The 108,830-nt window shown below is 66.8% G+C and carries 116 protein-coding genes, 3 tRNA genes and 1 pseudogene (1 of these 120 running past the window's edge); 56 read left to right on the forward strand and 64 right to left on the reverse strand.

Annotated elements, in window-relative coordinates:
• Nucleotides 1-124: 124 nt before the first annotated feature.
• Nucleotides 125-196 (reverse strand) — tRNA-Arg (locus tag G3T36_RS00005).
• Between the two features lie 62 nt (nucleotides 197-258).
• Here G3T36_RS00005 and G3T36_RS00010 point away from each other — a divergent pair.
• Complete coding sequence (locus tag G3T36_RS00010) at nucleotides 259-660, forward strand: hypothetical protein (RefSeq protein ID WP_163287395.1); 402 nt, start codon at nucleotides 259-261, stop codon at nucleotides 658-660.
• 1 nt (nucleotide 661) lies between these two features.
• Here G3T36_RS00010 and G3T36_RS00015 read toward each other — a convergent pair whose 3' ends face one another.
• The 3 genes from G3T36_RS00015 to G3T36_RS00025 form a co-directional block, all read right to left on the reverse strand.
• The gene (locus G3T36_RS00015) at nucleotides 662-1,159 is read right to left on the reverse strand and encodes an HNH endonuclease (protein WP_163287396.1); all 498 of its coding nucleotides are present in this window, start codon (nucleotides 1,157-1,159) and stop codon (nucleotides 662-664) included.
• A 362-nt stretch (nucleotides 1,160-1,521) separates the two neighbouring features.
• Nucleotides 1,522-2,490: a C40 family peptidase gene (locus tag G3T36_RS00020; RefSeq protein ID WP_163287397.1), complete on the reverse strand. Its 969-nt coding sequence runs from the start codon at nucleotides 2,488-2,490 to the stop codon at nucleotides 1,522-1,524.
• Nucleotides 2,491-2,704: 214 nt separating this feature from the next.
• The gene (locus tag G3T36_RS00025; protein ID WP_163287398.1) at nucleotides 2,705-3,400 is read right to left on the reverse strand and encodes an iron-dependent transcriptional repressor DtxR; all 696 of its coding nucleotides are present in this window, start codon (nucleotides 3,398-3,400) and stop codon (nucleotides 2,705-2,707) included.
• Between the two features lie 112 nt (nucleotides 3,401-3,512).
• Between G3T36_RS00025 and serC the strand changes: the two genes are divergently transcribed.
• The gene (gene serC, locus G3T36_RS00030) at nucleotides 3,513-4,628 is read left to right on the forward strand and encodes a phosphoserine transaminase (RefSeq protein ID WP_163287399.1); all 1,116 of its coding nucleotides are present in this window, start codon (nucleotides 3,513-3,515) and stop codon (nucleotides 4,626-4,628) included.
• Between the two features lie 29 nt (nucleotides 4,629-4,657).
• Nucleotides 4,658-4,828: pseudogene (locus G3T36_RS19615) on the forward strand (DUF2530 domain-containing protein); the annotation flags it as partial.
• On the opposite strand, the gene G3T36_RS00035 reads toward G3T36_RS19615, so the two are convergent.
• Together G3T36_RS00035 and G3T36_RS00040 are read right to left on the reverse strand one after the other, a co-directional pair.
• Complete coding sequence (locus G3T36_RS00035) at nucleotides 4,769-5,590, reverse strand: DUF3027 domain-containing protein (protein ID WP_163287400.1); 822 nt, start codon at nucleotides 5,588-5,590, stop codon at nucleotides 4,769-4,771. The pseudogene G3T36_RS19615 and the gene G3T36_RS00035 overlap by 60 nt on opposite strands.
• Nucleotides 5,583-5,963 carry a cold-shock protein gene (locus G3T36_RS00040; protein ID WP_163287401.1) on the reverse strand — a complete coding sequence of 127 codons (381 nt, stop codon included), beginning with the start codon at nucleotides 5,961-5,963 and terminating at the stop codon, nucleotides 5,583-5,585. Before G3T36_RS00040 ends, G3T36_RS00035 begins: the two co-directional genes overlap by 8 nt.
• A gap of 55 nt (nucleotides 5,964-6,018) precedes the next feature.
• Here G3T36_RS00040 and G3T36_RS00045 point away from each other — a divergent pair, with 55 nt between their 5' ends.
• The 3 genes from G3T36_RS00045 to G3T36_RS00055 are packed head-to-tail and all read left to right on the forward strand — an operon-like array spanning nucleotide 6,019 to nucleotide 9,896.
• Complete coding sequence (locus tag G3T36_RS00045) at nucleotides 6,019-6,294, forward strand: hypothetical protein (protein WP_163287402.1); 276 nt, start codon at nucleotides 6,019-6,021, stop codon at nucleotides 6,292-6,294.
• A 39-nt stretch (nucleotides 6,295-6,333) separates the two neighbouring features.
• A complete protein-coding gene (locus G3T36_RS00050; RefSeq protein WP_163287403.1) occupies nucleotides 6,334-8,244 on the forward strand; it encodes a helicase-associated domain-containing protein in 1,911 nt (636 codons plus the stop codon).
• Between the two features lie 11 nt (nucleotides 8,245-8,255).
• A complete protein-coding gene (locus tag G3T36_RS00055; RefSeq protein ID WP_163287404.1) occupies nucleotides 8,256-9,896 on the forward strand; it encodes a DNA repair helicase XPB in 1,641 nt (546 codons plus the stop codon).
• A 32-nt stretch (nucleotides 9,897-9,928) separates the two neighbouring features.
• Here G3T36_RS00055 and G3T36_RS00060 read toward each other — a convergent pair whose 3' ends face one another.
• From G3T36_RS00060 to G3T36_RS00070, 3 genes are read right to left on the reverse strand one after another with little or no spacing between them, the layout of a single operon-like run.
• Nucleotides 9,929-10,684 (reverse strand): pyrimidine reductase family protein, encoded by a 756-nt coding sequence (locus G3T36_RS00060; protein WP_163287405.1) that lies wholly within the window; start codon nucleotides 10,682-10,684, stop codon nucleotides 9,929-9,931.
• Nucleotides 10,677-11,627 carry a dihydropteroate synthase gene (gene folP, locus G3T36_RS00065; RefSeq protein WP_163287406.1) on the reverse strand — a complete coding sequence of 317 codons (951 nt, stop codon included), beginning with the start codon at nucleotides 11,625-11,627 and terminating at the stop codon, nucleotides 10,677-10,679. The genes G3T36_RS00060 and folP overlap by 8 nt, the downstream gene beginning before the upstream one ends.
• On the reverse strand, nucleotides 11,605-12,828 hold the full coding sequence (locus G3T36_RS00070) for an NAD(P)/FAD-dependent oxidoreductase (RefSeq protein WP_163287407.1): 1,224 nt from the start codon (nucleotides 12,826-12,828) through the stop codon (nucleotides 11,605-11,607). The genes folP and G3T36_RS00070 overlap by 23 nt, the downstream gene beginning before the upstream one ends.
• A 192-nt stretch (nucleotides 12,829-13,020) precedes the next feature.
• Between G3T36_RS00070 and G3T36_RS00075 the strand changes: the two genes are divergently transcribed.
• Nucleotides 13,021-13,713, forward strand: a complete 693-nt coding sequence (locus G3T36_RS00075; protein ID WP_163287408.1) for a response regulator transcription factor — start codon at nucleotides 13,021-13,023, stop codon at nucleotides 13,711-13,713.
• Nucleotides 13,714-13,760: 47 nt separating this feature from the next.
• Nucleotides 13,761-15,464: a sensor histidine kinase gene (locus G3T36_RS00080; RefSeq protein ID WP_163287409.1), complete on the forward strand. Its 1,704-nt coding sequence runs from the start codon at nucleotides 13,761-13,763 to the stop codon at nucleotides 15,462-15,464.
• Between the two features lie 409 nt (nucleotides 15,465-15,873).
• Here G3T36_RS00080 and groL read toward each other — a convergent pair whose 3' ends face one another.
• The 4 genes from groL to G3T36_RS00100 form a co-directional block, all read right to left on the reverse strand.
• On the reverse strand, nucleotides 15,874-17,493 hold the full coding sequence (gene groL, locus G3T36_RS00085; RefSeq protein ID WP_163287410.1) for a chaperonin GroEL: 1,620 nt from the start codon (nucleotides 17,491-17,493) through the stop codon (nucleotides 15,874-15,876).
• Nucleotides 17,494-17,719: 226 nt separating this feature from the next.
• Nucleotides 17,720-17,923: a cold-shock protein gene (locus G3T36_RS00090; protein WP_163287411.1), complete on the reverse strand. Its 204-nt coding sequence runs from the start codon at nucleotides 17,921-17,923 to the stop codon at nucleotides 17,720-17,722.
• Between the two features lie 185 nt (nucleotides 17,924-18,108).
• Nucleotides 18,109-18,663 (reverse strand): LytR C-terminal domain-containing protein, encoded by a 555-nt coding sequence (locus tag G3T36_RS00095; RefSeq protein ID WP_163287412.1) that lies wholly within the window; start codon nucleotides 18,661-18,663, stop codon nucleotides 18,109-18,111.
• A 17-nt stretch (nucleotides 18,664-18,680) separates the two neighbouring features.
• Nucleotides 18,681-18,977, reverse strand: coding sequence for a DUF3263 domain-containing protein (locus tag G3T36_RS00100; protein ID WP_163287413.1), 297 nt, complete (start codon nucleotides 18,975-18,977; stop codon nucleotides 18,681-18,683).
• A 152-nt stretch (nucleotides 18,978-19,129) separates the two neighbouring features.
• Here G3T36_RS00100 and msrB point away from each other — a divergent pair, with 152 nt between their 5' ends.
• Nucleotides 19,130-19,531 (forward strand): peptide-methionine (R)-S-oxide reductase MsrB, encoded by a 402-nt coding sequence (gene msrB, locus G3T36_RS00105; RefSeq protein ID WP_163287414.1) that lies wholly within the window; start codon nucleotides 19,130-19,132, stop codon nucleotides 19,529-19,531.
• A 4-nt stretch (nucleotides 19,532-19,535) separates the two neighbouring features.
• Entirely contained in the window at nucleotides 19,536-20,087 is a 552-nt protein-coding gene (locus tag G3T36_RS00110) for a nitroreductase family protein (RefSeq protein ID WP_163287415.1), read from the forward strand.
• On the opposite strand, the gene G3T36_RS20060 is transcribed toward G3T36_RS00110, so the two are convergent.
• A complete protein-coding gene (locus G3T36_RS20060; RefSeq protein WP_163287416.1) occupies nucleotides 20,071-21,048 on the reverse strand; it encodes a DMT family transporter in 978 nt (325 codons plus the stop codon). The genes G3T36_RS00110 and G3T36_RS20060 overlap by 17 nt on opposite strands.
• Before the next feature lie 201 nt (nucleotides 21,049-21,249).
• Here G3T36_RS20060 and G3T36_RS00120 point away from each other — a divergent pair, with 201 nt between their 5' ends.
• Nucleotides 21,250-22,170, forward strand: a complete 921-nt coding sequence (locus tag G3T36_RS00120; protein WP_163287417.1) for a patatin-like phospholipase family protein — start codon at nucleotides 21,250-21,252, stop codon at nucleotides 22,168-22,170.
• 74 nt (nucleotides 22,171-22,244) lie between these two features.
• Here G3T36_RS00120 and G3T36_RS00125 read toward each other — a convergent pair whose 3' ends face one another.
• Genes G3T36_RS00125 through pdhA form a run of 3 tightly spaced genes read right to left on the reverse strand, consistent with a single transcriptional unit; the run spans nucleotide 22,245 to nucleotide 25,869 of the window.
• Nucleotides 22,245-23,645: a dihydrolipoamide acetyltransferase family protein gene (locus G3T36_RS00125; RefSeq protein WP_163287418.1), complete on the reverse strand. Its 1,401-nt coding sequence runs from the start codon at nucleotides 23,643-23,645 to the stop codon at nucleotides 22,245-22,247.
• Nucleotides 23,642-24,688 carry an alpha-ketoacid dehydrogenase subunit beta gene (locus tag G3T36_RS00130; RefSeq protein ID WP_193570831.1) on the reverse strand — a complete coding sequence of 349 codons (1,047 nt, stop codon included), beginning with the start codon at nucleotides 24,686-24,688 and terminating at the stop codon, nucleotides 23,642-23,644. Before G3T36_RS00130 ends, G3T36_RS00125 begins: the two co-directional genes overlap by 4 nt.
• On the reverse strand, nucleotides 24,685-25,869 hold the full coding sequence (gene pdhA, locus G3T36_RS00135; RefSeq protein ID WP_163287419.1) for a pyruvate dehydrogenase (acetyl-transferring) E1 component subunit alpha: 1,185 nt from the start codon (nucleotides 25,867-25,869) through the stop codon (nucleotides 24,685-24,687). Before pdhA ends, G3T36_RS00130 begins: the two co-directional genes overlap by 4 nt.
• A 124-nt stretch (nucleotides 25,870-25,993) precedes the next feature.
• On the opposite strand from pdhA, the gene G3T36_RS00140 reads away from it, so the two are divergent.
• From G3T36_RS00140 to G3T36_RS00155, 4 genes are all read left to right on the forward strand, one after another.
• A complete protein-coding gene (locus tag G3T36_RS00140) occupies nucleotides 25,994-26,467 on the forward strand; it encodes an Lrp/AsnC family transcriptional regulator (RefSeq protein WP_240148209.1) in 474 nt (157 codons plus the stop codon).
• A gap of 136 nt (nucleotides 26,468-26,603) precedes the next feature.
• Nucleotides 26,604-27,791: a thiolase family protein gene (locus G3T36_RS00145; protein WP_163287420.1), complete on the forward strand. Its 1,188-nt coding sequence runs from the start codon at nucleotides 26,604-26,606 to the stop codon at nucleotides 27,789-27,791.
• Nucleotides 27,788-28,522: an enoyl-CoA hydratase/isomerase family protein gene (locus G3T36_RS00150; RefSeq protein WP_163287421.1), complete on the forward strand. Its 735-nt coding sequence runs from the start codon at nucleotides 27,788-27,790 to the stop codon at nucleotides 28,520-28,522. Before G3T36_RS00145 ends, G3T36_RS00150 begins: the two co-directional genes overlap by 4 nt.
• Nucleotides 28,519-29,379, forward strand: coding sequence for a 3-hydroxyacyl-CoA dehydrogenase NAD-binding domain-containing protein (locus tag G3T36_RS00155; protein ID WP_163287422.1), 861 nt, complete (start codon nucleotides 28,519-28,521; stop codon nucleotides 29,377-29,379). Before G3T36_RS00150 ends, G3T36_RS00155 begins: the two co-directional genes overlap by 4 nt.
• Before the next feature lie 8 nt (nucleotides 29,380-29,387).
• Here the strand turns inward: G3T36_RS00155 and G3T36_RS00160 are convergent, their stop codons facing one another.
• Nucleotides 29,388-29,789 (reverse strand): PaaI family thioesterase, encoded by a 402-nt coding sequence (locus G3T36_RS00160; RefSeq protein ID WP_163287423.1) that lies wholly within the window; start codon nucleotides 29,787-29,789, stop codon nucleotides 29,388-29,390.
• 83 nt (nucleotides 29,790-29,872) lie between these two features.
• On the opposite strand from G3T36_RS00160, the gene paaZ reads away from it, so the two are divergent.
• Nucleotides 29,873-31,945, forward strand: coding sequence for a phenylacetic acid degradation bifunctional protein PaaZ (paaZ, locus tag G3T36_RS00165; protein WP_163287424.1), 2,073 nt, complete (start codon nucleotides 29,873-29,875; stop codon nucleotides 31,943-31,945).
• Nucleotides 31,946-31,956: 11 nt separating this feature from the next.
• Here paaZ and G3T36_RS00170 read toward each other — a convergent pair whose 3' ends face one another.
• The 3 genes from G3T36_RS00170 to paaI form a co-directional block, all read right to left on the reverse strand.
• Nucleotides 31,957-32,550: a TetR/AcrR family transcriptional regulator gene (locus tag G3T36_RS00170; RefSeq protein ID WP_163287425.1), complete on the reverse strand. Its 594-nt coding sequence runs from the start codon at nucleotides 32,548-32,550 to the stop codon at nucleotides 31,957-31,959.
• A 79-nt stretch (nucleotides 32,551-32,629) separates the two neighbouring features.
• A complete protein-coding gene (paaK, locus tag G3T36_RS00175; protein WP_163287426.1) occupies nucleotides 32,630-33,940 on the reverse strand; it encodes a phenylacetate--CoA ligase PaaK in 1,311 nt (436 codons plus the stop codon).
• Entirely contained in the window at nucleotides 33,937-34,347 is a 411-nt protein-coding gene (gene paaI, locus G3T36_RS00180) for a hydroxyphenylacetyl-CoA thioesterase PaaI (protein WP_163287427.1), read from the reverse strand. The genes paaK and paaI overlap by 4 nt, the downstream gene beginning before the upstream one ends.
• A gap of 168 nt (nucleotides 34,348-34,515) precedes the next feature.
• Between paaI and paaA the strand changes: the two genes are divergently transcribed.
• Genes paaA through G3T36_RS00210 form a run of 6 tightly spaced genes read left to right on the forward strand, consistent with a single transcriptional unit; the run spans nucleotide 34,516 to nucleotide 39,110 of the window.
• Entirely contained in the window at nucleotides 34,516-35,499 is a 984-nt protein-coding gene (gene paaA, locus G3T36_RS00185; RefSeq protein WP_163287428.1) for a 1,2-phenylacetyl-CoA epoxidase subunit PaaA, read from the forward strand.
• Nucleotides 35,496-35,831, forward strand: a complete 336-nt coding sequence (paaB, locus tag G3T36_RS00190; RefSeq protein ID WP_163287429.1) for a 1,2-phenylacetyl-CoA epoxidase subunit PaaB — start codon at nucleotides 35,496-35,498, stop codon at nucleotides 35,829-35,831. The genes paaA and paaB overlap by 4 nt, the downstream gene beginning before the upstream one ends.
• Nucleotides 35,828-36,634 (forward strand): 1,2-phenylacetyl-CoA epoxidase subunit PaaC, encoded by an 807-nt coding sequence (gene paaC, locus G3T36_RS00195; RefSeq protein ID WP_163287430.1) that lies wholly within the window; start codon nucleotides 35,828-35,830, stop codon nucleotides 36,632-36,634. Before paaB ends, paaC begins: the two co-directional genes overlap by 4 nt.
• 11 nt (nucleotides 36,635-36,645) lie before the next feature.
• Nucleotides 36,646-37,200, forward strand: a complete 555-nt coding sequence (paaD, locus tag G3T36_RS00200) for a 1,2-phenylacetyl-CoA epoxidase subunit PaaD (RefSeq protein WP_163287431.1) — start codon at nucleotides 36,646-36,648, stop codon at nucleotides 37,198-37,200.
• Between the two features lies 1 nt (nucleotide 37,201).
• Nucleotides 37,202-38,314 (forward strand): 1,2-phenylacetyl-CoA epoxidase subunit PaaE, encoded by a 1,113-nt coding sequence (paaE, locus tag G3T36_RS00205; protein WP_163287432.1) that lies wholly within the window; start codon nucleotides 37,202-37,204, stop codon nucleotides 38,312-38,314.
• Nucleotides 38,315-38,339: 25 nt separating this feature from the next.
• Nucleotides 38,340-39,110 (forward strand): enoyl-CoA hydratase-related protein, encoded by a 771-nt coding sequence (locus G3T36_RS00210; RefSeq protein ID WP_163287433.1) that lies wholly within the window; start codon nucleotides 38,340-38,342, stop codon nucleotides 39,108-39,110.
• Nucleotides 39,111-39,127: 17 nt separating this feature from the next.
• Here G3T36_RS00210 and G3T36_RS00215 read toward each other — a convergent pair whose 3' ends face one another.
• Nucleotides 39,128-40,213 carry a DUF998 domain-containing protein gene (locus tag G3T36_RS00215; protein WP_163287434.1) on the reverse strand — a complete coding sequence of 362 codons (1,086 nt, stop codon included), beginning with the start codon at nucleotides 40,211-40,213 and terminating at the stop codon, nucleotides 39,128-39,130.
• A gap of 163 nt (nucleotides 40,214-40,376) precedes the next feature.
• Between G3T36_RS00215 and G3T36_RS00220 the strand changes: the two genes are divergently transcribed.
• Entirely contained in the window at nucleotides 40,377-40,763 is a 387-nt protein-coding gene (locus tag G3T36_RS00220; RefSeq protein WP_163287435.1) for an SHOCT domain-containing protein, read from the forward strand.
• Between the two features lie 4 nt (nucleotides 40,764-40,767).
• Complete coding sequence (locus tag G3T36_RS00225) at nucleotides 40,768-41,139, forward strand: SHOCT domain-containing protein (protein WP_163287436.1); 372 nt, start codon at nucleotides 40,768-40,770, stop codon at nucleotides 41,137-41,139.
• 19 nt (nucleotides 41,140-41,158) lie between these two features.
• On the opposite strand, the gene G3T36_RS00230 is transcribed toward G3T36_RS00225, so the two are convergent.
• Nucleotides 41,159-41,677: a hypothetical protein gene (locus G3T36_RS00230; protein WP_163287437.1), complete on the reverse strand. Its 519-nt coding sequence runs from the start codon at nucleotides 41,675-41,677 to the stop codon at nucleotides 41,159-41,161.
• Nucleotides 41,678-41,768: 91 nt separating this feature from the next.
• Here G3T36_RS00230 and G3T36_RS00235 point away from each other — a divergent pair, with 91 nt between their 5' ends.
• The 6 genes from G3T36_RS00235 (at nucleotide 41,769) to G3T36_RS00260 (ending at nucleotide 49,491) form a co-directional block, all read left to right on the forward strand.
• Nucleotides 41,769-43,616, forward strand: coding sequence for a glycoside hydrolase family 15 protein (locus G3T36_RS00235; protein WP_163287438.1), 1,848 nt, complete (start codon nucleotides 41,769-41,771; stop codon nucleotides 43,614-43,616).
• A gap of 64 nt (nucleotides 43,617-43,680) precedes the next feature.
• The gene (locus tag G3T36_RS00240; protein ID WP_163287439.1) at nucleotides 43,681-44,085 is read left to right on the forward strand and encodes a DUF7144 family membrane protein; all 405 of its coding nucleotides are present in this window, start codon (nucleotides 43,681-43,683) and stop codon (nucleotides 44,083-44,085) included.
• 255 nt (nucleotides 44,086-44,340) lie between these two features.
• A complete protein-coding gene (locus G3T36_RS00245) occupies nucleotides 44,341-45,408 on the forward strand; it encodes an ABC transporter substrate-binding protein (RefSeq protein ID WP_163287440.1) in 1,068 nt (355 codons plus the stop codon).
• Nucleotides 45,409-47,166: an ABC transporter permease gene (locus G3T36_RS00250; protein ID WP_163287441.1), complete on the forward strand. Its 1,758-nt coding sequence runs from the start codon at nucleotides 45,409-45,411 to the stop codon at nucleotides 47,164-47,166.
• On the forward strand, nucleotides 47,163-48,329 hold the full coding sequence (locus G3T36_RS00255; RefSeq protein ID WP_163287442.1) for an ABC transporter ATP-binding protein: 1,167 nt from the start codon (nucleotides 47,163-47,165) through the stop codon (nucleotides 48,327-48,329). The genes G3T36_RS00250 and G3T36_RS00255 overlap by 4 nt, the downstream gene beginning before the upstream one ends.
• Nucleotides 48,330-48,384: 55 nt before the next feature.
• Nucleotides 48,385-49,491 carry a COG4280 domain-containing protein gene (locus tag G3T36_RS00260; RefSeq protein WP_163287443.1) on the forward strand — a complete coding sequence of 369 codons (1,107 nt, stop codon included), beginning with the start codon at nucleotides 48,385-48,387 and terminating at the stop codon, nucleotides 49,489-49,491.
• Between the two features lie 37 nt (nucleotides 49,492-49,528).
• Here the strand turns inward: G3T36_RS00260 and G3T36_RS00265 are convergent, their stop codons facing one another.
• Genes G3T36_RS00265 through G3T36_RS00290 form a run of 6 tightly spaced genes read right to left on the reverse strand, consistent with a single transcriptional unit; the run spans nucleotide 49,529 to nucleotide 56,204 of the window.
• Complete coding sequence (locus tag G3T36_RS00265; protein WP_205244972.1) at nucleotides 49,529-50,095, reverse strand: Chromate resistance protein ChrB; 567 nt, start codon at nucleotides 50,093-50,095, stop codon at nucleotides 49,529-49,531.
• Nucleotides 50,096-50,149: 54 nt separating this feature from the next.
• On the reverse strand, nucleotides 50,150-50,752 hold the full coding sequence (locus G3T36_RS00270; RefSeq protein WP_163287444.1) for a histone deacetylase: 603 nt from the start codon (nucleotides 50,750-50,752) through the stop codon (nucleotides 50,150-50,152).
• Nucleotides 50,753-50,763: 11 nt separating this feature from the next.
• Entirely contained in the window at nucleotides 50,764-52,353 is a 1,590-nt protein-coding gene (locus G3T36_RS00275; RefSeq protein ID WP_163287445.1) for a peptide ligase PGM1-related protein, read from the reverse strand.
• Entirely contained in the window at nucleotides 52,350-53,486 is a 1,137-nt protein-coding gene (locus G3T36_RS00280; protein WP_163287446.1) for an adenylate/guanylate cyclase domain-containing protein, read from the reverse strand. The genes G3T36_RS00275 and G3T36_RS00280 overlap by 4 nt, the downstream gene beginning before the upstream one ends.
• A gap of 4 nt (nucleotides 53,487-53,490) precedes the next feature.
• Nucleotides 53,491-53,880, reverse strand: coding sequence for a response regulator (locus G3T36_RS00285; protein ID WP_163287447.1), 390 nt, complete (start codon nucleotides 53,878-53,880; stop codon nucleotides 53,491-53,493).
• The gene (locus tag G3T36_RS00290) at nucleotides 53,880-56,204 is read right to left on the reverse strand and encodes a hybrid sensor histidine kinase/response regulator (protein ID WP_163287448.1); all 2,325 of its coding nucleotides are present in this window, start codon (nucleotides 56,202-56,204) and stop codon (nucleotides 53,880-53,882) included. Before G3T36_RS00290 ends, G3T36_RS00285 begins: the two co-directional genes overlap by 1 nt.
• 151 nt (nucleotides 56,205-56,355) lie before the next feature.
• Here G3T36_RS00290 and G3T36_RS00295 point away from each other — a divergent pair, with 151 nt between their 5' ends.
• Together G3T36_RS00295 and G3T36_RS00300 are read left to right on the forward strand one after the other, a co-directional pair.
• A complete protein-coding gene (locus G3T36_RS00295) occupies nucleotides 56,356-57,363 on the forward strand; it encodes an alpha/beta hydrolase (RefSeq protein ID WP_163287449.1) in 1,008 nt (335 codons plus the stop codon).
• Nucleotides 57,364-57,601: 238 nt separating this feature from the next.
• Nucleotides 57,602-58,582, forward strand: a complete 981-nt coding sequence (locus G3T36_RS00300; RefSeq protein ID WP_163287450.1) for a hypothetical protein — start codon at nucleotides 57,602-57,604, stop codon at nucleotides 58,580-58,582.
• A 37-nt stretch (nucleotides 58,583-58,619) separates the two neighbouring features.
• Here the strand turns inward: G3T36_RS00300 and G3T36_RS00305 are convergent, their stop codons facing one another.
• Nucleotides 58,620-59,255: a hypothetical protein gene (locus tag G3T36_RS00305; protein WP_163287451.1), complete on the reverse strand. Its 636-nt coding sequence runs from the start codon at nucleotides 59,253-59,255 to the stop codon at nucleotides 58,620-58,622.
• A gap of 190 nt (nucleotides 59,256-59,445) precedes the next feature.
• Between G3T36_RS00305 and G3T36_RS00310 the strand changes: the two genes are divergently transcribed.
• Nucleotides 59,446-60,573: an endo-1,4-beta-xylanase gene (locus tag G3T36_RS00310; RefSeq protein ID WP_338031400.1), complete on the forward strand. Its 1,128-nt coding sequence runs from the start codon at nucleotides 59,446-59,448 to the stop codon at nucleotides 60,571-60,573.
• A gap of 97 nt (nucleotides 60,574-60,670) precedes the next feature.
• Here the strand turns inward: G3T36_RS00310 and G3T36_RS00315 are convergent, their stop codons facing one another.
• Both G3T36_RS00315 and G3T36_RS00320 read right to left on the reverse strand, forming a co-directional pair.
• Nucleotides 60,671-61,003, reverse strand: a complete 333-nt coding sequence (locus tag G3T36_RS00315) for a muconolactone Delta-isomerase family protein (RefSeq protein ID WP_163287452.1) — start codon at nucleotides 61,001-61,003, stop codon at nucleotides 60,671-60,673.
• 72 nt (nucleotides 61,004-61,075) lie between these two features.
• Complete coding sequence (locus tag G3T36_RS00320) at nucleotides 61,076-61,516, reverse strand: VOC family protein (RefSeq protein WP_163287453.1); 441 nt, start codon at nucleotides 61,514-61,516, stop codon at nucleotides 61,076-61,078.
• A gap of 158 nt (nucleotides 61,517-61,674) precedes the next feature.
• Here G3T36_RS00320 and G3T36_RS00325 point away from each other — a divergent pair, with 158 nt between their 5' ends.
• Entirely contained in the window at nucleotides 61,675-62,610 is a 936-nt protein-coding gene (locus tag G3T36_RS00325) for a LysR family transcriptional regulator (RefSeq protein ID WP_163287454.1), read from the forward strand.
• 45 nt (nucleotides 62,611-62,655) lie between these two features.
• On the opposite strand, the gene G3T36_RS00330 is transcribed toward G3T36_RS00325, so the two are convergent.
• Nucleotides 62,656-63,519, reverse strand: coding sequence for an MBL fold metallo-hydrolase (locus G3T36_RS00330; protein WP_163287455.1), 864 nt, complete (start codon nucleotides 63,517-63,519; stop codon nucleotides 62,656-62,658).
• An 11-nt stretch (nucleotides 63,520-63,530) separates the two neighbouring features.
• Nucleotides 63,531-63,980 (reverse strand): hypothetical protein, encoded by a 450-nt coding sequence (locus tag G3T36_RS19480; RefSeq protein ID WP_193570833.1) that lies wholly within the window; start codon nucleotides 63,978-63,980, stop codon nucleotides 63,531-63,533.
• A 273-nt stretch (nucleotides 63,981-64,253) separates the two neighbouring features.
• On the opposite strand from G3T36_RS19480, the gene G3T36_RS00340 reads away from it, so the two are divergent.
• The gene (locus G3T36_RS00340; protein ID WP_163287456.1) at nucleotides 64,254-64,817 is read left to right on the forward strand and encodes a TetR/AcrR family transcriptional regulator; all 564 of its coding nucleotides are present in this window, start codon (nucleotides 64,254-64,256) and stop codon (nucleotides 64,815-64,817) included.
• Here G3T36_RS00340 and G3T36_RS00345 read toward each other — a convergent pair whose 3' ends face one another.
• From G3T36_RS00345 to G3T36_RS00395, 11 genes are all read right to left on the reverse strand, one after another.
• The gene (locus tag G3T36_RS00345; protein WP_163287457.1) at nucleotides 64,818-65,390 is read right to left on the reverse strand and encodes a DNA-3-methyladenine glycosylase I; all 573 of its coding nucleotides are present in this window, start codon (nucleotides 65,388-65,390) and stop codon (nucleotides 64,818-64,820) included.
• A gap of 13 nt (nucleotides 65,391-65,403) precedes the next feature.
• Nucleotides 65,404-66,114, reverse strand: coding sequence for an alpha/beta hydrolase (locus G3T36_RS00350; RefSeq protein ID WP_163287458.1), 711 nt, complete (start codon nucleotides 66,112-66,114; stop codon nucleotides 65,404-65,406).
• A gap of 227 nt (nucleotides 66,115-66,341) precedes the next feature.
• A complete protein-coding gene (locus G3T36_RS00355; RefSeq protein WP_163287459.1) occupies nucleotides 66,342-67,691 on the reverse strand; it encodes a NosD domain-containing protein in 1,350 nt (449 codons plus the stop codon).
• Nucleotides 67,688-68,614 carry a PfkB family carbohydrate kinase gene (locus tag G3T36_RS00360; protein ID WP_163287460.1) on the reverse strand — a complete coding sequence of 309 codons (927 nt, stop codon included), beginning with the start codon at nucleotides 68,612-68,614 and terminating at the stop codon, nucleotides 67,688-67,690. The genes G3T36_RS00355 and G3T36_RS00360 overlap by 4 nt, the downstream gene beginning before the upstream one ends.
• Nucleotides 68,611-69,591, reverse strand: a complete 981-nt coding sequence (locus G3T36_RS00365) for a glycoside hydrolase family protein (RefSeq protein WP_163287461.1) — start codon at nucleotides 69,589-69,591, stop codon at nucleotides 68,611-68,613. Before G3T36_RS00365 ends, G3T36_RS00360 begins: the two co-directional genes overlap by 4 nt.
• 11 nt (nucleotides 69,592-69,602) lie before the next feature.
• Nucleotides 69,603-70,649, reverse strand: a complete 1,047-nt coding sequence (locus G3T36_RS00370; protein ID WP_338031401.1) for a LacI family DNA-binding transcriptional regulator — start codon at nucleotides 70,647-70,649, stop codon at nucleotides 69,603-69,605.
• 21 nt (nucleotides 70,650-70,670) lie between these two features.
• Nucleotides 70,671-71,510 (reverse strand): carbohydrate ABC transporter permease, encoded by an 840-nt coding sequence (locus G3T36_RS00375; RefSeq protein ID WP_163287462.1) that lies wholly within the window; start codon nucleotides 71,508-71,510, stop codon nucleotides 70,671-70,673.
• Nucleotides 71,510-72,361, reverse strand: coding sequence for a carbohydrate ABC transporter permease (locus tag G3T36_RS00380; protein WP_338031503.1), 852 nt, complete (start codon nucleotides 72,359-72,361; stop codon nucleotides 71,510-71,512). Before G3T36_RS00380 ends, G3T36_RS00375 begins: the two co-directional genes overlap by 1 nt.
• A 121-nt stretch (nucleotides 72,362-72,482) precedes the next feature.
• Nucleotides 72,483-73,799 (reverse strand): ABC transporter substrate-binding protein, encoded by a 1,317-nt coding sequence (locus G3T36_RS00385; protein ID WP_240148210.1) that lies wholly within the window; start codon nucleotides 73,797-73,799, stop codon nucleotides 72,483-72,485.
• 604 nt (nucleotides 73,800-74,403) lie between these two features.
• Nucleotides 74,404-74,476, reverse strand: a tRNA-Thr gene (locus tag G3T36_RS00390).
• 59 nt (nucleotides 74,477-74,535) lie between these two features.
• Nucleotides 74,536-75,441: a DsbA family protein gene (locus tag G3T36_RS00395; RefSeq protein ID WP_163287465.1), complete on the reverse strand. Its 906-nt coding sequence runs from the start codon at nucleotides 75,439-75,441 to the stop codon at nucleotides 74,536-74,538.
• A gap of 253 nt (nucleotides 75,442-75,694) precedes the next feature.
• Between G3T36_RS00395 and G3T36_RS00400 the strand changes: the two genes are divergently transcribed.
• Together G3T36_RS00400 and G3T36_RS00405 are read left to right on the forward strand one after the other, a co-directional pair.
• Nucleotides 75,695-76,789 carry an ABC transporter ATP-binding protein gene (locus G3T36_RS00400; RefSeq protein WP_163287466.1) on the forward strand — a complete coding sequence of 365 codons (1,095 nt, stop codon included), beginning with the start codon at nucleotides 75,695-75,697 and terminating at the stop codon, nucleotides 76,787-76,789.
• Nucleotides 76,790-76,887: 98 nt separating this feature from the next.
• Nucleotides 76,888-78,189 (forward strand): DUF4032 domain-containing protein, encoded by a 1,302-nt coding sequence (locus tag G3T36_RS00405; RefSeq protein WP_163287467.1) that lies wholly within the window; start codon nucleotides 76,888-76,890, stop codon nucleotides 78,187-78,189.
• A gap of 6 nt (nucleotides 78,190-78,195) precedes the next feature.
• Here the strand turns inward: G3T36_RS00405 and rlmB are convergent, their stop codons facing one another.
• From rlmB to G3T36_RS00425, 4 genes are all read right to left on the reverse strand, one after another.
• Nucleotides 78,196-79,218, reverse strand: coding sequence for a 23S rRNA (guanosine(2251)-2'-O)-methyltransferase RlmB (gene rlmB, locus G3T36_RS00410; protein WP_163287468.1), 1,023 nt, complete (start codon nucleotides 79,216-79,218; stop codon nucleotides 78,196-78,198).
• The gene (gene cysS / locus G3T36_RS00415; protein ID WP_163287469.1) at nucleotides 79,215-80,648 is read right to left on the reverse strand and encodes a cysteine--tRNA ligase; all 1,434 of its coding nucleotides are present in this window, start codon (nucleotides 80,646-80,648) and stop codon (nucleotides 79,215-79,217) included. Before cysS ends, rlmB begins: the two co-directional genes overlap by 4 nt.
• A gap of 69 nt (nucleotides 80,649-80,717) precedes the next feature.
• Nucleotides 80,718-81,893 (reverse strand): 2-C-methyl-D-erythritol 4-phosphate cytidylyltransferase, encoded by a 1,176-nt coding sequence (gene ispD / locus G3T36_RS00420; RefSeq protein WP_163287470.1) that lies wholly within the window; start codon nucleotides 81,891-81,893, stop codon nucleotides 80,718-80,720.
• 137 nt (nucleotides 81,894-82,030) lie between these two features.
• Entirely contained in the window at nucleotides 82,031-82,513 is a 483-nt protein-coding gene (locus tag G3T36_RS00425) for a CarD family transcriptional regulator (RefSeq protein ID WP_163287471.1), read from the reverse strand.
• Nucleotides 82,514-82,674: 161 nt separating this feature from the next.
• Between G3T36_RS00425 and G3T36_RS00430 the strand changes: the two genes are divergently transcribed.
• Nucleotides 82,675-83,193, forward strand: coding sequence for a hypothetical protein (locus G3T36_RS00430; RefSeq protein WP_163287472.1), 519 nt, complete (start codon nucleotides 82,675-82,677; stop codon nucleotides 83,191-83,193).
• Between the two features lie 17 nt (nucleotides 83,194-83,210).
• On the opposite strand, the gene G3T36_RS00435 is transcribed toward G3T36_RS00430, so the two are convergent.
• On the reverse strand, nucleotides 83,211-83,894 hold the full coding sequence (locus tag G3T36_RS00435; RefSeq protein WP_163287473.1) for a winged helix-turn-helix domain-containing protein: 684 nt from the start codon (nucleotides 83,892-83,894) through the stop codon (nucleotides 83,211-83,213).
• On the reverse strand, nucleotides 83,891-85,051 hold the full coding sequence (locus tag G3T36_RS00440; protein WP_163287474.1) for a sensor histidine kinase: 1,161 nt from the start codon (nucleotides 85,049-85,051) through the stop codon (nucleotides 83,891-83,893). Before G3T36_RS00440 ends, G3T36_RS00435 begins: the two co-directional genes overlap by 4 nt.
• A 180-nt stretch (nucleotides 85,052-85,231) precedes the next feature.
• Here G3T36_RS00440 and phoU point away from each other — a divergent pair, with 180 nt between their 5' ends.
• Nucleotides 85,232-85,888 (forward strand): phosphate signaling complex protein PhoU, encoded by a 657-nt coding sequence (gene phoU, locus G3T36_RS00445; RefSeq protein WP_163287475.1) that lies wholly within the window; start codon nucleotides 85,232-85,234, stop codon nucleotides 85,886-85,888.
• A gap of 118 nt (nucleotides 85,889-86,006) precedes the next feature.
• On the opposite strand, the gene G3T36_RS00450 is transcribed toward phoU, so the two are convergent.
• On the reverse strand, nucleotides 86,007-86,756 hold the full coding sequence (locus tag G3T36_RS00450; RefSeq protein WP_163287476.1) for a phosphoglyceromutase: 750 nt from the start codon (nucleotides 86,754-86,756) through the stop codon (nucleotides 86,007-86,009).
• A gap of 61 nt (nucleotides 86,757-86,817) precedes the next feature.
• Here G3T36_RS00450 and G3T36_RS00455 point away from each other — a divergent pair, with 61 nt between their 5' ends.
• The gene (locus tag G3T36_RS00455) at nucleotides 86,818-87,654 is read left to right on the forward strand and encodes a class I SAM-dependent methyltransferase (RefSeq protein ID WP_163287477.1); all 837 of its coding nucleotides are present in this window, start codon (nucleotides 86,818-86,820) and stop codon (nucleotides 87,652-87,654) included.
• A 13-nt stretch (nucleotides 87,655-87,667) separates the two neighbouring features.
• On the opposite strand, the gene ygfZ is transcribed toward G3T36_RS00455, so the two are convergent.
• The 3 genes from ygfZ to G3T36_RS00470 form a co-directional block, all read right to left on the reverse strand.
• Nucleotides 87,668-88,807: a CAF17-like 4Fe-4S cluster assembly/insertion protein YgfZ gene (gene ygfZ / locus G3T36_RS00460; protein WP_420811024.1), complete on the reverse strand. Its 1,140-nt coding sequence runs from the start codon at nucleotides 88,805-88,807 to the stop codon at nucleotides 87,668-87,670.
• On the reverse strand, nucleotides 88,804-89,400 hold the full coding sequence (locus tag G3T36_RS00465; protein WP_163287478.1) for a nitrobindin family protein: 597 nt from the start codon (nucleotides 89,398-89,400) through the stop codon (nucleotides 88,804-88,806). The genes ygfZ and G3T36_RS00465 overlap by 4 nt, the downstream gene beginning before the upstream one ends.
• 154 nt (nucleotides 89,401-89,554) lie before the next feature.
• Entirely contained in the window at nucleotides 89,555-89,845 is a 291-nt protein-coding gene (locus G3T36_RS00470; RefSeq protein ID WP_163287479.1) for a hypothetical protein, read from the reverse strand.
• Between the two features lie 73 nt (nucleotides 89,846-89,918).
• Here G3T36_RS00470 and G3T36_RS00475 point away from each other — a divergent pair, with 73 nt between their 5' ends.
• From G3T36_RS00475 to pstB, 8 genes are all read left to right on the forward strand, one after another.
• Entirely contained in the window at nucleotides 89,919-90,611 is a 693-nt protein-coding gene (locus G3T36_RS00475) for a winged helix-turn-helix domain-containing protein (RefSeq protein ID WP_163287480.1), read from the forward strand.
• Nucleotides 90,580-91,515, forward strand: a complete 936-nt coding sequence (gene mshD, locus G3T36_RS00480; protein ID WP_163287481.1) for a mycothiol synthase — start codon at nucleotides 90,580-90,582, stop codon at nucleotides 91,513-91,515. The genes G3T36_RS00475 and mshD overlap by 32 nt, the downstream gene beginning before the upstream one ends.
• A 45-nt stretch (nucleotides 91,516-91,560) precedes the next feature.
• Nucleotides 91,561-93,738, forward strand: a complete 2,178-nt coding sequence (locus G3T36_RS00485; protein ID WP_163287482.1) for an RNA degradosome polyphosphate kinase — start codon at nucleotides 91,561-91,563, stop codon at nucleotides 93,736-93,738.
• Nucleotides 93,735-94,670 carry an NUDIX domain-containing protein gene (locus G3T36_RS00490; RefSeq protein ID WP_163287483.1) on the forward strand — a complete coding sequence of 312 codons (936 nt, stop codon included), beginning with the start codon at nucleotides 93,735-93,737 and terminating at the stop codon, nucleotides 94,668-94,670. Before G3T36_RS00485 ends, G3T36_RS00490 begins: the two co-directional genes overlap by 4 nt.
• A gap of 158 nt (nucleotides 94,671-94,828) precedes the next feature.
• Nucleotides 94,829-95,926 carry a phosphate ABC transporter substrate-binding protein PstS gene (gene pstS, locus G3T36_RS00495; protein ID WP_163287484.1) on the forward strand — a complete coding sequence of 366 codons (1,098 nt, stop codon included), beginning with the start codon at nucleotides 94,829-94,831 and terminating at the stop codon, nucleotides 95,924-95,926.
• A gap of 94 nt (nucleotides 95,927-96,020) precedes the next feature.
• A complete protein-coding gene (gene pstC, locus G3T36_RS00500) occupies nucleotides 96,021-96,962 on the forward strand; it encodes a phosphate ABC transporter permease subunit PstC (RefSeq protein ID WP_163287485.1) in 942 nt (313 codons plus the stop codon).
• Nucleotides 96,962-98,047, forward strand: a complete 1,086-nt coding sequence (pstA, locus tag G3T36_RS00505; RefSeq protein WP_163287486.1) for a phosphate ABC transporter permease PstA — start codon at nucleotides 96,962-96,964, stop codon at nucleotides 98,045-98,047. The genes pstC and pstA overlap by 1 nt, the downstream gene beginning before the upstream one ends.
• A gap of 28 nt (nucleotides 98,048-98,075) precedes the next feature.
• On the forward strand, nucleotides 98,076-98,855 hold the full coding sequence (pstB, locus tag G3T36_RS00510) for a phosphate ABC transporter ATP-binding protein PstB (RefSeq protein ID WP_163287487.1): 780 nt from the start codon (nucleotides 98,076-98,078) through the stop codon (nucleotides 98,853-98,855).
• A 26-nt stretch (nucleotides 98,856-98,881) separates the two neighbouring features.
• Here the strand turns inward: pstB and G3T36_RS00515 are convergent, their stop codons facing one another.
• The 3 genes from G3T36_RS00515 to G3T36_RS00525 form a co-directional block, all read right to left on the reverse strand.
• Nucleotides 98,882-99,622: an anti-sigma factor gene (locus G3T36_RS00515; RefSeq protein ID WP_163287488.1), complete on the reverse strand. Its 741-nt coding sequence runs from the start codon at nucleotides 99,620-99,622 to the stop codon at nucleotides 98,882-98,884.
• Nucleotides 99,619-100,221: a sigma-70 family RNA polymerase sigma factor gene (locus G3T36_RS00520; protein WP_163287489.1), complete on the reverse strand. Its 603-nt coding sequence runs from the start codon at nucleotides 100,219-100,221 to the stop codon at nucleotides 99,619-99,621. Before G3T36_RS00520 ends, G3T36_RS00515 begins: the two co-directional genes overlap by 4 nt.
• Before the next feature lie 189 nt (nucleotides 100,222-100,410).
• A complete protein-coding gene (locus G3T36_RS00525; RefSeq protein WP_163287490.1) occupies nucleotides 100,411-101,040 on the reverse strand; it encodes a DNA-directed RNA polymerase subunit beta in 630 nt (209 codons plus the stop codon).
• A gap of 79 nt (nucleotides 101,041-101,119) precedes the next feature.
• Here G3T36_RS00525 and G3T36_RS00530 point away from each other — a divergent pair.
• Nucleotides 101,120-101,192 (forward strand) — tRNA-Lys (locus tag G3T36_RS00530).
• Nucleotides 101,193-101,351: 159 nt separating this feature from the next.
• Here the strand turns inward: G3T36_RS00530 and G3T36_RS00535 are convergent.
• Together G3T36_RS00535 and G3T36_RS00540 are read right to left on the reverse strand one after the other, a co-directional pair.
• Nucleotides 101,352-101,699, reverse strand: a complete 348-nt coding sequence (locus G3T36_RS00535; protein WP_163287491.1) for a hypothetical protein — start codon at nucleotides 101,697-101,699, stop codon at nucleotides 101,352-101,354.
• A 185-nt stretch (nucleotides 101,700-101,884) separates the two neighbouring features.
• A complete protein-coding gene (locus tag G3T36_RS00540) occupies nucleotides 101,885-102,094 on the reverse strand; it encodes a hypothetical protein (protein ID WP_163287492.1) in 210 nt (69 codons plus the stop codon).
• Nucleotides 102,095-102,261: 167 nt separating this feature from the next.
• Between G3T36_RS00540 and G3T36_RS00545 the strand changes: the two genes are divergently transcribed.
• The 3 genes from G3T36_RS00545 (at nucleotide 102,262) to G3T36_RS00555 (ending at nucleotide 103,584) form a co-directional block, all read left to right on the forward strand.
• Nucleotides 102,262-102,642 carry a hypothetical protein gene (locus tag G3T36_RS00545; protein WP_193570903.1) on the forward strand — a complete coding sequence of 127 codons (381 nt, stop codon included), beginning with the start codon at nucleotides 102,262-102,264 and terminating at the stop codon, nucleotides 102,640-102,642.
• Nucleotides 102,643-102,759: 117 nt separating this feature from the next.
• The gene (locus tag G3T36_RS00550) at nucleotides 102,760-103,197 is read left to right on the forward strand and encodes a hypothetical protein (RefSeq protein WP_163287493.1); all 438 of its coding nucleotides are present in this window, start codon (nucleotides 102,760-102,762) and stop codon (nucleotides 103,195-103,197) included.
• A 144-nt stretch (nucleotides 103,198-103,341) separates the two neighbouring features.
• The gene (locus G3T36_RS00555; protein ID WP_163287494.1) at nucleotides 103,342-103,584 is read left to right on the forward strand and encodes a type II toxin-antitoxin system Phd/YefM family antitoxin; all 243 of its coding nucleotides are present in this window, start codon (nucleotides 103,342-103,344) and stop codon (nucleotides 103,582-103,584) included.
• A 259-nt stretch (nucleotides 103,585-103,843) separates the two neighbouring features.
• On the opposite strand, the gene G3T36_RS00560 is transcribed toward G3T36_RS00555, so the two are convergent.
• Complete coding sequence (locus G3T36_RS00560) at nucleotides 103,844-105,142, reverse strand: S1C family serine protease (protein WP_163287495.1); 1,299 nt, start codon at nucleotides 105,140-105,142, stop codon at nucleotides 103,844-103,846.
• A gap of 206 nt (nucleotides 105,143-105,348) precedes the next feature.
• On the opposite strand from G3T36_RS00560, the gene G3T36_RS00565 reads away from it, so the two are divergent.
• The 3 genes from G3T36_RS00565 to G3T36_RS00575 are packed head-to-tail and all read left to right on the forward strand — an operon-like array spanning nucleotide 105,349 to nucleotide 106,977.
• On the forward strand, nucleotides 105,349-105,819 hold the full coding sequence (locus G3T36_RS00565) for an SRPBCC family protein (RefSeq protein WP_163287496.1): 471 nt from the start codon (nucleotides 105,349-105,351) through the stop codon (nucleotides 105,817-105,819).
• Nucleotides 105,816-106,529, forward strand: a complete 714-nt coding sequence (locus G3T36_RS00570) for a methyltransferase domain-containing protein (RefSeq protein ID WP_163287497.1) — start codon at nucleotides 105,816-105,818, stop codon at nucleotides 106,527-106,529. Before G3T36_RS00565 ends, G3T36_RS00570 begins: the two co-directional genes overlap by 4 nt.
• A gap of 37 nt (nucleotides 106,530-106,566) precedes the next feature.
• The gene (locus tag G3T36_RS00575) at nucleotides 106,567-106,977 is read left to right on the forward strand and encodes a hypothetical protein (protein ID WP_338031403.1); all 411 of its coding nucleotides are present in this window, start codon (nucleotides 106,567-106,569) and stop codon (nucleotides 106,975-106,977) included.
• A gap of 6 nt (nucleotides 106,978-106,983) precedes the next feature.
• On the opposite strand, the gene G3T36_RS00580 is transcribed toward G3T36_RS00575, so the two are convergent.
• Nucleotides 106,984-107,418, reverse strand: coding sequence for a VOC family protein (locus tag G3T36_RS00580; protein WP_163287498.1), 435 nt, complete (start codon nucleotides 107,416-107,418; stop codon nucleotides 106,984-106,986).
• Nucleotides 107,419-107,479: 61 nt separating this feature from the next.
• Between G3T36_RS00580 and G3T36_RS00585 the strand changes: the two genes are divergently transcribed.
• The gene (locus G3T36_RS00585; RefSeq protein WP_163287499.1) at nucleotides 107,480-108,091 is read left to right on the forward strand and encodes a dihydrofolate reductase family protein; all 612 of its coding nucleotides are present in this window, start codon (nucleotides 107,480-107,482) and stop codon (nucleotides 108,089-108,091) included.
• Here the strand turns inward: G3T36_RS00585 and G3T36_RS00590 are convergent.
• Together G3T36_RS00590 and G3T36_RS00595 are read right to left on the reverse strand one after the other, a co-directional pair.
• Nucleotides 108,088-108,591 (reverse strand): hypothetical protein, encoded by a 504-nt coding sequence (locus G3T36_RS00590; RefSeq protein WP_163287500.1) that lies wholly within the window; start codon nucleotides 108,589-108,591, stop codon nucleotides 108,088-108,090. The genes G3T36_RS00585 and G3T36_RS00590 overlap by 4 nt on opposite strands.
• A gap of 9 nt (nucleotides 108,592-108,600) precedes the next feature.
• On the reverse strand, nucleotides 108,601-108,830 hold the 3' portion of the coding sequence (locus G3T36_RS00595; protein WP_163288984.1) for an arsenate reductase ArsC. The gene runs 208 nt beyond the window's last position; the window shows 230 of its 438 coding nt (coding positions 209-438); its start codon lies off the right edge, out of view; it ends in the stop codon at nucleotides 108,601-108,603.

Consider the following 108,830-nt stretch of genomic DNA (forward strand, 5'->3'; position numbering starts at 1 on the left):
ACATCGACCCCACCCGCACCTACTGGCGCAACAACCAAAAAGCCCCCGGCCGATGGCCAGGGGCTTCCTAGATGAGACCTAAGTCGCGACTCAGGTGAGACCTATGTCCCGACTCATCACAAAGTGCCCCTGGAGGGACTCGAACCCCCAACCCTTTCCTTAGGACGGAACTGCTCTTCCATTGAGCTACAGAGGCTGACCACCCGAGTTTACCGGAGCGGGACCGTAGGTTCCCCACGGCGGGGTTACGCTTAGCGAATGAGCGACGACGCATTGAGAGCGACCAGAATGACCTTGGACGAACTGCTTTTGAGCGAATCCGACCTCATCGGCGGAGACCGGATCGCTCGCCGGTTCGCCGAACTGCGTGCGAATGTCGCAGCGATTTCCGACGATGAGCCGTGGTTGAAGTCTTGGCTGGAGCAGGAGCTCACCAAGGGCGGCGCGATGTTCGTCACAGCGAAAGCCGACCGGGGCAGGAACGGCTCCCTGGATGCACCCGCATCCGATTCGAATTCGCGCGCCGCGATCATCCGCCGTTTCAATGCGTGGAGCCGCGAGGTCGTCGCCCACATCGACGCATACAGGAGGTCTGATCGCACGGAAAGCGTCATTCGGGCCTGGGGCGTCGACTCGACGCTTTCCGCTCACTCCGCCTGACTCAGGCGGCGGGCGCCAGGTACTCTTCCCACTTCGGCTGCGCACTCTCCACACCGCGCACCACCCATGAGACGTCGTGCGGCATCCGCGGGTCGGACCGCAGCGACCACCCCATCTCGGACGGTGTGCGGTCGCTCTTGAGGTTGTTGCAGCGTAGGCAGCACGCGACCAGGTTCTCCCAGCTGTCCGCTCCGCCCCGGGAGCGCGGCATCACATGGTCGATCGTCGTCGCCGTCTTGCCGCAGTAGGCGCAACGGTGCGCGTCGCGCCGAAGAACCCCGCGGCGGCTGACCGGCACGGCTCGACCGCGTGGGATGCGCACGTAACGCGTGAGCAGGATCACCGCCGGCCGATCGTAGCTGCCGGACGTTCCCCACACCGGGTGGTCTTCGTCGATCTCGACGACCGTGGCTTTCTGATTCATGACGAGCACAAGAGCCCGCTTGAAGGACACGACGGCGAGCGGCTCGTAGCCGGCGTTGAGGACCAGTGTGCGCATGTCAAACCTTTCTGAACCGGCTGGATGGCTTCCAGACGTTCGGCGAGATGACATCGTTCGGGATGCGGGTGCAGGCAAACAAAAAGGGCACTGTCACACGGACAGCGCCCATCGAAGCCACGGAATGGTGGCGGCAGGTTTGACTGCTGTGCCGAAGGTAGAAAAGGCCGCGCGCGTCCGCGGTGTGGACGCTGCACGACGTAACCATGTGGCACTCCCGGGATCTCTCACGGTGTCAGGGCATCAGGCTAACGCAGAATCGGCGCGTCACATATTCGTGGCGCGCCGATTCCGTGCTGTGAAACCCACTGTTCACACAGTGTTGCTGAGCCGTTGGGCTCCGCGGGGAGAATGCGTTGGGGCTAGATGCCGAGCCGGACGACGTAATAGTCGGAGGTCCAGATCGGGCGGATGGAGATGGAGCGACCGGAATCCGGAGCGTCCATGATGTTTCCGTTGCCGGCGTAGAAACCGATGTGACCGGGCATGACGATGAGGTCGCCGGGGACCGCACTCGCGATGGAGATCCGCGTACCGCGGGCGGCCTCACCCGACACGGAGTGCGGGAGCGAGATGCCGAACTGCGCGTAGACGAACATCACGTAGCCGGAGCAGTCGAAGCCGGCAGGGGTCGCACCGCCGAAGACGTACGGCACGCCGATGTACTGCTGGGCGACGCTGAACACCTGCGAGAGGCTGAACTTCGGGTACGGCGGGCTGGCCAGGAACTGACTGACCGACGGGCCGGTGTAGGCCTGGCTGTAGGCGGCGAACTGGAGGGCCACCTTCTGGCGCTCGGCTTCCGCCTTCTGGCTGGCGAGAGCAGCCTCGGTCGTGGCGGTGGCCGCGTCGCGCGTGACGGCCGCCTGGGCGACCGTCTGCGGAACCTGGACGCTCTGCGACTGCGCCTTGCGCATGCCGTCGATCGCCGACGCCTTGAACTGGGAGCTCTCAGCAGCCTGGGGGTTGAAGGCGTAGGCCGGGATCGCCATGGTCGCGATGAGACCGGCGGCAAGCGTCATAACGGCGACGTTGATGACACTGCCTTTGACGCGCTTGCGCGACGCCGGCTTCTTTGCCGCCAGGGCCTTCGTCGGCGCCAGAGCCTTCGTCGCCTCAGCGGGAACGGCGACGGATGCACGGGCACCGGGTGCCTGCGCCGCCGGGGTCCGCGGTGCGGGAGTCCGGGGTGCGGATGCACGCGAAGTGGTCTCCGCAGCACGGAGGGACCTTCGGGTGACGTGATCGTTCGACGAGGGTGCTGCCTGTGGGGTCGTCTGATCGGGTTCGGGGGGATTCTTTTCAGAATCGGGTGTACCTAATGGAGCCAAGGTATAAACCTCCTGCGCTCCGACAGCACTAGGTAGCTGCCCCGTCCCTGATGCTTATAGCTTCGGCTTCGCGGTAAAAGGAGACGGCGTGGGGGGTGGAGCGTCCTTTTCCGGGTCCAGCGGCCGGCTTCAGGCCTGTGAACTCGTTCGACATTACGGGGTTCCACACGGTTTGTCACATCCCCCAAACGGGTTTTTAACAAACTGGTAACAGTTATGAGGCGTCCGCGAAGATGTGAGCGGCAAGCTCGTTGGGCAGTTCAAGGCCGGCTTCGTACCCGTCGATCTGCACGAGGACGTACGAGCCTGCGGCAGAGAAAGTGCCGGTCGAGCCAGGAAAAACGCCCGCTTGCTTGAGCTGCAGAAGCAGCTCTGGATCGACCTGGGCGGGCTCACCGAGACGACGGATGCTGGCAGTCACCCCCGAGTTCTGGCCCGCGACCAGGTCGACGAGGTTCAGCAGGCCCTGGGTGGAGCGGGGATCGGCGACGTCACCCAGTTCGTCGAGCCCGGGTATGGGGTTGCCGTAAGGCGATTCGGTGGGGTGCCCGAGCATGGTGAGGAGCTTGCGCTCGACCTGCTCGCTCATCACGTGCTCCCACCGGCATGCCTCTTCGTGCACGTATTCCCACTCGAGTTCGATCACGTCGCTGAGCAACCGCTCGGCGAGCCGGTGCTTGCGCATGACATGGACGGCCTTGCGCCGGCCGTCGCCGGTGAGTTCGAGGTGCCGGTCGCCGGAGACCACGACGAGGCCGTCGCGTTCCATCCGTCCGACGGTCTGCGAGACGGTGGGACCCGAGTGCCCGAGACGCTCCGAAATACGGGCGCGAAGCGGCACGATGTTGTCTTCTTCGAGCTCGAGGATGGTGCGAAGGTACATCTCCGTCGTATCAATCAGATCGGTCATCGCCACCTCCACCTCAGCGCCCGGAATCCGGGCGTCAACAACGGTATAGAGCCTACTGTCTGGCCGTGACGGCCTCGCTCCACCTATCCACAAGTGCCAATAGACTCGGTTTATGCCGGATGTGACCATTCCTTCTGATCTGCTGCCCGCCGACGGCCGATTCGGCGCCGGACCGTCCAAGGTCCGACGCGAACAGGTGGACTATCTGGCAGGTGCCGGCGCTGCGCTCCTGGGCACCTCGCACCGCCAGGCGCCTGTGAAAGACCTCGTCGGTCGCACTCGCACGGGCCTGGCCGAGCTGTTCCGCATCCCGGACGGCTACGAGGTCGTGCTCGGCAACGGCGGCTCCACCGCGTTCTGGGACGCCGCAGCGTTCTCCCTGATCGAGACCCGCAGCGAGAACCTGGTCTTCGGCGAGTTCAGCAGCAAGTTCGCGGCAGCCGCGAAAGCGCCCTGGCTCGAGGCGCCGCACGTGATCGAAGCCCCGGCGGGTTCGCGCTCCGAACCGGAACCCGTCCCAGGCGTCGACGTGTACGCCTGGCCGCACAACGAGACGTCGACCGGAGTGATGGCACCCATCCGCCGGGTGCACGGCGACACCGGCGCTCTGACGGTCATCGATGCGACGAGCGCCGCGGGTGGGGTCGATTTCGATGCGGCCGAGGCCGACGTCTACTACTTCGCCCCGCAGAAGAACTTCGCATCGGACGGCGGTCTGTGGTTCGCGCTCTTCTCGCCCGCCGCGATCGAGCGGGTCGAGCGCATCGCGTCGAGCGACCGCTACATCCCCGAATTCCTCAGCATCAAGAACGCGGTGGACAACTCGCGCCTCAACCAGACGCTCAACACCCCGGCCATCGCCACGCTCCTGCTGCTCGAGAACCAGGTCGAGTGGATGAACACCAACGGCGGCCTCGCCTGGACGTCGGCGCGCACCGCCGAATCGTCGGGCGCGCTCTACGACTGGGCCGAGCGCATGGATTACGCCACGCCGTTCGTGGCGGATCCGGCCCACCGCTCGCAGGTGATCGTCACGATCGACTTCGACGCGTCGGTGGATGCGGCCGCCATCGCGAAGACCCTCCGGGCGAACGGAATCGTGGACACCGAGCCCTACCGCAAGCTCGGCCGCAACCAGTTGCGCGTCGCCACATTCGCCGCGATCGAGCCCGACGATGTCCGTGCCCTGATCTCGTCGATCGAGTACGTCGTGGAACGCCTCGGCTGACCGGATGCACACCAGCGAGTGAGCGGACGATGAGACTCTGGCTGCGCGACAGCGAACGCCGGCCCGATCCTGTGCCGGTGGCGACCGATGACCGCAAGGCGATCGCGACCGGCCTCGTCCTCTGGCTCGTCGCCCTGGTGCTAGTCCTGGTCTTCGCCGGACGGCTCGCGGCCGCCGGGGACGGCTGGTGGCTCTGGACCGTCCTCCTCGGCCTCGGACTCGGCGTCGTCGGTCTCGTCTACGTCAGCATCAAGCGCCGCTGACTCCTCGGCCTCGAGGTCGAGCGCGACGTCGACGTCGGCATCGTCATCGAGCTCAGGGTCGTCGAAGTCGATGTCGACACCGTCGATGTCGCCGCTGTGCAGAACGGGCACGACAGCGTCATCGTCATCGTCGTCGTCTTCGTCTTCGTCCTCATCGAGATCGTCCAGGTCGTCCTCGGACTCCTCGTCCGCATCCTCGTCGTCCGCATCCTCATCGTCACCCGCGCGCTCTGCGGCCAGGGCCTCCTGCGAGGCCTGGTAGTCCGCGAGTCGCTCCGACCACGGAACCCAGTCCGGTGCGAGCAGCGACGCTTCGCCCGGCACGAGCTCCGTCTCGAGGACGCCGGGCTCTGCCTCGCCGTCGAGGCGGGAGATCGTCACCGACCAGCGCCAGCCGGGGTAACCCGGCAGCGCGCTGTCGAAGAGGAGCGACAGCACGTGCTCGCCCTCGACGATGTGCCCGACGAGGGGGCCGACGGTCGCCTCAGGAGTGACCGCGAAAAGCGCAGCGCGTGCCAGGTCGACCGCCCCCAGCAGCTCGGGGTCGGCCGTCGGCTCCGCTTCGGGAGCCTCGACATCGGCCGCCGCCGCTCCGGGCATGTCCGTCTCGGTCGCCTGCGCCTCGGTCGCCACCGCCTCTGTCGCCTCCGCCTCGGGGGCGTCCGCGTCGGGAGAGGTCACGTCGCTGTCGTCAGGCATCCAGGTCGTCCGCAACCCGGCGGAGCACGGCCGCGATCTTCGCGCCGTGCGCCTTGTCGGGGTACTTGCCGCGCTTGAGGTTCGAGCCGATCCCGTCGAGGAGCTTCACGAGGTCTTCGACGATGATCGCCATGTCGTCGGCCGATTTGCGGCTCATCTTGACGAGGCTCGGCGGCGCATCCAGGACGCGCACCGACAGCGCCTGCGCACCGCGCTTCCCGTCGGCGATGCCGAACTCGAGCCGCGTGCCCGATTTGACCACCGCGCCGGCAGGCAAAGCCGAGGCGTGCAGGAAGACCTCCTGGCCGTCATCGGAGCTGATGAAGCCGAAGCCCTTCTCGTCGTCGTAGAACTTGACCTTGCCGGTAGGCATGGGAACCTCTTTCACATGGGGAATCTTGTGACCAACCTCAATTATCCTTGATTTCGTGACCCAACAGACCCCGCCGGCCTCCAGCCGGCTCCAGCGCACCCTTGCGTTCATCATCGCCGGGCTCTTCATCCTCTCCGTGCTCGCCATCGTGGCGATCATCGCAGGCACGGCCCTCGGCGCGTTCGCAGCACAGGGATCGGGGAGCGGGATCTGGCCGACGGTGTTCTTCATCCCGTTGATCGGCCTGCCGATCGCCTTCGTGCTCCTCATCGTCGTGTTGATCGACAACTTCAGGCAGAGGAGCCGCGCGAATCGTAATTCGCAGCGCTGAGCCCGGCCGAACAGGCATGCACATGGGCAGGTCGGGCCGATGACCAGCACACTCGTCTTCGCTGCGCGGCTGCGCGCCCTCGACGATGACGCACTGGCCGCTGCCCTGGCGGTGCGGGGAACGCCGCGCTACGGGATCGACGACTTCTTCGACCTGGCCGACGCGCTTCTCGACCGCGAGTCGGTGCAGCGGGCGCTCGCAGGGTTCGACCGGCCGACGCTCGCGGTGCTGGCTGCGCTCACCGCATCCGGTGCCCCCGCGACCGCGCAGCGTGTCGCTGACCTGCTCTACAGCGCCGGCGCGATCCCGCCGCAGGAACCGGATGCGGTCGCCGCACGCCTCGACGTGACCGCCTCGCTTCTCCTGACGCTGCACGAAGGCGATACGTACAGCCTCTACGACGGGGTGCGCGCCCAGCTGGAGTCCTGGCCGGAGCTCGGGCTCCCCTCACCGGCAGAACTGATCAGCGCGCCTCCCCCGCACGCGCTCGCGCCGGTTCCCGACACGGAGCAGCGCTTCAGCGACCGTCTGGCCTCCGAGCGCGCCTTCCTGGCCGTGTCGACGGTCACCGAACTCGTCTCGGAACTTCAGCGCGAGGGCGCACGCGAACTGCAGAAGGGCGGCCTCGCGCTCCCCGCGACGAAGCGCATCGCCGCTGCTCTGGGCGTCGACGTCACCGATGTGGCGACCGTCGTCTCGATCGCCGCGCGCGCCGGCCTGATCGGTCTCGAGCATGCGACCTGGCTTCCGACCGACGCGGGTGCGCTGTGGCAGCAGGAGCCGACGGCGGACCGCTGGCGCGTGCTCGCGTCCGCTTGGCGGGATGCCCTCCCCGCAGACCTGCGCAGTGTCCTGGCAGACCGTGCGCACGCCGTCTGGGGCGAAAGGCTCCACGAGTTCGTGGACTGGGCCTATCCGGCAGCGGGCGACGCCATGCGGGCGAGGGTGACCGCCTACACTCGCGACGCGGAATGGCTGGGGATCACGGCGCGCCAGGCGCCGAGCTCGGCGGGCACACTCCTGCTCGAGTCGGGGCCGGGCGAGGCCGCCACGGCCTTCGCCGCGCTGTTCCCGCCAGAAGTCGACCATGTCTACCTGCAGCACGATCTCACGATCGTGTCTCCAGGCCCGCTGACGCCCGCGGTCGATGCCCGCCTGCGCATGCTCGCCGACGTCGAGAGCCGTGCCCTCGCATCCACGTACCGCGTGTCCTCGGCGAGCCTGGTGCGTGCGATCGCGGAGGGCGAAACGGCCGAGACGATCCGTGCCTTCCTCGCTCAGATCTCGCTGACCGGCCTGCCACAGCCGCTCGACTACCTGATCGCTGACGCAGCGGAGCGGTACGGCCGGGTGCGGGTCGCCGACCTGGATGCTCCCGCAGGGGATCGCGAGACGGGCGCACACACCCTCGTGCAGTCCGACGACACCGCGCTCCTCACCACCATCGCAGTCGACCAGGCACTGCGCCCGATCGCGCTCGTGCGCACGGCACCGACGCGGCTGGTCAGCAGGTTCCCCCGCGATGTCGTCTTCTGGGCGCTCAGCGATGCGCGCTATCCCGTCGCCGCCATCGACACCGACGGGGCGATCGTCGGGCTGCACCGGCATCGTGTGGCGCCGACGGCTCCCCCGCCCGCGCCGAACCCGGCGAAAGCCCTCGTCGAGCGCCTGCGCGCGGCCGAGCAGGCGGAAGGGCCCGACACCGGCGCCCAATGGCTGGCGCGACAGCTCGACATCGCCATCCGAGGCAAGGCGACCGTGACCGTGAGCGTGGCAATGCCGGACGGACGCGTCGTCGAGTACCTTCTCGAACCGACGGGGCTCGGTGGAGGTCGCCTGCGCGGTCGCGACCGCCAGGCCGACATCGAGCGCACGCTCCCGCTCTCGAGCATCCGGGGTCTGAGTCCGGCGGAGGCCGCCGCGAGCGGAGAGACGGGCAGCGAGGCGTAGACTCAACGGTTATGTCCGACGGCCCCCTGATCGTCCAAAGCGACCGCACCGTGCTCCTCGAGGTCGCGCATCCGGCCGCCGAAGACGCGCGCCACGATCTCGCGATCTTCGCCGAACTCGAGCGCGCCCCCGAGCACATCCACACCTACCGGATCACGAGGCTCGGGCTGTGGAACGCGCGGGCTGCCGGGCACACCGCCGCGGACATGCTCGCGACGCTCGAACGCTACTCGAAGTTCCCGATACCCCAGACGGTCGCCGTCGACATGGGCGAGACCGTCGCACGGTACGGGCGGCTCGTCATCGACCGGGCCGAGGACGGCACACTCGTACTCCGCTCGAACGACCTGGCGGTGCTCACCGAGATCGCGGGAGCGAAACGGGTGAGCCCGCTTCTCGTGGAACGGCTCGACGACGAGACGTTCGTGGTCGCGGCCTGGGCGCGTGGCCAGCTCAAACAGGAGCTCGTGAAACTCGGCTGGCCGGCCGAAGACCTCGCTGGTTACACACCGGGGACGCCGCACCCGATCGACCTCGTCGAAGAGGGCTGGCACCTCCGCGACTACCAGAACAAGGCGGTCGAGAGCTTCTTCGACGGCGGTTCCGGTGTCGTCGTGCTCCCCTGCGGCGCGGGCAAGACCCTGGTCGGGGCCGGCGCGATGGCCACCTCGAAGACCACCACGCTCATTCTCGTGACCAACACCGTCTCCGCGCGCCAGTGGCGTGACGAACTGCTGCGCCGCACCACGCTCACCGCCGAAGAGATCGGCGAATACTCCGGCCAGGTGAAAGAGGTGCGTCCGGTCACGATCGCGACCTACCAGATCCTCACGGCCAAGCGGAAAGGCGAGTACGCACACCTCGCCCTGCTCGACGCGCTCGACTGGGGCCTCGTGGTCTACGACGAGGTCCACCTGCTGCCCGCGCCGGTGTTCAAGCTGACCGCCGAACTCCAGGCGCGCAGGCGCCTCGGACTCACGGCGACCCTGGTGCGCGAAGACGGCCGTGAAGGCGACGTCTTCAGCCTCATCGGCCCGAAACGGTTCGACGCGCCGTGGAAGGAGATCGAGGCGCAGGGCTTCATCTCCCCGGCGTCCTGCTTCGAAGTGCGCATCGACCTGCCGCAGTCAGACCGGCTCTCCTACGCGGCCGCGGCCGACGAAGAACGGTACAGGCTCGCCGCGACCGCCCCGGCGAAGCTCGACGTGGTGCGCCGGCTGGTCGAGCGGCACGCCGGCGAACGCATCCTGGTCATCGGCCAGTACCTGGACCAGATCGACGAACTGGCGGATGCGCTCGACGCCCCTCGCCTGACCGGAGCGACACCGGTCGACGAACGGGAACGCCTGTACCAGGAGTTCCGGGAGGGCACGACCCCCGTGCTCGTCGTCAGCAAGGTGGCGAACTTCTCCGTCGACCTCCCCGAGGCGACCGTCGCGATCCAGGTGTCCGGCTCGTTCGGTTCGCGACAGGAGGAGGCGCAGCGGCTCGGGCGGCTGCTCCGGCCGAAGGAGTCCGGCCTCTCCGCGAACTTCTACACCCTCGTCGCCCGCGACACGGTCGACCAGGACTTCGCCCAGAACCGTCAGCGCTTTCTGGCCGAGCAGGGGTACAGCTACACGATCCTCGACGCGCACTCGCTGGCGGCCTGAGGCAGCGCGACCCTCTGGGGCGGCAGGCGCGCTCAGCCGCGCAGGTATCGCAGCAGCAGAGTGTCGCCGGAGACGAGCGTGTGCGCGAGCCTGAGGCCGACCGGCATGATCGGGGACTCGCCGGCCGCGATCCGGGACGCGATTCCGGCCTCGAGCCGCGGGCTCAGGGTGAGGCACAGTTCGTCGAGCACCGATGCGGCCACCAGGTCGCCGAACAGGTGCGGGCCGCCTTCGCAGTGGATGCGCCCGAGTCCGCGTTCGGCGAGGACGCGCACCAGCACATCCGCCTGCACCCGCTCGTGCCCGCAGACCACGACGTCCGCGACGCGCTCGAGAGTGAGGCGCGCGCTGCTGCGTGCGAGCTCGGTGGTCAGGATGATCGGCCGGACGGGCGCATCGGCGAAGATCGGGCCCGCCGGGTCGAGGTCGAGGCTCGCCGAGACGATGGCGAAGACCGGATGCGGAGCGAGGCCCGACCGCGTGCGCGCACGCTGCGACGCATCATCGACCCGCATGGCGCCGTAGCCTTCGGCCCGGACGGTGCCCGCGCCGACCACCACGACGTCGCAGAGCCGGCGCAGCATCGCGAACACCCGCTGGTCGGCGCCGTCGGACAGGCCGCTCGAGAGCCCCTGGTGGGTCGCGGCCCCGTCGACGCTGGACACGAAGTTGACCCGCACCCAGGGCGGCGCTCCGACGCGTTCGCCGTAGAGGCTCGCGATGTCGTCGTCGCTGAGGTCCTCCAGCGCCGGCAGCGGGTACGCCCGGGAGATCGACGCCTCACTCATTGGCTTCCCCCATGTTGTGGCGCAGACCCTGCGGGGTCCACAGGCCGAGGATGGCCTCCGTCATCCTCGCCGCCGCGACCGAGGCCGCGACGTTGTGCATCCGGATGATGCGCGCCCCGTTCATGATCGAGACGACGGCTGCGGCGATCGAGCCTTCGAGTCGCGCGGCGCGGTCTGCGCGGAGCGTCTCGCCGATGAAGTCCTTGTTCGACACCGCGGCGAGCGTGGGGAACCCGAGGTCGGCGATCTCGGAGAGCCTGCGCGTCAGTTCGAGCGACTGGAGGGTGTTCTTGTTGAGGTCGTGACCCGGGTCCACGACGATCCGCTCCTCCGGCACGCCGGATGCGATGACCCGCTCGACCCGCTCGATCAGGTACCGAGCGATGTCGGCGGCGATGTCGTCGTAGTGCGGACGCGGATACGGCGTTCGCGGGGTCGCCAGACTGTGCGTGATGACGAGCGTCGCCTCGCTGTCGGCGACGATGTCGAGCAGGGCGGGGTCGCTGAGGCCGGTCGTGTCGTTGACGACCGTGGCCCCTGCCCGGATGGCCTCCCGCGCGACCTGCGCGTGGAACGTGTCGACGGAGATGACCACATCCGATCCCGCACGGAGCTCGGCGATCACCGGCACCACCCGGTCCGCCTCTTCGGCGGCCGGAATCGGCGCGCCGGGCGCGAAGGGCGCGCCACCGATGTCGACCCAGTCGGCCCCGTCTGCCACGGCAGCGAAGGAGGCGGCGACGGCGGCGTCGAGGGCGAAGGTGCGGCCCCGGTCGTAGAACGAGTCGGGTGTGCGGTTCACGACCGCCATCACCGCGACCTGGCGGGAGAAGTCGAACGTCCGGGCGCCGATACGGCGAACGGGGATGCGCAACGGCGGCAGGTAGGGCTCGCGCGAGCCCGTGGCGGCCGCGATTTCGTCAGAGAGCGTCAAGGGGAACATCCTCATCCGCAAGCTGCGCTCGGTCGACCTGCACGCCCGACCGGATCAGTCTCTGTACCTGCTCGTTGACGTCCCACACGTTCACATTCATGCCCGCGACGACCCGGCCGTCCCTGACCCAGAACGAGATGAACTCCCGCGCGGCCCTGTCTCCCCTGTAGACGATGTCCGCACCGCGTGCCAGCGGCGCGTAGCCGGAGTACTCCATGCCCAGATCGTATTGGTCGGTGTAGAAGTACGGGATGTCGTCGTACTCGGCGTTTTCGCCGAGCATCGCAGCGGCCGCCACCTTTCCACCGGCGATGGCGTTGGCCCAGTGCTCGTTGCGCAGGTGCTCCCCGATCGCAGGCAGGTACGGGTCGGCGACGTCGCCCGCAGCGAACACGTCGGCTGCGCTGGTCTCCATTGACGCGCTGGTCGTGATGCCGTTGCCGAGCGCGAGCCCGGCCCGTTCGGCCAGGCCGGTGTTCGGCGAGGCCCCGATCCCGACCACGACCACATCCGCTGGCAGCCGCTCGCCCGCATCCGTCGTCACGGCATCGACCCGGCCGGCCGACCCGCCGAGCTCAGCCACCGCCGTCTTCATCCGGAAGCTGACGCCGTGGTCGCGGTGCAGCTGCTCGAAGACCGAGCCGAGCTCCGCTCCGAGTGCGTGCTCGAGGGGAACTGCTCCATGGCCTACGACGGTCACCTCGTTGCCGTACAGGCGCGCCGCTGCCGCGACCTCGAGCCCGATCCACCCGGAGCCGGCGATAACGACCTGCCTGCCGCCGCTCGAGAGCTCAGCGCGCAGCGCATCGCTGTCGTCGAGGGTGCGCAGCGTGTGGACGCCGTCGAGGTCGGACCCGGGCAAGGTGAGGCGGCGTGGGGCGGCGCCGGTTGCGAGCAGGAGGCGCTCGTATGCCAGGCGGCCGCCCTCCTCGAAGACGATCTCGTGGGCGCCGGGATCGATCGACGCGACTGTGGTCTCGAGGACCAGGTCGACGTCGTTGTCCCGGTACCACTGCGCTGGGTGCACGAAGACATCGTCGCGGTCGCCTCCGTTCAGGTATTCCTTCGACAGCGGGGGGCGGATGTACGGATCGTGCGCCTCCGCGCCGACGATCACGATGCGTCCGTCGTAGCCACGTTCGCGGAGTGTCGTCGCGGCCGTGGCGCCCGCGAGTCCCCCTCCGACGATGACGCTGGTGCGCTCGGCCATGGGTGGGTTCCTTCCGTCGCCTTCTGTGCCGAAGCTATGGTCAGGCCGCGGCTTCGTCAAGGGCGCGGATCAGACTCGCGGGGCATTCGCGGAGCGCTCGCGGGCCGTTCGCACGCCGGTCACACGTCCGCCACCGTGCGCACACCGCGGTCTCACAGTCAAGTCCCAGTCAACGCGCAGATAATAGGTGCCATGAACGCCGGACCACGCATTCTCATCGTCGACGACGAGCCCAACATCCGCGATCTCCTCACCACCAGCCTCCGTTTCGCCGGTTTCGCCGTGCGTGCCGTCGGCAATGGTGCTCAGGCCATCTCCGCGGTCCTCGAAGAGGAACCCGACCTCATCATCCTCGACGTCATGCTCCCCGACATGAACGGGTTCGGCGTCACCAAACGCCTCCGCGGCGCAGGCTACACGGCGCCCATCCTGTTCCTCACGGCTAAGGACGACACCGAAGACAAGATCACCGGCCTGACCGTCGGAGGCGACGACTACGTCACCAAGCCGTTCAGCCTCGACGAGATCGTCGCCCGCATCAAGGCGATCCTGCGCCGGACGATGCAGGCCGACGAAGACGCCGTCATCCGGGCGGGCGAGCTCACCATGGACCAGGACACCCACGAAGTGTTCGTCGGCGACACCGGCATCGAGCTCAGCCCCACCGAGTTCAAGCTGCTCCGCTACCTGATGCTCAACCCCAACCGGGTGCTCAGCAAGGCGCAGATCCTCGACCACGTCTGGGAGTACGACTTCAACGGCGATGCGGGCATCGTCGAGTCCTACATCTCGTACCTCCGCCGCAAGGTGGATGCGCACTCGAGCGAACCGCTCATCCAGACCAAGCGCGGCTTCGGTTACATGCTCAAAGCGGCGAAGGTCTAACCCTCATTCACTGTTGGCCCAGCTTCGCTGCATAAACTGGCGGCCTCATGCACGAATCACTCCTGGATCGATGGAACGCGGTCTCACTACGCACCAAGATCACGGGCGTGACCGTCCTGATGCTGACGCTCGGGCTGCTCGTCTCGGGCATCGGCACGATGGCGATGCTCAAGCCCGTGCTGCTGACGCAGCTCGACGCGCAGCTGAACGCCGCCTCGCAGCCGAACAACCTGAACTCCTACCTGGCCTCCCGCACAAGCAACAGTGACAGGATCGCGTCGGACGGGAGTGCCTCCGACTACTTCGTCGCGCTCTACAACGCCGATGGCAAGCTGATCGACTACAACTGGAAGAACGAGCCCGCCGCCGAGCGCCCGGTCGTGCCCGGCAAGGTCGACCTCACCCAGGGCCGCGAGATGAGCCAGTCGGGCTTCTACCTCAACAGCCGTGACAAGCACACGCTCTACCGCGCAAGCGCTTCACTGGTGACCTTCACGTCGCCCGCCGGCGCATACGGCACGGCGATCGTCGCGGCATCCACCCACCAGATCGACACGATCATGGCCAGCTACCTGGCGATCTTCCTGGGCTTCGGAGTGATCGTCGTCATCGTGGGAGCGGGCCTCACGCGGATGCTCGTCACGACCACCTTCGCACCGCTCCGTGAGGTCGAGCAGACTGCTGCTGCCATCGCCGACGGCGACTTCAGCCAGCGCCTCGGAGGAGCGACCCCGAACACCGAAGTCGGGCGCCTCAACCGTTCGCTCAACACCATGCTCAACCGGATCGACCGGGCCTTCAACGACCGCGCACGCACCATCGAGCAGATGCGCCGATTCGTCGGCGACGCCAGCCACGAACTGCGCACGCCCCTGGTCTCCGTGCGCGGCTACGCCGAGCTCTACCGCATGGGTGCTCTGCAGACGCCAGAAGAGGTCGCCCAGGCGATGGACCGCATCGAGAAGGAAGCGATCCGCATGGGCGGTCTCGTCGAAGACCTTCTCGAACTGGCCCGCCTGGACGAGACAAAGCCGCTCGACCTGAAGCCGGTCGACCTCGTCCCGATCGCCCGCGACGCGGCCCTCGACGCGATGGCCTCGTCGCCCGGTCGCGTGGTCACGGTACTCACCCCCGAGCCCCTGCTGCGCCGCCACGAGACCGAGACGGAGCCGCTCGATATGAGCGACATGCCCCTGGCCAGAACGCAGGCGACCTCGAACACGACCACCGGCCCGATCGCATTCGCCGGGGCGACACTCGCCCGGCTGCGGAGCCGCCGTCCCCGTCGCGCCGGCGGCACGGCCGTCATCACGGAACCGGTGGTGCAGGCGCCAGTTCCACCGCCCAGCGATCCCGCGATCGTCCTCGCCGAGGAGAACAAGATCCGCCAGGTCGTCACCAATCTCATGGGAAACGCGATGCGGTTCACCCAGGACGACAGCCCCATCGAGATCCTGGTGCAGGTCAATCACCAGACCGAGCGGGCGATCCTCGAAGTGATCGACCACGGCGAGGGCATCCCGCCGCAGATCCGGGAGAAGATCTTCCAGCGCTTCTGGCGGGCTGACACCTCCCGCGCCCGTGAGACGGGCGGCAGCGGCCTGGGCCTCGCGATCGTTTCGTCGATCGTGGCGGCCCACAACGGAACGGTCGAGGTCGTCGAGACCGAAGGCGGCGGCGCGACCTTCCGCGTCGCGCTCCCGCTCGCCGGCTCGCCGGCCGCACCCCAGCCGGCCACCCCCGCCGCGTAGCCCCCAGGCCCCCCGGCCCCCAGGCCCCCCGGCCCCCGGCCCCGACGGGGCGCCCTGCCGCTCCGTCGCCCGTCTGGCCCGTCGAGTCGTCACCAACTCCCCGAAAGAGCTCGGAATTCGGGTACCTACTGACGCCTCGGCATCCGGTCGTTCGGCCGTTCGGGCCGCCCTCGCTCGAGTCGTCACCAACTCCCCGAAAGGGCGCGGAATTCGGGTACCTACTGACGGCTCGACGGTGGCAGTGGGCCGGAACGGTAGGCAGCGGCGCCGCGGCGAGGCGGGACCGCGACGCCGGCGCGGGCGGCCGACGCACGCGAAGAGGGCGCCTCCCGTGCGGGAGACGCCAGCCGGCGCACGCGAAGAGGGCGCCTCCCGTGCGGGAGACGCCCTCTGCGTGTTTCAGGACTGCTTAGAAGTCCATGCCACCGGTCGGGTCGCCGACCGGAGCCGAGTTCTTCTCCGGCTTGTCGGCGACGACGGCCTCGGTGGTGAGGAACAGGCCCGCGATGGAGGCTGCGTTCTGCAGCGCCGAGCGGGTGACCTTCACCGGGTCGTTGATGCCGGCGGCCAGCATGTCCACGTACTCACCGGTCGCGGCGTTGAGGCCGTGGCCGACGGGCAGGTTGCGAACCTTCTCGACGACGACGCCGGGCTCCATGCCTGCGTTGATCGCGATCTGCTTGAGCGGCGCCTCGATGGCGACGCGAACGATGTTCGCACCGGTCGCCTCGTCGCCGGTCAGCTCGAGCTTCGCGAACGCGTTCTTGCCGGCCTGGATGAGTGCGACGCCACCACCGGCGACGATGCCCTCTTCGACGGCCGCCTTCGCGTTGCGCACGGCGTCTTCGATGCGGTGCTTGCGCTCCTTCAGCTCGACCTCGGTCGCGGCGCCCGCCTTGATGACGGCGACGCCGCCGGCGAGCTTGGCGAGACGCTCCTGGAGCTTCTCACGGTCGTAGTCGCTGTCGGTGTTCTCGATCTCGTTACGGATCTGGGCGACGCGGCCCGCGATCTGCTCGGGGTCGCCCGCACCCTCGACGATGGTCGTCTCGTCCTTGGTGATGACGACCTTGCGTGCCTGGCCGAGAAGGTCGAGCGTGACGTTCTCGAGCTTGAGGCCGACCTCTTCGGAGATGACCTGGCCACCCGTGAGGATCGCGATGTCCTGCAGCATGGCCTTGCGGCGGTCGCCGAAGCCCGGAGCCTTGACGGCGACGGACTTGAAGATGCCACGGATCTTGTTCACGACGAGCGTGGCCAGAGCCTCACCGTCGACGTCCTCAGCGATGATCAGGAGCTGCTTGCCGGCCTGGATCACCTTGTCGACGATGGGCAGGAGGTCCTTGATGTTCGAGATCTTCTGGTTCGCGATGAGGATGTACGGGTCTTCGAACACCGCCTCCTGGCGGTCCGGGTCGGTGACGAAGTACTGCGACAGGAAGCCCTTGTCGAAGCGCATGCCCTCGGTCAGCTCGAGCTCGGTGCCGAAGGTGTTCGACTCCTCGACGGTGACGACGCCCTCCTTGCCGACCTTGTCGATCGCCTCGGCGATGATCTCGCCGATGGTGGTGTCGCCCGCGGAGATGGACGCGGTCGCCGCGATCTCTTCCTTGGTCTCGACCTCTTTTGCCGACGCGATGAGCTCAGCGGTGACAGCCTCGACGGCCTTCTCGATGCCGCGCTTCAGGGTGATGGGGTCTGCACCGGCGGCCACGTTGCGGAGGCCTTCCTTGACCAGGGCCTGGGCGAGGACGGTGGCGGTGGTGGTGCCGTCGCCTGCGACGTCGTCGGTCTTCTTCGCGACCTCCTTGACGAGCTCGGCACCGATCTTCTCGTAGGGGTCGTCCAGTTCGATCTCCTTGGCGATGGAGACACCATCGTTGGTGATCGTGGGAGCGCCCCACTTCTTCTCGAGCACGACGTTGCGACCGCGCGGGCCAAGCGTCACCTTCACGGTGTCGGCCAGGATGTTCAGGCCACGCTCGAGGCCGCGGCGCGCGTCCTCGTTGAAAGCAATGATCTTTGCCATGGTTGTTTCTCGTCCCTCCCGGACGTCTGCGAAAGATACGGAACTTCCGGGCGAATGCCCGAGTTCATTGTTAGCACTCGAACGCGTCGAGTGCTAGGACGATTCTGGCACTCGGATGCCGGGAGTGCAAGTGAACGGGGCGGGACCGGTCAGTACGGTCGACGCCCGACGCGAACGAACGCCGCCCGGATGTCCGGACGGCGTTCGAATCAGTAGTCGTGCTGTGCTACGCCAGACGCACCGACTCGGCCTGGGGGCCTTTGTTGCCGGTACCGACCTCGAAAACGACCTGCTGGCCCTCTTCGAGAACCTTGTAGCCGCTCATGTCGATAGCGGAGTAATGAACGAAAACGTCCTGTCCCCCACCATCGACGGTGATGAAGCCGTAGCCCTTTTCAGCGTTGAACCACTTCACGGTTCCGTTCGCCATCTATTACTCCCATTGCTGTGTTTCGTCCGCGCGTAGCACATTCACCAGCGCGTTGAAACCAGATACTAATGCTTCCGATGGTCCTGATGAATGGAGACAACGCGAATAGGTCGTGAAATTACCCGAAATGGTCGTGAATTAAACACGCCCGAAACATCGCGAACCGGAACCCCCGGTGAGACGGCCTATCCGGCAGGAGCCTTGTAGTCACTCCCGACCACCACCGTGAGATCGGCCCCCGTCTCCACAAAGTCCTGCGTCAGGGCGGTCGTCGCGCCGGGCAGCGACTGTGCGGCGCCGAGCGCCGCTGCCGCGTTCTTCGGGTCGGAGTAGTAGACCACGGTGGTGGTGATGTTCGACTGGCTCGCGTTCGCGCGCGAGACCACTTTCCATCCCTTCGCGACGAGGGCGTCGCCGACCTGGTTCGCCAGCCCGGCCGTCGTCGTCCCGTTGAGCACCGTGACGTTGAGCTTCGGATCGACCGTGGGGGTGATCGTCGGCGTCGGGGTCGGCGTCGCTGTCGGCGTGTGCGAGCCGGTCGGCGACCCGTTGAACGCGATGCTGCCGTTGATGAGGTAGAGACCGAACACTCCGACGCCGATCAGGAGGATGGTCGCGACGGCGGCCCAGGCGAAGCCGATCCAGCCGCGCCCCTTCTGGTGGGGAGCTCGGTGGGCGCCGACACGCTGGATGTCGTCGGGGATCACATCGAAGCGATCCTTCGGGAATTTCTCTGCCATCTGTTCGGTGGGGGTCCTCAGTCGTGGGGCGTCAGCGTTCGCGCGCGTCGTGCGGCCGAGCGCGCATCGCGCAGGCGTTGCAACCTTTTGACGAGCATGGGGTCGTGGGCGAGCGCGGCCGGCGAATCGATCAACGCGCCGAGCAGCTGATAGTACCGCGCCGCAGACAGGCCGAAGTCCTGACGGATCGCCTGCTCCTTCGCGCCCGCATGACGCCACCACTGCCGCTCGAAGGCGAGTATCGCCTCGTCGCGCTCCGTCAGCTCATCGTGAACCGTGGACGGGCGGCTGCGATCGTTGGACGCTTCCGCCATCGCTCACCTCACTTCGACCGGACCCCGGATGTGCGCTTCATACTATTTGCGCGTGTCTGAGTGTTCGCCCAAGCGGGCGGGCAGGTCGCGGGATGGCGTTTAGTGTTGAAGCTGATATCTCGGCCCGGATCGCAGTGGAAGGACACCTCGCCATGGAGTACAACGTCACGAAGAGCGACGAGGAGTGGCGTCAGGAGCTCAGCCCCGACCAGTTCTCCGTGCTCCGCGAGGCTGCGACCGAGCGCCCGTGGACGGGCGAGCTGCTCGATGAGGAGCGCGCAGGCCTCTACACCTGTGCGGCGTGCGGCGCCGAGTTGTTCAAGAGCGGAACGAAGTTCGACTCGGGCTGCGGCTGGCCCAGCTTCTACGAGTCGGTGCGCCCTGAGGCGGTCGAGCTCATCGAGGACGACAGCCTCGGGATGGTCCGCACCGAGGTCCGTTGCGCGAGCTGCGGCTCTCACCTTGGCCACGTCTTCGACGACGGGTTCGGCACGCCGACGGGAGACCGGTACTGCATGAATTCGATCTCCCTCAACTTCACTCCGGCAGAGTAGCGGGGTGGGTTCGCTCCTCGACTCCGTCGCTGCCCGGCGATCGTACTCGCTGGTCACCGACGACGCCCCGACGCACGACGAGCTGCTGCCCCTGGTCGCGGCGGCCGGGCGGGTGGCGGACCACAGTTCCCTCCGGCCCTGGCGGGTGATCGAGCTCCGCGGCGAGGCGCGTGAGCGGCTCGGGCGGGCCTTCGTGAAGGATGCGGGCGCACGCGGTCCCGATGCGGAGAAGCTCGCTCAGAAGCCCCTTCGCGCGCCACTCCTGCTCGCGATCGTCTCGGCCCGGCGCGCGAGCGACAAGGTTCCCGGCTGGGAGCAGGACGCTGTCGCGGCCGGAGTCGCCCACACGCTGAGCCTGCTGCTGCACGACGCCGGCTGGGGAGTGTTCTGGCGGACGGGAGGCCACACGCGCTCGAAGGCGGTCCACAAGGCCCACGGACTCGCGAAGAACGAGAGGCTCCTCGGCTGGCTGTACGTGGGCGGCGTTCCGGAGGGCTCGCGCGAAGGCCACCGCATCTCGATCGACCCGGAGCGCTACCTCAGCGTGCTGGAATGACGCCCGGCGCCCGCCACCGGATGCTCGCGACGGCCACTGCGACCAGCGCGAGCAGCGTGCCTGCCACGGTCGTCCACGCGATGGGGTGCGACCCGCTCGGCAGAACGAGGTCGAGGGCGAGCGCGGTCAGCAGCTGACCGGCAACGGTCGCAAGCCCCAGGATGAGCACGCCGGTGATCCGCACGAGCAGCGATGCGCCCGCGATGAACACGCAGCCGATCGCGCCGCCCAGGTACAGCCACCACTCGCTCGGGAGGCTGCTGGGCCAGCCCGCGAAAGAGGAGTGCACCAGGGTGGCGATCACCAGCACGGTGGTGCCGACCACGAAGTTGACGAACGTCGCGCTGAGTGCGCTGGAGGCGACGACGCGGACCTGACCGTTCACGGCCTGCTGCCAGCCGATTCCGAGTCCCGCGATCAGCGGCAGGATGAGCATCCAGAGCGGGACATCGCCGGTGAGCTGCGCGGAGACCGACCAGGTGACCGCGACCAACGCCAGCACGGCGCCGGTGATTCGCGCGGGAGTGAGCGGACGCCGGCCTCCGGGGCCCAGCCCGATGCGGTCGAGTGCGAGACCGCTCACCGTCTGTCCTGCAACTATCGCCACCGTGAAGAGCGCGACACCGAGCACGGCCGCGGTGAGACCTTGCGAGAGCACGAGGAATGCACCGGCGCTTCCGCCCAGGACATACCACCAGGGAAGGCTGCGCGAACGAAGGGCGGCCCCGACCCGCGCCAGCCCGCGGCGCCCTGTCGGTGCGACGGCGAGCGCGACGACGAGGATCAGCAGGCCCGTCCCGAACGAGATCGTGGCTGCGACGAAGCCGTCGTCGAGGCGACGGCCGAGCTCGCCGTTGATGCGCGACTGCAGGGCGACGCCCGCACCGCAGAGCAGTGCGAACACGATCGCGAGCCAGAGGGGTATGGCGGGACGGCGGCGGCTGTCAGGGTCGTCGGTCACCGCTCCAGCCTATGGCGGGTGTCAGGGCTGGCGGTGTCTGGGCGACCACGTGCTAACGTTCCAGTGATCGTTGTTCATCGGCAGGAGGTGAGACCCATGTACGCAGTATCCACAGTGGGCGCTCCCCTGCAGTCCACGATCGCGCGACTGAGCTAGTCGCCCCGGGAGCGCCCGTCAGGCACTTCGCGAAAGGCGACTCCCATGAACACAACACCTTCTTCTCTCCTGCAGCCCGGTCCGGCGACGCGGGCGCTGGTCCTCGGCGGCGGCGGATCGACCGGCAACGCCTGGTTGATCGGCGTCATCGCCGGCCTGTCCGATGCCGGGCTGGACGTGACAGGCGCCGACCTGACCGTCGGCACGTCGGCCGGCTCGACGGCGGCGGCCCAGCTGGCCGGCCGGACCCCAGCCGAGCTTTTTGGCGACATCCTCTCCGCTGCACCTCCGAAACCCCCGGCCACGGCCGGATCGGACCGGGGAAACGCACCGATCCGACCGGTGACGGACCACCTCGCACGGTTCCGCGCAATCATCGCTGCCTCCGAGGATGCTGCCGACATGCGCCGCAGAATGGGCGCGTCGGCGCTCGAGCTGGATGCGGCGTCGGACGGCACCTGGCCGGCACAGTGGCGAGCCACCGTCGCGGCGCGGCTGCCCAGCCAGGACTGGCCGCGACGAGCCGTGCTCATCACGGCAGTCGACGCTACGACCGGTGAGCCGGTCGTCTTCGACCGCAACAGCGGGGTCGAGTTGGCGGACGCGGTAGCCGCCAGCTGCTCCAGTGGCCTTCCCTACAGGATCGGGGACCGACTGTATATCGACGGCGGCTACAGTCGCAACGAGAACGCCGATCTCGCCGCCGGCTATGAGCGCGTGCTGGTGCTGTCGCCGTTCGGCGGCAGGACCATGCATCCGCTCGACTGGGGCATGCAGCTGGCGGCCCAGGTCGAGGAGCTGCAGGAATCGGGCAGCACGGTCGAGACGATCTCTCCGGACAGCGAGCACCTGTTCGGGACCAACGCGATGGATCTGTCGCTGAGGCCCGCCGCCGCTCGGGCCGGTCACGAGCAGGGGAGGGCCCTCGCCGCTCAAGTCAGCGAGTTCTGGCTCCGACCCCGCTGACGCCCCGTCCCTCTGACGCCCCGTCCCGTTGACGAACCGCTCGTCAGGCGGCGGGGCGTCAGGCGTGCGGGGCGTCAGGCGGGTTGGGCGTCTGCGATCAGGTCGAACGGATGCTCGATCGAGTCGGCCACCGCCCGGAGCATCCCCGCCGCGACCCCGCCGTCGCACACCCGGTGGTCGAAGACGAGCGAGAGCTGGACGATTCGGCGCGGCACGATCGAGCCGTCGACCACCCACGGGCGTTCGATGAACCGTCCGACACCGAGGATGGCCACCTCGGGGTGGTTGATGATCGCCGCGCTGCCGTCGACTCCGAGACTGCCGTAGTTGTTGATCGTGAACGTCGAGCCGGCGAGCTCTGCGGGCGCGGCGCGTCCGTCGCGGGCGGCACGCGTCAGGCGGTCGAACTCGCCGTTCAGCTCGCGGAGGGTGAGGGATTCGGCGTGACGCACCACGGGGACGACCAAGCCTCGCGGCGTGTCGACGGCAAACCCCAGGTTCACGCCGTCGAACTCTTCGATCGAGGCGGCGTCAGGGGTGAGACGCCCGCCGAGCACGGGGTAGGTGGCGAGCGCAGACAGCGTGAACCGCGCGATGAAGGAGAGCAGCGAGGGATTCCGGTCGCCCAGCCGCATCCGCGAGCGCAGCTCCCACAGGTCGGTCGCGTCGACATCCACCCAGACGGTCGCCTCGGGGATCTCGCTCCTGCTGCGTGTCATGTTCGCGGCGACCGTGCGGCGGAAGATGCCGAGCGGGGTGACGGAGCGGAGACCGAGGCCGGTCCGCGCATCCGTTGTGCCGGCCTGCGCGACGGCGCGCGCGGAAGCGCCTGGCGTCGCCGTCTCGACGTCGCGTCGCGTGATGAGGCCGTTCGGACCGGACCCGGCGACGGATGCCAGGTCGAGCCCGCGCGTCTTGGCGAGCCGGCGCACGACGGGTGAGATCACCGGATGCGGCGAGGCGGCGCCGTGCTGGGGCGCAGCCAGAGCGGGCGCAACGGCTGCGGGCGGTGCGGCGCGAGCGACCGGGACGACTGGCGCCGTCGCCGGCTGTTCGGCCACGCGTGTCGGCGCTCCGACGAGCGCGGCGCGACGGCGCCGACCCGTGTGCCGGGTCTCCGTCGTCCCGTAGCCGACGAGCACGTTGCCGGAGCGCTGCGGGGCCGGGTCGGTGGGTGCAGCAGACGGCGCATCCTGTGCCTGCCCCGGCACCGGCTCGAGGGGAGCTGCGCTGGAGTCGTCGTCGACCTCGATGAGCGGCGCCCCGACCCGGAGGTCTTCGCCTTCTTCGCCGTGCAGCGCGCTCACCGTGCCGCCGAACGGCGACGGCACCTCGACGACCGACTTGGCGGTCTCGACTTCGGCGACGGGCTGGTCGACGACGATCGCTTCGCCGACGCTCACGAGCCAGCGGACCAGGGCCGCCTCGGTCAGGCCTTCGCCGAGGTCGGGAAGCCGGAAGACCTGGGCCGTCATGCGCCGCTCCCGTCGTCGACAGCGTCATCCCACTGCAGACGGTCGACCGCGTCGAGCAGCCGGTCGACGCTGGGAAGGTAGTACTCCTCGAGCTTCGGCGGTGCGAACGGTGTGTCGAACCCGGTGACCCGGAGCACGGGGGCCTCGAGGTAGTGGAAGCAGCGCTCGGAGACGCGGGCGGCGATCTCGGATGCGACGCTCGCGAAGCCGGGCGCCTCGGCGACGACGACGGCGCGCCCGGTCGACCGGACTGCTGCGGTGACGGTCTCGTCGTCGAACGGCACGATGCTGCGCACATCGACCACCTGGAGGCTGCGGCCCTCCTCGGCGGCGGCGTCCGCGGCGGCGAGTGCGACGGGCACGGAAGGCCCGTAGGCGATGATCGTGGCGTCGGTTCCGTCGCGGATGACTTTCGCGCGACCCAGCTCGGGGAGCGGCGCCGTCGTGTCGACCGGCCCACTCGTCCAGTAGAGCTTCTTCGGCTCCAGGAAGATCACCGGGTCGGGATACGCGATCGCAGCACGGAGCAGGCCGTACGCATCCTGCGGATTCGCCGGCGTGACGACCGTGAGGCCGGGCGTGTGCGCGTAGTAGGCCTCCGACGAGTCCGAATGGTGCTCGACCCCGCCGATCCCACCCGCGTACGGGATGCGGATCACGAGGGGCAGACGCACCGCACCGCGCGTGCGGTTGCCCATCTTCGCGACATGGTCGACGATCTGCTCGAAGGCGGGGTAGGCGAACGCGTCGAACTGCATCTCGACGACGGGGCGCATCCCGTTCATGGCGAGACCGACGGCGCTGCCGACGATTCCGGCCTCGGCAAGCGGGGTGTCGAAGCAGCGCTCTTCGCCGAACCGGGCGGTGAGGCCGTCGGTGATCCGGAAGACGCCGCCGAGAGGTCCGACATCCTCGCCGAAGACGAGCACGGACGGATCGGCTTCGAGCGCGTCGGCGAGTGCGCGGTTGAGCGCCTGCGCCATCGTCATGGTCGGCGTCGGGGTCGTGTCCGCCCGGAGGTCGGCATCGTGCATGAGTGTCATCGAAGGTCTCCCGTCTGCATCTCGGCTGCGATCTGTGCGTCTGCTGCGATCTGTGCGTCGGCTGCGATCTGTGCGTCTGCTGCGATCTGGGCGTCGGCTTCGATCTCGGCCGCCAGCATCGCCGCCTGCTCCTGCAGTTGCGGGGTCCTGGTCGCGTACACGTAGTCGAAGAGGTCGGATGGCTCGGGTGCGGTGTCCGCGTTCATCCCGTCACGCAGGTTGCTGGCAACCCGCTCCGCCTGGCTGTGGATCTCGGCCTCGTCTCCGTCGCCCAGTACACCCAGCCCGCGCAGGTACGCGCGGATGCGCAGCAGTGGGTCCTTCTCCCGCCACGGAGCGACCTCGTCGTCGGTGCGATACCGGGTGGCGTCGTCGGCGTTGGTGTGCGACTCGATGCGGTAGGTGACGGCTTCGATGAGGCGCGGGCCGCCTCCGGAGCGGGCGGCGGAGACCGCATCCCCCAGGACCGAGAGCAGAGCGGCGAGGTCGTTGCCGTCGACGCGCTGGCCGGGCATCCCGTACCCGATCGCCTTGTGCGCGATCGAGGGCGCCGCGAGCTGCCTGCGCAGCGGGACGGAGATGGCGTAGCCGTTGTTCTGCACGAAGAAGACAACGGGCAGATGGAAGACGGCCGCGAAGTTCAGCGCTTCGTGGAAGTCGCCCTCGCTCGTGGCCCCGTCGCCGCAGACGGCGAGCACCACGGTGTCCTCGCCGCGGAGCTTGGCGGCGTGGGCGAAGCCGACGGCGTGGAGCAGCTGTGTGGCCAGCGGGGTCGACTGGGGTGCCACGTTGTGGCGGTGGGGGTCGTAGCCGGAGTGCCAGTCGCCGCGGAGCAGCGAGAAGGCTTCGACCGGGTCGACACCACGGCTGAGGACGGCGACGGTGTCGCGATAGGTCGGGAACAGCCAGTCCTGGTCGGACAGCACGAGGGCCGAAGCGACCTCGCATGCTTCCTGGCCGTGGGACGACGGGTAGACGGCGAGTCGGCCCTGGCGGACCAGCGCACTGGCCTGGTCGTTGACCCGGCGGCCGATGACCAGGTGGCGGTAGCCGTCGATGAGCCGGTCACGCGCGGGGAGCGCGTAGGTCTCATCGGGCTGGACCGCGCCGGAAGGGTCGATCAACTGCACCGGATCGCGGCGTGGAAGCAGGCTCTCGGGCAGCACAGTGTCGGGGAGCATCCGTTCTCCTTTGAAAGACGTCTCTTCCTCTCAGGGTGGGCCTTTCGGATCGGTGACGCCAGTTCCGGATCACTTTCGAGACGAAGCGTGCCCGGGTCGCCGATTCTGCGTCATACTGTCCATCATGGGAACGGATGGTGGCGGTCGGCTGGACGGAATGCGCACACCCGCGGACGACGTCGATCTGCGCATCGTCCAGGAGCTGCGTCGCGACGGCCGCGCATCCATCTCCGCGGTCGCGGAAGCCGCCCACATCTCACGCGCGAACGCCTACGCGCGGCTCTCCCGGCTGGTCGACGACGGGGTCATCACCGGCTTCACGGCGAAGGTGAATCCGGTGCTCGTCGGGCGCGGTTCGTCGGCCTACGTCACGATGCGCGTCGATCAGGCGTCGTGGCAGGAGTTGCGCGATCAACTCGGGCGCATCCCCGAGGTGGAGCACATCGCGCTCGTCGGCGGGGACTTCGACGTGATCCTGCTGGTGCGGGCCTGCGACAACGAAGACCTGCGGCGGATCGTGCTGGAGGAGCTCACGGCCATTCCGTCGGTGCGCGATACGAAGACGGCTCTGATCTTCGAGGATCACGACACGCGCTGAGCGGCGGCCGGGTCCGCGTCGGCTTGCCGGTGACGAGGCGATCTGCAAGAATTACTTCCCGAACGATCGGTCACTAATTACGGATCGGGAGCCTGGTCCGCGCAAGGACCCGAAGACAACGCGGTCGGGAGAGAGCATGGCAGAGGCCTACCTCATCGGAGGCGTGCGCACGGCAGTCGGACGATACGGCGGATCCCTCGCCGGAGTGCGGCCCGACGACCTCGCTGCGCTCGTCGTCAGCGAAGCGCTGCAGCGGGCGGGCGCCGACCCGTCCGCGATCGACGACGTCATCCTCGGCGCGGCCAACCAGGCCGGCGAGGACAACCGCAACGTCGCGCGGATGTCGGTGCTGCTTGCGGGGCTCCCGGATGCGGTACCCGGCATCACGGTCAACCGGCTGTGCGCATCCGGACTCTCCGCCGTCACCCTCGCAGCGCAGGCCGTGCGCGCGGGCGACGCCGACCTCATCGTCGCGGGCGGCGTCGAGTCGATGACCCGCGCCCCCTGGGTCCAGGCCAAGCCCGAGAAGGCGTTCGCCAAGCCGGGCGCACAGTTCGACACGTCGATCGGCTGGCGCTTCACGAACCCCCGCCTCGCCGCACGCGACAAAGCGACCTACTCGATGCCGGAGACCGCAGAAGAGGTGGCGCGCATCGACCGCATCACGCGGGAGGACGCGGATGCGTTCGCACTGCGCAGCCATCAGCGCGCGGCTGCGGCGGTCGACGCGGGCCGCTTCGACGATGAGATCGTCGCCGTCGCCACGCCGAAGGGGCCCGTGGCTCTCGACGAAGGCATCCGCCGCGACACCAGCCTGGAGGCGCTCGCAGCCCTGCGACCCGTGGTCGCCGGCGGCTCCGTGGTCACCGCAGGCAACTCGAGCCCGCTCAACGACGGCGCCTCCGCGATCCTGGTGGCCAGCCGGGACGCCGTGAAACGCCTCGGACTCATCCCCCGCGCCCGGGTGGTCGTCGGCACCAGCGTCGGCCTCGCCCCCGAGATCATGGGGCTCGGCCCGGTGCCCGCGACGGAACGTGCGCTGTCCCGAAGCGGACTCTCTCTCGGCGATCTCGGGTCGATCGAACTGAACGAGGCGTTCGCCAGCCAGTCCATCGCCTGCATCAGGCGCCTCGGGCTCGACGAAGAGAAGGTCAACGCCGACGGAGGCGCGATCGCGCTCGGTCACGCGCTCGGCTCGAGCGGCTCCCGCCTCGTCGTCACGCTGCTCGGGCGGATGGAGCGCGAAGACAGCCGGTACGGCCTGGCGACCATGTGCGTCGGAGTCGGCCAGGGTGCAGCGCTCATCGTGGAGCGCATCGGATGACGACCATCGCCGTCGACCGGCGTCCCGACCGTGTCACCGTCCGGCTCGACCGGCCGGAGACGCGCAACGCGATCAACCAGGAGATGGTCGACGAGCTGCACGAGATCTGCGCCGAACTCGAGGCGTCGCCGCGCATCCTGATCATCCTGGGCGGTGACGGGGTGTTCGCATCCGGAGCCGACATCGCCGAACTGCGCGAACGCCGGGCAGCGGATGCGCACCGCGGCATCAACGCCCGTCTCTTCGCGCGCATCGCGGCCCTTCCCTTGCCGGTCATCGCGGCCATCGACGGCTACGCGCTCGGCGGCGGTGCGGAGCTCGCGTACGCGGCGGACTTCCGGATCGGCACCCCCACACTGCGGATCGGCAACCCGGAGACGGGGCTCGGCATCATCGCAGCGGCCGGCGCACTGTGGCGGCTGCGGGAGCTCGTCGGCGAGCCGCTGGCCAAAGAGATCCTGCTGGCCGGCCGCATCCTCGACGCCGACGAGGCACTGGCCGTGCGTCTCGTGACCGAGCTCCACGCCCCTGACGAGCTCGAAGCCGGTGCGAACGCGCTCGCCGACCGGATCGCCGCCAACGATCCCCTGGCGACGCAGTACACGAAAGCCGTCTTCCATGCTCCCGACGACGATCACCCGCGCGCCGACCAGGATGCCCAGGCGATCCTCTTCGAATCCCCGGAGAAGATCCGGCGGATGACCGACTTCCTCGAGAGGAGACGCCGGTGAGCACCGTGCCTGACCGCGTCGGCGTGCTCGGCGGCGGCCGGATGGGCGCCGGGATCGCCCACGCGTTCCTGCTCGCGGGCGCCGAGGCCGCCGTCGTCGAACGCGACCTGCCGTCCGCCGACGCCGCACGCGCACGCATCCTCCGCGCCGTCGAGGCGAGCATCGAACGCGGCACGACGACGCTCAGCCTCGAGACGCTCGCGCCGCGGCTCCGTGTGGGCGTCGAGCTGGACGTCTTCGCCCACGTCGGACTCGCCGTCGAGGCGGTCCCGGAAGACCTGGTGACCAAGCACGACGCGCTGTCTGCTGTCGAAGCAGTGCTTCCGGCCGGCGCCTGCCTCGCGAGCAACACGTCGTCGCTGTCGATCGACGACCTCGCCGTGGTGCTCGCCCGGCCCGAGCGTTTCCTCGGGCTGCACTTCTTCAACCCGGTGCCCGCGTCACTGCTGGTGGAGGTCGTGACCGGGTCCGCGACCGACCCGACGCTCGTCCCGCAGGCCCAGGACTGGGTGCGGGCACTCGGCAAGACACCGGTCACCGTCGCCGACGCGCCCGGGTTCGCCTCCTCACGGCTCGGAGTCACCCTCGGTCTCGAAGCGATCCGGATGCTCGAAGACGGCGTCGCCTCGGCAGAAGACATCGACGCCGCCATGGTCCTCGGCTACAAGCACCCGATGGGTCCGCTGCGACTCACCGACCTGGTCGGCCTGGATGTGCGGCTCGGCGTCGCTGAATACCTCACGGAGCGCCTCGGCCCCCGCTTCGAGCCGCCGGAGCTCCTCCGCCGCCTCGTGGCCGAAGGGAAGCTCGGACGCAAGACCGGGCAGGGTTTCTACACCTGGGACGACGCGCGATGACCCGTCAGTCAGTCGGCGGCCTCGTCGAGGATGAGGTTCGTGATGCGGGCGGTGCAGACGCGTTTGCCCTCCTCATCCGTCACCACGACCTCATGCGAGGCGATCTTGCGCCCCAGGCGGATCGCCGTCGCGACGCCGGTCACCGTCCCCGAACGCACGCCGCGGTGATGCGTCACGTTGAGGTCCACACCGACCGCCGTGCGGCCTTCGCCGGCGTGCAGGACGGCAGCCCACGAGCCGAGCATCTCGGCGAACGCGGCGGATGCGCCCCCGTGCAGCAGCCCGTAGCCCTGGCGGTTGCCCTCCACCGGCATCGTGGCGACCATCCGTTCCGGCGACTGCTCGAGGATCACGATCCCCAGCTTCACGTCGAGTTCACCCAGTTCGATGGTCCAGTCCCGGTGTGCCATGGTCCGCATCCTTTCATCCAGCGCTGCTCCGGCGCTCAGTGTACCCACCCGCCGACGCGGCCGAGTTCGAAGAGAGCAACCCCATGACGAACATCCTTCCCAGCTACGTGAACGGCGCCTGGTGGACCCCGGCCGACCCGGCGCAGGCCGACACGACCCTCGTGCGCGACGCGTCGACGGGCGACGTGATCACCGCGGTCAGCACGACCGGCCTCGACCTGGCGGGTGCGCTCGACTACGCGCGGACCGTCGGCCAGGACTCGCTGGGGAGGCTGACGTTCCACCAGCGGGCGATGATCCTGAAGCAGCTGGCGCAGGCTCTCACGGAACGCAAGGACGAGCTGTACGCTCTCTCGAGCCGCGCAGGCGCCACGAAGTCCGACTCGTGGATCGACATCGACGGCGGCATCGGCGTGCTCTTCACCTACTCGTCGAAGGGCCGCCGCGAGCTGCCGAACGGCACCGTCTACGTCGACGGTCCGGCCGAGCAGCTCTCGAAGGACGGCTCGTTCCTCGGCCAGCACGTCTACACCCGGCTGTCCGGTGTCGCCGTGCAGATCAACGCGTTCAACTTCCCCGTCTGGGGTGCGCTGGAGAAGTTCGCGCCGGCGTTCCTCGCCGGAGTGCCGAGCCTGATCAAGCCGGCGACGCCCACGGGCTACCTCGCGGAGGCGTTCGTGCGCATCCTGGTCGAGTCCGGGCTGCTGCCCGAGGGTTCGCTGCAACTCGTCTCGGGTGCCGTGCCCGGGCTGTTCGAGTCACTGCGGCTCGGCGACCTGGTCGGTTTCACCGGGTCCGCGTCGACCGCGGAGCGACTTCGCGCCCACGACTCGGTGCAGACCGGCGGCGTTCGGTTCACGAGCGAGACCGACTCGATCAACGCATCCGTGCTCGGTCCGGATGCGGTGGCCGGCACCCCCGAATTCGACGCGTACGTCAAGCAGCTGGTGGCCGAGCTCACGGCGAAGTCCGGGCAGAAGTGCACCGCGATCCGCCGCGCCATCGTGCCAGACGCCGCCGTCGACGACCTGGTCTCCGCCGTGCGGGCGCGGATCGACGAACGGGTCGTCATCGGGGATCCGCGCGCAGAGGGCGTCACGATGGGACCGCTCGCCTCGGTCGAGCAGCGCGACGAGGTCCTCCGCCAGGTCGAGCGGCTGCGCGCCGGTGGCGGCGAGGTCGTGATCGGCTCGACCGACGCGCCGAGCGTTCGACGTGCAGACGGCTCCGAGAGCGCTGACCAGTCCGGCGCGTTCGTCGCCCCGATCGTCCTGCGCTTCGCCGACAACACGGCGAGCGCCGCACACACCATCGAAGCGTTCGGGCCCGTGGCCAGCATCCTGGGCTACGGCTCGACCGCCGAGGCGATCGCGACCGTCGCCCGTGGTGACGGCTCCCTCGTCACGAGCATCGCCACCCACGACCCCCAGGTCGCCGTCGAACTCGTCGGAGGAATCGCCGCGCTCAACGGCCGCGTGCTGATCCTCGACCGCGACGACGCCCGCACCTCGACAGGCCACGGCTCCCCCGTGCCGCACCTCGTGCACGGCGGCCCTGGACGCGCCGGCGGCGGCGAAGAGCTCGGCGGCATCCGGGCCGTCCTGCACCACATGCAGCGCACCGCCGTGCAGGGGTCGCCCGACATGCTGACGGCGATCACCGGGGTGTGGCACACCGGTGCGGCCGTGAAGACCGCGGGGGCGCATCCGTTCCGCAAGTCGCTCGCCGAACTGCGCATCGGCGACAGCGTGCACTCGGAGAGCCGCACGGTCACCCTCGACGACATCGAGCAGTTCGCCAAGTTCACCGGCGACACGTTCTATGCCCACATGGACGAAGAGGCCGCGGCCGCGAATCCGTTCTTCCCCGGGCGGGTGGCGCACGGCTACCTCCTGGTCTCGTGGGCGGCCGGGCTGTTCGTCGACCCGGCGCCGGGCCCGGTGCTCGCGAACTACGGGCTCGAGAACCTGCGGTTCATCACGCCGGTGTCGCCCGGGGACAGCATCCGCATCGACCTGACAGCTAAGCAGATCTCACCGCGCGAGACCGATGAGTACGGGGAAGTCCGATGGGATGCGGTCATCCGCAACCAGAACGACGAGACGGTCGCGACCTACGACGTGCTCACTCTCGTTGCGAAGGAGCTCGCCGCCTGAGCCGCGCGCGCTCAGACGCGGAGGCCGTCGAAGGCGACCGTGAGCACGTCCTCGGCGAGCTGGTCGGCACCCTCGGCGCCTCCCGGCCGGTACCACTCGACGATCGAGTTGATCATGCCGAACAGCAGGCGGGTGGCAACGCCGGGATCGACGTCGGCGCGCAGCGAGCCCTCGTCGCGCGCCTCGACGACGAGAGCGGCCACCGCGCGGTCGAACGCGCGCCGCCGGGCGAGCGCCCGCCGCTCGACCTCGGTGTTCCCGCGCACGCGCAGCAGCAGTGTGACGTAGGGCAGCTTGTCGGTGAGCACGCGCACCGCGCCGCGCAGCACATGCGCGAGCCGTTCGGCCGCGTCGCCCGTGCTTGCGGCCTCCTCGAGGAGCACCCCCTCCAGACCGTCGAGCGCCTGGCCGAGCGCGAGCTCGAGCAACTCGTCCTTGGATGCGACGTGGTGGTAGATCGCCGACTTCGAGAGCCCGAGGCGTGCGGCCAGCACGCCCATGGACGTGGCGTCGTAGCCGAACTCGTTGAACGCTGCGACCGCGACCTCCAGGATCCCCGCCTGGTCGTATCCGGGCCGCCCGCGTCGAACTGCGGTCTCTGTCATGTAGCAACCCTCCCGTGGTCGGTCGGCTTTTGCCGCAATGGCGTGCCGAGTGGGGCGAAAGTCGCCGGACGGCCTCCGCCTAGCGCAGGTCGTAGACCCGCTTCAGCTTGCCGGCGCTGCGCTCGAGCGTCCCCGGCGCCTCGACAGTGACGAGCACGGTCGAGCCGATCTGATCCTTGACCCGAGCGATGAGTGCGGCGCTCGCGCGATCGCAGGCGACCGCATCCGCCCCCTCCGCCCGTTCGATGCGAACGGTGAGCTCGTCGAGTCTGCCCGGCCGGGTCAGCTCCAGGACGAAATGGGGCGAGAGATCGTCGATGCCGAGCACGATCTCCTCGATCTGGGTCGGGAACAGGTTGACGCCGCGCAGGATGATCATGTCGTCGTTGCGGCCGGTGATCTTCTCCATTCGCCGCATGCCCGGCCGCGCGCTTCCCGGCAGCAGCCGGGTCAGGTCGCGGGTGCGGTAGCGGATGACCGGGAACGCCTCCTTCGTGAGCGTCGTGAACACGAGTTCCCCGAGTTCTCCGTCGCCCAGCACGTCTCTCGTCTCGGGATCGATCACCTCGGGCAGGAAGTGGTCCTCCCACAGGTGCGGGCCGTCCTTCGTGTCGATGCACTCGTTTCCGACTCCCGGCCCCATCACCTCGCTGAGGCCGTAGATGTCGACGGCGTCGATGTCGAGCCGCTCCTCCAGCTCAGCGCGCATCGCGTTCGTCCACGGTTCGGCGCCGAGGATCGCGACCTTCAGGCTGGTCGCCCGCGGGTCGAGGCCCGCCTCGGCCATGGCGTCCGCGATGGTCAGCAGGTAGCTCGGCGTGCACATGATCACATCGGGTTCGAAGTCGTGGATGAGCTGCACCTGCTTGCTCGTCTGGCCGCCCGACATCGGGATCACCGTCGCACCGAGCGCCTCGATCCCGGCGTGGGCGCCGAGCCCGCCCGTGAACAGTCCGTACCCGTACGCGTTGTGCACGCGCATCCCGGGCCTGACGCCGGAGGCGCGCAGGCAGCGAGCCACGAGACCGGCCCAATTGGCCAGATCCGTCTTCGTGTAGCCGACGACGGTCGGCCGCCCGGTCGTGCCGGAGGAGGCGTGGATGCGCGCCACCTGGTCCATCGGAACCGCGAACATCCCGAACGGGTACGTCTCGCGCAGGTCGTCCTTGGTCGTGAACGGGAGCAGCGCGACGTCGTCGAGGCTGCGGATGTCGCCGGGCCGCACGCCGGCCTCATCGAATTTGCGCGTGTACAGCGGAACGTTCTCGTACGCGTGCCGAACCGTCCAGCGGAGTCGCTCGAGCTGAAGCGCCTGCAACTCGTCCCGCGACAGGCGCTCCTCGGGGTCGAGTTCGTCCCACGCCGGCGCGCGGAGCCGTCCGGCGCTCACCGCTGCCTGCTCGTGGTGTGGCTTCGGCCGCGGAACTCGGCGACGATCTCTCCGTTCTCGTCGGTCACGCTGACGTCGTAGAGGCCGGTCCGACCGCTCCTGGCGCGAACGCTCGCGGTCGCGGTGAGCGTCTGCCCAGCCGTCGTCGGCTTGAGGAAGGTGATGTCGGCGCCCGCGGCAAGGGTGATCTGCTCGTCTTCGTTGCAGGCGATCGCGAATGCCGTGTCGGCGAGTGCGAAGACGATTCCGCCGTGCGTCACCTCGAAACCGTTGAGCATGTCGTCGCGGATGCGCATGGTGACCACGGCATCGCCGGGAAGGCTGCGGGTCACCTGCATGCCGAGGGCGGCGGATGCGCGATCCCGTTCGATCATGGCAACTGCGGCACTCACGGTCGGTTGGGACATCCGTCCTCCTCATCGAGACTGGATTCATCGAGGCTGGGTTCGCCGTGAACGTCAGCGTCGGTCGGGCTTTTGCCGGTCGGTGACCTAGACTATATACTAACCGAACGATCAGTAAGTAATGCGATCAGCCCACGAGGCGATCCGTTGAGCGGGATCCAGGAGTCGACGATGACCACGCCAGCAGAACTGCTACCCGACGAGGCGAGCGCCGAGGAGCGCCGGTTCACCGAACTCATCGAGGCGGACTCGCGGGTCGAGCCGCGCGACTGGATGCCGGCGGCCTACCGCAAGACGCTGATCCGCCAGATGTCCCAGCACGCGCACTCCGAGATCATCGGCATGCAGCCCGAATCCAACTGGATCACCCGGGCGCCCAGCCTGAAGCGCAAAGCGATCCTGATGGCGAAGGTCCAGGACGAAGCAGGTCACGGCCTGTATCTCTATTCGGCGACCCAGACGCTCGGCATCACCCGCGACGAGATGATGGACCAGCTGATCGCCGGCAAGGCACGCTACTCGTCGATCTTCAACTACCCCACACCGACCTGGGCCGACATGGGCGCGATCGGCTGGCTCGTCGACGGCGCGGCCATCTGCAACCAGGTTCCGCTGTGCCGGGCCTCCTACGCCCCCTACGGCCGCGCGATGGTGCGGATCTGCAAAGAGGAGTCGTTCCACCAGCGCCAGGGCTTCGAGATCCTCCTCGAGCTCATGCACGGCACGGATGCGCAGAAGAGGATGGCGCAGGATGCGGTCGATCGCTGGTACTGGCCGTCATTGATGATGTTCGGGCCGCCCGACGACGACTCCCCCAACTCCGCGCAGTCGATGGCCTGGAAGATCAAGCGGTTCTCCAACGACGAGCTCCGCCAGCGTTTCGTGTCGATGCTGGTGCCCCAGGCGGAGGTGCTCGGCGTCACCCTTCCCGACCCCGACCTGCGCTGGAACGAGGAGCGCGGCGAATACGACCTGGGCGAGATCGACTGGACCGAGTTCCACGAGGTGCTCGCGGGTCGCGGACCGTGCAACGCGCTGCGGTTGCAGCGCCGACGGGATGCGCACGAGGAGGGCCGGTGGGTGCGTGAAGCCGCCGCCGCGTACGCGAAGCGCGTAGCCGAGCGCGAGACCGAAAGCGAGGCGGTCGCTTCATGAGCACTGCATCCGCATCCGCATCCGAACCGACGCCGCAGCCCTCAGGACACACCGAGACCTGGCCGCTCTGGGAGGTCTTCGTGCGCTCCAGCCGTGGACTCAGCCACGTCCACGTCGGCTCGCTCACCGCACCCGACGAGATCATGGCCGTGCGCAACGCGCGTGACCTGTACACCCGCCGCAACGAAGGCGTCTCGATCTGGGTCGTCCCCTCCGACGCCATCACGGCCAGCGATCCGGATGCGAAAGGCGCGTTCTTCGAATCCCCCGCGGGCAAGAACTACCGTCATGCCGTCTACTACACGAAGAGCGAAGGGGTGAAGCACCTGTGAACCAGCGGATCACCGTCGACGGCCTCGAACTCTCCAGCGAAGTCATCGATGCGGGCGGAGCGACCACCGAGGACATCGCGGAATACGCCCTCTGGCTCGGCGACGACGCGCTCGTGCTCGCGCAGCACCTCGGCGACTGGATCACCCGGGCGCCCGAACTCGAAGAAGACGTCGCGCTCGCGAACATCGCGCTCGATCTGCTGGGCCACGCGCGCTCGCTGCTGCACCATGCGGGAAGCGCATCCGGCCGCACCGAAGACGATCTCGCCTACTGGCGCGACGAGGGCGAGTTCCGCAGTGCACACCTGTTCGAACTGCCGAACGGCGACTTCGCCCACACGATCGCCCGCCAGCTCGTCGCGTCGCACTACCTCTACGAGTTGTACGACCGGTTGCGCGCATCCGCCGACGACACCCTCGCCGCGATCGCGGCCAAAGCGGTCAAAGAAGTCGACTACCACCGCGACCATGCCGACCAATGGGTGCTCCGCCTCGCACTCGGCACCGACGAATCCCGACGCCGCATGACGCGCGCGCTGGCCGACGTCTGGCCGTACGTGGACGAACTCTTCGTCGACGAGCCACTCGTCGACCGGCTCGAAGGCATCGCTCCGCGACCCTCGTCGCTGCGCCCGGCCTTCGACGCGACGGTCGCCCCCGTGCTGGCCGAGGCCGAACTGGAGGAGCCGCGAGGCTTCGTCTCGAGCGGCGGAGGCCGCCGTGGCGCGCACTCCGAGCACCTGGGCCCGCTTATCGCCGAGCTGCAGGTGCTCGCCCGGCAGCACCCCGGGGCGAGCTGGTGAAGGGGGCGACCATGAACGAGACCACCGTGGCCACCGCGCAGGCCACCGCGCAGGCCACCACCCCGCCCGTCCTCCACCGCGGTGTGCTCGCACAGCGCGCGTGGCACATCGCCGCCGCGGTCGCCGACCCCGAAGTGCCGGTGCTCACGATCGACGACCTGGGCGTGCTCCGCTCGATCACGGTCGGTGAGAACGACGTCGCTGTCAGCATCACACCGACCTACAGTGGATGCCCCGCGATGGAGTCCATTCGCGACGACGTGGTGACCGCCCTCAACGACGCCGGGTTCGAGAACGTCGTCGTGAACATCACGCTCTCCCCCGCCTGGACGACCGACTGGATCTCCGCGGAGGGCAAAGAGAAGCTCGAACGATTCGGCATCGCCGCGCCCAGCGGCCGGGCGAGCGCCGCCGGGGGACCGGTCCGGATGCGGATGTCGGTGAAATGCCCGCAATGCCAGTCGCTGAACACGCGCGAGCTCTCGCACTTCGGCTCGACCTCCTGCAAGGCCCTGTACCAGTGCCTCGACTGCCTGGAGCCGTTCGACTACTTCAAGGTCCTCTGACGTGGCGGCGACGAACCTGGGCACGAGGAAGCGCGCGAGGTTCCACACCCTGACCGTCTCCGACATCCGCCCGCTCACCAGCGCGAGCGTGGAGGTCACGTTCGCGGTGCCCGAACAGCTGCACGGAGCGTACGACTACGCCCCCGGGCAGCACGTCGCCTTGCGGGCGACGATCGACGGGCATGAGCTCCGCCGCAGCTACTCGATCTGCCGGCCGCCGACACCCGGGTCGATCAGCGTCGCGATCAAGCGCGACCTGGGCGGCGCGTTCTCGACCTGGGCGAACGAAGAGTTGCAGGTCGGCGACCGCATCGACGTGATGAGCCCCCAGGGAACGTTCACCACCGATCTCGACGACCTCGACGGCAAGCACATCGTCGGCATCGCGGCCGGCTCGGGCATCACCCCGCTGATGGCGCTTGCGCACACGGTGCTGGCCCGTTCGGAGACCTCCCGCTTCACGCTCGTCTACACGAATCGCACCGCGGTCGACGTGATGTTCCTCGAGGAGCTCTCCGACCTGAAGGACCGCTACCCGGCGCGGCTCGCGCTGCACCATGTACTGTCGCGCGAGCAGCGCTCGGCCCCGCTTCTCTCCGGGCGAATCGACGAGGAACGGCTGCGCCGGATGCTCGACACGATCATCCACCCCGCGGCCGTGGACGAGTGGTTCCTGTGCGGCCCGTTCGAACTGGTTCAGCTCTGCCGCGACACCCTGGAGAGCGTCGGAGTCGATCGTGCGCACATCCGGTTCGAACTCTTCACGACGGGCGACCCCGTGCAGGTCGCGGGAGATGTCGGGCGACCCGTCCTCGCGCATCCCGGCGAGAAGTCGTTCGAGATCGAGTTCACCCTCGACGGGCAGACCGCGACGGTCACGACGCCGGTCGATGCGAACGAATCGGTGCTGAACGCCGCCCTGCGGGTTCGGCCCGACGTTCCGTTCGCCTGCGCGGGCGGCGTCTGCGGGACCTGCCGGGCGCGGCTCGTCTCCGGCGACGTGCGCATGACGGAGAACTACGCACTCGAGCCGGAGGAGCTGGAACGCGGTTACGTTCTCACCTGCCAGTCGCATCCCCTCACCGACAAGGTCGCCGTCGACTACGACGTATGACCGGGCCAGACGAAAGGACTCCCCTGTGATCGAGCTGACCATCGCCGACGACGTCGCGCAGATCGTGCTGAACGCTCCGGAGAAACTGAACGCGCTCGATGCCACGGCCGTCGGCGAGCTGTCGGATGCGTACGCGCAGGCGGAGGCGGCGCAGGTGCGCGCTCTCGTGCTGCGCGGTGAGGGCCGGGCCTTCTGCGCCGGGCGCGACATCTCCGCCGTCGACCCGCGAACGGACGACGTCGCCGGCTATCTGGACGGTCTGGTCACGCCCCTCCTCAAACGGATGAGCGCCTTCCCTGCGCCCACCTTCGCCGCCGCGCAGGGCGCGTGCCTCGGCGTCGGCCTCGGCCTGCTCATCGCGACCGACGTCGTCTACGTGGCCGACACCGCCAAGATCGGGTCGCCCTTCGCGGCCCTCGGCGCCACCCTCGACTCGGGTGGCCACGCGCTGTTCTTCGAGCGCCTGGGCGCACACAAGACACTCGACCTCATCTACACCGGCCGGCTCATGTCGGGCACCGAAGCGGTGCAGTCCGGTCTGTTCAGCCGCGTCTTCCCGGCCGGCGAACTGACGGATGCGGTCCTCGGCGCAGCGACGACGGCCGCATCCGGCGCCACCCAGGCCTTCCGCGCGAGCAAGGAGCTCATCCGCGCGCTGCGCGACGAGCGACTCGGCCTGTGGGACTCGATGGCGGACGAGAACGCCGCCCAGGCTGCGCTGTGCGACACCGACGACTACCGTGAAGGGTTCGCCGCGTTCCAGCAGAAACGCACGCCGACGTTCGCCGGCCGCTAGCGTGGCGCAGAACGCGGTCAGACGCGCTGGGGCGCATCCGTCGGCTCGCCGGTGTTGCGCAGCAACACGATCAGCCAGCTGAAGATGAGCGTGAACGCGACCAGTTCGACAGCCGTCAGGTTGTAGTAGCCCGAGATGAAGAACACGGCCAGCACCACGATCACGCCGACATAGACGTAGCCGAGAACGACGAACACCCGCGGGATCGAAGGGACGAGCCAGGGGAACGCGATCACCAGGGCCACGTAGACCACGGCCATCCCGCTTGCCGAGTAATTGTGGATGGTCTCACTGCGGTCGAGCGGAAACGCTCCGACCAAGGCGAGCAGTATCCCGATCACCATCAGCCCCACTCGCACGAGGGTGCGCCCCCTCGCCTCCGCACGCGTCGACGCCGGGAGCGGAGCAGTCGCGTAGTGCGCGATGGTGGTCACCATGATCCCGGCGATGATGAGGGTCACGTTGAACGCGAGCGACGAGATGTCGTTGCCGATCCCGAGCGTGCTCAGGTTCTTCTGCCACCAGAGCGGATCGGTGGCGCTCATCATGCTCGTGATCGCGCCGCTGACGATGAAGGCCGCGAGGACCAGCGAGAGCAGCATCGCGCTCAGGTGCACGGACGACAGGAAGACGACGTACGACGTCAGCGCGGTCGCGACACCGGCGAGAACGATCGCCGAGAACGTGAAGACGAGCGCCCCCTTGAAGCTGATGCCCAGCAGAGCGGCGAGGCCGGTCCACGCGAGAATGGCGATGACGCCGTGCGCGAGGGCGAGGGCGGCCACGTCGTACCACCGCAGACGAACGCCCGCAGCGTCGTATTCGGCGTTCTCGAGCGCGCCGAGCCGTGATTTCCGGGTCCGCATCACCAGCCGGCCGAAGATGAAGACGACGAAACCGGTGATGCCGCCGACGATCGCCACGAACTGCCCGAGCGAGCCGGGGCCTGAGATCGGAAGGTCTTTGCCACCGAATGTTATTGCCGCGATCACAGCGGCGATGACGAAGACGGCTGCACCGACGATCAGCGCTGCGGACTCCAGCGTCTGCCTGCTTTCAGCGGGTGCCCGGAAGACCTGCCCAAGCGACTGCGTCCTGCTCATCGCACCCTCTCCCATCCACCGAGACGGGCCTCGGCAGGCACAGTATCGCTGCCGCGCGCATCCGGAAACATCATCCGGATTGGATGATCCCCGCCACCGGGACTTCCAATTACATTCGGGTCAATGGCGCACCCGTCGGGTGCCGCGACCGAAAGGGCCTCCGATGAACAGTTTCTGGGACTTCCTCTGGTTGTTCTTCTGGACGTACATCTTCATCTCGTTCCTCGTCATCCTGTTCCAGATGTTCGTGGACCTCTTCCGCGACCGCCAACTCAACGGCTGGGCCAAGGCCGGGTGGATCATCCTCTTGGTGTTCGTGCCGTTCCTCGGTGCACTGATCTACCTGGTCGTTCGGGGCCATGGGATGGCCGAGCGCCAGGCCGCACGGATGATGGCGGCCCAGTCGGAGGGCGATGCCTACATCCGAGCCGTCGCGTCGAGCGGCGCCCCGTCGGCGGCCGATGACATCGCGAAGGCGAAAGGGCTCCTCGATTCCGGAGCCATCACGCAGGCGGAGTACAACGCGCTGAAGGCGAAAGCGATCGGGTGACCTCATGTTCACGAACTTCTTCAGCTACCTTCTCTGGACCTTCATCTTCGTCGCCTACCTGATGATCATCTTCGGGATCATCAGCGACCTGTTCCGGGACGACTCCGTCAACGGATGGGGCAAGGCGATCTGGATCATCTTCATCGTCTTCGTGCCGTTCCTCACCGCCTTGGTGTACTTCATCGCGCGCGGGCCGAGCATGGCGGCCCGCCGTTCGATGGATGCGGCGACGACGCGTTCGGAGACCGACGCCTACATCCAGAAAGTGGTCACCACACCCGCCGCCGATCAGATAGCCCAGGCGAAACAGCTCCTCGACGACGGCACGATCAGCCAGGCCGAATTCGACACCTTGAAGGCGCGCGCCCTGGCGTGAGTCCGGGCGCACCGCCCGATCAGTGGATGAACGCCTTGAGGAGGATCATCGCAACGCCGAACGCGGCGGTGCCCAGCGAGCCGAGGATGCGCACCGGCCACGAGTCGCCGCGCAAGGTGAACACCACGAATCCGAGGATGGCGAGGATCACCACACCAAGCCACAGCGCGACCCAGATCGCCACCTTGTCGTCGACGGCCTGCAGCGCTCCCAGCAGCAGGACGATCGACGGTGGGAGGGCCGAGGTCAGGAATCCGACCGAGCGTCTGAGCGCGCGCCGGAAGGCTGTCGACAGCGTCGTGTCGTCGCCTTCGAACGCTCCATGGCCCGCGATCGTACCGGCATAGAGATGCGCAGCCCAGAAGACGACGACCGTTCCGAACACGCTCAGGAATACCTGCAAGGAGGTCGCCCCGTACGAGCCGGCGACCACGATCATTCCACTGACCAGGACCGTGCCGTACACCGACTCTTCGGTGATGTAGTCGATTCGCGCTCGGCGCAGCGCATCAGTGGGGATCGCGTGCGCCCGGCTCATGCATCCCCCCTTTCACGACAGGCACCAGTATCGCCTCACCCTCAGCGACGCGCAACGAACCATCCGTGACGATCCACCGAAAGAAGACATCATGACCACGTATCCGCTGATCGCCGACCACGGCCTCATCGGCGACCTCCAGACAGCCGCACTCGTGGCCACCGACGGAACCATCGACTGGTTCTGCAGCCCCCGATTCGATTCGCCCAGCATCTTCGCGTCGCTCGTCGACAGCGAGAAGGGCGGCCACTTCAGCATCCGGCCCCGAGCGGAGAAATCCGACGCGAAACAGCTGTATTTTCCCGACACGGCCATCCTGGTGACCCGTTTCCTGACGGAAGGCGGCGTGGGCGAGGTCGTCGATTTCATGCCGGCGACGGGTGATGCGGCGAGCGAGCGACACCGCCTGGTGCGGATCGTGCGCTGTGTGCGCGGATCGATGGAGTTCGACATCGAGATCGCTCCGCGGTTCGACTACGGGCGCAGCACTCACCAGCTCTCGGTCGGCGAGGACGTCGCGACCTTCACCTCGGGCAAGACCGTGGTGACGCTCAGCCTGATCCTGGACCCGGAGGACAAGCGGCTCGCGACGATCGACGACACAACGGATGGGGACCTGCGCGCGTCGGTCCGCCTCGAGGAGGGCCAGCTGCGCGGCCTCATCCTCGAAACGGGCCCGACCGGAGAGCCGAGCGTCGTGCGCGTCGCTGAGGCCAGGCGGCTCTTCGACGACACCGTGACGTTCTGGCAGGACTGGGTTGAGCAGTCCACGTACACCGGCAGGTGGCGTGAGGAGGTGCAGCGTTCGGCGATCACCCTGAAACTCCTGACCTACGCGCCCACCGGTGGACTGGTCGCCGCACCGACGGCGGGCCTGCCCGAACAGGTCGGCGGCGAGCGCAACTGGGACTACCGCTTCACCTGGGTGCGCGACGCGTCGTTCTCGGTGCGCACGCTGGTGAGGCTCGGCTACCTGAGCGAGGCCACGGCCTTCAGCGAGTGGCTTCGCGATCGCGTCTCCGAGCCGACGGGAAGCGCCACCGGTCCGCTGAACATCATGTACCGCGTCGACGGCGACCCTGAGCTCGACGAAGAGGTCATCACGGGCTGGGAGGGCTATCGGGGGTCGTACCCGGTGCGCATCGGCAACGGGGCCGCCGGTCAGCTGCAGCTCGACATCTACGGAGAAGCGCTCGACGCCGTCTACCAGGTCGATCGCAGCGGCATCCAGATCGGGCAGCCGGGATGGATAGCGCTCGGCCGCCTGCTCGACTGGCTCGCCGACAACTGGGACCAGCCGGAGGAGGGCATCTGGGAGACCCGGGGCGGACGCAAGGACTTCACCTACGGGCGGCTGATGTGCTGGGTCGCGTTCGATCGTGGCATCCGCCTTGCGACCGCACACGGCCGCCCGGCGCCCATCGAGAAGTGGATGGCCGCGAGGGACGCGATCTACACCCAGATCATGGAGAAGGGATGGAACGAGGAGGTCCATGCGTTCGTGCAGCAGTACGGCGAGACCGTCCTCGATGCGTCGCTCCTGAAGATGCCCCAGGTGGGCTTCATCTCGCCGCAGGATCCCCTGTGGCTCGACACCCTGAAGGCGATGGAGGCGGAGCTGGTCTCCGACAGCCTCGTCTATCGGTACGACCCGAGCGCCTCACCGGATGGGCTCCGCGGGTCGGAGGGAACCTTCTCGATGTGCACATTCCTCTACGTGGATGCGCTCGCCCGCTCGGGTCAGGTGTCGGCGGCTCGGCTCACGTTCGAGAAGATGCTCACCTATGCCAACAGCCTCGGTCTGTTCTCCGAAGAGATCGCGGCTACCGGCGAACAGATCGGCAACTTCCCGCAGGCGTTCACCCATCTCGCCCTCATCGATGCCGCTCTCACTCTCAACGACCGGCTCGACGGACATCATCCCGATCGGGTGATGTGAGAGCACCGGCGCGGGCGATAGCTTCCGAACACGATGCACCAATGAGCATTCAGGGAGGGCAATCATGAGTAGTACTACCAGAACGACCGGATGGCTCGGGTGGGGGCTGTTCGCCGGGGTGATCATCCTCATCAGCGGCGTCTTCGGTGTCATCCAGGGGTTCGTCGGGCTCATCGCCCCGGACACCTACTACGTCAAGACGACAGGCAGTCTCTTCGTGTTCGACGTCCAGGGCTGGGCCTGGTGGACGCTCATCATCGGCATCCTTCTGGTGCTCACCGCCCTGGCCCTGTTCTCCGGGCAGATGTGGGCGCGCGTGATCGCGGTGATCCTCGCCGTGCTGAGCGCGATCGGCAACCTGCTGATGGTGCCTGAGCAGCCGTGGTGGTCGCTCATCCTCATCGCAGTGGACATCCTCATCATCTATGCGCTGACCGCGCACGGAAGCGAACTCGGCAGGCGCGAGTAGGGGGGCGCGTCGCGGGCCCCGCCAGCTCGGGCTGTGCCCGACCGTTCGAGCTGGCGGGGGACGTGTCCGTCGACCACCCTCTGAAGCTGAGCCATCCGAACGCCCCGCCCGAATTCTCGGGCGGGGCGTTCGTGCTGTTCATGTGACCGTTCGTTCACCGGATGGTCACCCTGCAGTCACGATGAGAGCGATTGTGTTTCGTATGGTTTGTAACGACCGTTAGCATCCCATCACAACGACACAGGAGATTCAGAAATGAATGCCGTCAAAGGTCTGGCAACATTCGGACTGCTCGCAGCATCCGTCGTCGCCCTCGCTGGTTGCTCTGCAACCGCCTCGGCCTCTACGTCAACCGGCAGCGCTGCTGTCGAACCACTCGTACTCTACGCGGCCGAGGGGTACGACTCCGTCACCGCCAAAGCGTTCACAGCATCCACCGGAATCCCCGTCAAGGTCGTCGACGACAGCACCGGCCCTCTGCTCACGAAGATCGCGGCCGAGAGAAACAACCCGCAATGGTCGATGCTCTGGGTCGACGGAGACACCGCCTTCGCAGCGCTCGACAAACAGGGCCAGTTGCTTCCGTACAAGGCGAACGCTGCCTTCAATACGGTCGGCACCTCCATCCTGCGGAGCGACAATGCGTACACGCCGACCGGGACGACGGTCATGGCGGCCCTCATCTACAACGCCGCCAAAGTCAGCAAGGTCCCGTCGAGCTATCAGGATCTGCTCGGCTCCGACTTCACGGGCAAAGTGGGTATGAACGACCCGTCGCAGTCCGGCCCGACATACCCGTTCATCGCCGGTCTGATGAACCAGCTCGGCGGCCAAAGCGGCGGGGTCGCCGCCGGGGAGTCCTACTTCACCCAGCTGAAGGCCAACGGCCTGAAGGTGTTCCCCACGAACGGAGACACGCTGCACGCCCTCGAAACGGGCCAGGTCGATTACGGCCTGATCCAGAGCTCCGCAGCGACCGGCGAGGTCGTCAAGACCAAGCCGACCGCTCAGTTCCAGCCGAAGATCGCGTACCTCCCGAAGTCGACGCTGCTCCCGGCCGTCATCGGCATCGACAAAGGCGCCGACGCCGTGCAGCAGGCCGAAGCGAAGAAGTTCATCGACTTCGCCCTCTCCCCCGCCGGGCAGGCGGTCATGCTCACCGGCGACCCGAGCGGCGACTCGCTCTTCTGGCCGGTCGTCGACAAGGCGCCCTCGCTGAAGGACCTGCCGCCCTTCCCGACGGCATACCAGAAGATCGACCCGGCCTTCTGGGGTCCGAAACAGTCGGATGTCGTGACCTGGTTCGACACCAACATCAAGTAGATGGTCGCCGTTTCATCCATCGAGGCGGGCGTGCGGCCGGCACGCCCGCTCTCGCGGATTCGTCCGCGGTTCAACCCGCTCACCGCCTTCTGGCTGCTGATCGTCGCGATCCTGGTGCTTCCCATCGCCCTCTTCCTCGCCGGGGCGTTCTCTCCACGGCTGCTGGACCAGGGTCCGCAGTGGTTCACGCTCTCGGCATTCGCCACCGCACTCAACGGTCACCTGCTGACCGGATTCCTCAACTCGCTGATGGTCGGCATCTCGACTGCGGTCATCTCGGCGGCGATCGCGTTCGGCCTCGCGTGGCTCGTCCAGCGCACGAACGTCTGGGGGAGACGACTGTGGACGGGCGTCGTCTTCGCGCTCCTGCTCACACCCTCGTACCTCATCGCCCTCGGATGGGAGCGCCTGCTGGAGCCGAATGGCGTGCTGCAGACCCTCGGGTTCGATCCGAGTGGTATCCGCAACGTCTTCTACGGCCCCGTCGGCATCGTCCTGGTCTTGACCGTGAAGGGCATACCGTTCGCGTATCTGGCGATCTCCAACGCATTGCGCGGGCTGGGGAACGAGTTCGAGGATGCGGTGCGCGTGCACGGCGGCGGACCGGTATCGGCGATCGCCATCGTGGTCTCGCTGCTCGGGCCTGCGATCTGGGCTGCGCTCGCCATCGTGTTCGCGGAGTCCGTCGGCGACTTCGGGGTCGCCTCGACACTCGCCAATGACTCGCATTTCACCGTCGCGACGTTCACCCTCTACAACGCCGTTCAGGCCTTCCCGGTGCAGTTCCCGGTGGCCGCCGCGGTGGGCTGGCTCCTCCTCCTTCTGGTGGTCCTCGCATTGTTCGCGCAGAGTCGAGCCCTTCGCGGTCGAAGCTATCGCGTGCTCGGCGGACGGACGCGTCCTGCCGTGCGGTGCACGCTGTCCCTGCGAGCGCAGCTCCTTGCGTCATTCGCGCTGACGCTGCTCCTGGTGACCGCCCTCGGCGTTCCGACGTTCGGAGCCGTCTCGGCCTCGCTCATCGACGGTCTCGGCTCTCTCGCGGGAACCCACCAATGGTCGCTGGCGAACTACTCCAGGGTCATCACGAGCCCCGACCTGAGCGGGCCGCTCCTCTACTCGGCCGGCCTCGCAGCGGTGACGGCGAGTGTGACCGTGATCATGGCGCTGGTCTGCGCGCGCATGCTGGCGAGCAAAGGCAACTCCTTCGGCGGAAAAGTCCTCGATCTCGTGCTACTGGCCGCCGTTGCACTGCCGGGCATCGTGTTCGCCGCCGGGTACATCTTCGCGTACAACCTGCCGTTCACGAATGCGATCGGCATCCATCTGTACGGCACGACGAGCCTGCTGCTGCTCGCCTACCTGGCGACGGCACTTCCATCGACGTCGCGCGTTCTGTCCGGCACGATGAGTCAGCTTCAGGATTCGATGATGAGCGCATCCCGGGTGCACGGCCGGGGCGTGGTCCTGTCATGGCTCTCGATCGTCGTGCCGGTCGTCGCCCGACCCCTGCTCACGGCGTGGCTCCTCACCTACACGGCGACGCTCCTCGAGCTTCCGGTGTCGCAACTGCTGGCTCCCCCGGGCGAGCAGCCCATCTCCGTCGGGATCACGACCGCACTCAGCAAGTACGACTTCGGAGGAGGCACCGCGATGGAGGTTCTTGCCATCCTGTCCGCTCTGGCGGTCGTCGGTGTCGGCTACCTCGTGTTCCGTATCGTCACGCCGGTCGGCTGGCGCCATCTGGGAGGAGCGCGATGAGCGCGAGCGAAGCGATCGTCGCGGACCGTCCGGCCGCGGACCCCGCACACCGCGGGCACCTCGTTGGCGTCCGCGGCGCCCGCAAGACCTACGGGTCGGTCGAGGCGTTGAAGGGCGTCGACCTGGACATCCGCGAGGGATCGTTCACCGTACTGCTCGGCCCCTCGGGCTCGGGCAAGACGACGCTGTTGCGGGCGATCGCGGGTATCGAACGACTGGATGCCGGAAGCATCAGGCTCGGCGGCAGGCTGGTGAGCGATTCGGGTGTCCATGTGCCGTCGGAGAAGCGCGACCTGGCGATGGTCTTCCAGGACTACGCGCTCTGGCCGCATATGACGGTTCGTCAGAACGTGGCCTATCCGCTGCGTCGGCGCCACGCCCGCTCCCGGGAGGCTTCGCGACGTGTCGATGAGACGCTCGAACGGGTCGGTCTGGGGTCGAAGGCCTCGAACTACCCGCATGAGCTCTCGGGCGGTCAGCAGCAGCGGGTCGCGCTCGCGCGGGCGATCGTCGGGTCGCCTTCGCTCATCCTGTTCGATGAGCCGCTCTCGAATCTCGACGCGGACCTGCGCGAGCACCTTCGTCTCGAGATCGCCACGCTGACGAGGGAATCGGGTGCGACAGCGCTGTACATCACCCACGATCAGGGCGAGGCGTTCGCCCTCGCCGACGAGGTGGCCGTTCTGCGCGCGGGAACGATCGAGCAGCGCGGCACACCCGAGTCGATCTACCGCCGCCCGGAGACGCCGTTCGTCGCCCGGTTCACCGGTCTCGCGGGCTCCTTCACCGGAACGGCTGGGATCACTGCTGCGGGATATGTGTCGGTTCGGGTCGGCGACCATGAGCTGAAGAGCACCATGGGGCCCGGCGTGCGCGAAGGCAGCCGGGTCGACCTGATGATCAGGCCGATCGCCACACGACTCGAGCCGGTTCCGAACGGATCGGAGAGCGCTGGGTCCATGCCGGCCCAGGCTGTGCCGGGCCGGATTCTCGATGTCGCCTATCGCGGACGCGGCTACGACCACGTCGTCGAATGCGAGCAGGGTGTCTTGACGTCGGTCTTCGACGAACGCGCGTGGACTCGCGGCGATCGATGCCTCGTCAGGATCGACCCGGAAGGCTGCCTGGCTTTTCCGAGCTCATCCGTCACCCATCGTGACTAACAACTGTTACAATTACTGGCGAACGAAAACCAATCGATTCAGGAGTGTCACCGAAATGAACGACGCAGCCCTCTTCATCGCTGTGTTCCTCGCCTGCCTCGTCGAGGCGGTCGAAGCAACCACGATCGTGCTCGCAGCGGGAAGCGCCCGCCACTGGAGGTCGGCCGTCATGGGCGTCCTCGCAGGCGTCGTCGTGCTCGCCGTCGCCGTTGCGGTCGCGGGCCCCGCGATCATGCTGCTCCCCATCGGGGTGCTGCGCGTGGTCGTCGGTGGGCTCCTGCTCGTCTTCGGACTCCAATGGATCCGCAAGGCCGTCCTTCGGGCGAGCGGCTACAAGCCCCTCCACGACGAAGAGGCGATCTACAAGAAGCAGCGGGAGGCCGCAGAACGTGCGGAGCACACTGCCCGCGGCGGGGTCAAGGACTGGTACGCGTTCACCCTCTCCTTCAAGGGCGTCGTGCTCGAGGGTCTGGAAGTCGTCTTCATCGTGCTCACCTTCGGCGCCAACCAGCAGAATCTCCCCCTCGCCGTCGTCGCGGCGGCCGTGGCTGTGGTGCTCGTCGTCATCCTCGGGATCGTCGTGCGCGGTCCGCTGTCCCGCGTCCCGGAGAACACACTCAAGTTCATCGTCGGCATCATGCTGACGACGTTCGGCGTCTTCTGGGGCGCCGAAGGTGCGGGCGCCGTCTGGCCCGGAGGCGACCTCGCACTGCTCGTGATCGCGCCGGCGATCGCCGTCGTATCGCTCGCGCTCGTCTGGGGGATGCGCTCCTACCGTCTGCGCAAGGCGGCCGGTTCTGACGTCCCGGTGCCGAACGACGCGAGCGTTCTCGTACCGGCGAACGCGGCCGGCCAGCTCGGCCCCGACGGGACTGCCGCGGCTCCGGCTGCCACGGCTCCGGCTGCCACGGCTCCGCAGGCGCACGCCGCCGAAGCGGACGCGAGCCCCGCTGCACGACCGACCGTGCGGACCCGCATCGCCGCCTTCGGCGCCTTCTGGTACGACTTCATCATCGGCGACGATTGGCAGATCGCTGCGGGAGTAGCACTGTCGTTCCTCGTGACGTTCGTCGTCGCGCAGTTCTCGTCCCTGGCGTGGATCGTGGTGCCGATCGCCGTGCTTCTGCTCATCCCCTACGGTGTGAAGCGGGCCCTGCGCTAGCCACGGCGCTGCGGGGCCCGCGCTCAGCGCTCAGCGCTCAGTGCCCCTCGGGCTCCTCGGCGTAGACCCGCGCAGCGTAGTCCTCGAGGGCGATCTCGCACCGCTTCAGCGCATCCTCCGCCTGAGCGCGGCCGGGTGCATCGAATTCGTCACGGGCGCGGACCTTGCCGAACCAGTTCACCAGCTTGGTGTAGTCCACTTCGTTCTCTTCGAGCTCGGCGTAGCTGAAGTGGTTCTTCTCGTACTCCTTCTGGAGTTCGGCGAGAAAGCCTTCGCTCCGGTCGACGATCTCTTCGTACTCGTCGGTGCGCGCAGCCTGGTAGATCGACAGCACGTTCGCTTCGCCGACGAGAACCGTCGACTCGATCAGGATGGCCGTGCCCGACATCTCGACGATGTCGTGCTGGAGCTTGCGAAGAGCGCGCTCAGCCGCCGGACTCACGGGCAGCGCTGCGACCGAGTTCTGGAGGTAGACCGCTCCCAGCGACTTCAGTCTGCGCCAGGCGGTCGCTCGAAGCCGCGTCGGCTCGGAGGGGATGCGGTACACGAGCACGTACCAGCTCGGTTCACGGGCGGGCGGAGCATCCGTCATCGTTTCGGCCACACCGCGATTCTACGGGGCGCACATGAGCTCGTCGCGGCGGTGCGCTGAGCATCCCTAGGCGACGATGGCGGCGATTGCGTCAGGCGTCCCGACACGTTCGGCGCCTGCGATCCTCGCCAGATACAACGCGATCCGCGCGGAAGACCATGCCCGTGACTCACGGAGCCCTGCAGCCATCACGCGCAGGTAGGCCCGGGCAGGCGCGGCGAGATCGTCCTCGCGATCGCAGGTGAACGTCACCATCGGGAGCCCTCCTCGGGTACCCATGCGCACCACTGTCTGATAACGACCCGGTCCGAGGACCAGGCGATCGCTCCGCCACAACGGATCGAGGTCGAGGTCGGCTCCAGGGAGCTGCCGCGACTCCTGGGCGAGCAGATCGGTGCACTGCTCCGCGGTGACGAGATACGCGCGGCCCGCTACCCGCCCCGATCCCTGGGGATGGAACACCGCCGTTCCGCCACCCCAGACACTCGACCGGCCGATGAAGGCGAGCGAACCCGGGAAGTCGACGCTCACGTCACCGCCCGGCTCGGTCCGATCGCGGCAGCCCGGGTAGATCCGCGACCCGCCCTCAGGCCGGCCACCGACAAGGTAGCACCGGAACCGAGCGGAGCTCAGGTTCGTGCCGTAGGCGACATACCAGACCCGGTCCACGAGGCCTCCCTCTACTCAGGAAGGGTACTCTCCCGACCTCCGAGCCTGGCTTCGTCGAAGAGAACGCGTCTCGCCCTCTCGTACAGCTCCATCGCCTGTTCGGGGGTGTCGCCGACCGCGGTCATTCCCACCCGACCGTGCTCGGTGATGCAGCTGATCATGTGGAAGACGATGCCCGCCTGGCGTGACGGATCGAAGTGAAGGCCGTGTCTGGCCACCACATCGAACAGGTCGCCGATCGAGAGGCCGCGAAGTTCAGCCGCCTCGAGATGATCGGTGGCCACAAGGTGCTTCTCCGTTCCCTCCGGGGTGAGAAATCGCCCGGATCGCCCGTCGTACCGCCCGTCGGTGAGGAACTGGAGGGTGAGGAACGGATGCGTCGTGCCGCCTTTGCGCAAGTTGATCTCGATCGCGTACGCCGACCAGTCGCCCTCGGTGTCCCGGACCACCACGAAGTCGACAGCGAACCGCCCGAGCACCCCCGCCGCGGCCAATCCTTCGCCGATCGCCATCGCCGGCTCGCTGATCAGGCGCGAGTACGCCGGGTCAGCGGGAAAGGCACACCCCAGATAACTCTGACCGCTGACCCCGCCGAGGAGCTGGTCGTGGGTGGACAGGAGTTCGACACGGCCGTCGGGGAGCGTCCGCAACTGAACGCTCGGGCTCAGGAGTTCCTCACCGATGATGCGTTCCTCAACGATTCCTCCGGCGGATTCGAGTCTGGCGACGTACACCTCGAACGGAACGTCCGGGGACTCCAATGTCATCTTGCGCACCCGTTGCCCGATCGCGGACCGTCGGTCTGACTCCGGGAGTCCGCCGAGCCCATCGAGGTCGACCACCGCATTGCCTGCGCCGGAGACTCCCTCGTTGAGTTTCACGATGACCTGACTCAGTGCCGGACGCATCGTCAGGAGTGTTCCGATGGCGTCCACCACGTCCTCGAGGCTGTACAGGTCCTCCGCTCCGAGCGGATAGCGCACCCCGACCTCTCCGAAGAGCCTGCGGCATCCGGACTTGCTGCCGAGAACGGCCAGGCGCGGATCCGCGCCGTACATCGGTATGCCGAGGGTCAGGGCGATGTCGCGCTCGCGTTCGGTCGTGCTGTAGGGGATCAGATGGCTGCGGGCCCTGTTGGGGATGAGGGCAGCGATCTTCGCGAGCAGCCGTGGTCGCTCCAGGAGCTTCTCGCTCAACGGCCGGGGCGACGAATCCCCCACCGAGAGCGTCGACAGCCGGGCCAGCGCGTGGCTCGGGATGACGCCGGGCAGCAGCGCCAGATAGTACTCGACGATCCTCGGATCGATGGGCATCGACGTGACGTAGATCATCCGCAGCCGTGGTTGGCGCAGCAGCAGGAGCAGGAACAGAAGGCGCTCCTCGAAGGCCTGGGTCATGCTGCCGCTGCCCGTGACCGAGGAGTTCAGTGCGACGGACGGCACGACCACGACCGACTCGTCGTCGAAGTCGAGCTTCATCGATTGCCACACCGACTCCATCCGATCCTGCAGCCTGTGGAATCGGCGAGCGCGACCCTCCTCATCCAGGTCGGCCAGCCTGATATCCGGGTCCAGTGATCCTGTGCTTGCCAGGGGTGTCATGTGGCCACTCCCACCTTCGTCTCGTCGATGCCGGTGACGGCGAACGCCCTGACCGGGCGCGTGAATCCCCTCAATTCGAGCTCCCCGACGGGATGGCCGATGGCCAGCCCCTCCGTAGCCGAGTACACCCGTTGGGCCACGAGGATCTGCGATGGCTCGGCGGCCGCGCATAGGCGCGCGGCCAGGTTCGTGACGCTGCCGATCGCGGCGTAGTCGAACCGACCCTCGAATCCGATCCGGCCCAGCGTGGCGAAGCCCTGGGCGATACCGACGCCGAAGCCGAGGTCATTGCCCCGGCGACTCCAGCCCTCCGCCAGTTGAGCGGCCCGGTCCCGCATGGCCACCGCCATCGTCACTGCTCGTTCGGCCGCGTCGTCACAGGGCAGCGGGTCGTTGAAGAACACCATCATCCCATCCCCCGTGAAGCGTTCCAGAGTGCCTTCGAACCGGTAGATCAGTTCGCCCATCGCCGCGTGATACTCGGCGAGCACTCCCATCACCTCTTCGGGTTCGCTGCCTTCGGCGAACGGGGTGAATCCGCGCAGATCGCAGAAGACGACCACGATCTCGCGCCGGTGACTGTCGAGGAACCCTTCGTCGCCGGAGTCGATCACGAGGTCGACCAGCTGCGGGGACAGGAAGCGGCGTAGCCGGTTGACCCGCTGGAGTTCGTCCACTTGGGCGTCGACTCGCGCCTCCAGCTCGCGATTCCACGCGGCGAGCTCGGCGGCCTGCCTTTCGATTGTGTCCTGATAGCGCTTGACACGGGCGAGGGAGGCGACACGCGCGAGGAGTTCGCCCTGGTTGAACGGCTTGCTCACGAAGTCGTCGGCCCCGGCCTCGATGGCACGGATCTTCTCCTGGTCGCCACTGGCGGTGATCATCACAACAGGCAGGAACTCGAATCCCGGTGTGTTCCGGATGCGGCGACAGACCTCGTAGCCGTCGATCCCCGGCATCACGATGTCGAGGAGCACCAGGTCTGCTCCCGCTGTCGGCAGCATGGCCAGAGCCTCCTCGCCGGTCGTCGCTCGCAGCATCCGGTAGCCGCGGGGGCTGAGCACGGCGTCGAGGAGTCGGAGGTTCTGGGGCAGGTCATCCACCGCGAGGACAGTGATCGGGTCATCAGACATCGGCTCATCCGGCATCGGCTCGTCCGTTGCTCAGGAATTCGCCGACCTGTGATGGCAGCGCCCCGACACTGATCGGTTTGGCGAGGTAGCCGTCGAAACCCTCTCGCGAGGTTCGCTCCCTGTCCTCCAGCATGGCGAAAGCGGTGAAGGCGACCACCGGGACGCCACCGAGCCGGGAATCCTGCCGCAGGAGCCGCAGCGCCTCATAGCCGTCGATGCCCGGTAGCTGCAGATCCATCAGGACCAGGTCGGGCGAGCAGCTCGAGGCGAGTGCCACTCCCTCCTCGCCCGAGACCGCCTCCACCACCTCGAAGCCGTGAGCGTTGAGCACGTCTCGCACGAGCTTGAGGTTGAGCGGGTTGTCCTCCACCACGAGGATGCGGTTACCGGACATCAGACCGCCCCTCCGGAGCGCCGCCCGGAAGTGAGTCCCTCTGCGGGCGCCGGCGAGCCCGCAGGCACGGCTCCAGCGCGGCGCAACGCCCCGACCAGCTGCTCGCGACCCACCGGCTTGATCAGGTACTCGGCGACGCCGAGCCTCAGGCCGCGGGACTTCTCATCGACGATGGATGCGATGATCACGGGGATCCCCCGCGTCGCCTCATCCTGGCGCAACCGAGCGAGCACCTCCCACCCGTCCAGCCCCGGCAGGAGGATGTCGAGCACGATCGCGGAAGGCTCGACGGCGCGAATCAACTCGAGCCCTTCCCGGCCGTCCCGCGCCAGCACGACCTGCACGCCGAGGCCGTCGAGATACGCGGAGATCAGGGCGAGCGAAGCTCGGTCGTCATCGACGACCACGACCACGGGCAGGCGCCCGTCGTCGGCCGACCCGGCGGGGGGCTCTTCCGCCGGAGCCCGCATCGGCACGCTGAATCCGAAGGTGCTCCCCACACCCAGTTGCGACTCGAGCCACATCCTGCCGCCGAGAAGCGCGACGATCCGTCGGCAGAGGGTCAGACCGAGCCCCGTCCCTTCTCCGCGCTCCGCTCCGCGCCGACCCTGCTGGAACGACTCGAAGATTCGCTCCTGATCTTCCAGCGGTATTCCAGCCCCGTCGTCCGTCACTGTGACCACCAGGTCGTCGTCGAGTCGGGTGGCGGTCACCGCGATGTGGCCGCCATCCGGCGTGAACTTCACCGCATTGCTGAGCAGGTTGAGGAGCACCTGTCTGAATCGCAGTTCGTCGGAGTCGAGGGTGTCCAGTCCGGGTTCGACCTCGAGGGTCACCTGGAGGCCGTGGAGCCCGGCCCGCTCGCGCACCATGGAGATGCCGTACTCCAGGGCCGAACGAATCGAGAACGTCGAGGTCGCAAGGTCCATCCGCCCCGCCTCGACCTTGGACAGGTCCAGGATGTCGTTGAGCAGTTGCAGCAGGTGCCGCCCAGAACTGAGGATGTCGCGGAGGTACTCGTCCTGGCGATCGTTGAGGTCCCCGAACAGTCTTTCCAGCAGCACTTCGGAGAAGCCGATGACGGCGTTGAGCGGTGTGCGGAGTTCGTGCGACATGCTCGCGAGGAATTCGGACTTGTGCTGGCTGACGACTTCGAGTTCAGCACCCTTGGTCTCCAGCTCGCGGAACAGCTGCGCATTCCACACAGCGAGGGCCGATTGGCTCGCGAACGTCTCCAGGAACTCGATGGTCTCCCTCGAGAAGTCGCCGGGCGTCTTGCGCCTCACCACCAGAGCGCCGATGATCCGCTCACCGCGCAGCACGGGCACCGCGAGCACCGAGCGCCAGCCATCGTCGTGCAGTACGCGAAGGTGCGGGTCGAGGTCGACGGCGTCCAGGTCGGGCACGGCGATCGGGTGACCTTCCATCGCGGCCCGGCCGACAAGGGTGGTCTCGAGCTCGATCCGGGTCGCGCGCAACCGGGCGAGCAGTTCGGCGCTGCTCGCGTAGGCGCTCCGAACGGAGAAACAGCGCTCCTCCTCGACGTACTCCATCATCGAACCGCCGTCGCACCCCGAGAAGCGGACGGCGTTCATGATGATGTTCGAGAGCACCTCGTCGAGCACCAGGCTGGAGCTGACCACCTCGCCGACCTCGCTCAGCGCTTCGAGCTGTTCCACTTTGCGGGCGAGCTCGGCGCCGCGTTCTTCGAGGGCGTGGACCAGGCGCACGTTCCGGACGACGATCGCCGCCTGGGTGGCGAACGCCTGCAGCAGCGAGATGGCCCGATCGTCGAATGGATCGACCTCGATACGCCACAGCGACAGCGCGCCGACCACCTCCTCATCGAGCAGCAACGGGGCAGAGATCACCGTTCGATAGCTCTCGATCTCCTGCACGTCCAGGCGTCCGTATTCCGGATCGCTGAGGACATCGGGGATCTGCTGGATGTTGCGATCAAGCGTGACCCGGCCGGCGAGCGTGTTGCGGTCGCGCTGCAGGGGATGAGCATTGACGTAACGCACGAATTCGCTGGACGGACCGACGGCCGACGAGAGCACGAGCTGCTCCCCCTCGATGAGGTAGATCTGGCCGGCAGCACATCGGCACAAGCGCCTGGCACTCTCCACGACCGTATCGAGTACCGCATCCGGGTCGGACGATGAGCGACCGAGAGCCGTCAGCACCTCGTTCATCGCCGCAAATTGCTCGGTGGCGTCGATGTAGTCACGCTGGAGACTGTGGAAAGCCTCCTCGCTGATCTGCCGACCCCGCTCGCTGATTCCGGCCTCCCTCCCGAGACCTCGCGCAAGACGCGACTCCATGGGCCATTCTCCTCGCGGCCTCCCGGCTGCGCAACGGCGCGCAACTCGACGCGTGACTACCATCAGGTCATGACCGACTCCCCGAACGGGTTGGCGAGCGCGGATGCGCGCCGCCGCATCTGGTCCGTGCGATGACGGCAGGAGCAGCTCGATGAACATCCCCACGCTCATGACGCGGCTCGCCGCGCTACAGGGGCACCCCATCCCCATCTCGAAGGAGTCGGCCCCGTTCGACGGGCACGACAGCGAGGTGATCGACGCCGACGCATCGCGCCAGATTCCGCGTGCAAAGGGGGTGCGCCTCGTCCGCAATGTCGAATACGCGCGCCGCACCACCGCGGACGGCAAACCCCTCCCGTTGAGGCTCGACCTGATGATCCCGGAGGAGCCGGGCCGCCATCCGCTCGTCGTCTTCGTCCCCGGAGGCGGGTTCGTCATGGCTCCGAAGGTCGGAGGGGCGCGGATGCGACGCTTCGTGGCGGCATCCGGCTTCGTTGTCGCCAGCGTCGAGTACCGCACGGTGCGTCACGGTGCGACGTATCGGGATGCGCTCGACGACCTCGCCGACGCCGTCCGCTACCTGAGCGGGCGCGCCGAGCAGTACGCGATCGATCCTCGACAGGTCGGGCTGTGGGGCGAATCGGCGGGCGGCTACCTGGTGGCCATGGCCGGCGTGACGGGTGACGCCTCACGCTGGGGAGACGAAGGGTCGCCCATCCGTGCGGTCGTGGACAAGTTCGGGGCATCCGACCTGTTCCGCATCGCCGAGGGATTCGACGCCGAGACGGTGGCCAAGAACCGAGCACCCGGCAACTCGCTCGCGAAATTCGCCATCGGCCCCACGGCGGTCGTTCTCGACGACGACCCGGACGCCGTCCACGCCGCCGACCCGGCTCGGCACGCTCGGTCGGATGCGGCGTCGTTCCTGCTCTTCCACGGCAGCGACGATCGCATCGTCTCGCCCGTGCAGACGAGCATCCTCCACGACGCACTGCGAAGCGCCGGCGCACGCAGTCGTCGGGTTCTCGTGCGCGGGGCCGGTCACGGGGATATCGCGGTAACGGGTGGCGAGGAGAAGTACTGGACGACAGAGCCGATGGCAGGGGTGACGATCGACTTCCTGCGCGCCGAGCTCACGACGCCGGACGGCGCGACATGAGCGCGACGACCGCGCCGTTCACAGACGCGCTGGACCCAGGCCATATGCCGCTGAGGTGATGCTGATTCGTTACGCGGCATATTCCACCCAAGCCGTAGATTCTGATCAGGGCATGGAGGGGGGCAACGGGATGGTTCGGTTTCGAGTCGGACTGGTCGCAGTCGGGCTGATCGCGGTCGTTGGTTTGGGTGGTTGCGCCGTCGCTCCGGCCGTTGCAACGAAGACGTCCCCACCAGCCGTGAGTTCGCAGCCCACGCCGACTCCGACGTCCGCTGCGATCGTCGCGCCGACGTCGCGGATACCGCTCGGCTGCGCGACGATCGTCGACCAGCCCGCGATCGCTGCAGTCGAATCGACGTTGACGTTGACGCCAACCGACCCGATCTCACCCCCGTACACACGCCAGGTCATGCGGGAACAGGCGGGCAACCTCAATTGCTATTGGGACACTCCCGACCAGCGGACGGACTCTGCGTCGCTGACGGTGTCCGCGGACGCCCGCGCTGGTTTGGCTCTCACCAACCGAACCGACGCGCCGTCCCTCGGTGTCGGCGACGCCTCCTGGGCCTACTGCGGACCAAAAGGTGGCTGCGCCGCTTCCGTCGTCGCAGGCGACTACTGGTTCGACATCCAGATCGGCCAGATCTCGAACAGCAAACTGGCGCCCGTCGATGTCGTGCGCGCCATCGCGGAGTCGGTCGTCTCCCACCTCGCTGCAGCTGGACCCGCGCTACCGGCATGGCAGCCGCCGGCGACCATGTGGTCGCCTGTCGTGTCATGCAAAGATCTCGGGGCGGCTGTTCCGATGAGCGACGTCATGGCGCCCGGCCCGGCAAGCTCCGCAGACCAGTGGAACGGTCCCGGGGATGAGAGCCCGATCAACAACTGGACCACCCGTAGCGAAGCGTTCTACAACTGCGCGTGGGACTGGACGAACGCACCCGTCAACCAAGACATGCTGATCGTCCAGATCGTTCCCGGCGGCGAATGGGTGCTCCCAGAGCTCGAGTCGTCACCGGGAGTGACGTCTACACCGATGACCGTGCCCGGCGCGACCGCGGCTGCGTACCGATGTGACGGCTACCCGCGGTGCTGGGCGGACGCGATCATCGACCACAGCTGGGTGCAACTCAGCGGCACGAGCAACAACATCCCCGGCATCCAGGAGAAGATGGCGAAGGCGTTCACCGCGTTGGCGGCCTACGCGGCCTCGAAGTAGCACACCCGCCACGGGCGGGTCGCCTCCGGTCGTCCGCTCACTTGGCGGGAGTAAGCACATCCAGGGCGAACCATCCGTCGAGTTGGGACGCAAACGCTGCCCGTTGCGCGGCCGTTGCAGTGGGATTGAGGAGGAGCAGGTTGTCGTAGTAGCTGATCGTCGCGTCAGCGTCGATGACATTCGCCAGGACCTTGTTGGAGGCCTTTGTTCCGGTGAACACGGTGTCGGGAAACAGGTACGCCTCGGCTACAGGACGGCCCTTGCTCGTCAGACGGTACGCCAGGCCATGCGCCTCGAAAACCGACGGTGTCACGCATGCTGCGCCCGATACGGTCGAGCCACGCCCCGTCGCGACAATGAGGCAGACATCCCCACGAGCGTCGAGACCCACCCAGTACGAGCCCGCGGTACCGGCCTGAATGAAATGCACACTGGCCGGGTCGACACCTCCGGCCACGATCTTCGCTGCCGAAATCGTGGGCGGCAGCTCATCAAGAACCGTTGCGGTCGCACCCAGCCGATTCAACCCGGCTGGCCTCGTCGACGCCGACCGGGCTCCTGCTCCGTTCGAGCCCCAGACAGCGATCCCGCCGGCCATCACGCTCACCGCCACGAACACAACGATCACGACCCCCGCCGACCGGCCCATGGACTCCCCCTGTCCCCACGTCATTGCACCACACTTTGCTCGTCGCCCCGGGGAGCCTCACCCTGTCGCGAACGGGCAGACATATCGGTCTATCCTCGTTGACGGGTCGACAGCCCGGGGATTAGTGTGAAGAAACAACATATAGGGGTCGATTTTCAGCTGCGGTTCGAAAACGATTTCTATCCAATGAGATCCGTACAAAGGAGTACTTGACGTGAATTCTCGTCGCCGTTCCGCCCTCATCACCACAGCTGTCCTCGGTGCCAGCGTCGTCCTGTTCAGTCAGGCAGCCGCCTTTGCGAGCCAGCCAGCCCATCCGGGCCCGGTCGTCCCGCCCGATTCCCTGAGGGCCCTGGCCGCTCCCGTTGGACTGCGCATCGGGACGGCGGTCAACACCGACCTGCTCGCGAGCAACCCGGCATACACGAAGATCCTGAACAGCCAGTTCTCCTCGGTGACGCCGGAGAATGTGATGAAGTGGGAGTCCGTCGAGCCGACGCAGGGCACCTACAACTGGGCGCCGGCCGACGCCCTGGTGGCCTCCGCCAAAGCCAACGGCCAGCTCGTGCGCGGTCACACTCTCGTCTGGCACAACCAGCTGCCGCAGTGGCTCACCCAGGAGGCCTCCTCCTTGAGCGCCGATCAGCTCCGGGCGATTCTGAAGAAGCACATCACCGACGAAGTCACCCACTTCAAGGGCAAGATCTGGCAGTGGGATGTGGTCAACGAAGCGTTCAACGACGACGGCACCCTCCGCAACTCGATCTGGTTGCAGAAGCTCGGTTCCGGCTATATCGCCGACGCGTTCCGCTGGGCTCACGCCGCCGACCCGAAAGCGAAGCTGTTCTACAACGACTACAACATCGAGTTCACGGGACCTAAGAGCAACGCGGTCTACGCGTTGGTCTCGCAGCTGAAGGCTCAGGGCGTCCCCATCGACGGGGTCGGATTCCAGACCCACCTCGACACGCAGTACGGGTTGCCCGACCTGGAGAACAACCTGCAGCGGTTCGCCAAGCTCGGCCTGAACGTCGCTGAGACCGAGGTCGACATGCGCACCACGCTTCCGGTGACCTCACTCGAACAGAACGCTCAGGTCGCGGGCTACACCACGACGCTTCAAGCATGCCTCGCAGTGAAGCAGTGCATCTCGTACACGGTCTGGGGCTTCGGGGACGCGTACTCGTGGGTCCCGGGCGTCTTCGCCGGTGAGGGCGCGGCCGACATCTATGACGAGAACCTCCAGCCGAAGCCCGAGTACACGACACTCCAGCAGACGCTGGCGCTGGCCACCGGTGCGCCGCACCGCACCGACGGGCACGACAGCGGCGATCGCCACTGACAGATCCCCATCGATTGATGACGGCGCTGCGCCGGGCGGAATCGCTCGCGCGCGGCGCCGTCATTGTGTCCCGTATCCCCCGCCTTACGTTCGCGCATCAGCCTTTCGTAGTGGGGAGTACTGCGAGCGTTCCTTGGCGCCCTGACTCTGGGTCGTTCGGGTGGCGATTCAGTGGCGTGATCTCCACGGTCATCCACACATGCAATGGGAGTGACGCCAGGATTTCCTTCAGGTCGGCGAGTGTGCCGGCGCTCCACAGGCCGAGAGTTCGCCACTCACCTGGCCCGGCGGGCGGCTTCCACAGTCGCAGAAGATTGCCCTTCTCCGCCAGTTCAGCGGCGCGGATCGCCTCACGATCCTTGGTTTCTTCGACGGTCGATTCTGCCGTCCCGGGCGGAACGTTCGTGATGAGCGTGGTAAGGAATTCCATGGTTGCTTTCTTTCTCGTTGATCAGCATTCGCTCGTGTTGTCTGGTGGCGGAGTGGCGCATCCGCCTCGGTCTTAGATACGCCCGGGCAGGCGGTCGGTGACCTCTTGGACGATCCATAGATTGCCGTCGGGGTCTTCAAACGAGCAGAACGATCCGTAGCTGGTGCGTTCGGGATCGATGCCGGGCTGTCGCGCCTCCACCGGGAAGGGCGGACCGTGCCAGATGTCGGTCACCTCGATGTCACGCTCTACGAGTGCCTGGTGGGCGAGCTCGACATCGGAAACGACGAGCGTGTTCACCGCTGACCCCGGCGCGGCCGGATTGATGCCTACGCCGAAGTCGACCGAGGTCCCCGAGCCCGGCGGGGTGAACTGGACGATGCGCAATCCTGCGAGCGGCGAGGCGTCCTCGTCGAGGCGCCAACCGAGCCGCTCGTAAAACTTTTTGGACCGGTCGGGGTCCGATACTGCAATGACCTGCACCTCGAGGTTCATCTGAACGTTTGCACTCATGGCCGCCGTAGCCTTCTCTGGTTGTCGGTTTCCCAGGGCATCGCTTCTGCGTGCCCTACGCAGTAGTCAATCCGGGTGCTCATGCGGCGTCCACGACTAGTATCCGACCTCTGTTAGCCGCTGCCTCTCACCGATTGGTCCGGCGTACGATCGTGCTCGTGGAACTCCGGCAGCTCACCTACTTCGTCGCCGTTGCCGAGGAACTGCACTTCGGTCGGGCCGCGGAACGCCTTCACATTTCCGGGCCGTCGCTCTCTCAGCAGATCATCAACCTCGAACGCGAGCTCGGGACGAAGCTGCTCATTCGTGACCGTCGCCACGTGGAGTTGACGCCCGCTGGCAGCGAGTTCCTAACGGATGCCCGGGAAGTCTTGGCAGCAGCCACGCGAGCGTTCGATCGGGCGCTCAACGGCGACCGAGAGTTGCCGCTGCGCCTGGGCTACGTCAGTTGGCTTCCCCCCGGAATCGCGACCATGCCCAACCTTCGAATCCGTATCGACGAATGGATCCTGCCATCCCACACTCAAGCATTGCGGGTAGCCGAAGGCAGCCTGGATTTGGCGATCGCCTGGATTGAGAAGCCCGACGCCGAGCGGCTCAACCTGGCCTCCGATCTGCTGAAGTATGAGCGACTGCAAGCGGTCATGCCCGGCACTCACCCGACTGCCCGTCACGACGCGGTGCCCGCATCAGAAATCACGGTCCTCGTTGATATCGACGAGGCGTCGTGGGACTCGTGGAACCGCTACGCTCTGGCATTCGCGGCGGCCAGTGGCGCATCCGTCCTCCGCATCGAGGACGGTGGCGTGACCGGGCCTGCCTTCTTCGAGCACGTGGCCCGGCTCGGGCGGCCGGTGCTGCAGTCCCCGAAGCGGCACGCGGCACCGATGCCGCCTACCTTGACCCGTCGGCCCGTCACGTCTCCGGCGCCGCTATGGGCTTGGGACCTGCTGCGCCGCGCGGACGACACACGGTCCCTGGTCATGAGCGCTACTCGGATGCTGGTCAACGGCGCCTTTGCGGCTGGGTGGCAAACGCCTCCCGACGAAACCCACTGGCCAGCAGCTTCACGTCCCGGGGTTGGCTCTCCTTAAAGCCGGCCACGGGACCGAACCCGTAACCCCCGCTTACCCTGCGTCTCAGCTCCGTGCGGCCCGACGGCGGGCGACTTCGGCGCGTGCCGAGATCCAGAGGGTGTGGTTCTGGTCGCGTTTGCCGTGGAGTTCCAGCATCCCGTTCACGAGGTCCTCGACGCTGCCGCCGCGACGGGCGACTGTGCTGAAGTCGCGGATGTACTGCTGTGAGGCGGCGAGGTGATCCGGCGTGTCGGCCGCGCCGACAGACTTGTGTCCGGCGACGACGATCTTCGGGTTCAGGGCGGCGATCTTGTCGATCGATGCGATCCAGGCGTCGCGTTTCGGCTCGTCGGCTTCGAAGAACATCATGTGGACGTTGTTGTAGACGACGTCGCCGGCGACGATCGCGTCGATCGACGGCACGTGGAAGACGACCGACCCGTCGATGTCACCCTGGCCGATGTGGATGATGTTCACCGGCTCGCCGTCGACGAGGATTCCGTCGCTGGGGTAGAGCTCGGGCACGACTGGGGGGTCCGTGAGCTGACCGGGGAACCGAGAGCTCCAGTACTTGGAGGTCTTGTTCGCTTCTGCCTCCCACGCGGCCCGAGCCGCGACCTCGGGGGCCGCGTACAGCGCGGCGTCTGGGAAGTGGGTGAGAAGCTGTCCGCCGCCTCCCCAGTGGTCGGTGTGACCGTGGGTGATGAAGATGCCGGTGATCGTCTTGTTGAAGGTCTTCGCCCATTCGGCGATCGCGTCGGCGTGGTGGGTGGTGAGCATCGCGTCGATGAGGACCCCCTCGGTCGGCCCGGCGATCAGGGTGGAGCTCATCGGCGCCCAGGTCACAACCTCACCGGGGCCTGGAGGGTCGGGGCTGTTGTACGGCTCCATCGGGTAGACGAAGACGTCAAGGTTCAGGTCGGTCACGGCTCGTGCCGTCAGTTTCCCTGGGCTGCGGCCTTGGCCTGCAACTCGGCGATCTCCGCACGCGCCGCGGTGACGAGCTCCTCGTTGGTGTGCGCGTGACCCCACAGCCCCCAGCCACCGGGGACCGCCTCGGTGAGCAGCACCCAGGTGCGGTCGCGGAGCGCGTCGTTGCCCGAAGCGGTGACGACGAGGTCGGTGAGCTGTGTGACGACGGCGAGCTGCTTGTCACGGTCGAGGGCGCCGTCGTTGGTGAGCACCTGCACCCGCACGTGGTCACCGGCGCCGTCCACGTCGGAGATCGCCCCGGCCGCGAGTTCGTGCACGAACCCGGCGGTGTTCTGCCGGAACATCGGAATGTCGGGCACGGCCTCGACGGTCTTCACGATGGTGGCCGCGTTCTGGGCGACCTGGTGCGGGTCGGCAAACGTGCCGGCGGGCGCGTAGATGTCGATCATCGGCATGGCAAAGCTCCTTTGGTCCATCGGGGCCGAACTGACCCTCTGCGGGACAGTATGCTCTATGCCGATCGACATATTCAAGGCGCAAGGGTGCGAATCCAACATATTTGCTAGGGAAGTCGTCATACCCTGCAAACCGATGACGCTACGAGCCGACGACCTTCCCCGCCCGCAATGATCAGGCGTTGTCCTCGGAGTTGACGAAACCGCCCTCCACGTCGTTTATGATTATGCTCATAGTCATAGGATGTCGGACGGCTTGACGGGAGCTGATGTATGGCGAGCAACACACGCGAGCAGATGATCGAGGGCGCGATGGACCTTCTCGCGACGAGTGGCCTGCAGGGTACGTCGCTGTCAGAGGTCATCGAGGCCACCGGTGCGCCACGCGGCTCGATCTACCATCACTTTCCTGGCGGCAAGGACGAGCTGATCGTCGCAGCCGTGGACCTGACCGGCCGGCGATACACCGAGTGGATGGACCGATTCGTCGGCGCCTCACCGGAGATGATCGTCGGCGGTTTCATCCAGATCTGGCGTCACACGCTGCTCCGCTCGGATATGAAGGCCGGATGCCCCGTCCTCGCCGTGACCGTTTCGACGACCGTCGAGGAGATCGTCGACCACGCCCGTGACGTGTTCCGCTCCTCCCGCTCACAGCTGACCAGGATGCTCGCCGACGCGGGCATCCAAGCTGCCGCGGCCGCGGCCTTCGCCACGATCGCCGTCGCCTCAGCCGAAGGGGCGGTCGTACTGGCACGCGCAGAACGCAACATCGAGCCGTTCGAGACGGTCGCAACCAACCTCGTCGCCCAAGCCGCCGGACTTCCGGCAGCGTAGTCAGGTCGCGGCTCGGAAGCAGCCCTCGAGGTGGTCGTTGACGACCCCGACGTTCTGCATGAACGCGTAGACGCTCGTCGGGCCGACGAACCGGAATGCCCGGGACTTCAATTCCCGCGTCAGCCGCTCGGCTTCCGTCGTCGAGGTCGGGATGTCGGCCAGCGTCGGTGGCGGGGCATGGCCCGTGCGCGCACTGTCGAGCAGGTCGAGGACGTCGGGCCAGGCATTCTGCAGTGCCTGCGCGTTGGCGATCGTGGCGGCGATCTTGGCGTGGTTGCGGATGATCGAGGGATCGCGCATCAGCTCGTCGATCGCCGCCTCCGTCATCGCTGCGGTCGTCGCCACATCGAAACCATGGAAGGCACGCCGGAAGCCGTCACGCTTGCCGAACACGATCGACCAGCTGAGCCCGGCTTGGAAGACGCCGAGGGTGAGGGACTCGAAGATCGTGCTCTGGTCGGTCGTCCGAGTTCCCCATACCTCGTCGTGATAGTCACGGATGCCGGACTGCCCCGTCTCGGCCCACGAGCAGCGTCTACGCCCATCTGCTCCGACGATGACATCCGCGCCCATTGTTCGTGTCCCGTCAGGACTCCGCCGCGGTGCGGATGATCGCGGCAGCGCGGTCGTAGCGGGGGATGAACGCGGTGTGTGATCCGTCGACGTGCTCGATGGTCGCACCCATCCGTTCGGCCATGAACTGCTCGGCCTCTGGTGCGATCGCGTTGTCGTGATCGGACACGAGGAACCAGCTCGGGATGCTGTGCCACCCCGCTGCTGTCGCGTTCTCTGTCAGGGCCGCCGCAGACAGCGGCCGCTGCGTCGCACACATCACGGCCGCCGCCTCGGGAGAGGAGTCTCCGCAGAAGACATCGCGGAAGCGGTCCTTGTTGACGTAGAGGTCGGGGCCGCCTGGGGCTCCGGGCGCGTCGTAGGGCGTGGGTGTGCTCTCGGTTGCCAGCAGCGGGGCGGGGAACGGGCCCTGCACGCTCGCGCAGCTTTCGCCGACATCGATCCCGAACGCCGCGAGATAGACCAGGGCGTCGACGTTGCTCAGGCTCGCCGAGGCCTGGGTGACGACGGCTCCGCCATACGAGTGCCCGACCAGGACAACGGGCCCATCGATGGCGCGGACGACGTCGGCGATCGCTGCGGCATCGGTCGACAGGCTCCGCAGCGGGTTAGGCGGTGCTACCACCGCGTAACCCGCTGACTCGAGTTCACCGATGACGCCGGCGAACCCGGACGCATCAGCAAAAGCACCATGCACGAGCACGATCGTGCGCTCAGCAGACATGTCCTAGACCTCCTTACGAATCAGGTTGAGTGAATATGACGATCGTTAGCGCTGCTAGGCCAATCGTCATATTACTGATCATGGGACCGATGGATCCCTCGCGTCAAGCACTCCTCTGAGACTCTCGGAGCCGCGCTCGTACTCAGCGTGGTCATCCCGATCGCGGAGCGTCCTAAGCCGCGGAAGATCGCGCCGCAGGAGCGGCGGCGCGCCACACAAGTACAGAGCTATGCCGACTTGGAACCGATCGCGGGCGTGGCCCTGAACGCGTTATCGGCCTTATCTAGAACAACTTGAGCGTCGCTTCCGGAATCAAGGATCGTGTTCCGAACTGATTCGGTGTTGACCATCACAGCAGTAACTGCGAGACCGTCCCCAGCCTCGGTCGTAAGCAGTGCATCCACCTGAGCGGAAAAGGCGGAGTCACCTGACTTTGCGCGAACATCCATCGCCACCACGTGGTTACTCGCGACGTAGTTGCCACTCCCCGCCGTCAGCCGGATGATCACCGGCGTCGCACCAGTTGGACGGATGCTCTGCGAGTCGATGACCTCGGAGAAGTGGTTACCGATAACAGAGTTCTGGCTACCGCTGACACAGAGAAGTCCGTAAAGGTCGTCCAACCCGTTGTCGACCCCCAGGAAAGGCGTCCAGGGTTCATGGTCGCGCAAGAAATGATTCGAGGCCACGAGGTTCTCCGAACTGTTGGCTTCGAGAACGACCATCCCCGGGTAGAACGAATGCAGGCGGTTATTGGTGACGCTTGAACGCGTGACACCTTTGAGGTACACACTGCTCGCGCCCCTGGGGAAGATGTTGTTCGCGGTGATCAACAGCCCGCCATGGTTCTCGGCGTAGATCGAATGACCTTTGAAGCCTGCACCGATCAGGTTGTCCGTGATCTTTGATGCCTGGCCCCACCCGCGGAGCTCGATACAGCTTCCGCATTCGGCGACGAAGTTGTCGTGAACGGAAAGCGCGTCCGCGTGGTAGATCGTGAGAGCGTGCTCGAGGTAGACGAACCCCATCCCGGTGATCCGGAACGAGTCGTTGGCGTTCGCGACATAGATGCCCGTCTTGCAGTTGACGTAGGTGTTCGCTGGATGCATCTCCGAACCATCCGGGTTGAAATGTAGCCCGTCGATGCAGAAGTTTGAGAACTCGACCGAGCTGATCCGCGGGCTCCCGCTTCGCTCGATGTAGAAGGCGGCGCCCTTGGACTCCTCGTCTTCTTCGCTGAGAGGAATGTCTACAAGGATGCGACTGCCTCCGGGCCACAGCTCGTGCAGGTCGGGCCATTCATCTTCGGGAACGTTGAACCGGATGCTCGATGACGTGAAGCCATGCCCCGAGCCCTCGATCCTGAGGAAGCTGATGTCGATCACAACCTGCGTACGAAGGCGGAAATCCCCGGGCGGAATGTAGATCACCGCGCCAGGCTTTCCGCCCTCGTTCTCATCGGTGACAGCCTGCCGGCCCTTGATGTCAGCGATGATGCTGTTGATCACCTCACCGACGTCTTCAGCCGGGTCACCGACGGGCCATGCCGTCACGTCGTAACGGTTGCTGCCGGTCATCGGGTCTCCCCTTCATATCGCGGGTCGGCCGGAAGGTCACTGAGGTACGGCATGTCGGCGCCGGGCCTGGAAACCGTGATTGCTGCGGCGCGTGCAGCTGTCGCGCCGACCGCTTCGAGACGAACGGGGGCCAACAGCCCTCCGTCCCATCCTGCCCCGTTGAAGGCGAGCGCCCAGATGAGCGCGGCCATGAAGGAGTCACCGGCGCCGACGGTATCTGCGACCTGAGTGTGAACAGGTGGAACGCTGACTCGATGATGGCCGCTGGCGAGGTAGGCGCCTTTGTCACCTCGCGTGACAACGGCAAGGCTCGTCCCGCCGTCGACGAGGATGTCGAGGACGTCGTAGGGGGATTTGCCCGGGAAGAGGAACTCGGCGTCCTCGTCGCTGAGCTTTGTGAGGTGACTGGAGAATGCCAGCGCCTCGAACAACGCACGAGTGGTCGCCCATTCCGGGACAAGTGACGGCCGTATGTTCGGATCGAAGGTGACGAGTGCATCCCTGTCCTTCCCACGCCGGATGATGTCTCTGCTGACCTCTGAGCCGGGTTCGAGGAATGCACCGAGGGAGCCGGTGTGGATCAGCTCCGGCGTCCCCACATCCTCGAGGGGGGCCGGGTCCCAACTGAGAGCGAATCGATATGTTGCGGATCCGTCATGCGCGAGGGTGGCCTCAGCCTTGGAGGTAGGGCCGCTCGTCACGGACTCCGGGGTCATGGTCACGCCGGATGCAGTCAGGTGCCGGTGGATCGATTCCCCGTCGGCGTCGTTTCCGATCGCGGTATGCAGACGGGTGACGACATTCAGCCGGGCAAGACCGACTGCGACGTTGGCGGGCGATCCGCCGGTGTGACAAGTGATTCGGTCACCCTCCACAACCTCGTCGATGAGCGCCTCTCCAACAACGAGTGCACCCGGGCTCACGAGGGGACCGGATCGTTCAGTGCGTCGGCACGGTCATTCGCTGGGATTCGAAGCCGACCGTCATGCCACTCGACAGGCTGCGGATCGGTGATCTCGCCGACCCAGCGCCCGTGATCGTCGTTGTTCTGAAACGCCAGGAGCTGCCACTGCCCGGCACGGTCCTGGACAAGCCGGCCAACGTAGAGCCGCTCGTCGGTGATGCGATACGCATCCGGGATCCGGAACGGCCCAGCCAACGAATCCGTCGGGAAAGCCCAGATACCGCCGACCGGGTCGTCCGCGTACCGATCGCGGGAGAGCTCGGATGCAAGACAGGAGAACAGCCCGACAGGCTTCCCGTCGACCACGAGGGTCTGAACGACTTCGAGGTGACCGAAGCCGGATCCGGGCTCTGAGAGTGGGGGCTGCACAGCCCATGTCGTCAGGTCGGACGATGTCGCATGTCCGACGACTCCTCGGTTGTCGGGATCTCCCTGATTCGCGCGTGCCGTTATGAGCATGTGCCAGATGTCACCGTCCCGGAACACCCAGGGATCGCGCCAGGCCTGGTCGGGCCACTCGCGGGTTGCCGCCGTTTCGTACCAGCGCGGGTCCGGTTCCAGGACCTGCCGGGCGGGTTCTCGTCGCCAGGTGAAGAGGTCATCCGATACCACTGAGCTGATGCGCTGGCTCAGCCCTCCCTCGGAGCGGCTGACCGCCGTGTAGAACATGCGCCACTGTCCGCTGTCGTCGCGCACCACGGAGCCGGTCCACGTCGCCAGGTCGTCGAACGCCGGGGCGTCATCGGGTATAACGGCGTCAGCGTGCTCCGTCCAGGTCTTCAGGTCTTTCGACGTGGCGTGACCGATCGTGGCACGCCAGTGCCGTCGGTCAGGATCGAGGAGAGCACGGGATGCCTTGAGGAAGAAGAGGTGGTAGACATCGCCATCATCGGCGATCCAGAAATCCCACACCCAGGAGGCGGCGAGGCGAAGCATCTGTGTACCTTTCAGTTTGCTCGTGGTTCGGCCACTGAGTCTCGGATGACGAGAGGACAGTGAAGCAGGGTGGGTTTGTCGGCGAGAAGCCGGAATTCGGCCTCTCCATGGATCAGGTGCACAAGCGTTTCAACCGCCCAGGCCCCCATCTCGTAGTGAGGAAGGGCGACCGTCGTCAGGCCGGGGAACAGGTTCGCTGCGATGAGTTCCTGGTTGTCAAACCCGACGATGGACAGGTCACGAGGGATCTCGAGGCCCAGCTCAGCCGCCGCTCGGTAGGCGCCCATCGCCATCCGGTCGTTGTAGCAGAACAGCGCCGTCGGCCTGTCATCCCGACTCAGCATCTCGCGGGCCAGCGCGTAGCCAGGAAGCGTCTCTGACGGGGAGGACGCGACGAGGCTTTCGTCGAAGGGGATGCCGTGCTCGCCAAGGACCTGCCGGTAACCGGCGAAGCGGAGGTGCGTCGCAGGTACGTCGTCATCGTTGTTGAGGAAGCCGATTCTGGTATGGCCGGCCTCGACGAGGTGGGTGACAGCGGCGATCGCTCCGCCCACCTCGTCGGGCACGACCGCCGGAACGATTCCGGCCCGGTCCGTCGAGTCGATCAGGACAGCAGGCAGGCCCTGCATATTCGGCGGAAGAGAGACTTGCCGGTGATACATCGTCGCGTAGAGGATCGCGTCGACTTGACGGTCGATCAGCGCTTGGACATCATTCCTGTGAGCGCTGCCTTCGGCCTCGCGCTCCGTGTTGATGATGACCAGCGTGAGGTCGTGCTCGCGCGCCGCGTCCTGCGCGCCGAGAATAATCCGTCCCGCGTGTGGAGTCGTCGCGATCTCCTCGCTCAGCAGGCCGATGAGCCCCGAACGATTGGTGCGCAACGCTTGCGCCATTCGGTTCGGCCCATAGCCGAGGCTCCTGGCCGCGTCTCGCACACGCACGCGGGTCTCTTCGGCCACCCTGGTGTGGGGCGTGTCATTGAGCACGTGCGACACAGTGGTCACCGAGACCCCGGCCCTTTCGGCCACGTCTCTGATCCCTACAGATTTCACCGTCACGTCGTTCCTTTCACAATCGGGTCAGCCCTTGACCGCGCCGAGCGTGAGACCGGCGACGATGTGCCGCTGCAGGACGATGGCCAGGATGATGACCGGGACAGAGTAGAGAACGGCAAGGGAGGTCATGTTTCCCCAGTCGAGGCCGAACTGGCTTTGGAAGTTGGCGATCTGCAGCGGAGTGGTGACCGCGCGTACAGAGGTGAGCAGTAGCGCGAAGATGAAGTCGTTCCAGGACGCCAGAAAGGCGAAGATCGCGGTCACGGCCACTCCGCCTCGAGCGACGGGGAGGACGACCCGCCACAGGGAGCCCAGGCGAGAGCATCCGTCTACGCGCGCCGCTTCGTCGAGTTCGTCCGGGACGGCCTCGAAGAAGCTCGCCATGAGCCAGATGGAGAGGGGAAGCGAGACTGTCGTCTGGGCGATGGCGAGTGCAAGAGACGTGTCGGACAGCCCGATGGTGTGGAACATCGTGATGAGCGGCGCACCGACGATGATGGCGGGCACCATCCTCATGACCAGTGCGAGGAGGATGAAGATGCGTCCGGGCCTGGTCCGGTACCGGGTCACCGCATACGCGGCCGGCACCGCCAGGACCAGCGACAGGATGGTGCTCATCGCCGCCGTCTGGAGGCTGTTGACGAACGACTGCGGCACACCTTGGGTGCTCAGAACGGTGATGTAGTTCTGGATCGTCCAGATCGAAGGCAGGATCTGCGGGGGGATGGCGTTCGTTTCGATGGGCGTCTTGAACGACGTGAAGAGCATGTAGACGAAGGGGAACGCGTACAGAATGACCAGAACGGTCAGACAGATCCACAGGATGCTGCGCGTCCCGGCGCGTCGGGTCTCGAGTCCGTTCATCAGCTTTCACTCCCTGGACGCCAGATCGTAACGACGGCGACGATGGCGATCACCATCATTGCGATCAGGTAGATGGTCCCCATCGCACTGGCCAGTCCCGGGTTTCCGTTCGCGATCTGGGTGTTGTACACGAGCAGCGACAGGACATTGGTCGAATTCTGCGGGCCGCCATTGGTCTGGACGACGATCACGTCGAAGGCTCGCGCGGCATCGACGCCGCGCACGATGAGTGCGACGGCGATCACCGGGCGCAGCTGCGGAAGAATGATCCTGCCCAGCAGGGTGGGATAGCGTGCGCCGTCGAGTCGTGCAGCTTCGATGATGTCGCCCGGCACATTCTGCAGGCCGGCGAACAGGACGAGCGTGATGAACGACGTCGTCAGCCAGACATCGGGCAGCGCCACGGAGAACAGTGCGATGTTCGGATCGCTGAGCCATTGGATCTGGTTCGGCGAGGAGATGATGTGCGCCTCGTAGAGCAGTTGGTTGACGATGCCGGAGTTGTCGATGAGGAGGAATCGCCACAGCAGGCCCGCAACGATCGGAGCAATCATGAGCGGATACAGGAAGATCGTGCGGAAGACCCGTGACCGATTCCCCAGCCCGGAGAGGAGAAGGGCGACAGTCAGTCCGAGTACGAATTCGAGCGTCACCACGATGAGCGTGTACGCGATGGTGCGCAGAGCCGAGTTGCCGAAGTCGGCGGAGGTGAGCGCTTGAACATAGTTCCTGAGGCCCACGAACGTGTGCGGACTTCCGGCGATCGGGTTGTATTTGAAGAAGCTGTTGTAGACGAACTGGACCAGAGGCCACGCGACAAAAGCCGCGAGGAAGGCTGCGGCCGGCAGCATGAGAAAAAGCGCGAAGCGACTGTCCGTCAGCCGGAAGCGTCGCCGGTCTCGCCTCGTGACGGTTCGGGGGCCGCGAGCGGCCGGTGTGGTGACCGGCCGCTCACGTGTTGTGGTGGTCATGCTACTGCTGGACAATCTGGTCGATTTGATCAGCCGCCGACTTGAGCAGTTTGGCATTGTCCGCGCCGGGTTGCAGCGACTTCTGAATCATCGGCACAAGAACATTGTTGACGATGTTCTGCCAGTTCGAGTTCGCGGGACGAGTGATCGTCGCCGGTGCGGAGAGCGTGGTGACCATCGGGGTGTATGCCTCGTAGCCTGGCTTGTTCGCGTACTGCTTCAGCGCCGAGATACGGGCCACGAGTCCAAGGGACGTATTGGCGCTCAGCGCGTTGTGGTCGTAAGCGAACTTGACGAAAGCCGTCGATGCCGACTGGTGGGGGGCTTCCTTCGGAATGCTCAGATAGAACGGACCGGGCACACCGGCGATTCCCGCTGGTCCCGCGATCATCGGCGCGACACCGGTCTTGCCATAGACCGGCGAGCTTGTAGGAATCTGTCGGAAGGCGTGCGCCCAGAAGAGCATCATTGCGGACTTACCCTGGTTGTAGAGGTTCTGCGCCGCGTTCCAGTCGACGGCTGCTGCCCCCGAAGGACCGTATTTGGCCAGGCTCGTGTAGTAGTCCAGAGCTTTAAGACTCTCAGCGTCTCCGAGGGTCGACTTCGTCCCTTTGGAGTTCAGGACCATGTTCTTCTCGCCTGCTTGCGACAGAGCGGCAAGGTACTGCGTCTCCACAGCGCCGGGCAGTGGGGCTCCGTACATTCCGCTCTTTGTGAAGAAGGCGGCAACGTCGCTGTACTGCTGCCAGCTCGTCGGCGGCTTGAGGTCGTAGCCGTACTTCGCCTTGAATGCCGCCTGGTTAGCCGGGTCCTTGAAGAGGTCGGTGCGGTAGTACAGGATCTCCGAGTTGGCGAACGCGGGCATTCCGACATAGTTGTTGCCGACCTTCGCCTCCTGAAGCACCGACGGGAAGTTGTCCGATTTCACCGCGGACGTGTACAGGCTGTTCAGAGGCTGAAGGCCCGCGGCAAAGGCAGGCAGCCAGATGGCGTCGAGAGCGGCAACATCGAAGGAAATACTTCCGGTCGACAATTCGCTGTTCACGCGGTTGTAGAGGCCGTTGTAGGGCAACTCCACGAAGGTGACTTTCACCCCCGTGTCCTTCGTATAAAGGTCGGCGATGGGCTGTAGCTCGGCATGCCCACCTGCCTCGACGAGAACGGTAATGGCCTTGACTGGGGTCGAGTTGTTTGAGGTGGCGCTGGTGCATCCACTCAGCGCTACGAGCGCGGCCGTCGCCGCTGCTGCGATCGCGACCAAGCGCTTGTGCGGGATGCGCACGCGACGGGGGTTCGTCGATTGTGTGCGAAGCATCATCACTCCGATTTCATTTTCAGGGCGTGGGGTAAGCCACGCGGATTAGCTTAGTGACTGCAGAAACGTTTTGGCAAAACGTCTTGGCATGAAGATAAGCCGCCCATCTCAACGAATGCAACTGCCAAAACGTGCCAAAGTGCCAAAACTTGCCAAACCTCGACCGCGCAGTTTCCAGCGGCGCGGGCTCGGCGAAGAGCATGCGACGAGCCCGCGAGATTCGATCGCTCGGTGGAGGGCGCCTTAGAGATTGATCCGGGACCGTCAGAATGCAGAAGACCGCGGATCACCAGAGCCGGCCACGGGACTCGAACCCGACAACGCATCGCGTTGTCAACAAGGCAGCTTCGAGCCCCGGGGTTGGCTCTCAAGGGGCGGATTCGGCGGCGTGTACGGCGAATCCGGCCGCGCGCCGCAGGAGCGGCGGCGCGCAAGACAAGCACAGAGCCGGCCACGGGACTCGAACCCGACAACGCATCGCGTTGTCAACAAGGCAGCTTCGAGCCCCGGGGTTGGCTCTCACAAGAGCCGGCCACGGGACTCGAACCCGGCAACGCATCGCGTTGTCAACAAGGCAGCTTCGAGCCCCGGGGTTGGCTCTCACAAGAGCCGGCCACGGGACTCGAACCCGTAACCCCCGCTTTACAAGAGCGGTGCGCTACCAATTGCGCCAGGCCGGCGTGAGTCGGGGATCCCCGTCTCGACTGTCAATACTAGAGGGATCGACCGCCCCGCGACGTCACTTGGACGGTGACGGGCTCGGCGTCGCGGTCGAATACGCTTCGCCCTGCGCCTGGAGCACGAAGGCCTTGAAGTCGTCGGCGCTGGTCAGCGACCCGGTGTACTGCTTGCCGTTGACGATCACGAGCGGCGTGCCGGTGAGCTTGCTGACGTTCGAGTTCGGGATGGGCCCGGCAAGCGTACGGTCTGTCGCGTTCGCCACCCACGTCTTGTAGGTGCCGTCGTCGATGCAGCTGTTGATCTTGTCGACGTTCTTGGCGCCGGCGGCACTCACGTAGCCCTTGATCTGCGCATCCGTCAGGCCTGGGCCGCCCTCCTGGGGCTGATTGTCGAACAGCAGCCGGTGGAACGCCCAGAACTGGTCGCCCGAGTAGTTCGCCACGCAGGCTGCCGCGTTGGCGGCGCGCAGAGAGTACTTGGTTCCCGCGGAATGGCTGGTGAGGATAGCGATCGGATGCACTTCAACGGTCGCAGCACCGGATTTCGCCCACTCGCCGAGCTGGTCGCCGTTGGTCTTCTCGAACTGGCCGCAGAACGGGCAGAGATAGTCGATGTACATGCGGATGCTCACCACACTGCCCGACGGATCGGGTGTGGTGGCGATCGGGGACGCGTCGGCGGCGAGCGATTCGGTCGGCACGACCTTCAGACCCGTTCCGATCACGACGCCGTCGCTGGCCATGTTCGCAGGCCCCGGAACGGGTGGGCGGATGGCGCTGACGATGATCAGGACGACCACGGCCGCAATCGCAAGGACCCCGACGATGATGCCGCTCTGGAGGAAGACCTTGTTGCGCCGGTCGCGCTTCTTCTGCTCGACACGCAGCTGGCGGGCCTTCTCCCTGGCCGCCTCGCGTCGGTCATTCCTCGAGGGACGGCTGTCGATCGGTCCACCGTGGGTCATTGATTTTCACTCCGGGGGTATGAAATGCGGAGCACAGTTCATGCAAACGCAAGGGAGATAGTAGTTCGGCAGTCTGGGAAACGACCAAACGGAGCCTGAGCCTGAGCGGTGCGCCTCGTGGGAACGGGGGTGAACAGCGGCGTCGCCGATGACATACTATGGGTCGTGGTCGCTGTCACCCAGATGGGGCAGCACCATATCCATTCACTACGGATCGTCCGGCACGTACCTGCCGGTGAAGGAGCAATTCAACATGGCGTCAGTAACGTATGACAAGGCAACCCGTCTCTATCCGGGTTCCACCCGCCCCGCGGTCGATGAGCTCGACCTCCAGATCGCCGATGGGGAGTTCCTCGTCCTCGTCGGTCCCTCCGGCTGTGGAAAGTCCACTTCCCTGCGCATGCTCGCCGGCCTCGAAGAGGTCAACGACGGCAACATCTTCATCGGTGAGCGCAATGTGACGGATGTTCCGCCGAAGGATCGCGACATCGCGATGGTCTTCCAGAACTACGCTCTCTACCCGCACATGACTGTCGCCGAGAACATGGGCTTCGCCCTGAAGATCGCCGGTGTCAACAAGGATGAGCGCGCCGCGCGTGTCCTCGAAGCTGCGAAGCTGCTCGACCTGGAGCCTTACCTCGGCCGCAAGCCGAAGGCACTCTCCGGTGGTCAGCGCCAGCGCGTCGCCATGGGCCGTGCGATCGTGCGCAGCCCCCAGGTGTTCCTCATGGACGAGCCGCTGTCGAACCTTGATGCCAAGCTCCGCGTCCAGACCCGCACCCAGATCGCGTCGCTGACGCGTCGTCTCGGTGTCACGACCGTCTACGTCACGCACGACCAGACGGAGGCTCTGACCATGGGTGACCGCATCGCGGTTCTCAAGGACGGCGTCCTCCAGCAGGTCGGCACCCCGCGCGACCTGTACGCGCAGCCGAACAACGTGTTCGTCGCCGGCTTCATCGGAAGCCCGGCCATGAACCTGTTCTCGGCTGACGTGGTCGAGGGCGGCGTGAAGTTCGGCACGGCGGTCGTCCCGATCGAGCGCGACACCCTCGCGGGTGCCGGCACGGCGGTCACGATCGGTGTCCGTCCCGAAGACGTCGTGGTTTCGACCACGGAGAACTCGGGTCTGAAGGTCGCGGTCGACCTGGTCGAGGAGCTCGGAGCGGACGGCTACCTGTACGGCCACACCGAGATCGACGGCAAGCGCACCGACATCGTCGGTCGCGTCGACGGTCGCGTCCACCCCAACGCAGGCGATGTCGTCTACATCACGCCGAAGCCGGGCCACGTGCACTCCTTCAACGCGGAGTCGGGCGAGCGCCTCGGCGGGGCAGTCGTCGACTGATCCGTTCCATCCGTTTCACGCGCAGTGCCGCGGCTCCTTCAGGGGTCGCGGCACTGCGCATTTCCGGGCTTCCCAGCCTCGTTCGATAGGTTTCTTGCATGAGCGGCTCACTCAACATCACCGCGGCCACCGTGGATCCGGCACTCCTCGACCTTCCGTGGAACCTGCCGCTCGACGAGTGGTCGAATGAGCACATCGCGGTGCTCCCGAAAGGCATCTCGCGCCACCTCGTGCGGTTCGCGAACCTCTCCGGTTATGTCATCGCGATCAAGGAGACGTCGGCAGAGCTGGCGAAACGCGAATACGAGATGCTCCGCACCCTGCAGCGCCTCGACATTCCCTGTGTCGACCCGGTCGCTGTCATCAACAACCGCACCGATGACGAGGGCGACCCGTTGAAGGCTGTGCTGGTGACCCGGCACCTGAAGTTCTCGCTGCCATACCGCGCACTGTTCTCGCAGACGCTGCGCCCGGACACGGCCACGCGTCTCGTCGACGCGCTCGCGGTGCTGCTGGTGCGCCTCCACATCGTCGGGTTCTTCTGGGGCGACGTCTCGCTCTCGAACACACTCTTCCGCCGCGATGCGGGTGCGTTCGCCGCGTACCTCGTTGATGCGGAGACCGGCCAGCTCTACGACGGCGGCCTTTCGAACGGCCAGCGTGAGAACGACCTGGAGATCGCGCGGATCAACATCGCCGGCGAGCTGATGGATCTCGAGGCCGGCGGCCGCGTCGACGAGGAACTCGATCCGATCAAGGTGTCGAACGGTATCGTCGCCGCCTACCGGTCGCTCTGGAAGGAGCTCACGAGCAGCGAGTCGTTCGCCTCGTCGGAGCGGTGGCGCATCAGCCGGCGCGTCGATCGACTGAACGAGCTCGGCTTCGACATCGAGGAGCTGGCGATCAAGACGGACGAGAAGGGCACCACGGTGCGCATCCAGCCGAAGGTCGTGGATGCGGGCCACCACCAGCGCAGGCTGCTGCGGCTCACCGGCCTCGACGCGCAGGAGAACCAGGCGCGTCGTCTTCTGAACGACCTCGACTCCTACTCCGCAACTCTGGGCAAGGCAGGGCTCGATGAGGAGGCGATGGCGCACGAGTGGCTCATGCGCGTGTTCGAACCGATCGTCCGCGCGATTCCCGCAGACCTGAAGGGCAAGCTGGAGCCGGCCGAGGTGTTCCACCAGTTGCTCGAGCACCGCTGGTTCATGTCACAGGATGAAGGCCGCGACGTCCCTCTTGCAGAAGCGCTGAGCTCCTACATCAAAGACGTCCTGCGGCACCGTCGGGATGAAGCGACGGTGATCGGTCCTCCCACCGAGACCCTGAGCATCCCTGTCATGACCGGAGCGATCGGCACGATCACCGACGACGAAGACGACTGGCGCGCGAAAGTGTGAACCCGTCTACTTCTTCGCGCGGAGTTTCGAGATCTCGTAGAGGGTGACACTGGCAGCGATGCCGGCGTTGAGCGATTCGGTCGCGTCGCTGATCGGGATGGAGACGATGGCGTCGCACGTCTCGGTGACGAGTCGCGACAACCCTTTGCCTTCGCTTCCGACCACGATGACAACCGGACGATCGGCCAGTTCCAGGCCGGGTAGCGACACGTCTCCGCCACCGTCGAGGCCGAGAACGAAGACACCGCGGTCTTTCAACGCCTTGAGGGTCTGCGTGAGGTTGCTCGCCATGGCCACGGGAGTGCGGGCGGCCGCGCCGGCCGACGTCTTCCATGCCGCCGCCGTCATTCCGACGGACCGGCGCTGCGGCACGATGACCGCCTGCCCGCCGAAGGCCGCAGTGGAACGGATGATCGCACCGAGGTTGCGGGGATCGGTGATGCCGTCGAGCGCGACGAACAGCGGTTTCTGGCCACGGCTGATCGTGAGGTCGAGCAGCTCCATCGGGTGGGCGTACTCGTACGGCGGGACTTTGAGCGCCACGCCTTGGTGCACGGAGTCCCGGCCCGCGATGCGATCCAGTTCGGGGCGCATGATCTCGAGGATCGGGATGCCCCGCCCCGTTGCGATCGACAGGATCTCTTTCACCCGGTCGTCGACCTCGATCCGGGACGCGACGTAGAGCGTCGAGGTCGGGATCTTGGCGCGAAGAGCTTCGAGCACCGAGTTGCGGCCGGTCACGACCTCGCTCTCATCAGCCGCTTTGGGTCGCCGGGTCGCCGTGCGGGGAGCCGTCTCGGTGCGTCCGCCTCGCGTCTGCTGCCCAGGCTTGCCTCTGCCGCCGGCGGCCGCATAGCGCTCCTTCGCCGCCTTGGCCTTGCCCGCCGGGTGATAGGGGCGGTCCTCGGCCTTCGGGGTGGGACCTTTGCCTTCGAGCGCTTGGCGCCCCTGGCCGCCCGAGCCGACCTGGGGGCCGCGTCGTGCTTTGCGCACGGCCCCTGCGCGTGGCTTTCCGCCGCTGTTCTTCACTGTTCAACACTCCAATGCGCACCCGTCGGGGTGTCTTCGATGGTGATCCCGGCGCCGACGAGTTCGTCGCGGATCCGGTCGGCCGCAGCGAAATCGCGATTCGCGCGTGCGGCCTGGCGATCGTCGAGCAGTCGCTCGACGAGGGCGGACAATGCCGAGCGTGCGCCCGTGTCATCCGCAGCGTTCCATTCCGTTGCGAGCGGGTTGATGCCCAGCACGTTCGTCATCGCAAGCGCTTGCCCGCGTGCGATCGCCGCCGCCTCCAAGTCTTCCGCATCCAGTGCCGCGTTTCCTGAACGCACGGTATCGTGCAGCACGGCGAGGGCCTGCGGCACGGCGAGGTCGTCGTCCATCGCCTCGGTGAAGGCGGTCGGGACGACTTGAGCACCCGAACCCGCGAAGCGCGTTGCGGCCAGCCGGCGGTCGACGCGCTCGAAGAATCCGGCGATCCGGTCGAGGGCGGCCTCAGCCTCGGTCAACGACCCGTCGTGGAAGTCGAGCGTCGAGCGGTAGTGAGCGGCCCCGAGGTAGTACCGGATCACGAGCGGCCGCGCCTGCGCGAGGAGCTCGGATGCGTACACCGAGTTGCCGAGTGACTTGCTCATCTTCTGACCGTTGACGTGCACGAGACCGTTGTGCACCCAGTAGTTGGCGAATTCGTGCCCGGCCGCGGTCGACTGCGCCAGCTCGTTCTCGTGGTGCGGAAACCGCAGGTCGAGACCGCCGCCGTGGATGTCGAAGTGGCTGCCGAGGTAGCGCTCCGACATCGCGGAGCATTCGATGTGCCAGCCCGGGCGCCCGTCGCCCCACGGGCTGGGCCAGGAGGCCGACTCGGGCTCGTCTTCTTTGCGGCCCTTCCAGAGTGCGAAATCGCGGGCATCCCGCTTGGCGCGCGGATCGGCGTCGGTCGCGGCCTCCATGTTCTCGATGCTCTGGTGGGTGAGCTCGCCATAAGCCGGCCAGCTCTTCACGTCGAAGTAGACGTCACCGGATCCGTCGTCGGCGACATAGGCGTGGCCTGTCTCGATGAGGCGCGTTATGAGGTCCTGCATCTGCGGGATGCTCGCGGTCGCGCGCGGCTCGTAGGTGGGAGGCATCACCCCGAGCGCCGTGTAGCCCGCTGTGAACTCCAGCTCGAAGCGATAGGCGAGCGCCCACCACTGCTCGGAGCTGCCCTCGGCCTGCGCCGCCGACGAATTGATGAGGATCTTGTCGTCGATGTCGGTCACGTTGCGCACCAGCGTCACCTCGTAGCCCCTGTGCGTCAGCCAACGGCGCAGGATGTCGTAGACGAGCGCGGAGCGCAGGTGACCGATGTGCGGCGAGGACTGCACCGTCGGACCGCACACGTACATGCCGACCGCGCCATCCGTGATGGGCATGAAGTCGCGGAGCGCCTGGGCCCGGGTGTCGTAGAGTCGTACAGTCACGCGTCTAGCCTACGGGCAGGCCTCAGCCTGCGTTACGCCACCTCGGGATGTGTTGAAACAGACCGCGGGTCAGCCGTTGTGGAGGAGAAGTGCCGTCGCGATCACTGCGATGCCTTCACCCCGGCCCGCGAAGCCGAGTCCATCCGTCGTCGTGGCGCTGATCGAGACCGGTGCGCCGACGAACTCGCTCAACAGCGCCTCGGCCTCGTGTCGACGCGGCGCGAACTTCGGCCGGTTCCCGATAACCTGCACGGCCACGTTTCCGACAGTGAAGCCGGCGCTCTCGACGAGCCGTCTCGCCTCGCGGATGAACACGTCGCCGTGCGCACCGCTGAATCGCGGGTCGTCGGTGCCGAATGCGCCGCCGATGTCGCCGAGGCCCGCCGCGGACAGCAGGGCGTCCGTGATGGCGTGCGCCACCGCATCACCGTCGCTGTGCCCGGCGAGCCCGGACTCACCCGGCCAGTGGAGCCCGGCCAGCCACAGTTCTGCGCCGTCGTCGAACCCGTGCGTGTCCGTGCCGACCCCGATGCGCGGGCCGCCGTCGCGGCGTGAGACGAGTTCCTCGGCCCGTCGGAGGTCCCAGGGGGTGGTGATCTTGAACGCGAGCGGGTCACCCGGTACGACGCTGACGCGGTGCCCGGATGCGCTGACCAGCGCAGCGTCGTCCGTCGCCTGGTCCGCCGCTCGCGCATACGCGTCGAGAAGGTCGTCCTTCGGGAACCCCTGGGGTGTCTGCACGGCCGAGAGTGCTGAGCGGTCGACGGTCTCGACGATGTCGCCGTGCGCATCCACCCGCTTGACGGTGTCGCTCACCGGCAGGCCCGGAATCACGCCGTGACCCCGTGAATCGACCTCGGCGACGACGCGCTCGAAAAGCCCCGACGGGGTGAGCGAACGCGCGGCGTCGTGGACGAGGACGACCTCGACGGCCGGGTGAAGCATCCGGAGCCCGGCCTGAACCGACTGCTGGCGGGTCTCACCGCCGGCGACCACGGTCACGAAGGACGAGGCGACGCCGGCGACAGCTGTCGCGATCACGTCGGCGTCGTCGACCAGTTCTTCGGGGGCGACGACGATCACTTGGGCGGGCTCGCTCATTCCCAGGACGGAATGGAGGGCGCGGCCGAGCAGGGTGACCCCGCCGACCGGCACGAACGCCTTCGGGGTGGGGGCTCCGAGCCGCGTTCCGCTTCCAGCCGCGACGACGATCACGGCGATGCGCGGGTGGCTGGATTCGGTCATGCGATCGAGCGTACGCGATCAGGTCGCACGGACGAACAGGCACAAAGCGAACGTGACCGTTTCCGGGCGGCGCGACGGATTCCGTCGCGGTCGACCGGAACGGTCACGTTCGCGAAGCCTGGTTGCGCAGGCAGAGCCTAGGAGGCGAGAACCTCGTCGAGCAGGCTGGATGCCTTCTCGTCGTCGGTCTTCTCGGCCAGCGCGAGCTCGGAGATGAGGATCTGACGTGCCTTTGCAAGCATGCGCTTCTCCCCGGCGGAGAGGCCGCGGTCCTGATCGCGTCGCCACAGGTCGCGGACGACCTCGGAGACCTTGATCACGTCGCCGGAGGCGAGCTTCTCAAGGTTCGCCTTGTAACGGCGGGACCAGTTGGTGGGCTCCTCGGTGAACGGGGCGCGAAGCACCTCGAACACGCGGTCGAGGCCCTCTTTGCCGATCACATCCCGGACGCCGACGAGGTCGACATTTTCGGCCGGAACCTCGATGGTCAGGTCGCCCTGAGTCACATTGAGCTTGAGGTACAGCTTCTCTTCACCCTTAATGGTTCTCTTCTTGACTTCGGTGATTGTCGCGGCACCGTGGTGCGGGTATACGACGGTTTCGCCAACCTCGAAAAGCATAGATTGATGTCCCTTCAGCAACCTCTAGGATACCACAGAGACCCGGTGGTAAGGTTCGCCCTGACAGCCCCGGGGCCCCCTCCCCAATAGGCTAAACTCGAAGCGCATTCCGCCCATCGACGGCCTCTTTCTCGGCCACGCGGAACGACTTGGAGGGTCTTGTGAGAGCTCGCGTCGCGGCATCCGTCGTCTTGGCGATCGCGGTCATGTTCGGTACTGCAGGGTGCGGGTTCCTGGCGCCCCAGTCGACCACGAGGCACTACGACGCCAGCGATGGCGTGAGCGGAAACGTCGGCGACATCGCCGTCCGCAACGCGATGATCGTGACCGGCGACGGTACGACGGGCAATCTGGTCGTCACCCTCGTCAACAACGGTGCGGCGCCGCACCGCGTGATGATCGAGCGGGCCACCGGCTCGCAGGAGTCGACGTTCGTGACCGTCAGGGCCGGCGAGACGAAAGAGATCGGGGCGAAGGGCGACACGATCATCACCCTCAACGATCTCAACTCGATCCCGGGCAGCCTGTACCCGCTCTACTTCCAGTACGGCGCCCAGACCGGCTTGCCGCTGCGCGTGCCGGTTCTCGACGGCGCCCTCCCGGAATACGCGGACCTGACGCCCGACAACGTGGCGCCGCCGGCCGTCGCGAGCACCCCGACACCGACTCCGACTCCGTAGCAGGCGACCGGGCGCCCTCACGCGTTGAAGCGGTAGCCCAGCCCACGTACCGTCACGAGCATGGACGGATCCGACGGGTTGTCCTCGATGCGCGAACGGATGCGCTTGATGTGCACATCGAGCGTCTTGGTGTCGCCGAAGTAGTCGCTCCCCCACACCCGGTCGATCAGCTGGCCGCGCGTGAGCACGCGTCCCGCGTTGCGCAGCAGCAGTTCGAGCAGCTCGAATTCCTTCAGCGGCATAGGAATCTCGCTGCCCCCGACGGCCACGGTGTGCCGATCGACGTCCATGCGCACCGATCCCGCCTCGAGGATGCCCTCCTCCTCGAGTTCGTCGCTCTCCACGCGACGACGCAGCACTGCACGGATGCGCGCAAGCAGCTCCCGTGTCGAGTACGGCTTCGTCACATAGTCGTCAGCCCCGAGTTCGAGCCCCACCACGATGTCGACCTCCGAGTCCTTGGCGGTCAGCATGATGATCGGCACGGACGAGCGCACCCGGATCTCGCGGCAGACCTCCGTTCCCGGAATGCCCGGGAGCATCAGGTCGAGCAGGATGAGATCCGCACCGACCCGGTCGAACTCGGAGAGCGCGGTCGGGCCGTCTTCGGCAACGGTCACGTCGTAGCCTTCGCGCTTGAGCAGGAAGGCCAGCGGTTCGCTGAGCGCTGCTTCATCCTCGACGAGCAGGATGTGGGTCACGTGGTTTCTCCTATCGCGGGACGCACGGCGGCGTCGTGTGATGCCTCTGGCAGGCGGATGGTGAAGGTCGAACCGCGCCCGGGCTGTGACCAGACGCGGATGTCCCCTCCGTGATTCTGCACGGCGTGCTTGACGATCGCGAGGCCGAGCCCGGTTCCGCCCGTGTGGCGGGAGCGGGCCTGGTCGACCCGGAAGAAGCGCTCGAAGACGCGGTCGAGGTCGTCTTCGGGGATGCCCTCGCCCTGGTCGGTCACGGCGATCTCGACGACGCCGTCGACGATGCGGACACCGATGCCGACCCGTGATCCGGCGGGCGAATACTGGATGGCGTTGGAGACGAGATTGTGCACCGCGGTGACGAGCAGCGCCTCATCCCCGTAGACCTCTGCCCGTTTGTCCCCGCGCATCGCCAGCTCGATCCCCCGCGCCTCCGCTGCGACGCGGTTCTGGTCGACGGCGGAGGTGATGACCTGCTTGACGGAGACGATCTCTGCATCGGTCAGCGCATCCGCCGCCTGAAGCCGCGACAGCTCGATGATGTCCTGGGTGATCCGGGCCAGCCGCTGCGACTCCTCGGTCAGGCGGTGGGCGAATCGGCGCACCTGCTCCGGATCCTCGGATGCGCTGTCGAGCGCCTCCGCAAGAAGGCCGACAGCGCCGATCGGCGTCTTGAGTTCGTGGCTGATGTTTGCGACGAAGTCGCGCCGCACCTGCTCGAGGCGGAACGACTCGGTGCGGTCTTCGGCAAGGAGGAGGATGTAGCGGGAGCCGAGCCGCGCGACCCGCACGCTGAGGTGGATGTTGGCCTCACCGAACGGGCCGCGTGCGAGTTCGCATTCTTCCGTGATCGGCTCGCCGGTCCGCCTCACGCGGCCGACGAGGTCGACGAGATGCGGATGAACGAGCGCCTGGTTCCACACCAGACCGATCGACAGCGCGCCGGGCGACGCCTTGATGACATTGTTCGACGGGTCGAGGACGATAGCCGCCGATTCGAGTGCGTCGATGACCTGGTCGACACCGTCGGGGACGGCCGGGCTCGCGACGTCGGCGGCGTGGGCGCCGCGCCGTGCAGCCACATAGAGGATGGCCACGAATCCAGCGCCGACCACGAGGCCGAGTGCCAGAGACAGCAGCACCAACCAGGTGGAGTCCATACTTGCAAGAGTACTGAACCGTACGGGCGCCGACGCACGAGATCGGCGTGCGCGGAGCGGTACTTTAGACAGTGTTCAGGCTCCCGGCACCGTTCGTTAACCTGTTCTGGACATCATGAAACCGGAGTCAACGGGCTCCGTCATCTGCGCGCGCTCGCGCCAGGAAGGACCAGAAGACCGATGCGTGAAGTATTCCAGCAGGAGTTGCGTGAAGTTCAGGATCGCCTTGTCGAGATCGCTGAACTCGTCGTCATCTCCATCCAGAATGCGACGCGGGCGTTCAATGACTCCGACGTGACGCTCGCAGAGACAGTGATCGCCGATGACTCGAAGATCGATGAGCTGACGGTGATCCTCGACGAGCTGTCGATCCAGATCCTCGCTCGCCAGCAGCCGGTCGCCCGCGACCTGCGCATCGTGGTCAGCGCCCTGCGCATCAGCGCGTCGCTCGAGCGCATGGGCGACATGGCCGAGCACATCGCCCAGCTCGCGCGCTACCGCTTCCCCGACAAGGTCGTCCCGAAGAGTCTTCGCGGAACCTTCGCCGAGATGGGCCGGCTCGACGTGGTCATCGCGCAGAAGCTCGCGGAGCTCCTTCGCACCCAGGACCTCGAGCTGGCCGACGAGATCCGCAACGAGGACGACCGCATCGACGAGCTCCACGTCAGCGTTTTCGACAAGGTGCTCGGCGAGACGTGGAAGGGTCAGGCCGTCGATACGGTGGATGCGACCCTCGCCTCCCGATACCACGAGCGTTTCGCCGACCACGCGGTCTCGATCGCCAAGAAGGTGCACTACCTCGGCACCGGAGACTGGGCTCCCGAACTCGCGAGCTAGCGCTCTTTTCCGCTCCCCGCACTAGCTCTTTCCCACTGCACGCGTACGTACGAGTGCGCTGGGAAGTACTTAGTGCGAGGGTCTACCTCGGCGGCATAGCCGCCTCAGCTCCAGCGCGCTATTTGCGGCCTTGGGCCGCGACCGCGGCAGCGCCGGCGGCGGCAGCCTCGGGGTCGAGGTACTCGCCTGGTCCGAGAGGTGCGAAGCTCTCGTCGAGCCGGTAGACGAGCGGGATGCCCGTGGGGATGTTCAACTCCGCGATGTCCTCATCTGAGATCCCGTCGAGGTGCTTGACCAGCCCCCGCAGCGAGTTGCCGTGGGCGGTGACGAGGACCGTTTTGCCTGTCGCGACTTCGGCCGTGATGTCGGTCTCCCAGTAGGGAAGCATGCGCTCGATGACATCCTTGAGGCATTCGGTGCGCGGGAGGTCGTCGCCGAGGCCGGCATAGCGGGGATCGTTCGCCTGCGACCACTCGCTGTCGTCGGCGAGCGGGGGCGGCGGAACGTCGAACGACCGGCGCCAGAGCTGGAACTGCTCGGGTCCGTACTTCTCGAGCGTCTCCGCCTTGTCGAGACCCTGAAGGGCGCCGTAGTGCCGCTCGTTGAGACGCCAGGAACGCTTGACGTCGATCCACAGCCGGTCGGCCACGTCGAGCGCGTAATCGGCCGTCTGGATGGCCCTCGTCAGCACGGACGTGAACAGGATGTCGGGCAGCAGGCCGGACTCGGCGAGCAGCTCGCCGGCGCGCTTGGCTTCAGCGATCCCCTGGTCACTCAGCCGGACGTCGACCCAGCCGGTGAACAGGTTCTTCTGATTCCACTCGCTCTGGCCGTGGCGGAGGAGGATCAAGGTGTAGGGCGCAGACATGCTTCTAATCTACCGGGGCCGAAGATCGGGTGAATGCGCCGGGATGCGGGACACTGGTTGCATGGCGAGGCGCGGACCGATAGGAACTGTCACGCGCGGCACCACCAACACGAACCGCCTGCGTCGGGTCGATCGCTGGATCGCGACCCTTCCGGTGCTCCGGACCACGGCTGACCCGCTCGTGGTCGATCTCGGCTACGGTGCGAGCGGCGTCACAGCGCTCGAACTCCAGCAGCGGCTGGCGCGTACGCGACCGGATGTGGATGTCCTGGGCCTCGAGATCGAACCGGGTCGAGTTCGCACGGCCCTCGCGCAGCTGGCCGAGGTCCGCGCCGGAACGACGCCGTTCGCACCCGGGGCGCGCGTGGACTTCGCCCTGGGCGGGTTCGAGGTTCCCGTCCCCGGCGATCGTCGCGTCGCGGTCATCCGCGCATTCAACGTGCTCCGCCAGTACGACGAGGCCGACGTGGTCGGGGCATGGCACCGGATGACGAGCCGCCTCCAGGCGGGCGGGCTGGTCGTCGAGGGAACGTGCGACGAGATCGGCCGCGTTTCCAGCTGGGTCGACGTCGCAGCGGACGGCCCGAGACACCTGACGATCTCGCTCCGGCTCGAGGGCCTCGACGTTCCGTCGGTCGTCGCCGAACGCCTGCCCAAGGTGCTCATCCACCGCAACACCGCCGGCGAGCGGGTGCACGACCTGCTGGCCGAGCTCGACCGCCAGTGGCGGCACGCCGCCCCTCTCGCCTCCTACGGAGCGACCCAGCGCTGGATCGCGTCGGTCGAAGGACTGCGGGATGCGGGCTGGCCCGTGCGCGGCGGACGCACGCGCTGGAAGCTCGGCGAGGTCACGGTCGACTGGTCGGCTGTGGAGCCTCGCGGTTTCGTCTGGCGCTGAGTCCCGTCGGGAGTCAGCGGGTCGGACGGGTGACCGCACCGAGCCGCGGCAGGCGAGGCACGTGCGCTTCGGCCCCGGCGCCGGGCGGGACAACCACGACCTGCGCTGCCGCCACGGTCAGGTCGTCCGTTTCGACCAGCAGCGTCGCATCCGGATCGGTCGACCGCTTGACCACGGCAAGGGCGATCGGTCCGAGTTCGTGGTGCAGCGCGCTCGACGTCACCAGGCCCACCTCCCGACGGTCACCGCCGACGTCGACTTTCACGACACTCCCGCGCGCCGGGAGCGCACCCTCGGACCCGTCGAGGTGCAGCATCACCAGCCGACGCGGCGGGTGGCCCAGGTTGTGCACCTTGGCAACCGTCTCCTGTCCCCGGTAGCAGCCCTTCGTCAGATGCACGGCCGTGCGCAGCCAGTCGAGTTCGTGCGGGATCGTCTTCTCGTCGACCTCCGTTGCGAAGCGGGGCCGCCAGGCGGCGATCCGGAGCGCTTCCACCGCGAGCAGGCCCGCCACGGCGAACTCGCCCTTTCGCACCCGGGAAACCAGCGACGGCAAGGCGTCGCGTGGTATCAACGTCTCACTCCAGGTCCAGCCCGAACCGGGATGATCGCCGATCGCGTACTGGTGTCCGCCAGGAGCCACCTCGCGCCAGGGATCGTTCCAGACGAGCGGGACGCCGTTGGGCGCCGCGATCGGGAGTGCCGGCGTGCCGAGCGACCCGATGGTCGCGAGGTCAGCGGTGCGGTCGGCGAGTTCGACGCGCAACATGAAACGCATGCTCTGCAGCCACGCGAGCAGGCCATCCGCCTCATCGTGCTCGACCAGGAGCCAGAGCGTCTCACCGTCTTCGATGACGCGCACGGCGTGTTCCAGCCGGCCGCTCGCGTCGAGGAGGAGGGTCTCGGATGACTCCCCCGCCGTCAGGCCGAGCAGGTTCTGGCTGGTGATCGAATTCAGCCAGCTCAGCCGGTCGGGGCCGGTGATGGACAGAACCGACCGGTTCGACAGATCGACGATGGCGCGACCGGCCTCGAGCTCCCGCTGCTCGACCACAGGATTCCCGTAGTGTGCGGCAACGCCGGCGTCACGGTCGACCGAGTCGACCGCGCCGGGAAGGTCCAGAAAAGGGGATGCGATGGTCATGGTGCTCATTCCGCCTTTGCGAGCCGGCCGGATGCGTGCGAGCTCAGCTCCTGCCCGAGAGCCGCAATGTCCCACGCCCACAGGAGATGGTTTTCAACGAGCCCGTACAGCCTCGTCGCCGCTGCATATTCTTTGGCGGATGCGGTTCGCATGACGGCATCCGTCGCCAGGTCGATGCGCGGCCCCTTCACCTGGCCCAGGTAGATCTCGCTGACGCCGTCCGGGTGAACAATGGCGACCTCGAGGTCGAACCCGCCCGCCGAATTGCGGAGGGCCTCCACCGATTGCGCGGTCGTGAACGGCCGCGCGCCGACGCCGGGGAGCATCGCCGGCCCCGGGTCGCCTTCGATGAGCAGGCGGCCGAGTCGCCAGTAGCCGGTCTCCGCGACGAGTGGCGTGCGAGCGTCGTCGAGCAGCCACGAATACGAGTTGTAGTTGAGGTACGGCAGCCCATCATGGCTGAAGCTGATCCGCTGCCCGAACTCGTGCTGCACGTGCTCGTCGCCCGCCGTGTAGTCGAGCACGCCGGAACCCTCCCAGACTCCGATGAGCCAGGAGAGGGGAACGAGCTCGGCCGGAAGGTCGGTGGGGATCTCGATCATGGCTGAAGCCCTTGTCGCGTTTAGCGCTGACCCCGGAACAGGTTGTAGACGACCACGACGGACACGCCTGCGATCGCGAGGGTGGCCAGCCCCAGTAGGCCGACGAAAAGGAGTTCGAGGGTCACCAGCATGCTTCGAGTCTAACCGTTCCGGATCACCGGACAGCCGCCACCACGGCGAGCGCCGCGCCGGTGATCCCGAGGATCACGAAGGCCCCGACCACGCTCGCGGCGAAGCGGTCGACGAACCCCTCCTTCTCCTGGGTCGCGAGCTGGGCGATCATGCCACCGACCACGCACCCTCCGAGCGCCAATGCGAGCCAGGACGCGTACTGGTGAGGGTCGGAGAACACACTGATCAGCACGGCGAAGACGACCGCGGCACCCCACACCACCAGGATGCTCGTCCAGCGCAGCGACGGGGGCAGGTTCTCGGACTCGGTCACGCTACCCATTCTGCCCCAGGCCGACGAAGGCGACTCCGCTAGGATTGCCGCACAGCACGTACAGGAGGTCTGGGTGGCGCAGTTGTTGATCCTCACCTCTGCGCCCGACGCGGAGGTGCTGCCGTCGCTTGCGCTCCTCAGTCACCGCACCCGGCAGATCCCGGCCGAGCCTGCCGCGCTGGTCAACGCGCCCAGCTGCGACCTGATCTTCGTCGACGCCCGGCGCGACCTCGCCAGCGCGAAGTCGCTGTGCAAGATCCTGACGACGACCGGCATCAACGTGCCGCTCCTGCTCGTGCTGACCGAAGGCGGGCTCACGGCGGTGAGCGCCGACTGGGGCGTCAACGATGTTGTGCTCGAGACGGCAGGGCCGGCGGAGGTGGATGCGCGCATCCGCCTCGCCATCGGCCGACAGACCCAGGAGCACTCGCAGACCAAGATCCATGCGTCGGGCGTCACGATCGACGAAGCGAGCTACTCGGCGAAAGCCCATGGTCGCCAGCTCGACCTGACCTTCAAGGAATTCGAGCTGCTCCGCTTCTTCGCCACGCATCCGTCACGGGTGTTCACGCGTGAGCAGCTCCTCAGCGAAGTCTGGGGCTACGACTACTTCGGCGGAACCCGCACCGTCGACGTGCACGTCCGGCGGTTGCGCGCCAAACTCGGCGACCTCGAATCGCTGATCGGCACCGTCAGGAACGTGGGGTACCGGTTCAACGTGTACGAAGAGGACAATGAGCGACTCCCTTCGCCTCTCCGTCCCTGACCTCGCCGACCCGAACGAGACGGCCGGGTTCTTCCGGGTCGCGGATGCGGCGATCGACGTCGACGGATACGACCCGTTCAACGAGCAGGCCCGTCTCGACGTGCAGTCCGGGCGTCGCACACCCATCGTCGCGACCGTCTGGTCGGAGGCCGAGCACACGCGGCCCATCGGCGCCGCGATCGTCGGCCGCGGCGAGCTGGACCTCGTCATCGACCCGCTGTTCCGGGGCAAGGGATACGGCTCCGTCGCGTTGCGCGGACTCCTCGCGACCGCCCGTGGCAACCTCACCGCGTGGTCGCACGGCGACCATCCTGCCGCACGCGTGCTCGCCGACCACCACGGGTTCGTGCCGGTGCGACGTCTGCTGCAGCTCCGCTCGGGGCCGCTCCTGGCGCCGGACGGGGATTCGCAGGGGGCCGCGACGCGACGCCCGCGGGAGGGCATCACCATCGGCCCATTCCGCGACGAGGATGCCGCCGAATGGGTCGAACTGAACGCGCGCATCTTCGAATCGCATCCGGAGCAGGGGCGACTCACCGTGGACGATCTGCGGATGCGCCAGGCCGAACCCTGGTTCGAGGCGGACGACTTCCTCGTGGCGAAGGACCAGCACGGGCGCATCGTCGGCTACGACTGGGTCAAAGTCGAGCCGGATGCTGCCGTCGGCGAGATCTACGTGCTCGGCGTCGATCCGACCCACACCGGGAAGGGAACCGGGCGGGCTCTCCTTCTTGCCGGCCTCGAGCGTCTCGCGGAGCGCGGCCGCACCACCGCCACCGTCTCGGTCGAAGCGGACGACTCGGCTGCGGTGCACCTCTACCACCAACTCGGATTCACCGAGCACACGGTCGACGTCCAGTATCGGCGCCGGATCGATTCCGACGGAGCGTTTTCCCCACATTGACCGTGCACGGCACCACAGCCTGCGCTCCGGTGCAATGATGTTGGAATGGACGGCGAGAACATCCTCCTCGACACGGGGCTCGGCAGCGACTTCGACGACGACTTCGCACCTTTCGTGTACGAGCCCGATCCGAGCCTGCCCGAAGACCGGTACCTCGACCGCGAACTGAGTTGGCTGGCGTTCAACCAGCGCGTGCTCGAACTCGCCGAAGACCCCGAGCTCCCGACCCTTGAACGCGCGAACTTCCTCGCCATCTTCGCCAGCAACCTCGACGAATTCTTCATGGTGCGCGTCGCCGGCCTGAAGCGGCGCATCCTCACCGGGCTCGCCGTGCCGACGAACGTCGGCCGCGCCCCGCAGGATGTTCTCGCAGACATCTCCGAGAAGGCGCACGAGCTGCAGAAGAGGCACGCCGCGTGCTACGCCGACATGGTCCTGCCCGCGCTCGAGGAGTCGGGCATCACCGTCGTCCGCTGGGACACCCTCGACGCGGCCGACCGCGCACAGATGCGAGACGTGTTCTCGCAGCAGATCTTCCCGGTGCTGACGCCGCTCGCCGTCGACCCGGCGCATCCGTTCCCCTACATCTCGGGCCTCTCGCTCAACCTCTCTGTCCGCGTCCGCAACTCCCGCACGGGCAAAGAGCAGTTCGCCCGCCTGAAGGTGCCGGGGATGCTCCCCCGCTTCGTTCGCATCGACCAGCGCGAGAGCGTCGACCAGCTGCGGTTCATCCCGCTGGAAGACCTGATCGCCAACCACCTCGGCGACCTGTTCCCCGGCATGGAGATCCTCGATCACCACATCTTCCGGGTCACCAGGAACGAAGACGTCGAAGTCGACGAAGACGAGACGGAGAACCTCATCCAGGCGCTGGAGAAAGAGCTCCTGCGGCGCCGGTTCGGGCCTCCCATCCGGCTCGAGGTCACGGACGACATGGACCCCATCACGCTCGGGCTCCTCGTGCGCGAACTGGACGTCACCGAGCAGGAGGTCTATCGGCTGCCCGCCCCTCTGGATCTCGGCGGCCTCTTCGACCTCGCCAAGATCGACCGTCCCGACCTCCACTACCCGAACCACGTGCCGACGACCGCGCCTCAACTCATGCCGCGCGAGCCGAATGCGCAGCCGGACGTCTTCGCGTCGGTCGCCCGGCAGGACATCCTCCTGCACCACCCATACGAATCGTTCGCGACCAGTGTCCAGGCCTTCGTCGAGCAGGCCGCGGCCGACCCGCACGTGCTGGCGATCAAGCAGACGCTCTACCGTACGTCGGGCGACAGCCCCATCGTCGAAGCGCTCATCGACGCCGCGGAATCCGGCAAACAGGTGCTCGCCCTCGTCGAGATCAAGGCCCGGTTCGACGAGCAGAACAACATCTCCTGGGCGCGCAAGCTCGAGAAGGCCGGCGTCCACGTGGTCTACGGTCTCGTCGGGCTCAAGACCCACTGCAAGCTCGCTCTCGTCGTGCGGCAGGAGAAGGGCGTCCTCAAGCACTACAGCCACATCGGCACCGGCAACTACAACCCGAAGACGAGCCGGATCTACGAAGACCTCGGACTGCTGACAGCAGACGACCAGGTCGGCAAAGACCTCACCCGGCTCTTCAACGAACTGTCCGGGTACGCCATCGAGAAGAAGTTCAAACGACTGCTGGTCGCTCCGCTGCACCTGCGCAAGGGCCTTCTCAAGCGCATCGAGGTCGAGCGGGAGAACGCGGCAGCAGGCAGGCCGTCGGGCATCCGCATCAAGCTGAACTCGATCGTCGACGAAGCCATCATCGACGCGCTCTACCGCGCGAGCGAGGCGGGAGTTCCCGTCGACCTCTGGGTCCGGGGGATCTGCGGATTGAGGCCGGGCGAGCCCGGGCTCTCGTCGAACATCCGCGTGCGTTCCATCCTCGGGCGGTACCTCGAGCACTCGCGCATCTTCTCGTTCCTCAACGACGGCGACCCCCAGGTCTACATCGGCAGTGCTGACATGATGCACCGCAACCTCGATCGCCGCGTCGAAGCCCTCGTCAGGCTGACGGATCCGGCACACCTCGCCGAACTCGACGCGCTGTTCAACCGCGCATTCGACGAACGAACCTCGGCATGGACCCTCGACTCGGAAGGCGTCTGGACGCGGCGCAACCTCGACGACCACGGCGAACCACTCGAAGACCTCCAGAACAAGCTCATGCAGCAGATCGCCCACCGGCCGCGTGTGGGGTCGAGGCGGTGACCGAAGCGATCTTCGCTGCGGGTGCCGTCTGCTGGCGGGTCGTCGACGGTAAGACGATGATCCTCGTGGTGCATCGCACCAAGTACGGCGATGTGACCATACCGAAGGGCAAGGTCGACCCGGGCGAGACGCTCCCGCAGACCGCGGTGCGCGAGATCCTGGAAGAGACCGGGCTCTCCGTGTCGCTCGGGGTGCCCCTGGGGATGTCGACGTATCCGCTCTCCAGCGGACGCGACAAGATCGTCCACTACTGGGCGGCTGAAGTCGGCGACGGGGCCATCGCCCGATCGACTTTCGTGCCGAACGGCGAGATCGCCGCCCTGGAATGGGTCACCATCAAGAAGGCGCGCGGCTACCTGACCTACGAGCGCGACGTCGAGATCCTCGACGCCTTCGCGAAACTGCTCGCCGAAGGCGTGAGCACGACCTTCGCCCTCATCGCACTGCGCCACGGCAAGGCCACTCCCCCGCAGACCTGGGACGGGCCGGACAGCACACGCCCGCTCACCGAGCGCGGGGTTCGCCAGGCGGCCAGCGACGTTCCGACCATCGAAGCATGGCGGCCGCGACGGATCGTGACCAGCCCGGCCGTGCGGTGCGTGTCCACGGTCGCCCCGCTGGCCGCATCCACCGGAATCGTCCCCAAGCACGAATCCGGTATCAGCCAGGAGGCCTACGAACAGGGTGAAGCCACGGTCCGCGAGGTGGTGGGCAAGCGCGTCCGGTCACGCAAGACCGCTGTGCTCTGCAGCCACGGACCCGTGTTGCCCGAGATCCTGCGCGAGATCGCGCTCGCCACCGGAACGGTGCCCGGCTCCTACCTGGGCAGCGCGGCCGACCTCGAGACCGGCGGCTTCTCGGTCGTCCACCTCTCAGCGACGAACCCCAGTTCGGGCATCATCGCCATCGAAACGTACTCGCCCTCCGTCTGAGCCGAGGCCACGCGGCGCCTCAGATCACCGCCAAGTACACACCGCTCGTTAACCTTCCGTTTACCACTACGGGGGACGCTCGTAAGGCATCGGGAATAGCGTCGCTGGCGGGTCAGCACCGACCCACGTCCTGTCAATGATCCCCGGAAGGGACAACTGTGAAACTCAAGCGTTTTGGCGCTCCTCTGGCCATCCTGGCCGCTGCCGCCATTTCTCTCACTGCGTGTGCATCCAATGAAGGCGGAAGCACCGCTGCGACGACCTCGAAGGCTCCCTCGAACCTGTCCGGCACGCTGAACGGCATCGGATCCTCCGCACAGGGCACCGCCCAGACCACCTGGATCGCGGGCTTCCAGACCGACAACCCGAAGGTCACCATCAACTACGACCCGCAGGGTTCCGGCGCCGGCCGCACCAGCTTCATCTCCGGTGCATCCGACTTCGCCGGCTCGGACGCGTACCTTAAGGACGCTGAGCTCGCGATGGACTTCAAGGGCTGCGCCGCGGGCACCAAGGGCATCGACCTCCCGGTCTACATCTCGCCGATCGCCGTCGCCTACAACGTCGCCGGCCTGACCGACCTCAAGCTCGACGCCGACACGATCGCCGGCATCTTCAACGGCTCGATCAAGACGTGGAACGACCCGAAGATCGCAGCACTCAACTCGGGCGCCACCCTCCCGTCGGCTCCGATCACGGTCGTGCACCGCTCGGACGACTCGGGCACCACCCAGAACTTCACCGACTACCTGGCCCAGAACGCGCCGACGGTGTGGACCAAGCCGGCCAGCCAGACCTTCCCCTACCAGGTGGGTGACGCCGCCAAGGGCACGTCCGGTGTCGCAGACGCCACGAAGAACGCGAAGAACAGCATCACCTACATCGACGAGTCCGGTTCGGCCGGCCTCAGCATCGCGCAGCTCAAGGTGGGCGACACGTTCAACAAGATCAGCGCAGCCGGTGCCGCCGACGTCGTCGCCAAGTCGCCGCTGGCGACCGGGCGTCCCGCCAACGACCTCGCTATCAAGATCGACCGCAAGAACACCGACAAGGGCGCATGGCCGCTCGTGCTCGTCAGCTACATCATCGCCTGCCAGCAGTACAGCGACGCCGCCAAGGCCTCGCTCGTGAAGGCATACGTGGACTACGTCGCCAGCGACGCAGCCCAGCAGGCAGCGGCACAGCAGGCCGGCTCGGCCCCGCTGTCCAAGGACCTGGCCTCCAAGGTCAGCACCTCGGTCGCTACGATCAAGTAACACCTGAAGCGTTCGGCCTGGGCGCACACCGCGTCCAGGCCGAACGCTTGGGGGTTGATCCCCCCAACTCACACCCGATGAGAGAAAGCCAGGAATGACCACCGGAACAGCAGGGGCCATCAGAGCCAAGGTCCGTCTTGGCGATCGCGTCTTCTCCACCAGCACCGTCGTCGCAGGGTCGCTCATCCTGGCCACGCTCGCCGCGGTCGCGATCTTCCTGATCATCCAGAGCATCCCGGCAATCACGGCGCCGACGGGTACGCTTCCGAACAATGCATCCAACTTCTGGGTGTACGTCTGGCCCCTCGTCTTCGGAACGGTTTGGGCCGCGCTGCTCGCGCTTATCGTCGCGACTCCGCTCTCCATCGGGATCGCCCTCTTCATCTCTCACTACGCCCCACGGCGCGTCGCACAGACCCTCGGCTACATCATCGATTTGCTCGCCGCTGTCCCCTCCGTCGTCTACGGTCTGTGGGGCATCGCGGCCCTCGCGACCTTCGTGCAACCGTTCTACGTCTGGCTGGGCACCTATTTCGGATGGTTCCCGCTCTTCGCCCCGCCGGTCTCGGGCACAGGGCGCACCATCCTCACTGCCGCCCTCGTTCTCGCCGTCATGGTCATCCCGATCATGACCGCCATCTGCCGCGAGGTCTTCCTGCAGACCCCCCGCCTCCACGAAGAGGCCGCGCTCGCATTGGGCGCCACGCGCTGGGAGATGGTCCGCATCGCGGTCCTGCCTTTCGCCCGCTCCGGCATCATCTCCGCCATCATGCTCGGCCTCGGGCGTGCCCTCGGTGAGACCCTGGCGATCGCGATGGTGCTCTCGCCGGCGATCATCGTGAAGTTCGCCGTACTCCAGGCCCAGAGCCCCAACACCATCGCCGCGAACATCGCCCTGCAGTTCCCTGAGGCGACCGGTGTGGGCGTCAACGCGCTCATCGCATCCGGTCTCGTGCTCTTCATCGTGACGCTCCTGATCAACATGCTGGCGCGCTACATCGTCAACCGCCGCAAGGCCTTCTCTGGAGCGAACTGATGAGCACCGCGACGGTCAGCCGGCCGATGGCCAACTCCCTCACGACCGGGAAGCTCCCGCGCGGATCGACCTGGATGATCCTCGTCGGCAGCTGGGTCATCTTCGGGGCGGTCTTCGCCATCCTCGCGGCCGCCGGCGTGACCAAGGACTTCAACATCGTCGGCGCGATCTTCTTCGGAACCGTGCTCTTCGACGTCGTCATCTACCTCACGTCGCTTCTCGTCGAAGGCGCACGCAAAGCCACCGACCGGCTCGTGACCTCGCTCGTCGCGACCGCGTTCATCATCGCCCTGCTCCCGCTCGTCTCGCTCGCCTGGACCGTCCTCGTCAACGGCCTCGCGCGATTCGACATCACATTCTTCAGCCAGTCCATGCGCAACGTGATCGGCGAAGGCGGCGGTGCGCTGCACGCGATCGTCGGAACGCTGCTCATCACGGCGATGGCCGCACTGATCTCGGTTCCGATCGGCATCCTCACGTCGATCTATCTGGTCGAATACGGCCGGGGTGCGCTCGCACGCGGCATCACGTTCTTCGTCGACGTGATGACCGGCATCCCCTCGATCGTCGCCGGCCTCTTCGCCTACGCACTCTTCGCGCTCATCTACGGTCCGGCCATCCGCAACGGCTTCATGGGTTCCATCGCCCTGTCCGTGCTGATGATCCCCGTCGTGGTGCGGTCGAGCGAAGAGATCCTCCGACTCGTCCCGAACGAGCTCCGCGAGGCGTCCTACGCCCTCGGCGTTCCGAAGTGGCTCACGGTGCTCAAGATCGTGCTCCCCACGTCGATCGCCGGTCTCACCACCGGCATCATGCTGGCCATCGCCCGTGTCATCGGCGAGACGGCGCCGCTGCTCATCGTCTGCGGCTTCACGACGAGCATGAACTACGACCTCTTCAGCGACCGCATGATGACCCTGCCGGTCTTCGTCTACACGCAATACACCCAGGCGGCCGGCATCAACGCGCAGGCGTCGATCGACCGCGCCTGGACGGGTGCGCTCGCCCTCATCATCATCGTGATGCTGCTCAACCTCATCGCGCGCATCATCGCCCGAGCTTTCGCCCCCAAGTACGGCCGCTGAGCGGCACGTCAAACCCCCGAGGAACCCCGTGTCCAAGCGCATCGAAGTCAACGACCTGAACGTCTACTACAGCAGCTTCCTCGCTGTCGAAGGCGTCTCCCTCACCATCGAGCCCCGTACCGTCACCGCCTTCATCGGCCCGAGCGGATGCGGCAAGTCGACGTTCCTCCGCACGCTGAACCGCATGCACGAAGTCATCCCCGGCGCGCGCGTCGAAGGCGATGTCCTGATCGACGGCAACAACCTCTACGGCCCCGGCGTCGACCCCGTGCTCGTTCGTCGTCAGGTGGGCATGGTCTTCCAGCGCCCCAACCCGTTCCCCACGATGTCGATCCGCGACAACGTGCTCGCGGGAGTGAAACTCAACAACCGACGGATGTCGAAGAGCGAGTCTGACGAGCTCGTCGAGCGATCGCTGCGCGGCGCCAACCTCTGGAACGAGGTCAAGGATCGGCTCAGTCTTCCGGGATCCGGCATCTCGGGCGGCCAGCAGCAGCGTCTCTGCATCGCGCGCGCGATCGCCGTGTCACCGGATGTGCTCCTGATGGACGAGCCGTGCTCGGCACTCGACCCGATCTCCACGCTCGCGATCGAAGACCTCATCGAAGAACTGAAGAACGACTACACGATCGTGATCGTCACGCACAACATGCAGCAGGCGTCCCGCGTCTCCGACCGCACAGCGTTCTTCAACATCGCGGGAACCGGCAAGCCCGGCAAGCTCATCGAGTACAACGACACGAACATGATCTTCTCGAACCCGAGCGTCCAGGCCACGGAAGACTACGTCTCCGGTCGCTTCGGCTAAACCGTTTCGGTGAGGCCGCGCGAACGTCAGCTCTGTATAGCGACGATCGGCTGTGTCGTGGGCTTCTCGGAGCCGCCCTTGGGCTCGACGGTCACCCCGACCGCATCACCGGCCGACATGGTTCCGTCCAGCACCCGCCAGGTGGCGCCGCTGCCGCTGGGGACCATCGTTCCGGCAGGGATGGCCTGGTCTCCCCGCATGTACCACAGCTCGTAGGTCTTGTCCGAGGGCAGTTCCGGCAGCCCGGTCGTGACGAGCGCCGACTTGCCGATCTCGCCCGACCACACGAGGGTCGCTTTCCCGCCGCCCGCGACCGCACTGGTCGCATGCTGCACGTCCGGCGCAGCGTTGATCTGAGCAAGGGAGGCGGCCTGCTGCGCCTCGAACGAATTGTGACCTGAGAGCGCGCTGCCGACGAACACTCCGCCCACGAACAGCAGGATCGCAGCAGCCGCCGCCAGGACGATCGCGACCGGCCTGGTGAACCAGCGGGACCGAGCACGCGTTTGAGCCGAGCCCACAGCATCCGGTGCTTGCTGCGCATCCGGTGCTTCCGCTTCCGCCTCTCGGTTCGCATCCGCCGTCACCTGACGGGTGGAGCCGAGCTGCGCCATGATGCCGGCCTTGAGCGATGTCGGAGGCTCCACCGGTTCGACGGCCAGTGCCAGCTCGGTCGCCACCTCGGCGAAGTCAGCGGCTTCCTCCGGCGTCTCCGCGCCCAGCCGGTAGCCGGCGTCGAGCTGCGACCGATCGTCTCGATCGTTCACGACGTCACCCCCAGCTCATCTCTCAGACGAATCATCCCATCGCGTAACCGAGTTTTCACTGTGCCCAGTGGGACGCCCAGGCGGTCCGCGATCTCGCTCTGCGTGAGGCCGCCGTAGTAGGCGAGGCTGACCGCTTCGCGTTGTGCTTCGGAGAGCCGGGACATCGCGCCCACCACCCTTCCGTGCTCGATCCTCACCTCGACGGCCTCGGCGACCTGGTCGAAATCCTGCGGCAGATCACGGATGCCGATCCGCGTGTCCCGGTCGCGGCTGGCCTGCGCCGCGCGAATCCGGTCGACTGCGCGCCGATGCGCGATCGTCATGATCCAGCCGATCGCTCGACCCTTATTCGGATCGAAACGCGGTGCGGATTGCCACACCTCCAGGAAGACCTCCTGCGTGACCTCCTCCGACTGGGCCTGGTCGACAACGAGCCTCTTGATGAGGCCGAACACGCGCGGAGAAAGAAGGTCGTAGAGCTCGCCGAACGATGCCTGGTCTCCCGTCGCCGAGCGCGACAGCAGGTTGTCGGTCACGTCGGGTGCAGAGGCGCTTTCGTCGGCGTCGCTCCCGATTCCTGTTGGCACGTTCACCAGCATTGCAGGTCATGCCCGCGATCGCTGCTCACACGCCCCGGAGCCGGAAGAGGCCGGGCCGCAGAACGCCTCTCGGCGCGAGGCCGCTCGGAGCGGCGAATATTGGAGCCCGGGGTTACTGCGGCCCGGCCGTGAACAAGTTTACCCGAGCCGTGGACCCGAAAACGCGGGTCGGCGTTCGCGACGAGTGAACTATTCGAGGGACTCGTGTCGCCACAGGCGTGCGCAGCTGGTGAGTTCTTCCGCTGTCTTCGTGAAGCGGAGCGCGCGAGTGGTGAGCTCGCTGGCGCGCTCCGGTTCGGTCACATCCAGGTCGTCGGCGACGCTGGTGCAGCCGGCCGCCGTCACCCGGCAGAAGGCCGCGGCCCGGTCGAGTGCCACCGCGAAGTCCCCTTCGAAGACACCGCGCAGGATGCGGTCGGCAAGATCGATGATCTCAGTGGGGCCGGTGGGCATGGATGCGCCGGCGACGACAGGATCGATGGTCGCCATCACCTCGGTGCCGCGCTGGAACAGGAAACTGGTGCCCTCAGGGTCCTGCCTGATAAGCAGCCGGATCAAGTAGATTCGCCAGAGCGCGCCCGGGAGACTCTTGGGGTTGGCGCGCGCCCAGAGCTCCGCGATGGCGTCGATGCCGTTCTGATCGGTGAACGCGACAAGGCGGTCGACCACTTCGGGGTCGGGGTCATTGCGCACCCTGGCGAGAAGCGCATTGGCCGTCTCGTGGGCGACCCGGCTGATCTGGGCCGGGTCCTCACCGCCCTTGAACGTCTCGAACTTGCCGCCCGAGAACTTGGTCGGCTTGTGGAATTCGTCGCTCATCCGGTCGTGCCCTCCCTCGAACCATCACGGTAGCGCGCGTGCGCGAGTGGTTCCAATCCACGGTAGATTAGTCCGGTACGGGCCTGTAGCTCAGTTGGTAGAGCATCGGACTTTTAATCCGCGGGTCGTGGGTTCGAGCCCCACCGGGCCCACCCTTACAATCACTGGGATCCCAGCTCGTCGGCGGTCGAATCAGACGCCGGAGTTCTGCCGACAGGATCCAGGTCGTCGTCGAGAAGGTCGGCAACGCGACGTTTAGCCCACATAGGGAATGGACGACCGGCCTGGGACCGCCGCAGCTGACCGCCGCGTCACTTGTAGCGGGGTTCCCGGATTGCGTGGCCTTCCACGCCAGGAATCGCGAGCAGATCGCGGATGAGCTCCCGTGGGCCTGCTATCACTGTGTACGGTGCGTCCACCTCGATCGAGAGGCACCACGTCTGGTCTGCCGGCCAGATCAGCTGCGGCATGATGCCGTCGAGGTCGCCTAGAGCCCAACCAAGCCCCGATCGGTATGGCCAGTCCGGCTGGGCGAGGTCGTGAAGACTTGTTGATCCGAGGACGTACCTCCTGTCGGGAAGCTCGAAACGTGGGTGGTTGAACTCTTGGAATTGCCCGCGCATGGATCGCTCGAACGCACCGTACTCGAACTCGTCCATGGCCACCAGCCGTGGGTCAGTAGCACGGAGACTGCGACTGTGATCTCGTCCGCCCTGCCAGTGTGCGCACGCAGAGCCGGCACATACGATGCGAGCAGAGCCGGGTCGATCCAACCCTCGTGGGGCTCTGAAACCGCCCAGCCATCGCGCCACTCTTCTGCCGTGCCATCTCGTGTGATGTCCAGTCACTCGCTAGTTGCGCCCAAAGTCACGTCGTTACGCGAAGCGACATCTGCCCAGCTCCAGACCCCCTGCCGACCGTCTGTGTCGCGATACGCGTCGATGGGATGCAGGACGCGGGCATAGGCGGGCATGCCCGAGGGCACCATCATGCCCAGCTCGGGAATGCGATCCTGCAACCAACGCCCGCGCAGGGGGTCCACGAACCATTCCATCCGTCGATGATGGCATTGATGACGTTGTGTAATGCGCGGAGGCGCAGCGCGGGTTGGTCGGCTCTGAGCCCGAGGTGACGCGAAGCGCGTCGTCCTGCTACACGCCGGAGGTGCCAAGAAGGCGCGCGCAAGGAGTTAGCGGCGATACGCTGCCACTTGTGAGGGAGATGGAGCCCCAGAAGCGCCCGAAGAAGGCCGTCGCGCCAAGACACATTCCGCAAGTGGTCGTTCCCGTGCCATTCGATGAAGTGCGCGACTTCGTTCGCCAGGCGCTGAAGGGAACGAGCCTGGTAGACCCGATAGCGCAGGTGGCCACCGGGTGGGTGCTCTTCGAGCCGCATCTCCGGTTCACCGCCATCGATGCCACGCATAGCCGCATCGAGCTCGACGTTGTCGGGAGGGTTCGCGGTGCAGAAGCGCTCCTGTTCACTCGGCGCGTAGGCGAGATCGACCGCTTCTTCGTCGCAATTCAGGACGAGTTGGATCGTCGTGAACGTTGGCGGCCCCACCCGCCCACCGATGGCCTGTCCGTCGAAAGCACCGACTGAATCCAGCTGCAATACGTGCCATCGGGTTTTTTGAGGAAGATCCACTGCGATCACAGTGATCACTGTTAGCTCACAAGACGGCCCGATCGCTCACCAGACGGTAGCTATGATTTGCGGATGGGGGGAACGACGGCCGAAGTCCTTGCGCGTCAGCAAGTGACGCAGCGCCCAATTGCTGGGCTGATGGCTCTCATCTTGGCAGGACTCGCTGCGCTCTGCGCGCCGGGGATTCTCGGCTTGGCCTCGGTGCTCTATGCGCCCATTGCAAAGGCGACCACTATCTCAGCCTGCGAAGGCCCGTCCCTCACGCCGACGCAGGAGCATGTGTCCCTGCTGGTTGTGAACCTGAAAGACTGGGCGATTCTGTGTGCCGTGGTCTTCGCGGCCTCCGCGCTCGTGGTCGGGATCCTCGCGGTGGGCCTGCGTCAGGGCCGCACGCTTGGCCTCGTTGCTATTGCTGTCGTCCTGCTCGCCGCCGTTTGCTCGAATGTATTGTGGGCGTTCGGGTTCCCGATGGACCCGACCCTTTGGCACCTGCCCTGTGGCGGCGGATAGCACGCACCAATGCATGGTCGGCGGGTATGACGCCGGGCGATCCTGGTGGGCTTCGGACTGGCGTTCTATCTCGGAGCCTTCCTCTACGCCGCGATAGAGTTGCGCCGCATCCGCCGAGCTAAAGCTACCGAACTCTGAGGGGAGATGCGCAACCGCAGCGGCGAGATCCTGCGCCGGGTTGAGGCAGGAGAGTCCGTACGGGTGAGCAACAACGGGCATTTGGCTGCTCTCATCGTTCCCGTAGGAGGCAACGCACTCGACGGTCTCATCGCTCGAGGCGAGGCCCGGCCTGCCCGAGCCGGTACAGGCACTCTTGCGGCGATCATGCGCGTGGTGGCCCCGGTGAGTTCTCGGGAACCGCTCGAGGATGCTCGAGGCCGTTGGTGACGGTCGCCTACCTTGCTACCGCGAGGTGATCTTCTCGCGGCGGGCGCCCATGCCCCGCTCCGATCGAATGACGCGGTCCATCTGGCAACCACCTTGCGGATCGGCGCCGACGAGATCGTCACCTACGACGGCGAGCTCGCTCGAGCCGCTGCGGCGGCCGGCATCCACGTACTCGCGCCCAGCTGAGGCCGACCGCGGCCTGCGCCGGTGGGTCGACCTCAGCTCGGTTCCCTGTAGGACGAGACGGGAGCATCGCGCCCTAGGCGACCGGGCCGCTCGCGAGGGTGATCGGGGCTGACTGCGAAGCACCCGACTGGTCGGTCCACGCAATGCTCACGCGCTGGCCCGGGGCGAGAGTCTGGAGGGTGGCGGTGAGGGCCTGCTGTGAGTCGATCGTGGTGCCGTTCAGCGCGGTGATCGTGTCGCCCGCTGCAAGGCCTGCTGTCGCGGCCGGGCTGCCGTCGATGACTCCGGCGATGGCAGCGCCCGGCGTCGCCGCCGCTGTCCCATCGGCCGACGAGCCGACCTCGACACCGAGGAAGGCCGGGTAGCCAATGGTCACAGTGGACGAGGCGTGGCCGGCCACGATCTCTCCGGCCACGGCGAGCGCACTCCGGATCGGGATGGCGTAACCCGCTGGTGTCGCACCGCCCGACGCGGCAGCGGTGTCGATGCCGATCACCTGATCAGCAGAGTTGAAGAGTGGACCGCCGGAGTCGCCGGCCTGGATGTCGGCGTCGGTCTCGATGAGACCGTTCAGCGTCTCCGAGGCAGCCGACCCTTCGGCCTGGGTCGTGATGGTCTGGTCGAGCGCAGTCACGGTCCCGGGTGAAGCGGATGGCGTACCACCCGTGCCCCCGGCGTTGCCGACCCCGGTGACGGCGTCGCCGACGGCCGGGCTGTTCGAGGTGTCGAGATGTGCCGTGCTGAGGCCGGAGGCATTGCTCAGGTGCAGGACGGCGATGTCATCGGTGGCATCGGTGCCCACCACGGTGGCCGTGAAGGTGGCGCCGGTCGACACGACGGTGACGCTGATGCTGGTCGCCCCCGCGACCACATGGTTGTTCGTGAGAATCTCGCCGTCGGAGGTGAGCACGAGCCCCGTGCCGGCACTCTCCGCCTGCTGGTAGGTCAGCTCCGAGGTGATGTCGACGACGCCTACCTCCTCGGCGGGGGTTGCACTCGCCAGAGCAGCGGATCCCGTGGAACCGGAGGATGACCCGTAGCCGCCGGATCCGTAACCGCCGGATGCGTAACCGCCGTAGCCGCCGTAGCCACCCGATCCATAGCCCCCGTACCCGTAGCTGCCTGGTCCCAGCGCGTTGTGGATGTTGGCGGAGGTGCTCGAGGTCGACGCCGCGGCTGCGGAACGGGAAGCGAAGCCGTTCGCCGCCACTCCGGCCGTGGCGCCGGCAACGACCGTTGCGGCGAGCGCCGCCGACAGTACCACGACGCGTCGACGCCGACCGCGGCTGACACCTGAATGCGCAGCGGAAGGTTGCTGCACATTTCCTTGATCGATCCCGGTCCCTCCGGTTGCACCATCTGTCGTGTCCATGGCTCTGTTTCCTCTCAGCGCGGTCGGTGCCCACAGCACACTCCGGGAGATTGGAAGATCGGCATGGGCTGCTTATGTTCCCGCCGTGAGAAACCCTCAGTCTGCCTATGAATCAGCGCCTCTCACGTGAGCATCAGCATGTTGCGCGTAGGTCCTCGTTGAACCAGAAGCGTTGCCGCTTCGTGTAACGAACTAAGGAGCTGACTATGACAATCAGAACCGAGAGCAGCCTCACTGTGGCCGGGAGCGTCGACGAACTGTGGGGTTATCTGTGTGATGTCGGCCGCTGGTCGGAGTGGGCGCCGACAGTGCTCGAGTGCCGGATTCGCGGCGGCGGCTCACTGCAGCCCGGCGCGTGGATCGAGCAGCGGGCGAGGGACCTGGGCTTCAATCACCGCCGTTGTGAGCAGGTGACTGCCGTCGACCCGCCCCACTCCATGGCGTTCGCCGGCACGATGGGAACGTCCGTGGCGCGCTGGGGCATGGAATTCGAGCCGGAAGGCGACGGGCACACAAGCGCCATGATGTGGGTCGAGGTGGACATCGCCAATGTCATGCGTCTCATCCCCGGCCCCCGCTCTCTCCAGCGGCAGATTCAGCGTGTGAGCGATATCGAGATGGCGGCGATCAAAGCCGCGGTCGAGTCCGACGTGCAAGCGGGAGCGGGGACACTGTGAGCGAGGCTGACCGTACCCGCGAGCGGCTGATCGCGATCTACCGCAAGAAGGCCAAGCACTACGACGTCACCTCCCGGTTGTACCCGGCGCCCGGCTACCCGCAACGGTCGCAGCGCGCTCGCGTGGTGCAGGCGCTCGGTCTCCGCGCCGGCGACACGGTGGTCGACATCGCGTGTGGCACCGGCCTGAACTTCCCCCTGGTCGAGAAGGTCATCGGTCCGGGCGGCCGGATCGTCGGCGTCGATCTGACCGACGCCATGCTCGCCCGCGCGTGGGACCGGGTCGAGGAGAACGGCTGGAGCAACGTCAGCCTCGTGCAGGCCGACGCCGCCGAGTTCGCCTTCCCCGCCGAAGTCGACGCGATCCTGTCCACCTATGCGCTCACTCAGGTGCCCGAGAGCGGGCGTGCCATCGCCCGCGGCGCCGCGGCCCTCACCACCGGCGGTCGCTGGGTCGTGCTCGATCTCAAGATCCCCGACAGCACGCCCCGCTGGCTGTCGCGCCTCGGAATAGCAGCAGTGCGAACATCCGCTTCCCTCGACGAGTGGGTCATGCGGCGTCCGTGGGAGACGATTCGCGAGGCCATGGAGGAGACGCTGGATGATCCGTCGTGGACCGAGCTGTGCTTCGGGACCGCGTTCCTCGCCGCCGGATCCGGCCGTGGGCAAGAGAGCAGGATTCGAGAAGCCGGCCCCGGATCCTCTCCCTGATACTGGTCATATCGCAGATCCAGGGAGGACACCGATCGTGACCATTTTCAGCAAAGAGGAAAAGGCCGCCATGAGGGCGACTGTGGCCGAGAAGAAGGCTGCGAAGGAGGGCGCCGACGCCGCCGCGGCGTGCGATGCAGCGATCGCCGCGTTGACCGGGACCGACAAGGAGCTCGCCGAGGCGTTCCACGAACTGGTCGCGGAGAACACGTCGCTGGCTGCGAAGACCTGGTACGGGATGCCCGCCTACGCGGACGCCGACGGCAAGATCGTCGTCGCCTTCAAACCGGGTTCGAAGTTCAAGATCCGCTACGCGACGCTCGAGTTCCAGCAGGCGGCGACGCTGGATGACGGCAACCTGTGGCCTGTCGGGTTCGCCCTGACCAAGATGGATGACGCCGACAAGAAGCGGATCGCCGCCATCCTCAAGGCCGCGGTCGGCGTGTAGCTGCACTCACTGCAGGCAGAACTCGTTGCCCTCGGGGTCGCGCATCATGATCGCGAACTCCTCGAACGGGCCCCAGGACGGCCCGTCCAGCACTTTCTCCAGCGTTGCGCCGAGGGCTATGAGCCGATCACGCTCGAGCTCCAGCTCCTCTCGGGTCGCGTGACGGTCGCCGGACGGCGTGATGTCCACGTGCATCCGGTTGCGGTGCCGCTTCTCGTGGAGGTAACGCGTGAAGTAGAAACGTTGGTGGCTCGGGTCGCCGTCCCACGCTTCTGCGCGCGCCGCGATGTCGTCGTCGGACATGCCGTACTCCCGAAGCGCGGCCACTTCGTCGGCCGGCCAGCCGGCCGGTTCGGGATAGCCCATCACAGCGGCCCAGAAACGGGCGAGGGCCTCCGGGTTCTCGGCATGGAAGGTCACGTTGGCGATCCGCGCGGTCATGAGTCGAGCGTAACGGGGGCTGCGGGTTGCGTTCCAGACGTTCGCGAGTAACGTCTCCCGCATGAGCTCGATCGTTGTGCAGGCGTTCATCACTCTCGACGGCGTCGTCCAGGGCGGAGGCGGCCCGGATGAGGACCGCGAAGGCGGCTTCGACCTCGGCGGCTGGTCGATGGACTACGACCGGGAGAACGACACGCTCAACGAGGCCGGCGCGATCATCGAAGACTGGGAGAGCCGCACAGAGGCCCTGCTGCTCGGCCGCAAGACATACGACATCTTCGCCGGCTCGTGGGGCGTGTGGGATGAGAACGCCGAGGGGTTCATGGGCGAGTTGACCAGACGGTACAACCGCATCCCCAAATACGTCGCCTCGCGCAGCCTGACCGACACCAGCTGGAAGAATACGCACCTCCTCGGCCCCGACGTGCCGGAAGCGGTGGCGAAACTGCGTGACGAGCCGGGTGGTGAGATCCGGGTGTGGGGCAGCACCCAGCTGATCAGGACGCTGGCCGAGCACGACCTCATAGACGAATACCGGCTCGTGTTCTACCCGATCGTCCTCGGCACGGGCAAGAAGCTCTTCCCCGAGGGGTTCCCCGTCTCCCGGCTTGCGTTGGTCGAGTGCCGCGCGCTCGCTTCGGGAGTAGTGGTCAGCACCTACCGACGCAGCTAGTCGTTCAGGTCACTGATCAGGGATGGCACGATCGCGTCCAACGACTGCCGCGTCGCCGTCGAGACGGTCCCACTGTCCACGGGGAGGGTCAGAGCCGTTCCGTCGAAGGTGAGAATGACGGATTCGACCCGGGGCCATTCCTCGCCGGCGGTCAGGCTCATCCTGTCGACGTCGACGACCTCGATGCTCCGCAGTGTGGACCTCGACAGGCGCGTCGCGGTCACCTTGGCAGCGGCATCGGTGAACGTCACACCCGCCGTGATCACGCCACGCCCGGTGAGCACGACGGCTCTCCCTCCGGACTCCCGGTGGAAGGTGGTCGACACGTAGACGACAGCTTCACCGCGGGTCAGCGCGAGGATCTTCGAGACGAAGTCGAGGTACCACCCCGCTGGTGAGGGCGTGGTCGCCGCATCCCACTCGTCATTCGCAAGCGACGTCGTCAGAAGCCGACTGAGTGTGCTGGCCTGCCCGAACGCATCGAGGTGGGAATCCGTCATCCTCGAATGCTAGTTCTCCGCACCGGCAGTTCCGAACGCCAGGCTCGCGACCAGGTCTTCCACGCGCCCTCGGATGTCGTCGCGGATGCGCCGAACGGTGGGCAGGTCCTTCCCGGCCGGATCCTCGAGCTCCCAGTCTTCGTAGCGCTTTCCCGGGAAGATCGGGCAAGCGTCGCCGCAGCCCATCGTGATCACCACGTCGGATTCGCGCACCTGTTCGGTCTCCAGGATGCTCGGAA

Source organism: Leifsonia tongyongensis, from assembly GCF_010686705.1.
In the GTDB taxonomy this organism is placed as follows: Bacteria; Actinomycetota; Actinomycetes; order Actinomycetales; family Microbacteriaceae; genus Diaminobutyricibacter; species Diaminobutyricibacter tongyongensis.

What these genes read in the sequence shown, in the direction of transcription:
- G3T36_RS00010 (WP_163287395.1), top strand. Translation starts at nt 259, where the DNA reads ATGAGCGACGACGCATTGAGAGCGACCAGAATGACCTTGGACGAACTG.
- G3T36_RS00015 (WP_163287396.1), bottom strand. Translation starts at nt 1,159, where the DNA reads ATGCGCACACTGGTCCTCAACGCCGGCTACGAGCCGCTCGCCGTCGTG.
- G3T36_RS00025 (WP_163287398.1), bottom strand. Translation starts at nt 3,400, where the DNA reads ATGACCGATCTGATTGATACGACGGAGATGTACCTTCGCACCATCCTC.
- serC (WP_163287399.1), top strand. Translation starts at nt 3,513, where the DNA reads ATGCCGGATGTGACCATTCCTTCTGATCTGCTGCCCGCCGACGGCCGA.
- G3T36_RS00035 (WP_163287400.1), bottom strand. Translation starts at nt 5,590, where the DNA reads ATGCCTGACGACAGCGACGTGACCTCTCCCGACGCGGACGCCCCCGAG.
- G3T36_RS00040 (WP_163287401.1), bottom strand. Translation starts at nt 5,963, where the DNA reads ATGCCTACCGGCAAGGTCAAGTTCTACGACGACGAGAAGGGCTTCGGC.
- G3T36_RS00050 (WP_163287403.1), top strand. Translation starts at nt 6,334, where the DNA reads ATGACCAGCACACTCGTCTTCGCTGCGCGGCTGCGCGCCCTCGACGAT.
- G3T36_RS00055 (WP_163287404.1), top strand. Translation starts at nt 8,256, where the DNA reads ATGTCCGACGGCCCCCTGATCGTCCAAAGCGACCGCACCGTGCTCCTC.
- G3T36_RS00060 (WP_163287405.1), bottom strand. Translation starts at nt 10,684, where the DNA reads ATGAGTGAGGCGTCGATCTCCCGGGCGTACCCGCTGCCGGCGCTGGAG.
- folP (WP_163287406.1), bottom strand. Translation starts at nt 11,627, where the DNA reads ATGTTCCCCTTGACGCTCTCTGACGAAATCGCGGCCGCCACGGGCTCG.
- G3T36_RS00070 (WP_163287407.1), bottom strand. Translation starts at nt 12,828, where the DNA reads ATGGCCGAGCGCACCAGCGTCATCGTCGGAGGGGGACTCGCGGGCGCC.
- G3T36_RS00075 (WP_163287408.1), top strand. Translation starts at nt 13,021, where the DNA reads ATGAACGCCGGACCACGCATTCTCATCGTCGACGACGAGCCCAACATC.
- G3T36_RS00080 (WP_163287409.1), top strand. Translation starts at nt 13,761, where the DNA reads ATGCACGAATCACTCCTGGATCGATGGAACGCGGTCTCACTACGCACC.
- groL (WP_163287410.1), bottom strand. Translation starts at nt 17,493, where the DNA reads ATGGCAAAGATCATTGCTTTCAACGAGGACGCGCGCCGCGGCCTCGAG.
- G3T36_RS00090 (WP_163287411.1), bottom strand. Translation starts at nt 17,923, where the DNA reads ATGGCGAACGGAACCGTGAAGTGGTTCAACGCTGAAAAGGGCTACGGC.
- G3T36_RS00095 (WP_163287412.1), bottom strand. Translation starts at nt 18,663, where the DNA reads ATGGCAGAGAAATTCCCGAAGGATCGCTTCGATGTGATCCCCGACGAC.
- G3T36_RS00100 (WP_163287413.1), bottom strand. Translation starts at nt 18,977, where the DNA reads ATGGCGGAAGCGTCCAACGATCGCAGCCGCCCGTCCACGGTTCACGAT.
- msrB (WP_163287414.1), top strand. Translation starts at nt 19,130, where the DNA reads ATGGAGTACAACGTCACGAAGAGCGACGAGGAGTGGCGTCAGGAGCTC.
- G3T36_RS00120 (WP_163287417.1), top strand. Translation starts at nt 21,250, where the DNA reads ATGAACACAACACCTTCTTCTCTCCTGCAGCCCGGTCCGGCGACGCGG.
- G3T36_RS00125 (WP_163287418.1), bottom strand. Translation starts at nt 23,645, where the DNA reads ATGACGGCCCAGGTCTTCCGGCTTCCCGACCTCGGCGAAGGCCTGACC.
- G3T36_RS00130 (WP_193570831.1), bottom strand. Translation starts at nt 24,688, where the DNA reads ATGACACTCATGCACGATGCCGACCTCCGGGCGGACACGACCCCGACG.
- pdhA (WP_163287419.1), bottom strand. Translation starts at nt 25,869, where the DNA reads ATGCTCCCCGACACTGTGCTGCCCGAGAGCCTGCTTCCACGCCGCGAT.
- G3T36_RS00140 (WP_240148209.1), top strand. Translation starts at nt 25,994, where the DNA reads ATGGGAACGGATGGTGGCGGTCGGCTGGACGGAATGCGCACACCCGCG.
- G3T36_RS00145 (WP_163287420.1), top strand. Translation starts at nt 26,604, where the DNA reads ATGGCAGAGGCCTACCTCATCGGAGGCGTGCGCACGGCAGTCGGACGA.
- G3T36_RS00150 (WP_163287421.1), top strand. Translation starts at nt 27,788, where the DNA reads ATGACGACCATCGCCGTCGACCGGCGTCCCGACCGTGTCACCGTCCGG.
- G3T36_RS00160 (WP_163287423.1), bottom strand. Translation starts at nt 29,789, where the DNA reads ATGGCACACCGGGACTGGACCATCGAACTGGGTGAACTCGACGTGAAG.
- paaZ (WP_163287424.1), top strand. Translation starts at nt 29,873, where the DNA reads ATGACGAACATCCTTCCCAGCTACGTGAACGGCGCCTGGTGGACCCCG.
- G3T36_RS00170 (WP_163287425.1), bottom strand. Translation starts at nt 32,550, where the DNA reads ATGACAGAGACCGCAGTTCGACGCGGGCGGCCCGGATACGACCAGGCG.
- paaI (WP_163287427.1), bottom strand. Translation starts at nt 34,347, where the DNA reads ATGTCCCAACCGACCGTGAGTGCCGCAGTTGCCATGATCGAACGGGAT.
- paaA (WP_163287428.1), top strand. Translation starts at nt 34,516, where the DNA reads ATGACCACGCCAGCAGAACTGCTACCCGACGAGGCGAGCGCCGAGGAG.
- paaB (WP_163287429.1), top strand. Translation starts at nt 35,496, where the DNA reads ATGAGCACTGCATCCGCATCCGCATCCGAACCGACGCCGCAGCCCTCA.
- paaD (WP_163287431.1), top strand. Translation starts at nt 36,646, where the DNA reads ATGAACGAGACCACCGTGGCCACCGCGCAGGCCACCGCGCAGGCCACC.
- G3T36_RS00215 (WP_163287434.1), bottom strand. Translation starts at nt 40,213, where the DNA reads ATGAGCAGGACGCAGTCGCTTGGGCAGGTCTTCCGGGCACCCGCTGAA.
- G3T36_RS00220 (WP_163287435.1), top strand. Translation starts at nt 40,377, where the DNA reads ATGAACAGTTTCTGGGACTTCCTCTGGTTGTTCTTCTGGACGTACATC.
- G3T36_RS00225 (WP_163287436.1), top strand. Translation starts at nt 40,768, where the DNA reads ATGTTCACGAACTTCTTCAGCTACCTTCTCTGGACCTTCATCTTCGTC.
- G3T36_RS00230 (WP_163287437.1), bottom strand. Translation starts at nt 41,677, where the DNA reads ATGAGCCGGGCGCACGCGATCCCCACTGATGCGCTGCGCCGAGCGCGA.
- G3T36_RS00235 (WP_163287438.1), top strand. Translation starts at nt 41,769, where the DNA reads ATGACCACGTATCCGCTGATCGCCGACCACGGCCTCATCGGCGACCTC.
- G3T36_RS00240 (WP_163287439.1), top strand. Translation starts at nt 43,681, where the DNA reads ATGAGTAGTACTACCAGAACGACCGGATGGCTCGGGTGGGGGCTGTTC.
- G3T36_RS00245 (WP_163287440.1), top strand. Translation starts at nt 44,341, where the DNA reads ATGAATGCCGTCAAAGGTCTGGCAACATTCGGACTGCTCGCAGCATCC.
- G3T36_RS00250 (WP_163287441.1), top strand. Translation starts at nt 45,409, where the DNA reads ATGGTCGCCGTTTCATCCATCGAGGCGGGCGTGCGGCCGGCACGCCCG.
- G3T36_RS00255 (WP_163287442.1), top strand. Translation starts at nt 47,163, where the DNA reads ATGAGCGCGAGCGAAGCGATCGTCGCGGACCGTCCGGCCGCGGACCCC.
- G3T36_RS00260 (WP_163287443.1), top strand. Translation starts at nt 48,385, where the DNA reads ATGAACGACGCAGCCCTCTTCATCGCTGTGTTCCTCGCCTGCCTCGTC.
- G3T36_RS00275 (WP_163287445.1), bottom strand. Translation starts at nt 52,353, where the DNA reads ATGACACCCCTGGCAAGCACAGGATCACTGGACCCGGATATCAGGCTG.
- G3T36_RS00280 (WP_163287446.1), bottom strand. Translation starts at nt 53,486, where the DNA reads ATGTCTGATGACCCGATCACTGTCCTCGCGGTGGATGACCTGCCCCAG.
- G3T36_RS00285 (WP_163287447.1), bottom strand. Translation starts at nt 53,880, where the DNA reads ATGTCCGGTAACCGCATCCTCGTGGTGGAGGACAACCCGCTCAACCTC.
- G3T36_RS00290 (WP_163287448.1), bottom strand. Translation starts at nt 56,204, where the DNA reads ATGGAGTCGCGTCTTGCGCGAGGTCTCGGGAGGGAGGCCGGAATCAGC.
- G3T36_RS00295 (WP_163287449.1), top strand. Translation starts at nt 56,356, where the DNA reads ATGAACATCCCCACGCTCATGACGCGGCTCGCCGCGCTACAGGGGCAC.
- G3T36_RS00305 (WP_163287451.1), bottom strand. Translation starts at nt 59,255, where the DNA reads ATGACGTGGGGACAGGGGGAGTCCATGGGCCGGTCGGCGGGGGTCGTG.
- G3T36_RS00315 (WP_163287452.1), bottom strand. Translation starts at nt 61,003, where the DNA reads ATGGAATTCCTTACCACGCTCATCACGAACGTTCCGCCCGGGACGGCA.
- G3T36_RS00320 (WP_163287453.1), bottom strand. Translation starts at nt 61,516, where the DNA reads ATGAGTGCAAACGTTCAGATGAACCTCGAGGTGCAGGTCATTGCAGTA.
- G3T36_RS19480 (WP_193570833.1), bottom strand. Translation starts at nt 63,980, where the DNA reads ATGCCGATGATCGACATCTACGCGCCCGCCGGCACGTTTGCCGACCCG.
- G3T36_RS00340 (WP_163287456.1), top strand. Translation starts at nt 64,254, where the DNA reads ATGGCGAGCAACACACGCGAGCAGATGATCGAGGGCGCGATGGACCTT.
- G3T36_RS00345 (WP_163287457.1), bottom strand. Translation starts at nt 65,390, where the DNA reads ATGGGCGCGGATGTCATCGTCGGAGCAGATGGGCGTAGACGCTGCTCG.
- G3T36_RS00350 (WP_163287458.1), bottom strand. Translation starts at nt 66,114, where the DNA reads ATGTCTGCTGAGCGCACGATCGTGCTCGTGCATGGTGCTTTTGCTGAT.
- G3T36_RS00355 (WP_163287459.1), bottom strand. Translation starts at nt 67,691, where the DNA reads ATGACCGGCAGCAACCGTTACGACGTGACGGCATGGCCCGTCGGTGAC.
- G3T36_RS00365 (WP_163287461.1), bottom strand. Translation starts at nt 69,591, where the DNA reads ATGCTTCGCCTCGCCGCCTCCTGGGTGTGGGATTTCTGGATCGCCGAT.
- G3T36_RS00375 (WP_163287462.1), bottom strand. Translation starts at nt 71,510, where the DNA reads ATGAACGGACTCGAGACCCGACGCGCCGGGACGCGCAGCATCCTGTGG.
- G3T36_RS00380 (WP_338031503.1), bottom strand. Translation starts at nt 72,361, where the DNA reads ATGCTGCCGGCCGCAGCCTTCCTCGCGGCTTTTGTCGCGTGGCCTCTG.
- G3T36_RS00385 (WP_240148210.1), bottom strand. Translation starts at nt 73,799, where the DNA reads ATGATGCTTCGCACACAATCGACGAACCCCCGTCGCGTGCGCATCCCG.
- G3T36_RS00395 (WP_163287465.1), bottom strand. Translation starts at nt 75,441, where the DNA reads ATGACCCACGGTGGACCGATCGACAGCCGTCCCTCGAGGAATGACCGA.
- G3T36_RS00400 (WP_163287466.1), top strand. Translation starts at nt 75,695, where the DNA reads ATGGCGTCAGTAACGTATGACAAGGCAACCCGTCTCTATCCGGGTTCC.
- G3T36_RS00405 (WP_163287467.1), top strand. Translation starts at nt 76,888, where the DNA reads ATGAGCGGCTCACTCAACATCACCGCGGCCACCGTGGATCCGGCACTC.
- ispD (WP_163287470.1), bottom strand. Translation starts at nt 81,893, where the DNA reads ATGACCGAATCCAGCCACCCGCGCATCGCCGTGATCGTCGTCGCGGCT.
- G3T36_RS00425 (WP_163287471.1), bottom strand. Translation starts at nt 82,513, where the DNA reads ATGCTTTTCGAGGTTGGCGAAACCGTCGTATACCCGCACCACGGTGCC.
- G3T36_RS00440 (WP_163287474.1), bottom strand. Translation starts at nt 85,051, where the DNA reads ATGGACTCCACCTGGTTGGTGCTGCTGTCTCTGGCACTCGGCCTCGTG.
- phoU (WP_163287475.1), top strand. Translation starts at nt 85,232, where the DNA reads ATGCGTGAAGTATTCCAGCAGGAGTTGCGTGAAGTTCAGGATCGCCTT.
- G3T36_RS00450 (WP_163287476.1), bottom strand. Translation starts at nt 86,756, where the DNA reads ATGTCTGCGCCCTACACCTTGATCCTCCTCCGCCACGGCCAGAGCGAG.
- G3T36_RS00455 (WP_163287477.1), top strand. Translation starts at nt 86,818, where the DNA reads ATGGCGAGGCGCGGACCGATAGGAACTGTCACGCGCGGCACCACCAAC.
- ygfZ (WP_420811024.1), bottom strand. Translation starts at nt 88,807, where the DNA reads ATGAGCACCATGACCATCGCATCCCCTTTTCTGGACCTTCCCGGCGCG.
- G3T36_RS00465 (WP_163287478.1), bottom strand. Translation starts at nt 89,400, where the DNA reads ATGATCGAGATCCCCACCGACCTTCCGGCCGAGCTCGTTCCCCTCTCC.
- mshD (WP_163287481.1), top strand. Translation starts at nt 90,580, where the DNA reads ATGAGCGACTCCCTTCGCCTCTCCGTCCCTGACCTCGCCGACCCGAAC.
- G3T36_RS00485 (WP_163287482.1), top strand. Translation starts at nt 91,561, where the DNA reads ATGGACGGCGAGAACATCCTCCTCGACACGGGGCTCGGCAGCGACTTC.
- pstC (WP_163287485.1), top strand. Translation starts at nt 96,021, where the DNA reads ATGACCACCGGAACAGCAGGGGCCATCAGAGCCAAGGTCCGTCTTGGC.
- pstA (WP_163287486.1), top strand. Translation starts at nt 96,962, where the DNA reads ATGAGCACCGCGACGGTCAGCCGGCCGATGGCCAACTCCCTCACGACC.
- G3T36_RS00520 (WP_163287489.1), bottom strand. Translation starts at nt 100,221, where the DNA reads ATGCTGGTGAACGTGCCAACAGGAATCGGGAGCGACGCCGACGAAAGC.
- G3T36_RS00525 (WP_163287490.1), bottom strand. Translation starts at nt 101,040, where the DNA reads ATGAGCGACGAATTCCACAAGCCGACCAAGTTCTCGGGCGGCAAGTTC.
- G3T36_RS00535 (WP_163287491.1), bottom strand. Translation starts at nt 101,699, where the DNA reads ATGGACGAGTTCGAGTACGGTGCGTTCGAGCGATCCATGCGCGGGCAA.
- G3T36_RS00540 (WP_163287492.1), bottom strand. Translation starts at nt 102,094, where the DNA reads ATGGAATGGTTCGTGGACCCCCTGCGCGGGCGTTGGTTGCAGGATCGC.
- G3T36_RS00545 (WP_193570903.1), top strand. Translation starts at nt 102,262, where the DNA reads ATGGAGCCCCAGAAGCGCCCGAAGAAGGCCGTCGCGCCAAGACACATT.
- G3T36_RS00550 (WP_163287493.1), top strand. Translation starts at nt 102,760, where the DNA reads ATGGGGGGAACGACGGCCGAAGTCCTTGCGCGTCAGCAAGTGACGCAG.
- G3T36_RS00555 (WP_163287494.1), top strand. Translation starts at nt 103,342, where the DNA reads ATGCGCAACCGCAGCGGCGAGATCCTGCGCCGGGTTGAGGCAGGAGAG.
- G3T36_RS00560 (WP_163287495.1), bottom strand. Translation starts at nt 105,142, where the DNA reads ATGGACACGACAGATGGTGCAACCGGAGGGACCGGGATCGATCAAGGA.
- G3T36_RS00565 (WP_163287496.1), top strand. Translation starts at nt 105,349, where the DNA reads ATGACAATCAGAACCGAGAGCAGCCTCACTGTGGCCGGGAGCGTCGAC.
- G3T36_RS00580 (WP_163287498.1), bottom strand. Translation starts at nt 107,418, where the DNA reads ATGACCGCGCGGATCGCCAACGTGACCTTCCATGCCGAGAACCCGGAG.
- G3T36_RS00585 (WP_163287499.1), top strand. Translation starts at nt 107,480, where the DNA reads ATGAGCTCGATCGTTGTGCAGGCGTTCATCACTCTCGACGGCGTCGTC.
- G3T36_RS00590 (WP_163287500.1), bottom strand. Translation starts at nt 108,591, where the DNA reads ATGACGGATTCCCACCTCGATGCGTTCGGGCAGGCCAGCACACTCAGT.